General features: G+C 55.5%; 94 protein-coding genes and 5 pseudogenes (2 of these 99 cut by a window edge). 51 read left to right on the top strand and 48 right to left on the bottom strand.

The window, feature by feature from the left end:
- The 4 genes from AEQ67_RS18320 to AEQ67_RS18300 all read left to right on the top strand — a co-directional run.
- Positions 1-32, top strand: partial view of an AbrB/MazE/SpoVT family DNA-binding domain-containing protein gene (locus tag AEQ67_RS18320; protein WP_442965647.1) — the final stretch only. 190 nt of this gene lie to the left of the window's left edge; the window shows 32 of its 222 coding nt (coding positions 191-222); the start codon falls outside the window, past its left edge; the stop codon is at positions 30-32.
- Positions 33-850: 818 nt separating this feature from the next.
- On the top strand, positions 851-1834 hold the full coding sequence (locus AEQ67_RS18310; protein WP_059405244.1) for a DUF1852 domain-containing protein: 984 nt from the start codon (positions 851-853) through the stop codon (positions 1832-1834).
- Between the two features lie 26 nt (positions 1835-1860).
- On the top strand, positions 1861-2889 hold the full coding sequence (locus AEQ67_RS18305) for a methionine synthase (RefSeq protein WP_059405243.1): 1029 nt from the start codon (positions 1861-1863) through the stop codon (positions 2887-2889).
- Positions 2890-3002: 113 nt separating this feature from the next.
- Positions 3003-3512, top strand: a complete 510-nt coding sequence (locus AEQ67_RS18300) for a flavin reductase family protein (protein WP_059405242.1) — start codon at positions 3003-3005, stop codon at positions 3510-3512.
- Between the two features lie 294 nt (positions 3513-3806).
- On the opposite strand, the gene AEQ67_RS18295 is transcribed toward AEQ67_RS18300, so the two are convergent.
- Complete coding sequence (locus AEQ67_RS18295; RefSeq protein ID WP_059405241.1) at positions 3807-5702, bottom strand: sigma-54-dependent Fis family transcriptional regulator; 1896 nt, start codon at positions 5700-5702, stop codon at positions 3807-3809.
- Between the two features lie 242 nt (positions 5703-5944).
- On the opposite strand from AEQ67_RS18295, the gene AEQ67_RS18290 reads away from it, so the two are divergent.
- Positions 5945-7768: an NAD(P)/FAD-dependent oxidoreductase gene (locus AEQ67_RS18290; protein ID WP_082377880.1), complete on the top strand. Its 1824-nt coding sequence runs from the start codon at positions 5945-5947 to the stop codon at positions 7766-7768.
- 90 nt (positions 7769-7858) lie between these two features.
- Here AEQ67_RS18290 and AEQ67_RS18285 read toward each other — a convergent pair whose 3' ends face one another.
- The 7 genes from AEQ67_RS18285 to AEQ67_RS18255 form a co-directional block, all read right to left on the bottom strand.
- A complete protein-coding gene (locus AEQ67_RS18285) occupies positions 7859-9487 on the bottom strand; it encodes a hypothetical protein (protein ID WP_152974867.1) in 1629 nt (542 codons plus the stop codon).
- A 1033-nt stretch (positions 9488-10520) separates the two neighbouring features.
- Positions 10521-11855, bottom strand: coding sequence for a purine-cytosine permease family protein (locus tag AEQ67_RS18280; protein ID WP_059405239.1), 1335 nt, complete (start codon positions 11853-11855; stop codon positions 10521-10523).
- A gap of 111 nt (positions 11856-11966) precedes the next feature.
- Entirely contained in the window at positions 11967-12941 is a 975-nt protein-coding gene (locus tag AEQ67_RS18275; protein ID WP_059405238.1) for a biotin-dependent carboxyltransferase family protein, read from the bottom strand.
- Positions 12938-13810 (bottom strand): 5-oxoprolinase subunit B family protein, encoded by an 873-nt coding sequence (locus AEQ67_RS18270; RefSeq protein WP_059405237.1) that lies wholly within the window; start codon positions 13808-13810, stop codon positions 12938-12940. Before AEQ67_RS18270 ends, AEQ67_RS18275 begins: the two co-directional genes overlap by 4 nt.
- Positions 13807-15180 (bottom strand): acetyl-CoA carboxylase biotin carboxylase subunit, encoded by a 1374-nt coding sequence (locus AEQ67_RS18265; RefSeq protein ID WP_059405236.1) that lies wholly within the window; start codon positions 15178-15180, stop codon positions 13807-13809. The genes AEQ67_RS18270 and AEQ67_RS18265 overlap by 4 nt, the downstream gene beginning before the upstream one ends.
- 10 nt (positions 15181-15190) lie before the next feature.
- Positions 15191-15436, bottom strand: a complete 246-nt coding sequence (locus AEQ67_RS18260; protein ID WP_059405235.1) for an acetyl-CoA carboxylase — start codon at positions 15434-15436, stop codon at positions 15191-15193.
- A gap of 93 nt (positions 15437-15529) precedes the next feature.
- Positions 15530-16288: a 5-oxoprolinase subunit PxpA gene (locus tag AEQ67_RS18255; RefSeq protein ID WP_059405234.1), complete on the bottom strand. Its 759-nt coding sequence runs from the start codon at positions 16286-16288 to the stop codon at positions 15530-15532.
- A gap of 143 nt (positions 16289-16431) precedes the next feature.
- Here AEQ67_RS18255 and AEQ67_RS18250 point away from each other — a divergent pair, with 143 nt between their 5' ends.
- From AEQ67_RS18250 to AEQ67_RS36745, 3 genes and pseudogenes are all read left to right on the top strand, one after another.
- Complete coding sequence (locus tag AEQ67_RS18250; protein ID WP_059405233.1) at positions 16432-17349, top strand: LysR family transcriptional regulator; 918 nt, start codon at positions 16432-16434, stop codon at positions 17347-17349.
- Between the two features lie 87 nt (positions 17350-17436).
- Positions 17437-17798, top strand: a pseudogene (locus AEQ67_RS33930) (GFA family protein).
- A 297-nt stretch (positions 17799-18095) separates the two neighbouring features.
- The gene (locus AEQ67_RS36745) at positions 18096-18404 is read left to right on the top strand and encodes a C1 family peptidase (protein WP_161807474.1); all 309 of its coding nucleotides are present in this window, start codon (positions 18096-18098) and stop codon (positions 18402-18404) included.
- Positions 18405-18791: 387 nt separating this feature from the next.
- On the opposite strand, the gene AEQ67_RS18245 is transcribed toward AEQ67_RS36745, so the two are convergent.
- The 4 genes from AEQ67_RS18245 to AEQ67_RS18230 all read right to left on the bottom strand — a co-directional run bounded on the left by AEQ67_RS18245 (position 18792) and on the right by AEQ67_RS18230 (position 23814).
- Positions 18792-20462: a hypothetical protein gene (locus AEQ67_RS18245; RefSeq protein WP_059405232.1), complete on the bottom strand. Its 1671-nt coding sequence runs from the start codon at positions 20460-20462 to the stop codon at positions 18792-18794.
- A 10-nt stretch (positions 20463-20472) separates the two neighbouring features.
- Positions 20473-21441, bottom strand: a complete 969-nt coding sequence (locus AEQ67_RS18240; protein ID WP_059405231.1) for a hypothetical protein — start codon at positions 21439-21441, stop codon at positions 20473-20475.
- Between the two features lie 180 nt (positions 21442-21621).
- The gene (locus tag AEQ67_RS18235) at positions 21622-22668 is read right to left on the bottom strand and encodes a hypothetical protein (protein ID WP_059405230.1); all 1047 of its coding nucleotides are present in this window, start codon (positions 22666-22668) and stop codon (positions 21622-21624) included.
- A gap of 279 nt (positions 22669-22947) precedes the next feature.
- The gene (locus AEQ67_RS18230) at positions 22948-23814 is read right to left on the bottom strand and encodes a LysR family transcriptional regulator (RefSeq protein WP_059405229.1); all 867 of its coding nucleotides are present in this window, start codon (positions 23812-23814) and stop codon (positions 22948-22950) included.
- 103 nt (positions 23815-23917) lie between these two features.
- Here AEQ67_RS18230 and AEQ67_RS18225 point away from each other — a divergent pair, with 103 nt between their 5' ends.
- Positions 23918-25456 carry an MFS transporter gene (locus tag AEQ67_RS18225; RefSeq protein ID WP_059405228.1) on the top strand — a complete coding sequence of 513 codons (1539 nt, stop codon included), beginning with the start codon at positions 23918-23920 and terminating at the stop codon, positions 25454-25456.
- A gap of 179 nt (positions 25457-25635) precedes the next feature.
- On the opposite strand, the gene AEQ67_RS18220 is transcribed toward AEQ67_RS18225, so the two are convergent.
- Positions 25636-27348: a DUF6119 family protein gene (locus AEQ67_RS18220; RefSeq protein WP_082377877.1), complete on the bottom strand. Its 1713-nt coding sequence runs from the start codon at positions 27346-27348 to the stop codon at positions 25636-25638.
- Between the two features lie 163 nt (positions 27349-27511).
- Between AEQ67_RS18220 and AEQ67_RS18215 the strand changes: the two genes are divergently transcribed.
- From AEQ67_RS18215 to AEQ67_RS18205, 3 genes are all read left to right on the top strand, one after another.
- Entirely contained in the window at positions 27512-28315 is an 804-nt protein-coding gene (locus tag AEQ67_RS18215; RefSeq protein ID WP_059405227.1) for a DUF6694 family lipoprotein, read from the top strand.
- A 108-nt stretch (positions 28316-28423) separates the two neighbouring features.
- The gene (locus tag AEQ67_RS18210) at positions 28424-29803 is read left to right on the top strand and encodes a DUF6035 family protein (protein WP_059405226.1); all 1380 of its coding nucleotides are present in this window, start codon (positions 28424-28426) and stop codon (positions 29801-29803) included.
- A gap of 125 nt (positions 29804-29928) precedes the next feature.
- On the top strand, positions 29929-30600 hold the full coding sequence (locus AEQ67_RS18205; protein WP_059405225.1) for a hypothetical protein: 672 nt from the start codon (positions 29929-29931) through the stop codon (positions 30598-30600).
- 1314 nt (positions 30601-31914) lie between these two features.
- Here the strand turns inward: AEQ67_RS18205 and AEQ67_RS18200 are convergent.
- From AEQ67_RS18200 to AEQ67_RS18185, 4 genes are all read right to left on the bottom strand, one after another.
- Positions 31915-32793 carry a LysR substrate-binding domain-containing protein gene (locus AEQ67_RS18200; protein ID WP_059405224.1) on the bottom strand — a complete coding sequence of 293 codons (879 nt, stop codon included), beginning with the start codon at positions 32791-32793 and terminating at the stop codon, positions 31915-31917.
- Between the two features lie 179 nt (positions 32794-32972).
- Entirely contained in the window at positions 32973-33791 is an 819-nt protein-coding gene (locus tag AEQ67_RS18195; protein ID WP_063854456.1) for an HpcH/HpaI aldolase family protein, read from the bottom strand.
- Between the two features lie 14 nt (positions 33792-33805).
- Complete coding sequence (locus AEQ67_RS18190) at positions 33806-35419, bottom strand: solute symporter family protein (protein ID WP_059405222.1); 1614 nt, start codon at positions 35417-35419, stop codon at positions 33806-33808.
- A complete protein-coding gene (locus AEQ67_RS18185; RefSeq protein WP_059405221.1) occupies positions 35419-35706 on the bottom strand; it encodes a DUF485 domain-containing protein in 288 nt (95 codons plus the stop codon). The genes AEQ67_RS18190 and AEQ67_RS18185 overlap by 1 nt, the downstream gene beginning before the upstream one ends.
- 1286 nt (positions 35707-36992) lie before the next feature.
- Here AEQ67_RS18185 and AEQ67_RS18180 point away from each other — a divergent pair.
- Together AEQ67_RS18180 and AEQ67_RS18175 are read left to right on the top strand one after the other, a co-directional pair.
- On the top strand, positions 36993-38225 hold the full coding sequence (locus AEQ67_RS18180; protein WP_059405220.1) for a hypothetical protein: 1233 nt from the start codon (positions 36993-36995) through the stop codon (positions 38223-38225).
- A gap of 25 nt (positions 38226-38250) precedes the next feature.
- Entirely contained in the window at positions 38251-38604 is a 354-nt protein-coding gene (locus AEQ67_RS18175) for a hypothetical protein (protein ID WP_201782082.1), read from the top strand.
- 65 nt (positions 38605-38669) lie between these two features.
- Here the strand turns inward: AEQ67_RS18175 and AEQ67_RS18170 are convergent, their stop codons facing one another.
- Positions 38670-40049, bottom strand: a complete 1380-nt coding sequence (locus AEQ67_RS18170; protein WP_059405218.1) for a hypothetical protein — start codon at positions 40047-40049, stop codon at positions 38670-38672.
- A gap of 376 nt (positions 40050-40425) precedes the next feature.
- Between AEQ67_RS18170 and AEQ67_RS18165 the strand changes: the two genes are divergently transcribed.
- Positions 40426-41037 carry a hypothetical protein gene (locus AEQ67_RS18165; RefSeq protein ID WP_059405217.1) on the top strand — a complete coding sequence of 204 codons (612 nt, stop codon included), beginning with the start codon at positions 40426-40428 and terminating at the stop codon, positions 41035-41037.
- A gap of 186 nt (positions 41038-41223) precedes the next feature.
- Positions 41224-41857: pseudogene (locus AEQ67_RS36240) on the top strand (His-Xaa-Ser system radical SAM maturase HxsB); the annotation flags it as partial.
- Here AEQ67_RS36240 and AEQ67_RS36740 read toward each other — a convergent pair.
- The 8 genes and pseudogenes from AEQ67_RS36740 to serS all read right to left on the bottom strand — a co-directional run.
- A pseudogene (locus AEQ67_RS36740) lies at positions 41833-42021 on the bottom strand (hypothetical protein); the annotation flags it as partial. The pseudogenes AEQ67_RS36240 and AEQ67_RS36740 overlap by 25 nt on opposite strands.
- A 273-nt stretch (positions 42022-42294) precedes the next feature.
- Positions 42295-43185 (bottom strand): heme o synthase, encoded by an 891-nt coding sequence (gene cyoE / locus AEQ67_RS18160; protein ID WP_059405216.1) that lies wholly within the window; start codon positions 43183-43185, stop codon positions 42295-42297.
- A gap of 11 nt (positions 43186-43196) precedes the next feature.
- Positions 43197-43538, bottom strand: a complete 342-nt coding sequence (gene cyoD, locus AEQ67_RS18155; RefSeq protein WP_059405215.1) for a cytochrome o ubiquinol oxidase subunit IV — start codon at positions 43536-43538, stop codon at positions 43197-43199.
- Positions 43538-44164 (bottom strand): cytochrome o ubiquinol oxidase subunit III, encoded by a 627-nt coding sequence (gene cyoC / locus AEQ67_RS18150; RefSeq protein WP_059405214.1) that lies wholly within the window; start codon positions 44162-44164, stop codon positions 43538-43540. Before cyoC ends, cyoD begins: the two co-directional genes overlap by 1 nt.
- Positions 44165-44167: 3 nt before the next feature.
- Positions 44168-46192 (bottom strand): cytochrome o ubiquinol oxidase subunit I, encoded by a 2025-nt coding sequence (gene cyoB, locus AEQ67_RS18145; RefSeq protein ID WP_059405213.1) that lies wholly within the window; start codon positions 46190-46192, stop codon positions 44168-44170.
- Positions 46193-46195: 3 nt separating this feature from the next.
- A complete protein-coding gene (gene cyoA / locus AEQ67_RS18140; RefSeq protein WP_059405212.1) occupies positions 46196-47140 on the bottom strand; it encodes a ubiquinol oxidase subunit II in 945 nt (314 codons plus the stop codon).
- 1481 nt (positions 47141-48621) lie between these two features.
- A complete protein-coding gene (locus AEQ67_RS18130; protein WP_059405210.1) occupies positions 48622-49230 on the bottom strand; it encodes a hypothetical protein in 609 nt (202 codons plus the stop codon).
- 736 nt (positions 49231-49966) lie between these two features.
- A pseudogene (gene serS / locus AEQ67_RS18125) lies at positions 49967-51243 on the bottom strand (serine--tRNA ligase).
- A gap of 234 nt (positions 51244-51477) precedes the next feature.
- Here serS and AEQ67_RS18120 point away from each other — a divergent pair.
- Complete coding sequence (locus AEQ67_RS18120) at positions 51478-51738, top strand: hypothetical protein (RefSeq protein ID WP_059405209.1); 261 nt, start codon at positions 51478-51480, stop codon at positions 51736-51738.
- Positions 51739-52458: 720 nt separating this feature from the next.
- Here AEQ67_RS18120 and AEQ67_RS36230 read toward each other — a convergent pair.
- Genes AEQ67_RS36230 through AEQ67_RS36215 form a run of 4 tightly spaced genes read right to left on the bottom strand, consistent with a single transcriptional unit; the run spans position 52459 to position 53479 of the window.
- A complete protein-coding gene (locus AEQ67_RS36230; RefSeq protein ID WP_059405208.1) occupies positions 52459-52698 on the bottom strand; it encodes an AAA family ATPase in 240 nt (79 codons plus the stop codon).
- Positions 52695-52862: a hypothetical protein gene (locus tag AEQ67_RS36225; RefSeq protein ID WP_236710360.1), complete on the bottom strand. Its 168-nt coding sequence runs from the start codon at positions 52860-52862 to the stop codon at positions 52695-52697. Before AEQ67_RS36225 ends, AEQ67_RS36230 begins: the two co-directional genes overlap by 4 nt.
- 10 nt (positions 52863-52872) lie before the next feature.
- Positions 52873-53157, bottom strand: coding sequence for a hypothetical protein (locus AEQ67_RS36220; protein WP_059405207.1), 285 nt, complete (start codon positions 53155-53157; stop codon positions 52873-52875).
- A gap of 7 nt (positions 53158-53164) precedes the next feature.
- Positions 53165-53479, bottom strand: coding sequence for an AAA family ATPase (locus AEQ67_RS36215; protein WP_236710358.1), 315 nt, complete (start codon positions 53477-53479; stop codon positions 53165-53167).
- A 77-nt stretch (positions 53480-53556) separates the two neighbouring features.
- On the opposite strand from AEQ67_RS36215, the gene AEQ67_RS18100 reads away from it, so the two are divergent.
- The 4 genes from AEQ67_RS18100 to AEQ67_RS18085 all read left to right on the top strand — a co-directional run bounded on the left by AEQ67_RS18100 (position 53557) and on the right by AEQ67_RS18085 (position 56607).
- Positions 53557-53880 carry a hypothetical protein gene (locus tag AEQ67_RS18100; RefSeq protein ID WP_059405205.1) on the top strand — a complete coding sequence of 108 codons (324 nt, stop codon included), beginning with the start codon at positions 53557-53559 and terminating at the stop codon, positions 53878-53880.
- Positions 53881-54165: 285 nt separating this feature from the next.
- Positions 54166-54465 carry a hypothetical protein gene (locus tag AEQ67_RS18095; RefSeq protein WP_059405204.1) on the top strand — a complete coding sequence of 100 codons (300 nt, stop codon included), beginning with the start codon at positions 54166-54168 and terminating at the stop codon, positions 54463-54465.
- A gap of 80 nt (positions 54466-54545) precedes the next feature.
- On the top strand, positions 54546-55358 hold the full coding sequence (locus AEQ67_RS18090) for a hypothetical protein (protein WP_059405203.1): 813 nt from the start codon (positions 54546-54548) through the stop codon (positions 55356-55358).
- A 190-nt stretch (positions 55359-55548) separates the two neighbouring features.
- On the top strand, positions 55549-56607 hold the full coding sequence (locus AEQ67_RS18085; RefSeq protein ID WP_059405202.1) for a hypothetical protein: 1059 nt from the start codon (positions 55549-55551) through the stop codon (positions 56605-56607).
- 403 nt (positions 56608-57010) lie between these two features.
- Here the strand turns inward: AEQ67_RS18085 and AEQ67_RS18080 are convergent.
- From AEQ67_RS18080 to AEQ67_RS18070, 3 genes and pseudogenes are all read right to left on the bottom strand, one after another.
- A pseudogene (locus tag AEQ67_RS18080) lies at positions 57011-57208 on the bottom strand (PLP-dependent aminotransferase family protein); the annotation flags it as partial.
- A gap of 40 nt (positions 57209-57248) precedes the next feature.
- Positions 57249-58724 carry a hypothetical protein gene (locus AEQ67_RS18075; protein WP_059405200.1) on the bottom strand — a complete coding sequence of 492 codons (1476 nt, stop codon included), beginning with the start codon at positions 58722-58724 and terminating at the stop codon, positions 57249-57251.
- Between the two features lie 559 nt (positions 58725-59283).
- Complete coding sequence (locus tag AEQ67_RS18070; protein WP_059405199.1) at positions 59284-60306, bottom strand: zinc-dependent alcohol dehydrogenase family protein; 1023 nt, start codon at positions 60304-60306, stop codon at positions 59284-59286.
- Positions 60307-60575: 269 nt separating this feature from the next.
- Here AEQ67_RS18070 and AEQ67_RS18065 point away from each other — a divergent pair, with 269 nt between their 5' ends.
- The 4 genes from AEQ67_RS18065 (at position 60576) to AEQ67_RS18050 (ending at position 67673) form a co-directional block, all read left to right on the top strand.
- Positions 60576-61493 carry a LysR family transcriptional regulator gene (locus AEQ67_RS18065; RefSeq protein ID WP_059405198.1) on the top strand — a complete coding sequence of 306 codons (918 nt, stop codon included), beginning with the start codon at positions 60576-60578 and terminating at the stop codon, positions 61491-61493.
- A gap of 313 nt (positions 61494-61806) precedes the next feature.
- Positions 61807-63060, top strand: coding sequence for a multidrug efflux RND transporter periplasmic adaptor subunit MexE (mexE, locus tag AEQ67_RS18060; RefSeq protein ID WP_059405197.1), 1254 nt, complete (start codon positions 61807-61809; stop codon positions 63058-63060).
- Positions 63061-63072: 12 nt separating this feature from the next.
- A complete protein-coding gene (locus AEQ67_RS18055; protein ID WP_059405196.1) occupies positions 63073-66255 on the top strand; it encodes an efflux RND transporter permease subunit in 3183 nt (1060 codons plus the stop codon).
- Positions 66252-67673: an efflux transporter outer membrane subunit gene (locus tag AEQ67_RS18050; protein WP_059405195.1), complete on the top strand. Its 1422-nt coding sequence runs from the start codon at positions 66252-66254 to the stop codon at positions 67671-67673. The genes AEQ67_RS18055 and AEQ67_RS18050 overlap by 4 nt, the downstream gene beginning before the upstream one ends.
- 846 nt (positions 67674-68519) lie before the next feature.
- Here AEQ67_RS18050 and AEQ67_RS18045 read toward each other — a convergent pair.
- Genes AEQ67_RS18045 through AEQ67_RS18035 form a run of 3 tightly spaced genes read right to left on the bottom strand, consistent with a single transcriptional unit; the run spans position 68520 to position 71827 of the window.
- Positions 68520-69485 carry an efflux RND transporter periplasmic adaptor subunit gene (locus AEQ67_RS18045; protein WP_059405194.1) on the bottom strand — a complete coding sequence of 322 codons (966 nt, stop codon included), beginning with the start codon at positions 69483-69485 and terminating at the stop codon, positions 68520-68522.
- A gap of 4 nt (positions 69486-69489) precedes the next feature.
- Positions 69490-69690: a DUF1656 domain-containing protein gene (locus AEQ67_RS18040; RefSeq protein WP_059405193.1), complete on the bottom strand. Its 201-nt coding sequence runs from the start codon at positions 69688-69690 to the stop codon at positions 69490-69492.
- Complete coding sequence (locus tag AEQ67_RS18035) at positions 69680-71827, bottom strand: FUSC family protein (RefSeq protein ID WP_059405192.1); 2148 nt, start codon at positions 71825-71827, stop codon at positions 69680-69682. The genes AEQ67_RS18040 and AEQ67_RS18035 overlap by 11 nt, the downstream gene beginning before the upstream one ends.
- Positions 71828-72171: 344 nt before the next feature.
- Between AEQ67_RS18035 and AEQ67_RS18030 the strand changes: the two genes are divergently transcribed.
- The 7 genes from AEQ67_RS18030 to AEQ67_RS18000 all read left to right on the top strand — a co-directional run bounded on the left by AEQ67_RS18030 (position 72172) and on the right by AEQ67_RS18000 (position 81559).
- Complete coding sequence (locus tag AEQ67_RS18030; RefSeq protein WP_059405191.1) at positions 72172-73227, top strand: HEAT repeat domain-containing protein; 1056 nt, start codon at positions 72172-72174, stop codon at positions 73225-73227.
- 227 nt (positions 73228-73454) lie between these two features.
- The gene (locus AEQ67_RS18025; RefSeq protein ID WP_059405190.1) at positions 73455-74957 is read left to right on the top strand and encodes an ATPase domain-containing protein; all 1503 of its coding nucleotides are present in this window, start codon (positions 73455-73457) and stop codon (positions 74955-74957) included.
- Between the two features lie 14 nt (positions 74958-74971).
- Positions 74972-76624, top strand: coding sequence for a response regulator (locus AEQ67_RS18020; protein WP_059405384.1), 1653 nt, complete (start codon positions 74972-74974; stop codon positions 76622-76624).
- Positions 76625-77042: 418 nt separating this feature from the next.
- Positions 77043-78014 (top strand): hypothetical protein, encoded by a 972-nt coding sequence (locus AEQ67_RS18015; protein WP_059405189.1) that lies wholly within the window; start codon positions 77043-77045, stop codon positions 78012-78014.
- Between the two features lie 75 nt (positions 78015-78089).
- Positions 78090-79169: a hypothetical protein gene (locus tag AEQ67_RS18010; RefSeq protein ID WP_059405188.1), complete on the top strand. Its 1080-nt coding sequence runs from the start codon at positions 78090-78092 to the stop codon at positions 79167-79169.
- The gene (locus AEQ67_RS18005) at positions 79159-80262 is read left to right on the top strand and encodes a mandelate racemase/muconate lactonizing enzyme family protein (RefSeq protein ID WP_059405187.1); all 1104 of its coding nucleotides are present in this window, start codon (positions 79159-79161) and stop codon (positions 80260-80262) included. Before AEQ67_RS18010 ends, AEQ67_RS18005 begins: the two co-directional genes overlap by 11 nt.
- Positions 80263-80320: 58 nt before the next feature.
- On the top strand, positions 80321-81559 hold the full coding sequence (locus AEQ67_RS18000; RefSeq protein ID WP_059405186.1) for an ATP-grasp domain-containing protein: 1239 nt from the start codon (positions 80321-80323) through the stop codon (positions 81557-81559).
- A gap of 129 nt (positions 81560-81688) precedes the next feature.
- Here the strand turns inward: AEQ67_RS18000 and AEQ67_RS17995 are convergent, their stop codons facing one another.
- From AEQ67_RS17995 to AEQ67_RS17975, 5 genes are all read right to left on the bottom strand, one after another.
- The gene (locus AEQ67_RS17995) at positions 81689-82066 is read right to left on the bottom strand and encodes a response regulator (RefSeq protein ID WP_059405185.1); all 378 of its coding nucleotides are present in this window, start codon (positions 82064-82066) and stop codon (positions 81689-81691) included.
- A gap of 77 nt (positions 82067-82143) precedes the next feature.
- On the bottom strand, positions 82144-83325 hold the full coding sequence (locus AEQ67_RS17990) for a hybrid sensor histidine kinase/response regulator (RefSeq protein WP_059405184.1): 1182 nt from the start codon (positions 83323-83325) through the stop codon (positions 82144-82146).
- Positions 83319-83909, bottom strand: a complete 591-nt coding sequence (locus AEQ67_RS17985; RefSeq protein ID WP_059405183.1) for a chemotaxis protein CheB — start codon at positions 83907-83909, stop codon at positions 83319-83321. The genes AEQ67_RS17990 and AEQ67_RS17985 overlap by 7 nt, the downstream gene beginning before the upstream one ends.
- Complete coding sequence (locus AEQ67_RS17980; RefSeq protein ID WP_059405182.1) at positions 83906-84721, bottom strand: CheR family methyltransferase; 816 nt, start codon at positions 84719-84721, stop codon at positions 83906-83908. The genes AEQ67_RS17985 and AEQ67_RS17980 overlap by 4 nt, the downstream gene beginning before the upstream one ends.
- 13 nt (positions 84722-84734) lie before the next feature.
- Entirely contained in the window at positions 84735-88226 is a 3492-nt protein-coding gene (locus AEQ67_RS17975) for a response regulator (RefSeq protein WP_059405181.1), read from the bottom strand.
- A gap of 263 nt (positions 88227-88489) precedes the next feature.
- Here AEQ67_RS17975 and AEQ67_RS17970 point away from each other — a divergent pair, with 263 nt between their 5' ends.
- The 14 genes from AEQ67_RS17970 to AEQ67_RS17905 all read left to right on the top strand — a co-directional run bounded on the left by AEQ67_RS17970 (position 88490) and on the right by AEQ67_RS17905 (position 103267).
- Positions 88490-88855 (top strand): response regulator, encoded by a 366-nt coding sequence (locus AEQ67_RS17970; RefSeq protein ID WP_059405180.1) that lies wholly within the window; start codon positions 88490-88492, stop codon positions 88853-88855.
- A gap of 95 nt (positions 88856-88950) precedes the next feature.
- Entirely contained in the window at positions 88951-90255 is a 1305-nt protein-coding gene (locus AEQ67_RS17965; RefSeq protein WP_059405179.1) for a glycosyltransferase, read from the top strand.
- A gap of 184 nt (positions 90256-90439) precedes the next feature.
- Entirely contained in the window at positions 90440-91312 is an 873-nt protein-coding gene (locus AEQ67_RS17960) for a phospholipase (protein ID WP_059405178.1), read from the top strand.
- Between the two features lie 97 nt (positions 91313-91409).
- Positions 91410-92312 (top strand): phospholipase, encoded by a 903-nt coding sequence (locus AEQ67_RS17955; protein WP_059405177.1) that lies wholly within the window; start codon positions 91410-91412, stop codon positions 92310-92312.
- Positions 92313-92375: 63 nt separating this feature from the next.
- Positions 92376-93281, top strand: coding sequence for an AraC family transcriptional regulator (locus AEQ67_RS17950; RefSeq protein WP_059405176.1), 906 nt, complete (start codon positions 92376-92378; stop codon positions 93279-93281).
- A 339-nt stretch (positions 93282-93620) separates the two neighbouring features.
- Complete coding sequence (locus tag AEQ67_RS17945) at positions 93621-94931, top strand: ABC transporter substrate-binding protein (RefSeq protein WP_059405175.1); 1311 nt, start codon at positions 93621-93623, stop codon at positions 94929-94931.
- A gap of 151 nt (positions 94932-95082) precedes the next feature.
- Positions 95083-96009 carry a carbohydrate ABC transporter permease gene (locus AEQ67_RS17940; protein ID WP_059405174.1) on the top strand — a complete coding sequence of 309 codons (927 nt, stop codon included), beginning with the start codon at positions 95083-95085 and terminating at the stop codon, positions 96007-96009.
- Positions 96010-96019: 10 nt separating this feature from the next.
- The gene (locus AEQ67_RS17935) at positions 96020-96850 is read left to right on the top strand and encodes a carbohydrate ABC transporter permease (RefSeq protein ID WP_007936731.1); all 831 of its coding nucleotides are present in this window, start codon (positions 96020-96022) and stop codon (positions 96848-96850) included.
- Positions 96851-96990: 140 nt separating this feature from the next.
- Positions 96991-98094 (top strand): ABC transporter ATP-binding protein, encoded by a 1104-nt coding sequence (locus AEQ67_RS17930; protein WP_059405173.1) that lies wholly within the window; start codon positions 96991-96993, stop codon positions 98092-98094.
- Between the two features lie 15 nt (positions 98095-98109).
- The gene (locus AEQ67_RS17925; RefSeq protein ID WP_059405172.1) at positions 98110-99582 is read left to right on the top strand and encodes a mannitol dehydrogenase family protein; all 1473 of its coding nucleotides are present in this window, start codon (positions 98110-98112) and stop codon (positions 99580-99582) included.
- Positions 99583-99766: 184 nt separating this feature from the next.
- Positions 99767-101263 carry a xylulokinase gene (gene xylB, locus AEQ67_RS17920; RefSeq protein WP_059405383.1) on the top strand — a complete coding sequence of 499 codons (1497 nt, stop codon included), beginning with the start codon at positions 99767-99769 and terminating at the stop codon, positions 101261-101263.
- 13 nt (positions 101264-101276) lie between these two features.
- A complete protein-coding gene (locus AEQ67_RS17915; protein WP_059405171.1) occupies positions 101277-102221 on the top strand; it encodes a carbohydrate kinase family protein in 945 nt (314 codons plus the stop codon).
- A 289-nt stretch (positions 102222-102510) separates the two neighbouring features.
- Complete coding sequence (locus AEQ67_RS17910; RefSeq protein ID WP_059405170.1) at positions 102511-102780, top strand: DUF2790 domain-containing protein; 270 nt, start codon at positions 102511-102513, stop codon at positions 102778-102780.
- Positions 102781-102871: 91 nt separating this feature from the next.
- Positions 102872-103267, top strand: coding sequence for a hypothetical protein (locus tag AEQ67_RS17905; protein WP_059405169.1), 396 nt, complete (start codon positions 102872-102874; stop codon positions 103265-103267).
- Here AEQ67_RS17905 and AEQ67_RS17900 read toward each other — a convergent pair.
- Entirely contained in the window at positions 103264-103539 is a 276-nt protein-coding gene (locus AEQ67_RS17900; RefSeq protein WP_059405168.1) for a DUF1652 domain-containing protein, read from the bottom strand. The genes AEQ67_RS17905 and AEQ67_RS17900 overlap by 4 nt on opposite strands.
- A gap of 305 nt (positions 103540-103844) precedes the next feature.
- Here AEQ67_RS17900 and eco point away from each other — a divergent pair, with 305 nt between their 5' ends.
- On the top strand, positions 103845-104327 hold the full coding sequence (eco, locus tag AEQ67_RS17895) for a serine protease inhibitor ecotin (protein WP_059405167.1): 483 nt from the start codon (positions 103845-103847) through the stop codon (positions 104325-104327).
- 13 nt (positions 104328-104340) lie between these two features.
- On the opposite strand, the gene ilvA is transcribed toward eco, so the two are convergent.
- On the bottom strand, positions 104341-105354 hold the full coding sequence (gene ilvA, locus AEQ67_RS17890) for a threonine ammonia-lyase, biosynthetic (RefSeq protein ID WP_082377875.1): 1014 nt from the start codon (positions 105352-105354) through the stop codon (positions 104341-104343).
- A 346-nt stretch (positions 105355-105700) separates the two neighbouring features.
- On the opposite strand from ilvA, the gene AEQ67_RS17885 reads away from it, so the two are divergent.
- Complete coding sequence (locus tag AEQ67_RS17885) at positions 105701-106036, top strand: DUF2834 domain-containing protein (protein WP_059405166.1); 336 nt, start codon at positions 105701-105703, stop codon at positions 106034-106036.
- Between the two features lie 125 nt (positions 106037-106161).
- Here AEQ67_RS17885 and AEQ67_RS17880 read toward each other — a convergent pair whose 3' ends face one another.
- Entirely contained in the window at positions 106162-107085 is a 924-nt protein-coding gene (locus AEQ67_RS17880; protein WP_059405165.1) for a magnesium transporter CorA family protein, read from the bottom strand.
- Positions 107086-107092: 7 nt separating this feature from the next.
- The gene (locus tag AEQ67_RS17875; RefSeq protein ID WP_059405164.1) at positions 107093-108667 is read right to left on the bottom strand and encodes a RimK family protein; all 1575 of its coding nucleotides are present in this window, start codon (positions 108665-108667) and stop codon (positions 107093-107095) included.
- Between the two features lie 92 nt (positions 108668-108759).
- On the opposite strand from AEQ67_RS17875, the gene rimI reads away from it, so the two are divergent.
- A complete protein-coding gene (gene rimI, locus AEQ67_RS17870; protein WP_059405163.1) occupies positions 108760-109851 on the top strand; it encodes a ribosomal protein S18-alanine N-acetyltransferase in 1092 nt (363 codons plus the stop codon).
- 169 nt (positions 109852-110020) lie between these two features.
- On the opposite strand, the gene AEQ67_RS17865 is transcribed toward rimI, so the two are convergent.
- A complete protein-coding gene (locus tag AEQ67_RS17865; protein WP_059405162.1) occupies positions 110021-111172 on the bottom strand; it encodes a PQQ-dependent sugar dehydrogenase in 1152 nt (383 codons plus the stop codon).
- Between the two features lie 51 nt (positions 111173-111223).
- Complete coding sequence (locus tag AEQ67_RS17860; protein WP_059405161.1) at positions 111224-111580, bottom strand: hypothetical protein; 357 nt, start codon at positions 111578-111580, stop codon at positions 111224-111226.
- A gap of 203 nt (positions 111581-111783) precedes the next feature.
- Here AEQ67_RS17860 and ku point away from each other — a divergent pair, with 203 nt between their 5' ends.
- Positions 111784-112653 carry a non-homologous end joining protein Ku gene (ku, locus tag AEQ67_RS17855; RefSeq protein WP_059405160.1) on the top strand — a complete coding sequence of 290 codons (870 nt, stop codon included), beginning with the start codon at positions 111784-111786 and terminating at the stop codon, positions 112651-112653.
- 102 nt (positions 112654-112755) lie between these two features.
- Here the strand turns inward: ku and lpxO are convergent, their stop codons facing one another.
- Positions 112756-113655, bottom strand: coding sequence for a lipid A hydroxylase LpxO (gene lpxO / locus AEQ67_RS17850; protein WP_059405159.1), 900 nt, complete (start codon positions 113653-113655; stop codon positions 112756-112758).
- A 496-nt stretch (positions 113656-114151) separates the two neighbouring features.
- Between lpxO and AEQ67_RS17845 the strand changes: the two genes are divergently transcribed.
- Positions 114152-115343 carry the 5' portion of an ABC-F family ATPase gene (locus AEQ67_RS17845; protein ID WP_010460520.1) on the top strand. Its footprint extends 398 nt past the window's final position, so only the first 1192 of its 1590 coding nucleotides appear in the window; the start codon lies at positions 114152-114154; its stop codon lies off the right edge, out of view.

Here is a 115343-nt window from a genome sequence, read left to right as displayed (position 1 = left end):
GGGAAAGCGTACAGTTGTTAACGCCCAGATGAGCTGAGGCGGTCGTAATGCGCTTCCCAGAAGCACTCAAGGAAAGTCAGTTAGGGACAGATTCGTCTAGCGCGCTTTCGAGCCGGGCTAAAGCCCCAAGGAGCGATAGCTTTAGCACCGCAGCCCAACATCCCCCTTTCAAATCTTCCATAAGAAAGCCCTTCTCCAGCCCGCCAATAACATCAACAACGGCCTTCGCTTCCCGCCTCGCCCCATCATAGCCAGAGAATGCTTCGAACCAACGGCACGAATCGCCACGCTCATCCAGCTCCAGTGGCAACATCGTCTTCGAACTGGAAAATGGCTACTTCAAAGACAGCTCTCAATGCCACGCGACGGCCGCTTTCTGCGGTGTTAAACAGCCCTGGCTTTGCTCTACGCACAGACGTGCGCTCGTTCTCCATGGACGACCACCTCTACGCAACCGACGAGTTTTCAGCAGCAAGGATCAAGTCGAGTCAACAGGACTGAGCTGAATTCTAGATGTGGGGCCATAGACCATCCCATAGCGATGACTGACCGCAATTCATTGGGGATTGTTAGTCGCTCTAAAATGAAGCGGCCTTCGCGAAAGCCAGGGCGATTCAGTGAACCACTGCGGGATAGGGACGTCTGCAATTGACCGTCTCCACATCATGAATTTGACTAAAGATTTTAATGAAATCAATTCTGTTTCACTCAATCAATTGCCCAGCCTAAAATGCGTCTTAATATAGAGATTGTTAAAAACTACTGAGTGGAAACCCAGAAAAACTGGGCGCGCCTACGAGGCAAAAAATAAACTCAGGTTTTATCTCAGAATTTAGGATGCCAGATTACAATGATTGATGAATTTGCATTTACCATTAAGAGCATATCTTTCGACGAAAATTATCACCCCTCCGAAAATACGCGCATCACCACTAACTTTGCTAATTTGGCTCGAGGAAAGAGCCGCCAAGAGAATTTGCGCAACACCTTAAAAATGATTGACAATCGTTTCAATGCCTTGGCCCACTGGGACAATCCTAAAAGCGATCGTTATACTGTCGAACTTGAAATCATTTCTGTCGAGATGAATATTAATGTTGAAATCAGTGACAACGCCATCCCCCTGATTGAAATATTGAAAACGAATATTGTTGATCGAAAAACAAACGAGCGCTTTGATGGCATTGTAGGGAATAATTTTTCCTCTTACGTGAGAGATTATGATTTTAGTGTGCTGTTGTTGGAGCACAACAAGAATCAACCCGAATTTAGCACTCCAGATAATTTTGGAGAGCTGCACGGAAAGCTATTTAAGTGCTTCATAAATTCCAAAACCTACAAAGATAACTTTGATAAGCCGCCAGTTATATGCCTCAGTATTTCGAGCAGCAAGACTTATCAACGAACTGAAAACCAGCATCCAGTCCTGGGCATCGAATACCAGCAAGATGAATATTCCTCAACTGATGAATATTTCAAAAAAATGGGGTTAAACGTTCGCTATTTCATGCCTCAAAACAGCGTTGCACCTTTGGCTTTTTATTTTACCGGCGATTTGCTTGGTGACTATACAAATCTTGAGCTAATCAGCACCATCAGTACGATGGACACCTTCCAAAAAATTTATCGCCCTGAGATTTACAATGCGAATTCTGCAGCAGGAAAATCCTTTCAGCCAAGTTTGAAGCACCACGATTACTCATTAACTCGAATTGTTTATGATCGAGAAGAGCGTAACCGGCTAGCTATTGAGCAGGGCCAGTTTGTAAAAGAGCACTTTATCAAACCATACCAAGCTATTCTGGAGCAGTGGTCTGCCAGTTACGCCCTTTGACTCATTAAAAAACCAGGTCATCTATTATGAAAAAATTGTTACCCACCTCAACGGCTGGTAGCTTGCCTAAACCATCCTGGCTTGCAGAACCTGAGACGCTTTGGTCACCGTGGAAATTGCAAGATGAGGCATTGATTGAGGGCAAGCAAGATGCTCTGCGTTTGTCATTGCAAGAGCAACAACAGGCCGGTATTGATATTGTCAGTGATGGTGAACAAACGCGCCAACATTTCGTCACTACGTTTATTGAGCACCTTAGCGGCGTAGATTTTGAGAAGCGTGAAACGGTAAGAATTCGTAATCGCTATGATGCCAGCGTACCGACGGTCGTGGGTGCTGTTACTCGCCAAAAGCCGGTCTTTGTTGAAGATGCCAAGTTTTTGCGTCAGCAAACAAAGCAACCCATAAAGTGGGCGTTGCCAGGCCCCATGACCATGATTGATACGCTTTATGACAACCATTATAAAAGTCGAGAAAAACTGGCTTGGGAATTTGCCGTAATCCTTAATCAGGAAGCCAGAGAATTGGAGGCTGCTGGCGTTGATATTATCCAATTTGATGAGCCCGCCTTTAACGTTTTCTTCGATGAGGTAAATGATTGGGGAGTCGCCACCTTAGAAAGGGCAATTGAAGGTCTTAAATGTGAGACGGCTGTACACATTTGCTACGGTTATGGCATTAAAGCCAATACTGATTGGAAAAAAACTCTGGGGTCAGAGTGGCGGCAATATGAAGAAGCGTTCCCTAAGCTGCAAAAATCCAGTATCGATATAATCTCACTGGAATGTCACAACTCTCATGTTCCGATGGATCTCATCGAGCTTATTCGAGGTAAAAAAGTGATGGTAGGCGCCATTGATGTGGCATCCAATACTATTGAAACACCAGAGGAGGTAGCCAACACTCTACGAAAAGCACTTCAGTTCGTAGATGCCGACAAGCTCTATCCTTGCACCAACTGTGGCATGGCCCCCCTATCTCGTGGAGTAGCAAGAGGCAAGCTGAGTGCTTTAAGTGCAGGCGCAGAAATTGTCCGAAGAGAACTCTCGATCTAGTGCTGTGCTAAAGCAGGAAGAGGTGTACGGGGGGGATTGAAGCGGTTGATTGAAAATAACCTGCCTCAACCTTCCTTGGCATTTTGAGCTACGCCCCAAATTTAGGATCTACTATGTCATTCCCTAGTAATGCTATCGAGCCATTGAGCTTTCGCGAAGCGCTCGGGCACTACGCATCCGGGATCACGGTGATCACATCACACATTGATGGAGAGCCGATTGGCTTCACTTGTCAGTCGTTCTATAGCGTGTCGATGAACCCGCCGCTGGTGTCGTTCAGCGTAATGTCCACTTCGGCCAGCTATCCCAAAATTCGCCAGGCAGGTCGATTTGTAGTCAATATCCTGTCAGGTGAGCAGATCAAAATTTCAAACCAGTTCGCTCGGCGAGGCACGGACAAGTGGCATGGAGTCGAATGGCAGGAGTCGCCGCTGGGTAATCCGATCATTGTCGGTAGCCTGCACTGGCTTGATTGCGAAATTCACGCCGAACACTCCGCCGGCGATCATTTGATCGTGATTGGCGAAGTGAAAGCGTTAAACCTGCAAGAAACTGCTGCTACGCAACCATTGCTGTACTTCAAAGGACAATATTGCAATATCGCCGCGCATAATTCGGTCTGAGAGCCTATCACTGATGCCCTCTCATTCCAGGTTCTTACCCTGCCGATGAATACTCCTAGTATCGGAAGCCGAAGCGGCACTTCATAAATCCATCAAATGATGGGGCAGGATGCATGTCAGATAAACATTTGATACTGCAAAAGCTACAGAGGGGCAGGCCACATATGTGGCATACGGAGCTGGCGTCATGTCGAGCACGAACACATGGCTGATATTAGCGACCTATCCTGCTCCACCTCTATCGCTTGAGTTCAAGCCCATAGAGGCAGGAAAAGCGACGATGTCATTCTGCGTTCAACCGGGTCGTGAAATACCGTGATGACGCAGTTTGCGATAGAGCGTATTCCGGCTGATCCCTAGGCGAGCGGCAACATGGGCGATATGCCAGTGTTCCTCCTCAATCAATGTGAGCAGTGTCTGCCGCTCGGATACGCCCAGCGGATTTTCGGCCAGCGCAACTGTAGCTGGCACTGCCGGCAGTAACTCCGCCAAATCGTCCAGGGTGACACGCCCCTCCAATGCCAACGCTACCAGTGTGCGCAGGCACGTACGCAGCTGCCGGACATTGCCCGGCCAAGGCTGCGCCAGCAAGCGCTCTCTGACGCCCGCCTCCAGCCGAACTCGGGCCCCCGCTGCCTCCTCGCGCAGCAATAGGTCGAGCAAACGGCCCTTGTCTGAACGCTCACGCAACGGCGGGAGCTGCACGGCGAACCCAGCAATGCGATAAAACAAATCTTCGCGAAAACGCCCTTCGGCCACACAGGTGTGCAGATCCTGGTGGCTGGCACTGATAAGGCGAATATCGAGCGGACGTGCCGTCTCGCCGCCTAGCGGCATCACCTGGCGTTCCTCCAACACGCGTAGCAGGCGAGTCTGTAACGCCAGTGGCATATCGGCGATTTCATCGAGAAATAGAATGCCGCCATTGGCCTGCTCCAGCTTACCGATCATTCCGTCCTTGCGCGCACCAGTGAAGCTGCCACCGCGATAGCCGAACAGCTCGCTCTCGATCAGCGTTTCTGGAATGGCCGCGCAATTGATCGCCACAAACGGCTTGCTGACTCTGGAGCTGGCGCGGTGCAGCGCCGCAGCAAAGGCTTCTTTGCCGGTACCGGTTTCGCCCTGTAAAAACACCGGCACGTCACGCTCCAACACACGCAATGCGCGAGCAAAGCCGCGTTGCAGGCGCGGGTCTTCCAGACACACGTGCACGTCGTTAATTTGGGGGATTACAGGAGCGACTAAAGGCACCTGGCGTAGGGGTTCTCGCAACTGTCCGTAGAACTTGCGGCCGTCCACCAGCCGCATTGGCCAGCAGACACTGGGCTGTGAGCTGGCCTGACTCATCACTAGATCGAGAGGTGTTTCCAGCAGCATCGTCAGAGATTGCCCAACCACCTGGTCACGGCTGAGGCCCAGCAGATCCAGGGCAGCATGATTGACTGAACAGATACAGGCGCTCTCGTCAAAACTGAGCAGACCTTCGCCCAACAGCCCAACGAAGCCGGCCTCCGGGTGGAAGCGCAGCAAGTACCGCTGCGGATCATGTCCCAGGAAATAACAGCTCTCGATCAAATTGGCTGTCAGGTTGGTCAACGCCATGGCTTTGAAGTGCTGCTGGAGACTTTGTTCCTCGCGCACAGAAGAGAGGTTAAGAACGGCGAGCAACTCTCCGCCCGCATCAAATATCGGGCTGGCCGAACAGGTTAAGCCGGCGTGTTTGCCATGGAAATGTTGATCACGACGGATGGTGACATGCTGTCGCTCGACCAGGCACGTGCCGACACCATTGGTACCCTCACAATCCTCGCTCCATACCGAACCGAGCCACAGTCCGGAACGCTGGCACTCGACTCGTTCGGAGTCGTTGAACACACTGTCAATCGCCACACCGCGAGCATCGGTGAGTAGCACCACATGGCCGTCACACCCCAGTTGTCGGTGCAAGCTGGTCATCTGCCAATGCGCCACGGAGATGATGTGTTCCAGGGGGGCGCGGTGATCCTGTAAACGTGGGTGCTCAACCACATTCGTTGCGCGGCGACTGGCGGGATCGAGCTGATACTGATCCAAGCAACGGCGCCAAGACCGTGTGATAGCCAGGTCAGTCGTATGGCCGTGGCTGGCAGAGGTGCCCTGCACGGCTTGTAGCACTTGTTGTGCATGGGCGTTGATAAAAGCCGGCTTCATTGTTCTTGTTCTCCGTACGGTTAGGACACGGGGCTGCTCGCAGCTTATATGAAAAGACTGCGAAGAGCGCTCTATGTCCCGAGTGACACTCTGTCATCCACCATTTCCATAATCGTGACACATCTCCAAATCCAACCTTGACCACTACTGCAGCAGCAGCTCTGCAATGGGGCTTTCGCGAAGGTGGCCCGAGCCTTGCTCTGGGGCAAGTTGTACAAAAACAACAAGATCGGAGAAGCCCCATGAATATCGCTGTTGAAACACCTCTGCACACGCCAACTGCTCAGCTCGCGGCTTGGGTCGAAAACCTCAGCGAGCGTCTCGTCCAACCTGATTTAGACGGCGCGTTGGAATTGTTTGCCGAAGAGTGTCACTGGCGTGACCTGCTACTTTTCAGCTGGAACTTAGTGACCTTGGAAGGCAAGCCCGCCATCCGCGACATGCTCGAAACACGCCTCGACCAAACTCGTCCTGAGCGATGGAAGCTGGAAGGTGAGGCGACACTGAATAACGGTGTGCTCGAAGGTTGGATCAGCCTGGAAACCAATGCGGCGCGAGGTAAAGGCTACGTGCGTCTAAAGGAGGGCCTGTGCTGGACGCTGCTGACGACCATGCGCGAACTTAAAGGCTTTGAAGAACCCAGGGGCCGCCGTCGACCAATGGGTGCCAATCATGGTCACGCCCATGCCGACAAACGCAACTGGCTAGAACGTCGTCGTGATGAAGAAGCTTCGCTAGGTATCACCACCCAACCTTACTGCCTGATCGTGGGCGGCGGCCAGGGTGGGCTAGGGCTCGCTGCGCGGCTCAAGCGAATGGGCGTGCCAACTCTAATCGTCGACAAAGCCGAGCGTCCTGGCGATCAGTGGCGCGGTCGCTACAAGTCGCTGTGCCTGCACGACCCTGTCTGGTACGACCACATGCCTTATCTGCCCTTCCCCGATCACTGGCCAGTGTTCACCCCAAAAGACCAGATTGGCGACTGGCTGGAAATGTACACCAAAGTCATGGAGCTCAATTATTGGCCGCGTACAGAATGCGTGAGCGCCAGCTTTGACGAGCAAAGTGGCACGTGGAAGGTTGAAGTTCAGCGCAATGGCGAGCATGTGACGTTACAGCCTACCCAGTTGATCCTCGCCACCGGCATGTCTGGCGTACCCAATATTCCTAGTTATCCGGGTGCCGAGGTTTTTAATGGCCAGCAGCATCATTCCAGCCGCCATCCCGGCGGAGACGCCTGGAGCGGCAAGCGCGCGGTGGTCATCGGTGCGAACAATTCGGCTCACGATATCTGCGCCGACTTGGTGGAGAACGGCGCCGAGGTGACCATGGTGCAACGCTCGAGCACCCACATCGTACGTTCAGACAGTTTAATGGATCTCGTCTTCGGCGGGCTCTACTCTGAAGACGCCCTGGAGACGGGCTTGACCACGGATAAGGCCGACATGCTGTTCGCCTCGATCCCCTACAAGGTCATGCCAAGCTTTCATCAACCCATCTTTGACGCGATCAAGGAACGTGACGAAGACTTCTATGAGCGCTTGGCCAAAGCCGGCTTCATGCTCGATTTTGGTGACGACGAGTCTGGCCTTTTCATGAAATACGTACGCCGTGGTTCTGGTTACTACATCGACGTCGGCGCCTCCGAACTGATCGCTAACGGCACGATCAAGCTCAAGAGTGCGCCTGGCCTGGGTGTCGATCGCATCGAAGCAGATACCGTCGTTCTCAACGATGGCAGCCGACTACCGGCAGATCTGATTGTCTACGCCACGGGCTATGGGTCAATGAATGGTTGGGCGGCGAAGCTGATTTCCCAGGAAGTAGCTGACAAGGTCGGCCGCTGCTGGGGCTTGGGTTCTGGAACCACTAATGATCCTGGCCCGTACGAGGGCGAACTGCGGAACATGTGGAAGCCAACACAGCAGGAAAACCTCTGGTTCCACGGTGGCAACCTGCATCAGTCACGGCATTATTCGCTGTATCTGGCGCTGCAGTTAAAAGCGCGCTTCGAAGGCATCGACACATCCGTCTACGGCCTGGCCGAGAGTCACCACACTGGTTGAGTCAAATGGCGCCCAACCGTGGTTGGGCGCCTCGCCACAGCGCCCCCAGACGCAGTCTATGGATGCGCTATTGGAGGAAATTGACGTGCCTCAAGCAGCCCAGAATCGCTCCAACGACTCGCGCGTAAAGTCTGAGAGGGTTGGCATTTTTCGGTGGTGTACATCAGCCATTCGCAAGATCAACAGCTCATACTCCGTAAGCTCGGAAAAATCCAAGTGCAGATCGAACTCCTTATTTTCCTGGGTTCTAAAGAAGTACGTAAAATCCCTGATCCCTTCGATTACCAGCGAGTCAACACCCGCCTTTCTTGAGGTTGAATCGCAGAAATAGTCACACTGCGACCCGAGGAAGTACAAGGCTCCTTCGGTAACATGGGCGAAGACTTTCTGTGTATCGATTCCTGTCATGTCATACGCAAACCGCCCCAGACTTGCCAGCTTAGACATAGCCACGAAGTCAGGTAGGCAAAATGCCTGTGGCCGGATTTCCATCAACTCATCGCAGAACCGCTTGAGTAGACTGTCCGATTCGTGAATTGCGCTAAATAATGGGTCGTGCGCAATTAGCTCAGGGTCGTTAATGTAGGCCTCAGGCAGATAGTTGATGGCAAGGAGCACTGGGCACTCCCATTCATCCTGAATCAGCTCAGACATGATCCCCTTGAGGGTGACTAAAAGTGCTGGTTTTTCTGCATCGTAAGCAAGCAGTTCTGAAGCCTGAACCTTGGGAGTGTTCTCATTTTCATCAAGGAAAACAGTATTGAGTAGCCCTGTGATGAAGCAGTCCTGTTGCTCTTCAGTAAGGTACTCAAGATGACTCAGGATGGCGCTTGGCTGATCCGCCCCCGCTTTTGCCAGCTCAAGCAACAAGGCTTCATAGAACCAGTCCAACCCGTAGACTTTCCTCGTGTAATCCAGACTCAGAACCCCCGATCGGGTCAGGAAGTCAGCCCAATTGCTGTTCGGAATGTCATTGACACTCGAAAAGCTGTAAGGGGCGCTCACATTGGCAGGTAACGACGGGAGTAAGGTTTGTCGGTTGCTACCCAGTCGAGTGCTCGTCCAAAGCTCTGGATTCTCAGTGTGTAGCAGAGCGGCAATCGTTGTGCGCTTGAATGGGATGGATCGTAAGGATTTTTCCATGACGTAGGCTCGGATTGGGCAGGCGGCCATCGCCTTAACCAAGAGCACCGTCAGATCAAAAGCCGTCAGGTATGACCCGTTCGGGGTTCGCATAAGCCAATCAGGGTCATCCCAGATTTGTAGTGCATCGATATCCTCAAGCTGGACTTCGGCCTGGCTCATAAACTTTGTGACCGACGCTTGTGAGAATCCCATACTCAACGCTACCAAGGCTGGTGCCAATGCCCTCGGAACACCCAAAATATCGCAGTCTAATTTGAGGTCAAAAACCTCCGATGGATCGTCGCACCGATATTCCGTGACATCAAAACTGGCACCCTCGCGATTCAGCTGAGTCATGATGAAGCCCGCACCAAAGTTCAGATGGGGGCGTTTCGAGTGTAAATACATCGGATGCTCCAAGCTTGATGTTGAACTGCCATTATCGGCTTTTTTCAGGGTAGTTGCCCCGACCACCGCCTTGTACAACGTGGGAATACTGGTCGCACCAGGTAAAGGTGAGGGAGTCGGCGTCCGATGGTTAACTCCCGCACGTAACCTCGACCTCCGTTTAGCAGCGTAGATGCTGATGCGCACTCAACGGTGTCCCCTGCTCGCGAATGAAGTATTTCTAGACGCCATCTCACTGCGTAGCTCGCCAACCAGATTCGCGATGGGTCAACTGGGGTTCAAATCTGCTGTAGAGATTGCCGTGACCAAAAATTTCAACACGACCAGATTTGGCCTCAAACACCTTGATCATCAGTGAGCCATCGGTGTTGACGGTGCAGGTACAAGAGAGGGTTGACAGCCACATTCGCTGATGTGGCGAAGCTCCAATGTGGAAATCATGTCGCCGACTTGGTTGGTCAAGGTCTATAGATTTTTGCCATTCGGAATAACCGTCAAGCGACTCCCGAGAAAAACAATGACGAGATTTTTTAGTACCCCTAGGCAAAGGATCTTGCGTACCCCTCCCCTTATACGTCCTATCTCAACAATAAAATCTGTCAGAACGATTTTGAACGCTGTCATAAATTGTCTTAGCTCAACCCCGTCTCGTTCTTGAAATCATCTTGTTTTGCCAGTAGTTGTAGGTCACCAATGTCATGCGCGGAAAGCAACCATGCACGCAAGATTTAGAGTGATTGAAACCACCACACTGGATGATGGCAGCAAGCGGTACAGGGTCGTCGACCTTGTAGAGGGCGGCTCGGCTAGCAAGCACGGTGTCTACAAGGTTAGGACAGAGGCTGATGCTGTTTGCTCAGCATTGAATGCTGAACATCCAAGGCACCTGGCTGTGCGTGAATTCGCAGCTGGCAGGGCCTTGTGAGCCGGGGCAGCCTCACTACCGCCTGTGTGGAGTAGTTCATAGAGCTGGTACTATCCTGGAGGTGCAGTCCTTCGACTCCCGTTAGCTTGAACGGGATTAACACGCGCCTACTACGTTGACCTCCGTCATGGAGGAATTACGATCGAACGTAGACCTACTCCCTAACAGCGCACCTTCAGAGGCAGAAATCTGCCAAAAGCAGTCATTGGAAACCCATCAGCGAATTCGTAATGAGCTTCCTATTGCCCGCGTTACCTTGTTTGAGCAGGGTACGGGATGAGTGACTGCAAAGCTCTACTCTGCCAACCGTAACCGCAACCGCAACCGCAACCGGCTTCGATGGGATAAGCCTGCTTGCAAGGCAAATGCAATTATCACGGTAGATGGCGCGGAAAAGCTGCTCAGGCCGCCGCCGGAGAACATCAATGCAAGCCCCAATGCGGTAGCGCCAAACCAGGCCGTCAAGCCCACCGGGTTAAACGCGACCACGCGTTCGAGCGCTGCAACGTCACTGCGTCCGTAGACAATCTGCGCCAACGCCACGCCCACCCAGGCCACCACGAAAATCCCCTGATAGGCCAACGCCTTGAGGATGTAGGCAAACACGTCAGCGAGCATCATGCCGTAGACGATCACCCCTACCGCCACTGCCCACATCAGGTACGAACCGCGAAGGCCAAATCGACCAAAGAACGCCTGCATGTTCAGTGTCGCCAAGTAATAGTTGGCGGTGTTGATCCGAGTTTGCGTGGCCCAGACAAACAGCAGTCCCCACAGCCCCATTAACTGCAAAATCGCCATCACCACCGAGACTTCGTTCAGCGCGCCTTCGTGGGGAATGCTGCTGACTAGGTAAATCCCCGACGCGCCGTTGAGCAGAAATGTCACCGCGTAGAACGGCATGCCGAAGTTCCAGCGACCGTGGTACTCGGCGTCTTCAGGCTTGCCGAAACGCGCGTAGTCGAAGGTGAACAGCATCAACACCCAGACGCCCATGTAGGCGACAAAACAATCCCACCAGCCGAATGCACTAGGCGTTGCTGGGCCGAAATCCAGCCATTGCGGCTGGTAGCCATAACGGCTGATCGATAGCCCCACCGCCACCAGCAAACCACCCAGGTACACCGGCAGCAACACGCCGTTGAGCTTGTCCAGCCAGTGCTGCACGCTGCCCAGGATCATAGGCACGCTGTAGAGCACCACCGCCAATGCCGCCAGCGGATAGATCAGTTCCGGGTACAGGTGATTGAGCGCGACGGCGATCACCGAACCTTCGAACACCGCATAATAGATCGCGGTCGAGAAGAAAATCAACGTCGCTAGGCAAGCCCCGGTGCTGCCGAACAACAGCCGTGAAAACAACGCTACCGACAAACCGCTGCGAATCGCAAAGCGGCTGAGCACGCTGTTGACCAGTCCGTAACTGATCACCGACAGGAGCATGCCGATCAGCGCATTGCGGGCACCGAACGACAACGCCAATGAAGCACCCACCACGATGTAAAACATCGCACTGCACACCGCCCACCAGGCCATGGTCAGGGACAGTCGACCCATGCGCGCTTCGGTGGGAACAGGCTGATGCGCCGGGTCTTGCCCGGTTTGATTCGATTGCGATAAAGCAGCCATATGCGTCAACTCCAAAACCAGTCAAAGGTTGAAGCGCGAGCAGCCGTCACCGCACCGAAATGCGGCGTTGGCGTACCGTTTGGCATGGCCCGCGCTAGACGGCGAGCAGAATCAGGAAGGGAACAGCTTGCTCAGGCAGCTGAGTTTTTTCTTATAGGAACGTCGCGCTTCCAGCGCCTCTTCGAGGGTTACCGCGACAAAGCGGGCCTTCTGGTTGGGTTGCATCTGGCCGATCAAATCGAGGTCGGCGCTGATCACCGTGCCAATCATGGCGTAGCCGCCGCCGGACACCGCATCACGATGTAGGACGATGGGTTCAAGTCCGGCGGGCACCTGGATCGAGCCGATCGGGTAGCAACTGTCGACAATGTTCGACGGATCAGAACCGGCGCCGAACGGCTGCTCCCGGGGTTGAAAGCTCAGCGCACTGCCGCCCTTAAAGCGATAGCCGATGCGGTCGGCTTCCGAACCGACCGTCCATGGCTCGGCGAAAAAGCTCTTCGCCGCCGATTCGGTCAAGCGGTGGTAGTACAAACCGGGCACCACCCGAAGGGTGATTTCGCCACCCAATGATTGCCGTAATGCCATGGGCAAACTAGCCCCGGCGCGGCTCTTGCCTCTGGCAATGCCCACCGGCAATTCGTCGCCCGCAATCAGCCGTCGCCCCTGAAAACCGCCGAGAGCGCCCAGCGCATAGGTGGAGCGACTGCCGAGCACCACCGGCACATCTATGCCGCCGGCCACTGCAACATAAGTACGGGCCCCAGCCTTGGGAAAGTCAAAGCGCAGCACTTGGCCGGCCTTCACGGTGAACGCGGTGTCATGGTGCATTTCCACGCCATCGATCCGTGCCGTCATGTGTGCGCCGCTGACCGCCACCAATGCATCCTGCTGAAACTCCAACTCAGGCCCAAGCAGCGTACATTCCAGCGCAGCCAAACCTGCCGGGTTGCCGACCAATTGGTTGGCCGCGCTCAAGGCGTATTGATCAAGCGCGCCGGACGGCGGAATACCCAAGTGGTAATACCCTTCGCGGCCCAAGTCTTGTACCGAAGTGGCGAGGCCGGGTTTGAGAACCTTGATCATGCCAACACCTCCTGCAGCGACTTGGGATAGCCAACGGGGTCGGCGAGGAACGCGTCCAGCGAAAATTCCACCGGCCGAATTCGCAGGTCAAAGCGACCAGCTTCCACTTCGGCCACCGCGTGATCGTAGGCTTCACGATCCATCGGTTTGAACTGCACGATGTCGCCGGGACGGAAAAACACCATGTGTTCTTTCAGGTACGCGAGGTGCTGTTGCGGGTCATAGATCGGCGCGGGGGTGACGCCAAACATCTGATAACCGCCAGCGCCGCGCACCGAGTAAATGCAACCAAAGCAACCGCCGTGGCCGAGGGTCAATTTCGGTGTATCGGTGCGCGGGCGCAGGTACTTGGGCACCTGCAACTGACGCTCACGCTCGACCATCTGGAACATGAAGGGCAGCCCGGCAACGAAGCCGACCATCGAGACAAACCACGGCGCGCCGCTGTGGGCCGCGATGAAGGCATCGACGTCAGCAAGACCGTTGATGCGGGCAGCGTATTCCAGATCCGTCGCGCTCGGGTCTTGATGGCGATCGCGAAAGCGCATCAGGGTTTCGTGAGTCCAGGGATCGTTGTAGAGCACCGGAATCTCGATAATCCGCGTCTGCAACGTGCGCTCGGCGACGGCTCCGGCCTCGGCGATTTTCACCGCTTCGAGCAAGGTGTGAGGGGCGATGCGATCCGGGTCGAAACGAATCTGGAATGACGCGTTGGCCAGGCAGATATCGAGCACGCCATCCAGCGCCAGCCGTTCCACAGCGCGGGTGACGGCCAGACCTTTGAAAAACGCGTCCAGAGACATGCTGTCGCTGACTTCGGCAAACAAATGCTCATCGGCGCCAAAGCTGTAACGGATGGGCGTACTCATGCTTCACCTCCGCTGCTGCGCTCGGCCAGCCAGGTTTCCAGGGTGCCGGTGTGAAAATCGGCGCTGTGCAGCCACGGTTGCTCGAGCAATTCAGCGTGCAACGCCAAGGTGTTGGCCATGCCGGTGAGCGTGGTGTTCGCTACCGCCATTTTCGCGCGGGCCAGCGCTTCGGCGCGATCGGCACCATGAACAATCAGTTTGGCCAGCAGCGAGTCATAGTACGGCGGCACACGGTAGCCTTGATACAGATGCGTATCGACGCGAATGCCCTCGCCGTTCGGCCAGATCAGTTCCTCGACCAGGCCTGGACTCGGGAAGAAATCCCGCGCCGGGTCTTCAGCGTTCAAGCGCATTTGCAGGGCGGCGCCGTTGAGTCGGATGTCACTTTGCCGGAAACCCAGCGGCTCGCCGCCAGCGATGCGCAACATGGCCTGAACCAGATCGATACCGGTGATCAGTTCGCTGACCGGGTGCTCGACCTGAATCCGCGTATTCATCTCGATAAAGAAGAACTCGCCAGTGACGTCGTCATACAGGTATTCCAGCGTGCCGGCGCCCTTGTAGCCCAACGATTCGGTGAGGCGCACAGCGCTTTCGCAAAGGGTTTCCCGTTGCTGTTGGTTGAGGACTGGCGACGGCGCTTCTTCGAAGATTTTCTGCCGCCGACGTTGCAGCGAGCACTCGCGCTCAAACAAATGCACGGCGTGCTGACCGTCGCCCAATACCTGCACTTCAATGTGCCGGGCCCGGCTGATAAACCGCTCCAGATACACCGCGCCATTGCCAAACGCCGCTTGGGCTTCGCGCTGGGAGCGGGGAAATTCTTCGCTCAGTTGCTCGGCGTTTTCCGCCAGACGAATGCCGCGCCCACCCCCACCGGCCGACGCTTTGATCAACAATGGGTAACCCACGGACTCAGCAGCCTTGAGTGCTGACTCGACGTCGAACAGTTCACCCGGCGAACCTGGCACCACCGGCACGCCAGCGGCTTGTGCGGTACGCCGTGCTTCGGCTTTATCGCCCATGCGCCGGATGGTCTGCGCGCTTGGGCCGACGAAAATGGCCCCGGCAGCCACCACCGCTTCGGCGAAATCGGCGTTCTCTGACAGAAAGCCGTAACCGGGATGCACGGCGTTGGCGCCCGTGGCTTTCAGAGCGCCAAGTAACGCTTCGACGTTCAAATAACTTTTATCGGCGCGGGCCGGGCCAAGAATGTGGATCTCATCGGCCATGCGCGCGGCTTGGGAATCGACGTCCGCCTCACTGCACGCAGCAACGGTTGGAATGCCCAGTTCTTTGGCGGCGCGGATAATCCGCACGGCAATTTCGCCACGGTTGGCGACCAGCAGCTTATGAATGGTTTGAGTCATGATCGCGCCCTCACTCGCCGTCGAGTGTTGCGACGACTTGACCTGGCTCCACCGGATCACCGTCTTCTACCAAAAAGGCACTGAGGCGACCGGCCGTTCCGGCGGTCAGTTCGGAGAACTGCTTCATGACCTCGATCAGGCCAATCACCGTGTCGGCGCTGACCTGCGCGCCGACCTCGACGAAGTTTGCCGATTCCGGGGTAGCTTTGCGGTAGAAGGTCCCCGGCAACGGGGTGATTACAGTGTGTTCGGCCATGTCTGTTCCTCTTGGAATAGTTGTAGAAAGGCAGGCAAAAAGTGAATCGGTGCCAAACCCTGGCGGTTGTGTCCCAGGTGTTTTCGTTCGGTCTCAGCGCGGTGCTCGGACTTCTATGCCCGCGCCATCAAGTGCATGACGCGTGGCTTCGACCAACGCCAGGGCTCCCGGCGTGTCGCTGTGCAAACAGATGGAATCGAATTCAATCGCCAGGTCTTCGCCCTCGACGGTGCGCACCAAGCCTTGTTGGCAAGCACGCAGCACTCGCTCGGCGATGTGGGCCGGGTCGTAAGCCCGCACGTTGCGGGTGAAGACGATGGAGCCGCTGAGGTCGTATTCGCGGTCTGCATAGAACTCGCGGATCACCGGTTGGCCGAGTTCCGTGGCAACCCGCCAGATCACCGAGTTGGGCATGCAATAGAGCAGCAACTCGGGCTCCAGGCGCTGAAGGTTTTCCACCAGCAAACGCGCGGCTTCCTCATCGCGGGCCAGGTGCATGTACAGCGCGCCGTGGGGTTTGATGTGTTGCAGTGCCACGCCTTGAACCCGGGCGATTTCGCGTAAGGCACCCAATTGGTAAAGCATATCGTCGACCAGTTCCTGGGCCGGGGCATTGATGTGCCGGCGGCCGAACCCGACCAGATCGCGAAACCCTGGATGCGCGCCGATAGCCACGCCCAGGCTTTTCGCCCGTTCGACCGTGCGGCGCATGGTGCCGGGGTCGCCGGCATGAAAACCGGTCGCGATGTTGGCCGAACTGATGAAGCCCATCAGTTCATTGTCGACACCATCGCCGATGGTCCATGGACCGAAGCCTTCGCCCATGTCCGAGTTGAAATCTACTGCCTGCATGACGCTTGCTCCTGACGCTTGTGACTTCATGCAGGCCACGTTAAATTCCAGCCAACCCCTTGGGAAGATCTATTAACAGATAGGCCATCTTCTGAAAAACAGATACCTCCTGAAATCAGAAAACCTCGTCGTCTGGAGAATCCATGTCACTGACCTTGCGCCAAGTCCGCTATTTCGTCGCCACCGCCGAGATCGGGCAGATTTCCCAAGCCGCCATTCATTTGAATATTTCCCAGTCGGCAGTGACCACCGCGATCAAGGAGCTGGAGGGGATACTGGGCACGCTGTTGTTCCAGCGCTCGGCACAGGGCATGAGCCTGACCGATGCCGGGCGGCACTTTCTCAATCGGGCATACGTGATTTTGCGCAGCGTCGATGACGCGTTGAACAGCCCGTTGCCGGATGTACGCGCCAGCGGCCTGTTACGTTTGGCGGCGAGTTACACGGTGATCGGCTACTTCCTGCCGCACCATCTGCAACGGCTTGAGCATTGGCATCCGGACGTGGCCATCGAAGTCCACGAACAAGAACGGACTGCCATCGAAGAAGGCCTGCTGGAAGGTCGCTTCGACATGGCCGTTGTTCTCACCGCGAACCTCACTCACCCGGACATCGTCTCGGAAATTCTATTCAACTCTGAGCGCCGGCTGTGGCTGCCCAGCCACCATCCCCTGTGTGAACGTTCGGCGGTCAGCCTCGCCGACGTGGCGAAGGAACCCTACATTCTGCTGACCGTCGACGAAGCCGAACAAAGTGCGATGCGCTATTGGGAACACGCGCGACAGCAGCCAAACGTGCGGGTGCGCACCAGTTCAGTCGAAGCGGTACGCAGCATGGTCGCCAATGGCAGCGGCGTGGCAATTCTCTCGGACTTGGTGCACCGCCCCTGGTCACTGGAAGGAAAACGCATCGAAACCCTGACAGTCATTGACAAGGTGACGCCGATGAGTGTCGGACTGGCGTGGCATCGCGAGCGCGAATTCAGCCCGGCGATGCAGGCGTTTCGTAACTATTTCCACGATGCATTTTTGGCGCCGCAACAGCTGTCTGCGCGACGCTAAAAACGGCGACAACCATGCCCCCCCTTTTGTGGATTTACGATGGACGAACGCACAGAGATCTACCAGAGAAGCCGCCTTTGAACAGCAATATGTTATGAGCTACTGACTACGCCAAAAGCAGTGAGTCATTGTCACTGTAATCAATGCCGCAAAGGCCACGGTGCAGCATTCGCTTCTTATGGTAGCGTGCCTCGTGGCGCACTACGGATACTCAACGGCGCTGGCCACATCACTGCGTATTCTTCTTCAGAATCGGTGTTACGCGAGTTCTGCGCGCTGTGTGGTTCGACTTTGTTCTGGTCTCGCTCTCAAGGCGAATGTTCCGATTGGGTTTCGATAGCACTGGGCACATTCGACACCCCCTTCACGCCTCAGAAGCAAAATACGTTAATGTCACTTCCAGAGTTCACTGGTACACACCATCCAACTCATCGCCTCAGCTGGATTAACTGCAATGGGCGTTTTTTGCTTATCGTGACGGGCAAAAATCGGCCAAAAGCGGTTGTTTGGAGTAGAAAAATAATCCGCCCCAATTTCCCCGTGACTAGTAAGCGAAACGCTTGAGTCCGTCTTGACCGCATAAAGATGGTGAGCATCCCCTATCCCCTTCCGGGCCGTTCGACCCGAACTTCACAAGATTATAAGGCGCTCACTAGAGCGATCGGCCAGAGCAACAGTCGCCGAAGCGGCCTACACCGCATCGCAAATTAAATACCTCTTCTCTGGACATTCCACTGTTTCCAGTAGTGTTCAGCTTTGCAACGATCGAGGAGGTTAAGCAGGAAATCGTTTTGAGAGGCCCTGTGATTTGCCAAATGACGACGTACTCAGACTTCAGAGAACGTTATGGCCATAATGTCTACAGAATCACATCTAAAAATGTACCAGCCCTCCATGCCATGACTATCGTTGGCTACGACAATGATGGGGGTTACTGGATCATCAAAAACAGCTACGGAGCCGGCTGGGGTGATCTAGGAGGATACTGCCTATACAGCATGGAGGACTCTGGACTCGTAACACCGAACCCTACAGTTTGGGCAATCGATCTCTGAACCCTGCCGCATTGGAATACATTGGAAGCCGACCAGGCACTTTCGGGATTCCTGAGTCGCCGCTGGCGCCTCTGTTTGCTTTCTGGTCACGCCAGTATTGACGGGGTCAACTGTGATCGTCGTCGTAGCCTGGTGTCTGAACAAAAATATTTAGTCTCGGTAGCCATCCCAATTATTGGGAATAAGCAGGCCCCGCCCCTTTGTTTCTGGCTGCAGTTGTACGAGTAATCTCAACGCAACGAATGCCATTTTCTCTAAGGCATGGTCATGAAACATGTTGGCCACAGTCGATACCAATGACTGCCCGCCTAAGTCACGCAAGGTGACTTCGGCGGATTTCACTTTCAAATCTCGGTCTTCGGCTCGGGGCTGAGCAAAGTCCGAAACCTAACACTCAAGCGTAGACTCAAGACTGAGCAGCAAGCTGTCGTTACGGCCCATGACCGCTTCCAATTCCACATCCAAATGCTTGTGCAGAGCTTTCAATTCGTGACTGCGATTAACGCCAAGAGGATCCAGCCGGTCGATCAGGTACACGACGAAGACGCTCGTGATACCAGTCAACGCGCCGATGATGACCGCAGAAACGACAGAGCCAATAAGCCCTAGCCCTGGGATGGTCAATATAAACTTCTCAATGAACTCCTCCAGTGCAACGCCACCAATGACCACTGCGCCGGCACAAATAACCTTTAACGCTTCATGAGCCCCTTCTCTGAAGGTCATTCCTTTCGGCGGCATCGCAAGTGTTTTGAGTGCACGCAGCAGTGACATGAAACCTTCACGGAACATGCGAATGACCCGCTTACTGGTTGTCATGAGGGTATTCAGAAAAACGGTGATCAGATTCGATAGTACGCCGGCGACGAATCCCGCCCCTCCGGCCGCTAGAGCTTCCTTCCATTTGCTACCCACTCGCGACGCCACACGCTCCATACGTGAACGCAGTTCTGGCCACCAGCGATCATGCGCAGCACCATTGCGATAGGAATCCTGAAGCTCGTCAAAAGTGGCTGCGAAAAACTCAACTAGCATGAGGCCGAACGCTTGCTGGAAGGCCATTTTTCCGCCTTCCTTCACGCTGGTATCAATCACATTCTTTTTGAATTTTTCACTCTTGTAATAGGCGTCGTGAAGTTTTGCTTCGTACTCGGTACGAGCGGCCTTGTCTTTGGCCAGGATCAGCTCTGGATGGTCAGCAATGGTTTGCTTCTCCAGACTGAGCTTGAGCTCGTTCCGCTCTTTGATTGTCCGCTCTGACTCGGGTTTGGATTGAAGTTCGGCTATCCGCTCTCGTCGAGCAGGGCTTTCTTTCTGCAGGCGCTTAACCAGAACTTCTACCTTCTGATCGCCTTTTGATTGGTTGAAGCGCTCCTTCGTAGGGTTCAAATTAGAGGTGCTGTTCGCTAGAGGTATGGCTTCAAGGCCTGCGAGATCTCGACCTCGATCCCGGTGAATCTCAGCCGCTGAAATCGTATGATCAAGGTTGCGTTTGTCGAGTTGTTTTGGCCCAAAGGTCTTACCTGTGTAGGTGTCTTTAAGATCCGCCGCTGCCTGATTAGTAGTGTCTACACGGTTCTTATCGGTGTAACGCGAGTCGCGATCAAATGTACTCCGAAGAGCCTTACTAATCGGTGGAACCTTCGCGTAGTTGTCCCGCGCCTCGTCGGTTGCGTAAATCTCTTTGCGGGCATTGTGGATGGTATCTACGTTGCCACCCACCTTGTCATAGGCAGACAGAACCTTACCTAGGCCAAACGGAACCACTACTGCCTGGAGCACCTCGCGGCGACTGTCCCGAATCAACTGATCAAAGCGCTCTGTGTTGAGCGACTTGGTAAAATCCTGCAGTGCTGCATCAACCTGCGCATCACTAACCTTCGTATCCAGATCTACTGAAAGCGCACTGAATACCAAGTCGACTCGCTGGGTGTCGATTGGTTGTTGCAGCATGGCTAAAGCGTCAGCAGGTGTTGGAAGGGCAACGAGTACAGGCTGGTCACGTAGCTGTGCCTGCAACTGGCGTCGCGCCTTGAAACGATCAATTCGATCCGTCATGTCACTCTCCTTAGGCGCTGGCGCGAAGTTGAACCCAATGGGACAAAAACTGCGTCTCCGCATCGGTAATTTCATCATCCAGGTGAATCACAAAACGAATGATTTCCTGAAAGAGGTCTTGAGCATCGGCGCCGATCGCCTGAGCAATTACGAACGCTTCTTTCAGCGAGGGTGGCTGGGCGATCTGAGCATCCAGAGCGCTACGAACTTGAGGAGGAAGCCATTTGGCCCCCATGCCTAGCAATAGCTCGTCGATCTGTTCTTGCTCATCCCGGCTAACCTGGCCATCGCAGGCTGCACACGCTTGTGCCACAGCTTGCATAGCAATGAGCATCCGGAAGTAGCTGTCGTTGTCCGTGATTCGGGAGGTAGCTTTTTCAAGTGCCGACTCAAATCTGTTTTCGCGCTCCAAATACAGCGCCTTCGCCTTGGCCTCACCCCGAGACTCAGCCTCCTTGACCTTTGCATCTTCGCGATTTTTGCGGGATGCCCAGAATTCAGTCATGGATTGTCCAAAGTTATCGACATAATCCTTGGACGCGTCGTAACTGCTGCTCAACGCATCTCGCGCCGAACCATAGGTGTCAGCGATCGCGTCCGCCACGACATCTGCTGCGCTGGAAACGGAACTGTGGGTGGCGTCATAAGCGTCAGAGACAACGGTCAAAGCTTTTTCCGAAGTCTCGGACACAGTGGTGACCGTGGCGTCGTAAGCATCAGAGACAACGTCGACAACTCTGTCGGTCGCATTCGAAACAGCTTCTTTTGTAGCGTCGTATGCATCCGAGGCAACTGTTGCAGCTTTTTCGGAAGTCTCGGACACCGAAGTAACGGTGGCGTCGTAAGCCTCGGAAACTACATCGACAACCCTGTCGGTCGCATTTGATACAGCTTCTTTAGTGGAATCGAAGGCGTCGGACACGCTTTCCTTCACGTGATCGGCAGCCTGGGCAACCGAGTCGAGGAGACGTTTGAACATTTGGGGGGCGAATCCCTGCGGGCCAAATAAAGGCCCGATTTTGGGAAGCTTAGTCGCATGATGTCAATATGATTCTACTGTCGCGATGATACTTCTACGATCGCGAGTTACTCCCGAGGACTGAGATGTGCGTGACTTTCAAAGGCAACGGCGTTTTCGAATGGCTACGTTGCCTATTAATCACAACTCGAGCTTATTTTCGTAGCGCTCGAAATACAGCAGGTTCGTGACGAACCGATCTGGACTATGGGTGCCATTTAGCTCAAGCGGATGAGAACCATCGGTGACGAAGACACTGCTTGGGTCGTGCTCATTGATGTCGGAGTCGGGAATCTTCCGGAACACGGGCTGATAGATCGTTCCATGCTCAGCTCGAAGGTAATAGGTTGCATATCTGTTTGAAGATTTAGCCAGATGGATGGCCCCGGCTGTAAGGCGTGCGGGCCCATTAACCGTGCGAACCGCGCCATTTATGAATTTATAGCTTCCGTTGCGGGTGTGTAGCTCTTGCACGAAATGCTCAATCGCTCCAAGCGACACACTTACGGGTACTCCCTTACTCGTTACGTATACGAGAAAGCTTTCATGGAGGGTTTCAAGAGACAGGGAACTACCCTCCAGGAACTCAACAATTAGGCCCGCCTTCGCCCGTTCGACCTCAGATGCCGCGATCAGTAGTGGCTTGAGAGCGTGATCGGCGCCCTTCGCGCGATCCAGTAAATGGAGTAGATTCTGGGCCGCCTGTGTTGAGGGAAAACTATCTGTGCGCTGTGCTATGAAAGACTCTCTGACCAGTCCTTGCCAACTAGCTACACAATGGGCTTTCGCATCCCATATCAAAAGCTGGCACTCAGACTGGAGTGGTAGCGAGGTAACACGCAGATCCTCAATCACCATGTCCAGAGACGCAAAGGACTCACTACTGTCATCACGGAAACGAACGACGAGGCTGTCATCTGCACCTGGCAGAACTCCATCCAAGGTACCACTGAGATAGTCTGCTGACTGACCCGTCCATACCATGAGTTCCACATCAGCTTTCGTGGGTACTCCATGAGAGTCGCGTGCCAGCAAAACAGATACTTCTTCCTGGCTCAGGTCACAAGGAGCTGGCTCACGCAGAGTGCGCTGGCTCGACCTCCCCTCCAGACTGTCGATGGCTTTGTCGTAGTCTTCCTCGCCAATGGAAAAACCCCTAGATTCGCAAAACTCTTCCCATTCGCTCATGACCAAAGTCCCTTTTATGATGAGGCAGCATGCCCTAATTTACGCAGCTATCAAGCTGCCAATTCCAACGGCTGACCAATCCGGAACTCAATGATCATGCAATTTCAGGTGATCGTTTTTCGGAGGGCGTACCGTGAAGTCACCTTTGCGGAGAATGTACGGGAACCCCGTTCGTGCGATCTGCTTGGGTATCACATCATCGCGTAAATGATGGATGCTGGATGCTCTTTGTGGAGCATTTCTTTCCGCACACTTTTGACGCGATCGGCGACAGAAGGATCAGCCATTTTTCAAGTGTTCGATGTAGCGAACTACGGCCGGGGACTTTTCGAATCGCCGATGAATCAACGCTAGCCACGACGATGCGTCGCAATCCTTAAGTCGTCGATACGCGACGTTCGGCAAACTCACGCTGCCGACAATCGATTCGGGCACGACCGCCACGCCCTGCCCGAGAGAAACCAAGGCCAGCACCGCCACCAAGCCACCCGGTCGCCCTCCAAGTTTTGGCACAAAACCACCTTGGCTAGCCACCTGTAAGGTACCGACTACTTGTTCAGGCAGTATGAAATTTTCGTTCTGCAAATGCATGCAGGCTATATCCGGTAGACGGTTAAGCCATGAGTCGTCCGGAAGCGCCAAAACGAAACTGTCGGTACTCAAGCGAAGCGCTTCGATGCCTTCAGGCAAAGTCATTGGGCAGCGTATGTAACCCAGATCAAAACGCCCCTCGATGATCATCATCGGCAGACTTGCCATCGGGTTTTCTCGCACGTTAAGACTGACATCAGGGTGATCACTAATAAACTCCTGCACCTGCTTTTGCAGCAACCCTGAATAAACCGCCGAGGCAACATAACCGAGCTCTATGTGACCAATATCGCCTCGGCTGGCGCGTCGAGCACTGCGTTGAGCGGACTCGAATTGGCGCACGGTGGACTCGGCCTCGATTAGCAGTGCCGAGCCAACCTCGGTCAGGCTCACATCTCGGGCTTGTCGTAGAAACAGGCGCGCACCTAACTCCGCTTCCATATCTTGAATCTGCCGCGTCAGAGTCGGAGGCGCTATGCCCAACTGCTCCGCTGCCCTGGTGAAGTTGCGATGGCGGGCGACAGCGAGAAAGTACCGGAAATGGCGGATTTCCATGTGGGGATTAGCTCAAAGGTAATGAAGTGATGAGGCGCACCTAACGAAGCGGCTGCGATTCAGGGATAAGCTAAAACTTTCGTCACAGTAGAGAACTGTCACCATGCCAGTCAAACCCAGCGCGAGTCCACGCATGACCTTGCTAACGGCTTCGGCCGTCTGTTCACTGATCGTGCTTGACACCAACATTGTCGCCGTTTCCTTGCCCAGCATTGCGCGAGACCTCGGGGCGAGTTTTACCGACATTGAATGGGTGGTGAGCGCTTACATGCTGGGGTTTGCAGCATTGCTGCTGCCAGCCGGCAGTCTGGCCGACCGCTTTGGTCGTCAGAAGATGTTGATGTGGGGCTTGGGTATTTTTATTCTCGCCTCAGTCGGATGCGGTATTGCACCGACCATTTTGATGTTGGACATCGCGCGTGCAATCAAAGGCGTCGGTGCCGCGTTCCTGCTCACCTCCGCCCTCGCCTCAATCGGTCATACATTTCACGACGAAGCGGAGCGTACGAAAGCCTGGGCATTCTGGGGCAGTTGCTTGGGGTTGGCGATGACCGCCGCTCCAACCCTAGGTGGCATCATCACCCAGTACATCGGCTGGCGCTGGATCTTCTATCTCAATCTGCCAGTCGGTGTATTTTTGATGTATTGGGTCTGGGTCGCCATACCAGAGTCGCGCGATGCAAAATCGGCACGTCTCGATCCTTGGGGTAGCTTGGCTTTTAGCGCCAGTTTGCTGTTCTTGATTTGGGGATTGATCGAAGCCAACCGTATCGGCTGGAGTAACCCAATCACCTATGCACGTTTGGGTGGTGGAGCACTGCTATTGGGATTGTTCGTGGTAATCGAACGCGTGCAACAGCGGCCGATGATAGACCTGCAATTGTTCAGGCACCCTCGCTTTATTGGGGCGTTGCTGGGAATGTTTGCTTACGCCGGATGCGCCCAGGTGATGATGACGTGGCTGCCGTTTTACTTACAGAATGGCTTGGGCTTCAGTGCCATTTTTGCGGGATTGGGTATGTTGCCCTTTGCAATCACCATGCTGATACTCCCGCGAATCGGCGCAAGGTTGGCGGGGCGCTTCACCCCGGCCAATATGATGGCCATGGGGCTGACTCTCGTTGGTGCTGGCAACTTGTTCAGCGCCTGGGCCTTACATAGCGGCACCTATCTCCCCTTCGCGCTAGCAACTGCAGTAACCGGCGCTGGCGCAGGGCTGCTCAATGGTGACTCGCAGAAAAACATCATGGCCTGCGTACCTCGTGAGCGCACGGGCATGGCATCGGGGATGAGTACCACCATGCGTTTCACTGCAATAATGCTGGCCATCGGAGTGTATGGCGCCCTCCTCGGCACCCAAACAAACCAACTGCTTCAGGTCTCCCTCGCAGCATCACCTTTTGACTTGGTCGAGCAATCCGAAAACATCGCATCGAGAGTCGTCGCTGGTGACATGACTGCGGCCCTGAGTCAGGTACCTGAGCAGGCGCGCTCTGTGGTTGAACCGCTTGCCAGGGATGCATTCGTTGGAGGGTTCAGTCGGCTGTTGTGGGTCGCAGGTTTACTTGCTCTTCTGGGGGCATTCGGCGTTGGAACACTGATGCGAAATCCCATTCCCGGATTTAAACCTGAGCTAGCTTAAATGACTTCATTCCGGTCTCAGCATTTTCATCGAGGATGATGCCTGCGGGCGACGTCTGGATGGCGTTTAGTTAACCTAACAACGGCACCCCGCTTCCGGCTAGGTGCCGTTTCATACATTCGCACTGCGACACCCTTGGCATCGACCATCTTGCTATGTACTCGGTCGTTCAAACGCGCTCATTCGTCATCGCAGAGATCGACCGCCTCGGCTCCCCCCATGTCTTCCTCCCCGGCCCGATCACTCGCTGGCTTAGCGATAATCTCCAGAGCTACAGGAATGTCGAGTTGATCAATCCGATCGACTGCAGCCTGCAGGCTCACCTTGCTGAAAAATGGCAAATCGAGGTCGCCATTTCTGTAAGGCTTTCTCATGATCCCGAAGACAACCGTGTACTCCGACCGTCTGACACGAGCATCAACGACCGGCAACAGAGCAAGAACACTACGACGTCGCTCTTTAACGACATCACGCAGCTTTTTTCGGAAGTCCGGGTCACTCACCAGCGCCTCTGCGCTCACAACCCCTTGCGCCCAAAGGTGGCTGATCGGCCCAGATGAATGCCCATCTTTGAGGTGGATGAATTGCTTGGCATCAGAGAAAAAATCACAGGGTTCGATGTTCGCATACCGAACCCCGCGTGGATTGATTTTCACCTGATCTAGGCAAAGCAGATCCGGGCGAGTCTCGATGAGCTTAGCGATGAGCTCCCGTTCATTCTGGCACTCCGTCGGGCCAATGATATTGACCTTCGGAATCTGCGCGAAGCGTTCTTCGACCTGCCGCTTGAAGTCCCGCTGGATGCAGTACCAGCCTCCAGAGAAAAGAACATAGCTATTGCGGCTATCGCCGGCCCCTAAGGTCGTTTCAAACGTAAAGCATTGGTACACCTTCCAATGCTCCTTGAACGTGTCCGAGGAAGCGACCTTCGTCCTAACATAGTGTTTTTCGTGTATCTCATCAATCGTGCCATCGAAGCCGCAACGATTGAGCTCCGACACATAATCTTCGATTGAGAGACTATGAAAATCTGTACCCCCACTGCCGAACCCGTTGTAGTGGAGCAAATTGCCTTCTTCATAGTTAACTACTTCTGGCGGTGCCATATGCAAGGCACTCTCCCTGCCATGACGAAGCGCCCCCAGTGCATTGAACAGTTTAAGATCCAGCTGCTCGAGCGTCGCCTTATCCCGAACAACCTGCATATTGTCGATCCAGGCGAATCGCTGCTTGTAGTCATTCGACTCGTACACCGCAAGAATCTGCTCGCATTTCTCCAGCAAATCATCCGAACCCACCTTGCAGGTGATAGAAAGGCTGTCACGACCGGCTAAAAATCTGGCGAACTGAGTGTCCGTTGGAGTGCCACCTGCCACACGAGCCAGATCACGAAGCATGTCGACCCCAAATTCTTGCAGGTCACTGTCTTTGCTGGCTTGCACGCGCTTCTGGAAAGTAACGGCATCGGGGGTCGCAAGATCAAGCGTGCGCAGCCCATCGCGCGGCACCGAGTTGAGCGTAACCTTCAACCCGAACTGACGCTCAAACGCATCGTCCTGCAACGCCAGATGGATGTGCCCGAAGCAAATCGCCATGGTTCTGGCGCCGACAGGCAAAAACACCACCGCTCCCGCCCCGCTGGCTAGAAGACGATCGGACTGTGCACCGGCCTGCTCTTCGACAAACGAGACCCACGAAGGCGTGCTTGAGTAGATCTGTCCAATGTAGAGCTCCGCGCCCTCAACGCCAGGCCACTCGCCCTGCCTGAGCGTGTTGCGTCGCCCCTCTGGAGCGTATTCCGGTTTTATTGAGGTGCCCGCCGCGCAATCCTCGCGCAGCAACCGTACCGACAACGTTCTGACCTTCTCCGGATTTGGCACTTGAATCTCCATGCGCAGCAAAGCCCGCTTGGCCTTGGCTGACTAAAATGATAGTCATCAGGTAAAGCTCTGTCGAAAGGCTGATTGGTGTTTGGTGTTTGCCGAGTGCGCTGAGCTGATCGCATTTCGACATCACTTTGATATGCTGCACCTAATTTTCTGAGAGGGAACGCAGATGCGCAGATTTTTGTATGTTGCACTGATGGCAGGCATGCTGGCTGGCTGTGGTGAGCCAAAGCTCGATGGCAGTTCGCAACAAGCTTTCAAGGACTCGGCAGCAAAGATTGCCGCTAGCCTGCCTGAGGAAAAGCGCAAGCAATTTGTCTCCGACGTAATGGTGCTCGCCTTGCAGGGCCTCGATATTTCCCAGGTTTTACAGGGTAAGAAAAATGCTGAAGACGTGTCTTCAGACATGCTTACCGCTCTCAATGGGAAGACTGCCCAGCAGATTTCTGATGAAGCGAGTCGAGTTCGCGCAGCGCGTGCAGAGCGCGAGCGCCAGCAAGCGTTGACAGATATTCAGGAGCTAGCCGAAAAACAGAAAAAATCCGAAGCTGCAAAAACTCAATTAGCTCATTTTGAGGTGTCGAAATCTCGCTTCTACCAAAAGGCTCAAGCCTACGGTCTTGGCAATCAGCCAATCATAGAAATCACCGTGAACAACGGGACTGGCAGCGCCGTGGCGAGAGCGTACCTTAAAGGCACCATCGCCTCCCCCGGGCGCTCTGTGCCTTGGCTTGTCGAATCGTTCAACTATTCAATAAGTGGTGGCCTGGAGCCCGGTGAGACTCAATCGTGGAGCCTCGCACCCAACCAGTTTTCAGACTGGGGCAATGTGGAAGCTCCAAAGGATGCAATTTTCACCGTAACCGTCGAGCGACTTGATGGTGCTGATGGTAAGCCGCTATTTGACGCCGGCGCATTTACCGAGCGTGATGCAATCAGGCTTACGACTCTCCAGGAAAAGTACGCTCACTGATACGTCGACGCATGAAAAATACTCGATCGTTTCCCCACGGGTACCAATTTACCTTGAGATGCGATGTCGCTCTGACCTCCAAAGAAGAGCATGAAAGGAGTCTGCGATTTGTATACGCATGAAGTCGCCAAACCCACCGAACAAATGCTCCTTTGCAACATCCTCGACCTAGATAGCGGCGAGACACTTGACCTGGAGATATTCCTGAGCCGCGAGTTGGCGGCAGTTATTCAGGACAGAGGTGAAATGGCTGCTAGATACAATCGCGATGCCGAGCGACCTTGGCTCGTGTGCCAAATTTGCAGTGGCGCAGTCATGCTGGTGCGCACACAACAACGTCGCTTCCACTTTCGTCATCATCCAGACGAAGAAGGCAAACGCGATTGTCCCATTTCAACCCGGGGCTCTTTCAGCGCCGAGCAGATCAACAGCATGAAGTACAACGCGGCAAAGGAAAGCTCCGCGCACCTACGCCTCAAAGGCATTATTCGAGACAGCTTGGTAGCCGACGCTCAATGCTCCGAACCTCAAGTCGAGAAGGTATGGCGAAGTATGCCAACTGCGGAGCGAGCGAAGTGGCGCAAGCCGGATGTCCAGGTTGAACGAGCGGGCCAACGACTCGCGTTTGAGGTACAGCTATCCACCACTTTCCTGACCGAAATAGTCGGGCGGCGAGAATTTTATCGAGCCAATGGAGGAGCCATCATCTGGGTGTTCGAACATTTTGATCCCACTGAGACTCGAACGGCCGAGGAAGATATTTTTTTCCTGAACAACCTCAACGTATTTATCGTCAATGAAGCAACACTTGAGCGCTCACGCGAAGCCAAGCGTATGGCCTTGGATTGCTGGCATGCGATCCCTCACCTACGAGGAAGAACGGTCGTAAATGAGTGGGTGATGGAGGAGATATTTCTCGACCAATTGATTGTTGATACCGACGCTCAACAGGTATTTTTTTTTGACTATCAGGCGTATCGCACCACGCTCGAGGCCACGTTGGATCTGAAGCACCTGCGCCTCGACTTTTACAACTTCTGGTTGACGCTCGGCACGAGTGATTGCCTTGAGGCCGATGTCGCTTGGCATTCACTTCAAAATCGCATGAGCATCGCTGCACCACACATCCCCCTACCCAAATCATTCCGCCATGGAAAATTTCACGGCGCCGTATCGATCGTCCTGAGTGCCAAGTATGGCTGGCCTGTTGGGTACCGCCTTCAGCGCCTGATCAATGTGACGAACACCGCGTTTGAGTCCTACAAGGCCTTTCTGCTCGCATTTGGTTGGACACTAAAAGCCTTCAATCGCGACGATTTGCTAACGGAACAAGACACGAAAGGAACGTGGGGAAAAAGAACGAAGATAATCCGAGACGCCTTTCACGATCATGACGAAGCATACCGTCAAGATCGAAGCTACAACCTCTTCCTCGCGTTTCTTGTGCCGGAAATCAAGGAGAAACTCGCAGAGGGAAGAGAATGGTAAAGCTATGTGATGAAGCAATAACCTGGAGTTTTCAGCCAGCGGATGACTCTGCATTAGCTTTAGACGCTGATAGCAAGCCCTCACCCATCTTCAAACCATTCATACACACCTAGATCGGAGCATTTATGAACGAGCAATACATGGACGTGGTAGATGACGCGAATGACCAATCAGAAGAGGACTCTATGTTGCCTCAAGACGGATTCATTGGACATCGACGGCAGTATCTCTCTGTTCAAATGCATTGCTCATACAGCGGCACTGAGGAATGGGCAACCTACTTTTCAATGGGTATCGCAACCGACGCTCAAAAATCCCCTCTTGTGGAGGAAATCCGCGAAGCCGGTGCTCCGCTGAACAGTAAATATTTCCTGAACACCGAGAATTTAGAACTCTGGATAAATGGTCAATTGGCAGGGCTATGCCGTTACCGTTTAAGCGGCCACGGAGACCAGGATCTCACAATCTCTGACCTGGACGCCCCCAATAAAGATGAGCCATATGACCTCGACCTTTCCCTATTGGCGGTGTTCATTCGGCCTCAGTATCACTCCAAAGGATTGGGTTACCTGTTGAGCGTTCAGCTTGCCGACCTTGTCGCAAGCGGCGTGTTGAGCCGGATCGTGTCAGCCCCGTTTGTATCGCCCCACATCAGCTTTACGGTAACAGCTGACTTCGAATCCTCTGAAGGAGAGCGTTTCTTTGAGGGCCTGACAGAGGAATTGGAGATCAAACTCAACGCGGTTTCAACTGCCGTAGGCACTCCAATAAAAATCTCCGTGGACGCCGGTTACTGACTCAGACCAATTGTCGGTAGGCCAAGCCCCATACCGGCCTGATCCGCACAAGGTACCCGTCGCAGCGCTATAGGCAGATCCGATCACAACACGACAGCCTGGTTGTTCACCACTGACTCGCAGCAAAGGACGAGCGGGCTGATTGCAACGCTTTCGCAAAGGACGACGATGGAACAGTTACGTGAGAGTTCTGAGTCAAAATCCTGAAATGCAGAACAGATACTATCGCCACCTGATCCTGTACAAATTTCCACCTAACGCGGGGCAATGTTAAGAGTACGTTCGGTCTTTATCAAAGCCAGGGAGCGGCCAGTCAGAAGCCTTAGGTATAATCTTCCGCCCGACCCGGATAATCCCGGATCAGTCCTAGGCTGGGGAGTAGTTCAGAAATCACCCTGGAGGTTCGTCAATATTTACGCCTCTGAGGATGCCGCTGAAGCCGAAGCTGTCGCTCGCGGAGCACGCTTTAGCGTCAAGTTTGGCTCTCACCGCCTTGGTACCGACGACTTCGTCTGGGGTGATGCTTTTCAGCAAAAATAGGCAGGTTTTCTTACGACAATTTAAAGCCACATGCCCCAGTGACAAACTTCACCGTCAGGTAGGTTTTCGGGATTAGCTGCGACGATACCCGTCACCGTCAATTCCAACGTTGCCCTTTAGATTCTACCGATCAATCTCAATGTCGCCGCTCATTACTGTCCTCATTACTGCCCTCAGAATCGTCATCCAGAATGGCGACCACGGCCTTCGCGTTATTGAGCGCCCGTCGGGTTGGTGAACAGATCGTCGCGGGCTTGGCTGCACTCACCCCCCCCTCTGCTGAGCGGGCATTGCGGCATTTCTCAGTCCTTAACCTGAAGGCCAAAAAAACTGGGAATTTGCCAATTTGTCGACGTTGTGACCTGACGGTTAACAACTTATCGCGTATAGAAGAGATTTGTCTCAAGTTCTTGCGCTTAGACTTCACACTCTTGAGATGCCAGGGGCATGACAATGCACTCTGATCGTCCTCCTGAACTTGTTGATCCCGGGGGCTTGGTGCCGCGCTTAATCCACGCATAGAGCCTGTGCGCGACACACCCAATCGCGCAGCCGCCTGCGGACAGGAAGCTGCTTTTCGGTCGCTTGGCTGACCGCCTGGATTTTGAGTTATCCGAGGCAACTCTGGTTGCTCATGGCACCTCCTTATGGGCCTCATTGCAAGGCTAGGAGGCGTCGAAGAAACTAGGGGCGCTTCTTTCGCTAAATCGCCATCGCCATCGCCATCGCCATCGCCATCGCCATCGCCATCGCAGCGTTAAACAACGCGACTAACTATTTCATCACTTCTTGTAGCCAAACAATAAAATCAAAAACCTCCTGACGCTTGACACTGGCTGACGACGCCGTCAAATAAAAACCATAGGTGGATGGTGCGCTCAGATCAAAAAGCCGAACTAACGTCCCGGCAGCAAGGTATTGCTCTACCATTTTCTGTCGTGCAAGCGCTATACCCTGTCCATTTATGGAAGCTTCTAGTAACAGCCCCATATCAACATAATCAACATCAGCCTTGGGTTCTGGCCAATCAAGCCCAGCCGCACTTAGCCATGGTCGCCAGGGTTCCAGAGCACTACGCAATAGAACCGCATGGGCTAAATCCAGCGGATTCTCAAGTTTCCCATGACGCGCAAGGTAAGCAGGACTACACACAGGGAAGACTGATTCGTGGGACAACAAGAAGGTCTCCAAACCTTCGTAAATACCATCTCCAAAGCGAATTTCAACATCGGCATCATCGGCCTTTAGGCCAACGATAGGAACCGAAAGCTGCAACGCTACGTTCAATTTTGGATGGGTTCGGAGAAACTCGGGAAGTCGCGACACTAGTATCTGTCGAGCGAAGCTTGGGGGAGATGCTATCCGAAGTGTATTAGTGCTAGAACTTCGCGAAGCCGAAATCGGGTAGTGATTCAGCGATGCCAGAGACGATTTGACGACCTCCAGGTATTCGCTTCCCCGGGCGCTCATCGTGTACTCCCCACTTGGCCCAGTGAAAAGCTTGAATCCGATTCCGTCCTGCAATTGCCGAAGCCTATGACCCACAGCACTGGTCGACACATGTAACTCTTCGGAGGCTTTGGTCAAGCTTCTCAAACGAGCGACCGCTTCGAAAGCGGTGAGGCAATGGATGGAAGGAACGAGGTAGCGCATGGCATCAGACTCGAACAGGCATGTATCAGTGTATTACGGACTTTGTTATCCACGCTAATGCCTAGCGAACCGTTCATCACGCCGAAGCGCAGATGACTTTACGATTGACGGCCGACAATAGAGCGCCTCCACGCTCCATGTAGGCCTACAGCGAATGGACAGTTTATCTTTCTAGACGGCTAAAGCGAGACATCCCGGGCAGCAGCAGCCCGCTCACGGAACGCTCGTGCAACCAACCCACGGTCACTACCGACACTGAAAATGCGCACGCCTTGCGCAAACCAGTGTGCTCGTTCAGCTGCCATGCCAGATGCCGATTCCGAAAACAGAGAGGCGACCACGTCTACACCCTTCTGTTGCGCCTTTTCGACAACTCGCCCTAGCGCAGCGGTGACCTCAGGATGCTGAACCTGGCCCGGGAAGCCCATTTCGTGAGCCAAATCAAATGGGCCAAGCGCTATCGCGTCGATCCCCTCCACCTCAAGAATCTCGTCGATATTGTTAACGCCAGCAATAGTTTCTATTAGCGCCCATACCGTGACATTAGCGTTTGACCAATTCGCAAAGCCACTCCAATCGGATGTTTGATAGTTGGTGGCGCGCGTTCCCGGGCACGCGCCACGTGTGCCAGCGTTGCCACCCCACTTGTACCGCGCGGCACTCACCACTGCCTGAGCCTGCTGTCGAGTCGACACATTAGGTACAATCACTCCCATCGCGCCCGCATCCAGTGCCCGCATGATCAAACTCGGATCGTGGCTCGGGACGCGGAAAAGTGGAGTCATGCCAAATACGTCTGCGGCACGAAACATCTGTACCGCTGTTTCAAGTTCAAACGACCCATGCTCGGCATCTATCCAGACGAAATCGTAGCCTGCCGCACCGCACATCTCCACCACCTCCGGTGATGAGACTTGAACCGTTACACCCGCAACTAAAAGAGCTCGGCCGTCAGTGTTTTTAACTCGATTGACTCGCGGCGGTTTATAATCTGACATTTGATATCCTCCGATTAGTGGACTTGTACTGACGTAGCCGCGTAATTTGTTTCAGCTGTTTTGACTGTCTCACCTGAATCAGCCTCTGGCTTTAAAGCTAAAGCTTGTTGCATCTCAGTAAATTTCTTATGAGCTTCGGCTTCTGGACGAAAAAGCGAAACTGCGATACCCACGGCAAATGACAACGGTATGGAAAACAAGCCTGGGTTTTTCAATGGGAAGCACCACCACAATTGTGCGAATTCCTCCGGAGAGCGATGTAAAATGTCGATCTGAACGGTAGGAGAAAGAATAATTAGCAATACCGAAACACCCGCCCCAATCAAGATGGAGCACACCGCCCCCATCGTTGTTAGCTTCCGCCAAAATAGCGCCAACATCAGCACTGGAAAGTTAGCAGAGGCCGCGATTGAGTAACTTAAACCCACCATGAACGCAACGTTTTGATGTTGAAATGCAAGCGCTAATACAACTGCCGTAGCTGAAATCGCTGTAGCTGCAATTCGTGCGACCCGCGCCTCGTTAGTGTTACGACCGCGACGGATAACACCGCCCCAGATATCGTGTGCGAAGGTCGTAGCGGCAGAAAGCAGTAGACCCGCGACAACCGCTAAGGTCGTGGCAAATGCGATGGCGCAGATAAATCCGAAGAACGCGTTCCCACCCAGGAGACGACTCATCAACGGAACCGCCATATTACCCGCGCCTCCAGCGTCACCGATCGCCGACCGACCAACAAGAGCCAGGCATCCAAAGCCGAGCAACAGAACTAGAATGTGAAATACCCCAACAAGACCGGTGCAATACAAGGCTGATCGTCTTGCCTGGGCAGTCGAGCGTACGGTGAGAAATTTTGTGAGGATCTGCGGCATGCCAAGAGCGCCCACCGTCATCGCGAAACAGAGCGAAATCGTGTCCCAGCGTGCTAACCCAAAGGTGGTATGCGGAGCAAGTGTTTCTACACCGTAAGCGTCAGAAACAGCTCGAAACATTGCGAATAAATTGAAGTCAAACTTTGCTAAAAGCATGACAGTCAGAACGATAGCACCACCTAGTAATAGGATAGCCTTAATAATCTGTACCCATGTGGTTGCTAACATGCCCCCAAAGAGTACATAGCTCAGCATCAGCGTGCCAACGCACGTTACAGCCGGCAGGTATGGAATTCCGAAAATCAAATCAACTAACCCGCCCGCCGCAACTAACTGCGTGATCAGGTAAATCAAAACGATCGGTATACTCGCCAAACCAACGGCAATTCTTACAGGCTGCTTCGCCAAACGCCAAGCTATGACGTCAGTAAGCGTAAAAGTTCCAAGCCGTTTGATAGGCTCTGCCAACAAAAATAGAATTAATGGCCAGCTTGCCACTACACAAACACTATACAAAATGGCATCAAAACCTTTGAGCGCTAATGCACCGGTCATTCCCAATAACGCAGCCGCACTTAAAAATTCACCCGCCATCGCGAAAGCATTTTGTCCTGCGCCAATCTTCCCTCCAGCATTAAAGTACTGGGTTGCCGACTTTGGGCCTCTGGACGCAAACACAGTGATGCCAATAGTGACAAGTAAAAATCCGACAAAACAGAACAACGCAGGCCCATTTCCACTGGAAATAATATTCATTAGAGCGAGCCCTCTTTAAGATCGCGTTCCAGACGCTCTACACAGATGTAGTAAACCAGACTCATTATTAGGGCCAGCACAATTAACGAAGGCTCGACAATGACACCCCAGGTGACACCAGGAGAAATCAAGGTTGCTAGTAAGCTTTGTCCAAAGTTGAAGATGCCGATGAAAGTAATAAAAATCACGATATTCACGGCGGCGAACCACAAAGAGAGATGTTTTTTTCTTATATTAGCAATTACATATTCGCGGCTCTGATCAGCCACCACTATTCTCTTTTTCATATCTGGAAACTCTTTTGGGAATTATTATATTTCTGATATTTCGGAGATAACCGAGCGTAATTTCTAACGCTTCGGCCAGTATTGCCGCTGTGACAAACGGATACAATTGAGAAAACTACCCTGCCTACCGCCTATTTTTTTCAATGAGCGAAGGAGATGGGCCAGCGCTTTGGTGCCGTCCCATCCGCTTTTGCTGCTCCGAAAAGCCACGAAATAGACACCTTTCCACCCAACGCAGATATGGGTGGTCAACGTGACTTCACGGCGGCTAAGCGGCTAAGCGGTTCGTCCGCCCTAGTAGAACGACTGAAATAGTCGGGGGGCGCGAGTTCTATCGGACAAACGGAGGGGTCATTGTCTGGGCGTTCGAGCGTTTTCATCCAACTGAGACTCGAACGGACAAGAAAGATATTTTCTACCTGAACAATCTCAACGTATTTATCGTAAATGAAGCAACACTCGAACGTCCTCGTGAAGCCGCGCGTATCGCCAGTAGTTGATCGGTTGCTTGTTAAGAATTCGAATCCAAATATTGATTTTTAGTACAGATTTTATGACTATCTGCACCTGTACGAATCTCCACTAACGTCCGTCAAAGTTAAGGAGTAGCGTTCTGCCTACATCTACTCCCGGGAGCGGCCATGCCAATCAGAAGTCTTAGGAATAGCCTACCGGTCGACCCGGATAACCCTGGATCAGTCCTCGGCTGGGAAGTAGTTGAAAAATCACCTTGGAGGTTCGTCAATATCTACGCCACCAAGTGGGCCGCCGAGACAGAGGTTCTCGCTCGCGGATCTCGCTTAGCGTCAAATATAGCTCTCACCACCTTGGTACCGACGACTTCGTATGGGGTGGTAGGCCGCAGCAGTTATAGGCTGATTTTCTTCCGAGAATTTACAGCGACATGGCCTAGTGACAAACCTCGCCGTCAGCTCAGGTTTTCCAGCGTAGCTACGACGATACCCGCCACCACCAGTCCGAACTTGCCATTATCTGACGAAGCTTTTTCAAATTGAGTTTGAGTCATCTCTCAAACGCTCAAGGTTCCTGTTGAGCTTTCGACAGATGCCGGATCTTGGTGGCAGCCTACGATTCATGGACGCTCCTGGGGACAAACAATGGAACGCTATTCACCCAATTTCATGGTTGATTTGACCGGCTCACCTGGCTTAGGATGCGCCCAGGTAACGGCTCTAACCTCAACAGGAATCGATCGATTCCGAGCCAGATGAAATCAGCTGCGATTGCGGCCCATCTGACCTATCGATCATTTTTTGAGGTTTACCATGCAAAAGACCAATGTCACCCCACGTCTGTACACAAACGATTTGATCACCCGCGCCGAAAAACGACTGCGTGCCCTCCTGCACGCGGGCTATCAGCAGTTCTGTTTCCTCACTGAATTCGAGCATAAGCTCAGCGAAGCCGAGCATGAACAGCGCAAGGCCAAAGGCATCGCTGGCAAAAGTGCGCTGGCCGCAACCAAAACCATCATGGCTGCCACGCTTGGCTGCGAGCGTTTCAGCGAACTTCACAAGCAACCCCTTACGGTTGACGAACACCTGGGAGGCACCGAGCTCGATCAGCGCCTGGCACATCAAGCCTCCCTGTTGTGCGCATTCATCAGTAAAAACTCTTCGGGTCTCGGCATGGTTACACCCCCTTCCCTTCACGAGCTCTGCACTGACTTCATCGACATGTGGCAACCCACCGCCTGTACGCCAGATGAGCTCACGCAAACCATTCATCGCGCCCTACAAGCTAAAGCCGCAGGAGAGTTGCCTGACTGGTTCGCGCGCCATGCTCGCCCATTGGAATCAGCCTGCTGGAATGAAGATCTGCTGCTCCCCAAGACAGTAGTGTATGAAGCACTCGCGATGCTGAAAGTAGCCGACAGAGAATCGATGACCCCGGCTATCTGGAACACAATGGCGTGGCACCAAATGCGCGAAAACCTCGGCATCGCAGCTAGCCGCCTGGCCAAAACCGAAGAGTTCTCGAAGACGATCCGGGCGGTCAAGATCCTGGAGCTGCTATGGGAAAGCGGGATCATCTATGCCGGCCTTCAAGTGGCCCAGATGTACCACCACGTACTGACACCAAATAGGCTCAGCCTGGTGCGCGCCGATAAGGTCATCGACAAAGTCTTTGTCCAGTTTCTGACGTCCCCTAACTTTCCTCCGGTCTTCATCACATCGGAATCGGAAGCTGCACTCTTCGAAACCTACATCTCGGTGAAGATCGACGTGCTGCGCCGGACAGAGGATTCAGGGAAAATCCTGCGGCTGACTCAGCAGATCATTGACTTGGTGGTGTATGCCAAAGGTCGTGGCTTTAAAGAGTTTGCCGATTGCGCATTATCCATCTTGGCGCCTTGGCTCCCGGAACTTCAAAACCAGGGCAATGAAGAGTTCTTCGCACTCCGCGACAAAATCTCCCGTTACCCCAAAGCTGAAGCCTACTGCCAATACATGGCCAATCTTGCCCTATCGAACTACAGACCAGCAGCACAGCACTGACGCTGTAATTAGGGTCAGTCCAGCGATGAAGCACACACCAATTTGCGCGGAATTTGTTGCCGGCGGGTTCTCCTTCGAACCCGCACGCAAGCTCCGGCTCACGCTCAAAAATCATGAGGTTCAAACAATGACTACTGCAATTTGCAACGTATGCCACGGCCGTGGCGGCCCTATCGAAATTGAATGCCCAGACTGCGGGGGCACGGGTTACGACCTGGCAGATGAAAAGCCGTACGCCCAATGCCACACTTGCTACGGCGATCAGACCGTTGAAGTTGAAGATTGCACGGCCTGCGGAGGTACCGGGGAAGTGGATGTCGACGCCGATGACAACTCCAATGACGAATCCGATGATCTCGATGATGTAGACGATCAGTGACCTGACAACGGAACCATAGCCTCACACAGGACGGTGCTTTCTGGCACCGTCCGCTCTGCCCGGAATTACTGGTTACCTTTCGCAGCCTTGTCCTGTTCCCAATGGGTGACGTCCTCAACCTCTTGTGTTTCATCTGCAGACAGCATCAAGGAGTGACGGTAGAGGTTCATCAGGTGCGGCACGCGAGCGAAGCTCTGTACCGTCTCCGCCCATTCGTAGCGATTCTCAAACGGGTAATAGTTCACCCCGTGAATCAGGACACCCTCCACCATCGTCTCGGAAGCATCGAACAATGAAAGGCTGTCGATGTTCTTGTTCCGTCGTAATTCCTCAACGTCGATCCCCTCAACCGTCTCGTACCAGACATGTACGACCCCACGTTTATCTGGAGGTATCTGGGAGATCCCATTTTTGGCAAGCCCCTTGAAATGACGTGAGCGCCGCTCAAGCGAAATCGCGTGCTCACATCGCCATTGAGCGGCCACGCAATTGGCAACTTCCTCCACAAAAATATTGAGAAAGACGTCCGAGGTGCCCGGCCGGACGATATTTCCAGCGATCGTCGCGATGCTGCGTTTCTCATTGCTATCCATGTCACCAAATAACAGCAGCTCATGCTGGGGGCTGTTCGCCCTGACAGCGTTGCTACGGTAATGACGCTCGAGGTGCGCCCGATCGATATCGCGAATCTCAGCGCTGATGGAGCCTTCCCGAACCTTGTCAGACCCACTCTCGATAGCGAGATTCACCACCCTGACCACCTCATCCACTGTCGCATCAGAAACCTGGTCATGAAAGGTCAGATCGACGATGCACCAAGGCGCAACCTCAAGCATGTGCCGGCTCAACTGACTCCATAGGCCGCTCCAGGCCTCCTCCTCACTCTGTGAGTACTGTGTCTGCTTGTCCGCTCGTTTGCACTCAACGTACATCTGCATGTCACCGTCCTTGACGAGTAGATCCGGTGACTTTTTAGTTTTCCCGTCCGGCCAAGCAATGCTGTTCTCCGGGATGAAGGAAACTTCGTACCCGTTTTTTAGATAAAACGATGCCGTCAACAGCTCGAAAATCTGCGTCTCAGGTTTCGTATTGTTAGCCAGCATCTTGTTCAGAACCCTGTTCACATTTGGGATTTCCCGAAGCTGTTTTGCAAAGGCACCGATGGTGTTGGCGTAGGGATAGATTCGATCACTGCTGTAGGCACAGTCGCTGTATGGGGAGTCATAAGCCAACTCAGCCACCAAGATATACCAGTCAATGTCGTCCTCCGGCGGTACGAAAAGCTGGGCCTCGATCGGCCTCTTCAGATCAATATTCGACTCCCTCGCCCGGATACGCTCCACCAAAGCGCCCCTTCTCCTGACCCAGGCGTTTACCCCCAGCTTATCCACCAACAATGTGTAGAAAGCTTTGGTATTTGCACGCTCAATCTGACGAACATCCACTGTGGTTTTACCTTATCGATTATCCCTGAACGCTTGATTCTACATTTCGGATTTGGACTTATCCGATCTACGTAGATCTTATTTTATGAAAACTCCGTGCACCGGATCTGCACGTCGAAACTCTGAGATGGTTCAACGAAGTTGTGAACGCATCTGGCGTCCTTGGCCATCCTTGGCTTTAACAGGATTTCCCATGCACATCGACAACTGTCCCCTTACAATTGGGAAAAGCCTCATCCTGCCAGAAAGACTGATAGTCGTTGTGCACGTCTGTAGCCTTCATTGGCGTAATCGTGCTGCATCGCACCTAATTCATCTCCCTCCTCAGCGATTGGCACCTCTCACCTCTCACCTCGACTCAGGGAATGAATTTCAAATGAATTGGCTCAAGCAATACGAGAAAACATGGATTGTCGTGGTGGTGTTCCTGACACCGATGATCTTCTGGGCCACTAACATTGCGACAATAGCTGGGCCAGTTCTACCATACATTTTCCCCATAAGATCTCAGGATGGCGTTAACCTTGCCTTGTTGGGAAATTGGTACGAGGAATTCTCCTACCCTGATCGCGGGTGCATCCTCAAGTTCAAAGGGACTATCCAGTACTTCGCGAATAAGGCATACCGAGTTTCAGGTACGATGGAGGCAGTCAGCACGACACCAGGTACGCCGTTTAAAGCTGTTTATCACTACGACGGAAACGGCGAATGGCAAGCAACTGACGAGGAGCTTGTAATTAAGCTGCTTCACTTTAAAGCCCCGCTTGCAAGCACCACACTAGGCACACAAACAGTCCCCGCGCGGGCATTCAATATGCCTGCCGCTATGACTGAAGCGGATCCCGGCCCCCAGTTCGAACTGGCACAATCCCAGCGTTATGACATTCGCAGCACGTCCAAGGACAAGGTTGTACTCGAGACGAACGGAATTTTTGGAGACACGCTCACCATCAATATGGTTCGGACTGACAAAATGTATCTGCGCTGACCTGAACTGAACTTTGCAGGCCCGTTTAAATTTTCCGTGTTGGCAGGTTGAAACCTACACGTGGGTTGTCTCTAGCGCCCCTGCGGGGATCTACCATGAGTATCTGGAGGGAGAAATTCTTGAGGGTGTGGCTAGCAATACCGCCAACTTCTCAGAAGCGTATTTTGGGCCAAAGTTGTAGGCGATTTTTACGCACCTTCAAAGGTGCTGACTGTCGAGTTTCAAGGTGCTGAGCTTTTACTGGCTTTTAACTGAATCAAACAAATCGTCGAAGCGGTAGAGGCGAAAATAAAGTTGAGAAGCGTAGCATTCAGTACGTCATTACTACGACGTTGCACCACCTATCAGACGTCATCCTAGATTTCGCTGAGCGGTACAATATCCTGTTTTCAACATCTCTGGATGGCCCTGCGTTTCTTCATAACGCCAACCGCCCCACTCCCACTAAAGACGCTTATGAGCGCACCGTTGATGGGATTAATTGAGTGGGGCAAAACTGGGTCATGACCCGGTGTCAGCTCTCACGGCTTTGACGTCAAGGACGTCTGGAACAGGCTGAAGCGATCATCGATGAATATGTAGCGCGAGGGTCAGCAGCATCGATTTGCGCCCGCTCAGCCTCTACGGATTTGCCAAAACATCAGCCCGCCATCTTGATTATTCGATGGGTGAATTCGTAGGCTTCTATAAAAAAGCACTGGCTTACGGGATTTCAATCAACGTCCGAGGAGCATTCATTCGCAAAGGACATTGCGGCCTGCTCCTCACGCACACCCTGACCCTATTCTCTTCAGGCTATGTCGATCTTCGATCCCCCGCTCGGCCATCGCCACATCTGCGACGCGCCGGACGCCACTCGTTGTATGACATCAGTCATGCCGCTTAGGATGAGCACGCCGCCGATAAAGCGCACGCCTATCCAGGATCGCTCGCTTGCAGTGCTTCGATGAACGAGTAAGTCAGCGTTTCACCGTCATTGATCGCGTGCTACCAAGACTCGTTTTTCCACAGAACGCGTAGTACGCCCATGCCGAATACCCAAGGATAAGTAGAATGATGATCAACGCACCGACTAGCTTGAAACCCTAGGCTCTGTGCCAGCGCCATGGCGCTCCATATTGAAATGTACGGTGGCACGATGTTTGGCCATATTCATGTTCAAGGGTACAAGTAGCACCCAGAGACGATTTCCAATTCAACGGCCAAAAAATCGACGCGCCTAAGATCAACGAAGCTTTTGTGTTCAAATTCAGCACATCAAACGACTGCGCAAGTGACCAGAAACTCTTTGGCTGCCTGGAAATCCAGGGACATCATCACGCTTAACGCGGTAATGGTGAAGATCGAGAACACGAACAACTTGCGTGCCCAGACCGTGTCATCCACTGCCTTGTAACCGCTCCAGGCCATGTACAACCAGTACATGCCCATGGCTGCGGCGACGGCGAGGTAGCTCATGCCGGTGTAGCCACTGAAGGTCAGCATCAAGGTCGCCACGAGGAAGGCCAGGATGTAGAGCAGGATATGCTTCTTGGCCACTTGGATTCCGCGTTTTACTGGCAACACCGGTATCGATGCAGCCAGATAATCGTTGAAGCGGAAGATCGCAATGGCGTAGGAGTGCGGCATCTGCCACAGGCTGAACATCACCAGCAACGTCAATGCGGCCATGTCGAAGCTATTAGTCACCGCGACGTAGCCAATCACCGGCGGCATGGCGCCCGACAGACTGCCCACCAGCGTGCCGTGAACCGACTTGCGCTTGAAGTACAGACTGTAGAAGCCGACGTAGATGACGAAACCGATCACCGCGAACAGCGCAGCCAGCGGGTTAGCCACCGTGTACAACAACACAACGCCGGCAACACCCAGGACGGTCGCATAGACCAGGGCCAGTTTCAGGGAGATCAAGCCCTGAACCAGAACCCGGTTCTTGGTGCGTTCCATCTTCAGGTCGATGTCGCGGTCGATGCAGTTGTTGAACACGCAACCGGAGGCGACGACTAGGGACGTGCCGATCATGGCGGCCAGTAATATGGCCAGATCGACATGCCCTTTCGAGGCCAGGAAAAATCCGCCCGCCACAGAAAGCACGTTACCGAAAATGATCCCCGGTTTGGTGATTTGGATAAAGTGCTTAAAGGACATCCGGACTTTCCTCAGTGCGCCATCATGGCGGTGTGGATGCTGAACATGATCCACAGCGACAGGCCAACCAGCAGGACGATTACCAATGCGGAGAAAACAAACGCGATCACGTTGTCACGCTGGGTAGTCGAACGGTCCAGGTGGAGGAAGTACACCAGGTGCACCAGCACCTGGATCACGGCGAAGGCCAGTACGATCCACAGCGTCATGGCTTTCGGCAGCGATGGGTACATCACCAGGCCGAAAGGAATGATCGTCAGGATCACCGACAGGATGAAGCCGATGACGTAGGACTTGACGCTGCCGTGGCTATCGTCGTGGCCGTGGCCGTCATGGGAGTGTGCATTAGCCATTACAGAGTCCCCATCAGGTAAACAACGGTGAATACGCAGATCCACACCACGTCCAGGAAGTGCCAGAACAGGCTCAGGCAGCTCAAACGGGTTTTGTTGGTCGACGTCAGGCCGTGCTTGTTGACCTGATACATCATGATCGCCATCCAGATCAGGCCACTGGTCACGTGCAGACCGTGAGTGCTGACCAGGGTGAAGAACCCGGACAGGAAGCCGCTGCGGCTAGGGCCGTAGCCCTCGGAGATCAGCTTGTGGAACTCGTTGATCTCCATGCCGATGAAGCCCAGGCCGAGCAGGAAAGTGATGGCCAACCAGCCCAACACCGCTTTCTTTTTGCCCTTGAACAACGCCAGCATGGCGAAGCCATAGGTGATCGAGCTGAGCAATAGGCAGGCGGTTTCGCCCAGCACATAGGGCAGCTCAAAGATGTCGTGGCCCGACGGGCCACCCGCTACGTTGTTAACCAGTACCGCGTACACCGCGAAGATCGACGCAAACAGAATGCAGTCGGTCATCAGGTAGAGCCAGAAACCGAATACGGTCATCTCGCCCGAGTCGTGGAGATGGTCATCGTGCCCATGTCCATCGACATGGGTGTGTCCAGCATTGGTCACTAAGTTCGACATGGTTTAAGCCTGTTCCGACGAGGTTTCAACACGGGTGGCACCAGCCGGGATTTTCCCTGCGGCTACCAGACGTTTGCGCTGCTCGGCTTCGGTGCGTTCGATCACATCGACCGGCACCATGTAGCCTTGGTCATCACGGGCAGCGTGGATCACAAAGTAAATCACGGTGCCAGCGAGACCGAAGATGGCCATCCACCAGATCTGCCAGATCATCGCGAAACCGAACACGGTCAACAGAGCACCCATGACCAGGCCGGTGGCGGTGTTGTTTGGCATGTGGATCGGCTCGTACTTGACCGGAGTCTGGTACGCAGTACCGTCTTCCTTGGCTTCAGTGAACGGGTCGATGCAGCCAGCCTTAGGCAGCACGGCAAAGTTGTAGACCGGAGGTGGTGACGAGGTCGACCATTCCAGGGTGCGAGCATTCCATGGGTCGCCGGATTCGCACATGTTGTGCTTGCGATCACGCACGCTGACATAGAGCTGAATCAACTGGCAGGCGATACCGCAGGCGATCAGGATCGCGCCGAACAATGCAACGTGCAGATATGGCGTCCACTCAGGGTTGGTGGTGGCGTTCAAACGACGGGTCATGCCCATGAAGCCCAAGGCGTATAGCGGCATGAACGCGCCGAAAAAGCCGGTGATCCAGAACCAGAATGCAGCTTTGCCCCAACCTTCATGCAGCTTGAAGCCGAACGCTTTCGGGAAGTAGAAGGTGAAACCAGCGATGTAGCCGAACACGGCGCCGCCGATGATCACGTTATGGAAGTGAGCGATCACGAACAAGCTGTTGTGCAGAACGAAGTCAGCACCCGGAATGGCCAACAGTACGCCGGTCATGCCGCCGATGGCGAAGGTCACCATGAAGCCCAGGGTCCACAGAACCTGGCTGGTGAAACGCAGACGGCCCTGGTAGATGGTGAACAGCCAGTTGAATAGCTTCACCCCCGTCGGGATCGAAATCAGCATCGTCGCCAGACCGAAGAAGGCGTTGACGTTGGCACCCGACCCCATCGTGAAGAAGTGGTGCAGCCAAACCATGAAGCCTAATACCGTGATCCCGAAGCTGGCGTAAATCATCGAGCGATGGCCGAACAGGTGTTTACCAGTAAATGTGGAGATCACTTCCGAGAAAACGCCAAAGGCCGGTAGCACCAATATGTACACCTCTGGGTGACCCCACGCCCAGAACAGGTTGACGTACATCATCGGATTGCCACCAAGCTCATTGGTGAAAATGTGGAAATCCAGGTAACGATCAAGCGACAGCAGTGCCAGTGTAGCGGTCAGGATCGGGAAAGAAGCGACGATCAAAACGTTGGCCCAGGTGCAGGTCCAAGTGAAGATCGGCATGTCCATCAGTTTCATGCCCGGGGTACGCATTTTCAGCACGGTGACCAGGAAGTTGATCCCCGTCAGCGTCGTCCCCAGACCCGATAGCTGTAGCGCCCAGATGTAGTAGTCCACACCCACGCCCGGGCTGTAGCCCAGTTCCGACAGCGGCGGATACGCAACCCAACCGGTACGGGCAAATTCGCCGACGCCCAGAGACACGTTCACCAGCACAACACCGGATACCAGCAGCCAGAAGCTCAAGGAGTTCACGAGCGGGAACGCAACGTCACGCGCACCAATCTGCAGCGGCAAGACAAGGTTCATCAGGCCGGTAAAGAAAGGCATCGCCATGAAGATGATCATGATCACACCGTGAGCGGTGAAAATCTGGTCATAGTGTTCAGGCGGCAGGTAGCCAGGAGACCCCTCGGTGGCCATGGCCAGCTGGGTACGCATCATAATGGCGTCCGCAAAACCACGCAGTAGCATGACCATGGCGACAATGACGTACATGACGCCGATTTTCTTGTGGTCGACCGAAGTCAGCCACTCGCTCCACAGGTAGGTCCACTTCTTGAAGTAGGTGATTGCAGCGAACACCGCCAGACCACCGAGCGCGATCATGGCGATGGTAATCATCACGATCGGCTCATGGAACGGAACCGCTTCCCAACTTAATTTACCAAACATCGTTTACTCCTCTGCCTCGGCAGCTGAATGCGCGTTCATGTCCATCCCTTGCGTGGCGACCACTTCCTTCTCTTTCTTCTCGTGGTTCACTTTCGGACCCGGTTTCATGCCTTCGTACTTGTCGACGATGATCTGGAACAGGTTTGGCGTGACCGAGGAGTAGAGCTCGACTGGGTTGTTCTGGCTTGGCTTGGAAAGGGCTGCGTATTCAGCTTGTTCAAGCTGTTTAGGTGCCTTCTTGACATCACTGATCCAGGCATCGAAGTCCGCCTGAGAAGTAGAGATTGCTTTGAACTTCATGCCGGTGAAACCAGCGCCGCTGTAGTTGGCGGAGATCCCGTCCATTTCAGCGTTGCGGTTGGCCATCAGGTGCAGCTTCGTCTGCATACCGGCCATGGCGTAAATCTGGCCGCCCAGACCCGGAATGAAGAACGAATTCATCACGGTGTCGGAAGTGACTCTGAAGTTGATTGGAGTGTTAGCCGGGAACACGATCTTGTTGACCGTAGCGATACCTTGTTCCGGGTAGATGAACAGCCATTTCCAGTCCATCGCGACCACTTCAATGGTGATCGGCTTGACGTTGGATTCGAGCGGACGGTACGGATCCAGCGCGTGGGTCGACACGTAGGTGATGTAACCCAGGACGGTGATGATCAGTACAGGAATGGTCCATACTGCGATTTCAATCTTGACGGAGTGCGACCACTTTGGCGTATAGATGGCGTTCGTGTTCGACGCGCGATATTTCCACGCGAACAGGAAAGTCAGGACGATGACCGGCACGACGACCAACAGCATCAGCAGCGTTGCAGTGATGATCAGGTTTCGTTCATCCAGGCCCACCTGGCCCGTAGGATCAAACAAGGTCATATTACAGCCTCCCAGCAACAACGTGCCGAGCAGCGGCAATAAGCCTAGTAATCTGGGGTACCTGTTTTTACTCATCTCACGACCTCTAGAGCAGCTTGTGCAATGCAGTTGAGTTTCGATCGCCAACACTTAAGCCCGCCAAGTACTGGCAAATTTTTAGATCAAACCGAAACATTCAAATCTAATTGAATTATAATTCATCGCATTGGAGACTAGCCTTCCAACTCGATGAATTGTTACCAAATAAAAACACATTCAATCAACATAAACGAGCAAATTATTTATTTCATATGCGGTATTTTGTCGCACCGAATCAGTTACGAAAAATAAATGCATACCACAAAAAACAAACCACCAAATAGAGCCCTCAACACGACGCTGTTGATAATTACTCTTCATGCGGCGTTCAAATTATCATAATGAGATGTTTTTTATTAACGTAACTTAACCGCAAGTAGATTCGCGCCCTATCCCCCTCATTTTCAACCCGTTTTTTAAGGACAGTCACCGCTCCGGCTATACCGTGCACCGGCCGCGCCTCGGCACCGATTGAGATGCAAGTCTTTATGACATTGTTTTTTGCCCCCTGCCGCACCTCAAGGACTCATTTTGCCTCCGGTTTTTGATAGAAGGCGGCGCGCTGAGAGTGACGTATTCATCACACGTTCTGCCAGCTAGAACCCGCTAATCACGTCAAACAAAATTGGTGTGAGTGGGTGGGGCTTTAGGAAGTAGCCACAAAGCAGTAAGGTTGTTACGCTCTGCATAGGTTGCCGTTCTAGATATAGCCATAAAGCCGCGAGTAGCTTGGATATCAGATGTCGCGCCTTCGCCTCTCTTATCGGAGAAATCGAATATAGCTGTATGCATACGAACTCAATAAGCCCGACAACCTAATATTGAGACGTCTTTGTTTGTCGTTAGACCCGTTGTATAACTGCATTAACTTGACCCTTAGTTGTGTACAAGGAATCACCTGTTCGATATAAGACAAGCAACGCTCGCGGCCAGGGATTGTCTGTAGTAGTCACGTACTTCTGGTCGACTTCAGTTGTCACTGATTTTAAGAGCGGCGATTCGATCACTATTGTGGATTGCAGGGCGCACCACCTGCGGTAGCGGTAACCAGGCGACAACAGTTAGCTTGCGACCCAGTCTGTCGAGACTAGCTAAGTAAGCGCTGCGACTACTGGCCCCCTAGTTTTCTAAAAGGCGCCCAGTGAGCCAGGCCGTTCGCTTGAGGTTGTTGACGTCCTGGAGCGCATAGCCTTATCCGAGCCTCTGCGTTTTTTATTTCGGGTATACACCTCGGGAGTCCACGAAAAAGTGAGCCTAGGACAAGCGAGAACACGCTTTGCAGCTTTCCATTCAGGCCACGCACAGCCGCGTACAGGACTAACGGCCCTCCAAGAGCGATGGAGAGCTCTTGTCTAACCCTGTTTCGGGCATTAGCGACCTCTTCATAAACATCGTTCGCTGGCAGATCAAAATCAAGCAACGTTGCCTTGGTATTCGGTGCGACAGTCAGAATTTTGTTTGGCGTCCGTGTGTGCACTTCACTTGAACCATTGACCACCGTACCAGTAAGGGCTGCGAACCAGAATTTGCTGTTTACCAGCGACGGTGGTGACAAGCTTAAGGTAATCCTTGGGGACTCCTGGGTACAGCAACCTCTCCTCATCCAAGGCCCAGGCTGGAAGATTCGATACGAGCTCTCCCTCAAGAAATATCCCCGTCATCGCTAGGTCATTGAAAGGTGTTTTTCGGGTGAATTTCGGCCTCTTTGGCTTGAAGGTGATTGGGAGGCAGATCGACGCTGCGACAGCAACCGCTACCGCGACGTCAGGTCTCCGCTCAGCACAGAAAAGCTCAAAGCTCTCTGTGGCTGTATTGGTCGCGATGATCTTGAGTGGTGGGCACCCGGCCCGTACCATGTCCTCAAAATTGATATTGCATTCTTTCTTGATACCTACTTTCCGCAAGCACTCGCTCAGTTTTTTTGCTAAAGCTAAATCGATTATTTTGTGAATATTTCGTACAGAAGTAATTCCCAACAACGCCCAAACAAAAAAGGTGACCAGTAACCCCCAGAACCTAGATCTATCGTTATTGATGTAGTACTTCGCCCGGATGACCTCCAGGGTTAGGTCTTTAGTCGATTTCACGCATTGGTATGTGCAGTGACATATGCAGTGTCTCGGGCATATTCAAGGAAAGCAGTTGCTGTGCCCCCCCTTGGTAGAAACGAACGCTAAGGCTTGATTCACCACATGCTCACTCAGCAGACTAAAAATGGGTACTGTCAAAGAAGGAGTGAATTTATGAAACAAATAAGGCCTCATCCTCAGCTTCCGTTTATCAAAATAGGAAAATATGTGGATTATGCGGATTCTGCTGAGCATCAAAACTGCACAGAAGAAGATGGCTGGAGCTTGACGGACTAATGGATACCTATGCGCGCCTATATATTTACGGCTGAGGACGCTTTGTGGCCACTACATCACAGTGGAACGCTTTACCAGTGTGGGTACAAGGAGGTCAATGTCGGCACTATCTTGAACCGCTAACCTGGTGACGATACCGTTTCTCCTATAGTTGCTGATGCAATCAAAATGAAGTTCAAGGTCTAGCCTGACCAGGTTCGCCCGACGCCAGGGCAAGCGACTCCGCCTGCCCTGAGCACACACTGGATCAGGTGTGTAGGCAGATTTCTCCTCCCTTCATGCAGCGTTCTTCTGTTTTGGAGGCGTTCTTGCCACTCAGGTATGCGAAGAAATCCTGCCTTGCTGCTTCAGCAGTCAGCTGCCTGTTCAACTTACGTGGCCAGCTTCAAGCCACATTCACTGGCGCCCAGCTTCCACCTCGTTACCTCTGCATCTCCCAAAGGGAGGTCCTTGGCCTTCATCGAATAATGTCGATGCCCATGTAGGGCTTGAGTACCTGCGGACCAAGGATCGAACCGTCGGCTTGCTGATAGTTCTCCAGCACCGCCACCAGAGTGCGCCCCACTGCCAAGCCAGAACCATTAAGGGTGTGTACCAGCTCCGGCGTGCCGGTTTTCGGATTGCGCCAACACGTTTGCATGCGGCGGGACTGGAAGTCACCGCAGTTGGAACAAGAGCTGATCTCCCGGTACTAATTCTGGCTTGGAATCCATACTTCCAGATCGTAAGTCTTGGTCGCGCTGAAGCCCATATCACCGGTGCAAAGCACCAAGGTGCGGTATGGCAGTTTTAACAGTCGCAGGACTTTTTCGGCGTTGGCTGTCAGGATCTCCAGCGCTTCCATCGATGTGGATGGTTCGACGATTTGAATCATCTCGACCTTGTCGAACTGGTGCTGGCGGATCATGCTTCTAGCGCCAAGACCCGATGCGCCGGCTTCGCTACAAAAGCACGGCGTGTGAGCAACCCATTTGATCGGCAGCAGTTTTGAATCAATGATTTCACCGGCCACGATATTGGTCAGAGAGACTTCTGCAGTCGGAATCAGGTACAGATCGGCTTCGCGTCCACGACTGATCTTGAACAAGTCTCCTTCAAACTTCGGCAACTGTCCGGTGCCGAGCAGAGCCGGATCCTGAACCAAATATGGCGTGTAGGCTTCTTCGTAGCCGTGCTCGGTGACGTGTAGGTTGATCATGAACTGCGCCAAGGCACGGTGCAGACGGGCGACCGGCCCGCGCAACATTGAAAATCGGGCACCGGAAAGCTTTTACGCAGTGTCAATGTTCAGACCTCTATTGACCTCACCAAGCATGACATGGTCTTTGATCTCGAAATCAAACATGGGTGAGTGCCCCAGCGACGCACCTCTAAGTTACCATCTACGTCTTTCCCGACCGGTATAGATTTGTGCGGCAGATTCGGAATGCTCAACAGAATGGAATCCAGTTCGGTTTGGATCGCGTCTAGCTCGGACTTGCCGGTAGTCAATTCGCCACCCATGCGCGCCACATCAGCTATCAATGGTGCGATGTCTTCGCCCCGCTGCTTAGCCTGACCGATGGATTTGGAGCGCACATTGCGTTCAGCCTGCAATGCTTCGGTACGCGTCTGAACGGTCTTGCGCTGTTCTTCCAGCGCGCTGATGCGCGCAACATCCAATACAAAACCACGGGAGGCCAAGCGATCTGCCACTTCCGGAGTGTTGCCGCGTAACAATTTTGGATCGAACATTTCAATATCTCATTGTGTTAAAGCACGCAGCTGAGAATTGGATCGAAAGACGCCTCGAACATTTGTTTTGATTACTGCGAATGACAAGGCAAGCACATGTTGAAACACTTTTTATAAATTCCATTTTGCATATTCCGATTTCCTAGTTATATTCCGACAAATCTAAAAAAATGGGGTTGCAAGCATCCATACTCCATCTCTATAATCAAAACATAATAAAAATAGGAGTTGATCATGAACTACAAATGCCTTGATTACATCATGCAGTACAATGATAAACTGAGTGATCATTGCGACTGGATGATTCAAGTATGCACCGAGGATCAAGAAGAGATGGAGCATTGTTTTAGGGTTTATCATGTTGAGACCGACCCTGCAAAACATGGTGAACCAAAATTCATAGGGTACTTTCCAGCCGCAATGCCAGTCGAACTGCTTATTAGTGTAGCCTCAACGTGGCGCGAGTACTATTGCCTTGGGGAAACGGTCGATTGAGGACAACGACCGGTGTGGCAGAATATATCGAGTTTCAATAAGCACTCACAGCTTATCCCCCTACACTCTCGAAAGGAGGTTGAAATATTATAGTTAAATTTCAATCTCTATTCTGACCTTTGAATCAAAACCACGCATTTTGATAAATCCGAACAATTGAAACTATTGCGACAAAGACTGTCATCTGCCATAGCTTAAATATGTGCTGTTTTCAAGAGCAACACTAGCACGTTGGTGAAGGCTCAATCATCCGTTATCAATTGAAGCGAATAACCGACATCAAGTATTCGTTTTGAGGCTTATGTTGATAGCCAAAACTATGTTCCACACTATACTTTCTCTACTGCGTCTTTCGTCATCAGCCAGAAATCACTTACTCAGATTGATTTCTAAGTTGCCGACTTTACTTCTCACAAATAGGAAAGCTCAGCATCGCCCTCATTACCATTTTTTAGCACATACCTCCAAGCACATTCCAGGCGATTTTTCATCCATACACAGGGTGCCTGCTAGATCATGAAATAAAGAAAAAGGCATCTGATGACAAGCCAAATCGTGAAGTCCAATGCTTGGCAAAGGCAAAGGCAAATGCATATCCTGAAGAGAGAAAACTCGTTGCCTTTCTCAGGTGCTTGGGCATTTCGTGATAGAAAAACAGGTTGTGGGTGAGAATTAACACCTGCTTGAAGCGATCCTTTGGATTGAGTACGCGCCGATAAATCATCGAAGCAATGTCATAGATGTAGTTATGGGACAGCTCGATATCGGGTCGTCGATGACGATGATGCGATTGCTTTTGAGCTTGCTTCCCGTGCCGTCAAGTTCGCCATTACAAACTTCTAGAAAGTAAAAGAACGAGATCAGGGTTTTGTCCTCCTCCTCACTGAGCGTCTTGAAAACACCTGCCTGCTGATCTGGTCGCTGGAGTCGGTACCGAGGCAGTTCGCCCTCCTCCCTCACAACTGTAATTCTTTAAGGCCAAGCATGTTGAGGGACGCGTTAATGCTGTCGATAGACTGATCAATGTTGGTGATTTTCGATTTACTGTCGGTGGTGATGTCCTTCTGTTCCTGTGCCTTTACGCGGATGGCTTCGATGGCATTGCGCTTTTCTTCCCGCTGCAATGCGTGGTCGTTATGAACCTTCTTGGCTGACGCTATCAGTGCATCGCAGCTCGAACGAAAGCAGCTCCAGAAGCGTGTTTTGATGCCAAATGGGTTTCTTGTCCCTTACTTTGAAGTTGATTTCCTCAATTATGCCTTGTTCCACCCTAACCAGCGCATTGAGGTCGGCCAGGATATCGGCCGTTGATGTGAGCATAATCGGGACAGATGGGCTTGCCACTTTGGCTGACAGGCTCTGAATGTTTAGAAGCAATTTCGCCTCCAGGCTCGCAATGAGCGCTTGGAATGCAGGCAACTGGTATTCAGTCCGACTGATACTGGGACTGCAGGCGGGCTGCACCAGCTTCGTATCGGCCTTTCAATGAAGCGAGTTGCCCAATTCGTTGCTCATACATTTTATCGAATACCTTCCTGACTTCATCATAAAACCGGGCAGGTAGTGGCTGCTGGCAAAATGGGCATTGTCCCTCTTCCTTGGGGACAAAACTGAAGGCTTGTTTAACCCAGTCAGAGTTGCCTAACTCGCTAATCAGGGCCGATAAATACGAATCACCCGATCCGGTGATAGTCTCTTGGAGTGAAGCGTGACTTTCGATCTCGCCCTCAGCAAAGCTCAATGCGGATTCCCGGAAGCACAGCATCGTTTGCCTGCAGTAGTTGCTCTGCCTCCGCCGTCAGCCCCTCGGAGGTGATCATGAATCACGAAGAAAAACAGAATCTGGCACTACTCGCTTTGGCAGCAAAATCGACGCTCGGGAAAGACTACGATCTAAAAAATCCTGAAGACCTCGATGCTCTCCGCGCACTTGCGCAGGAAATTTCCAACACTCCAGACTCGCAGTTATCCGAAAGAATTTTGGACTGTATGGAGGAGCTATCCCCTAATGTAAATGAGACAATTCATATCACTCCAGGTGTAGGGGTCGAAAGAGTCGCGCGGTTCATCCCAGAGCATAAGCGGGTGCTAAAAAAGGGTCGTAGCTATGTGACACCGCAAGGCTTGGAACCTAAGATATAATCCCTCCACCTTCAGAGCTTCAGCTATCAGAAGCCTCCAATAAACTACTTGATCTCCGAGCCCGACTTGCGGCAATTTAGGTAGTTGATCTAGCCCAGACGTAGGAAAAACGAACATTCCTTTCACACGGGAATGTTCTAAAAGCGTGAGCAATAGACTGACCGCCTACCCTTCGTAAAAAACCTGCCTTGCTGACGGTAAATTCCAGATCTTCTGCAAACAGTTTGAAAAATGTTTACATGCCATTTGCTCCCTTAGCAAAATACTAAAAAAGGAGCATGCGACATGGCTGAAAATACAATCCTAAACGAAGATCAGATTAATGCCGTTCTACGGGAATACTGTGACTGGGAGGTAGAAGCTGCCGTTTCTCCCTTCAATCAGTCGAAGTTTTACCGTGTCTACCGCCAGCAACAACATGTGAAAAAATCGCGCAGACGTATATTCATCGGAGTCATTCCCGAAGAGACCTCTGCCGGCTGCCTCGTTAGCTGTGCGTCGATCGCGGGGCATTACTACCAGTTGGGATTGTATCATGGAGCGGCTCGGCTTGATTCGCGGGACAATCCGGCGTTCAGAGGCTAAGCCCTCATCTGGTCATCCGGGAACTGCTTGAGTTTTTCATGGCCAATTGCCACTATCTCATCTTTTGATGAGGTAGAGACATGCATCAAGCTCTGGATTCTAATACTGGAAAGCCAATCACAGTCGATGGCTATCGCGTAGCATATGGCTCTCTGTTGAATAGCGCCAACCAACCAAACGTACGCCCTCCGGCAAAATGCCCAGTTTGCGGGGAAGAGCTCCACATCAAGGGAGAGTCTGGGACAAGCAGAATCACAAAGATCTTCAGCCACAATCCTGTGTTCGGTGTCGAAGAATATCCCTGCCCCATCAAGGAGGGAGGCCGTGCAAAATATGAAGTACTTACTCCCACCTCCTATGACCCTGCGAGCGCTGCTGCACTCAGGGCTTCCTTTTTCTCTCACTGGCAGCTGCACTGGCACCAATTTCGCGACTACATTGGTTACGCGAAAGTCGAGGATTTTATTGAACTGCTAAACCTCGCAGACGATCGGAAAATCTGGGGTTATCATCATCTGAAAGAATATGAAATCCCGCTAGTCCTTCTGATACTAAAAGATTTTGCTCCGATCAAAAAGAAAACTACAAAAAATGAATACTGGCGCAAACACTGGGTGCGCTTCTGGTTCCCTTCTAGCGTTAAAAACCTAGATGACTACTGGAACCTACAACCTAGCAGCCGGTTTGTTATCAAAGCTTATTATACAACATCCCCATCGGCGAAGCTGCCAAACCCTAAACACTTCTTAAAATTCGAGAATATCATTTTAAATAAATCATATTTGACATCGGATTCAGAAAGAAAAATGGATACCGTTGTAGAGAAGATGATGACCAAAGCGTTTCCTATCGAAATTGCACAAGCAGCGGCTGAGACGACATTGGAGTCATAAAATTGAGTAGCCACTTTATGGTAAAAACCAAAGGATAGATGAGCCATGTGGCGCAAGTAGAATCATTGCCGGCAATCAATTATTTGCTGCCGGCGTATCGACGTCATTTGGGATCTATTTGGCTTCGGAGCTTGTTTCTGCAGGCCAAGTGACAGTATTCTCTTGCTTAAATCTTCCGCTAGGCCTGACCATGAATTCCGAAAAACAGTTCACCGTGATAATCCCAGACGAGATGCAGCCCAAGCTTGATAACGGTGATTATATAATTAGAGGTTCACAGGTTCGTGACAAACTTGGCAGAATCGTCTGCGAACTTGAATCTCTTGAGACACCCGACCGCCTCTATTTTTCTCCGCAGATATTTGTTAGCTTCGAACAATATTGCTTTATTTCTATCAGCGCTGTGTCTGACAGACTAAAACTTGACCTTGAATCGAACAAATCACAGCTATCCTTGCTAGAAAATAAAATTGATACTATTCTTGAGCGACAGACGGGAAATCTTATAGCTTTAATATCAGACTTCAATGAGCACTTTGCCAGTCTGGGAGAAAAAAGCAAATTAACGGATGAAAAATCTGCCTTTTCGTCCGGGGTCAAAGCCGCAACCGCTATTGCTGCAAAGTTTGGAAGTTACCTAAATGAGTACCTGGACAGCACTGACGTGCGGTTTGGGCCATCAACGTCCGAAATTACATTCGGCGAATACAGAAAGGTACAACGCGCCCCTTGGGAAGCCATCAACAACAGCAGATTCGGGCGATTCCTTAAATTCGACGTGAACTATCTTGCCTATTCACTCCTCAGCATTCTGAACAACGTGAACTTACTTTCGATTACTTATGACGGTCGAGTTCACCCGAGATACGAGGAGAGTCTTCAGGAGCTTGAGCGACAATTAAAAGACGTCCTGACCAAGCTGGTTAATGGCTTTGGCGACGGACAAGATATTTTCTCCATGATGTTCGCAACCGCTACAAAGGAAAATCGCAACGAGATCGATGTTCAGCGTATTCTGAGATTCGACTCATCGTATTCAATAAACGATTTGATAATTCGCTCGTACCCCAGCGGTACGAATATCAAACGTGATGTGGATCGTTTCAAATCTATTGGAGACATTCTCGATCTCTTGGAAGAGATCGAAAATCTCAGAAATCGCGCCAGTTCATTGACCTCCATTCAGCTAGCAAGCTCCCCTGACGTTATTGCGTTGAAAAGCACGCTCTTTGGATCGAATGACGCCTGAAACTCAAGCAAAAAATCGATCTCAGTGACACTTGAAACAGAAGGTTGCGCCCCATCACCCCATTGCTCCACCCATACGGATGGAGCCCCTCTTCTGCCGTAGCTCTTGCTCACCAGTGGGCTCGGTAAGCACTTGGAGATTGGCGGTACCGAACTGGCTGTATTCAGCCGGGCGAAACCAGAGCGATGTTTTGGTTGACCCTCACCGTCGCGTTGAAGCGCGGTATGGCTGGTCGTGGAACCGCCATTCGCCGGGCCTGCAGGGGTGCCGAACGGTGGTTTTGAAAAGTGTAAACAGGAGGGGGAAAATGGAGGGTGTTTTTACACTTTTTACGAATTCAGAGGTTTTTCAGGAGAGATTGGGCCTCTAGGGGTCAGAGGGCGTGGGGGTTTGGGGGCAAAAAAATATTTTTTACATAGCCGTTGACAATCGAGAGTACTTTAGCGTACTGAATCGTCGAGATCGACACGCTCAGACGGTCCGCCAACTGGCGCAATGAAGGCAGGCGGACCCGACTGTCATTGGCCGGCTCGTTGATCAGTTGGGTCAGGTAGCGATACACCGCCTGATACGCGAAGTCGGTTTCTCGGGGCCCTTTCATCGATAAGTGCCGAATACGGGACCGGTCAAACCCGGAACGCTCAATGCCCCGCTGACCATTCATTGGTCACGGCCGTGCCGTCGGCAGAGTCGGCCGTTTCGGTTTGCAAACCCGGTTGAGGCACCCGGCCCCAATCTGCAGGCACCAGGGCCATGCGGTAAAGCTTGCCGATCAGGCTGATCGACAATCCGCTGACATCAACCATCCATTGCAGGACCTGCTCCGGCGCGGGATTGCCTTGCATCGCCCGGTGCAAGTCAGGCATCGCCACCAGCATGCCGGGGTGGCACTGGCGCAGAAAACGTTCGAGCCCCGCGCCATGCTCGACAAAGGGTGAAAAGATCAGGCACAGCAGCTGCGCCTCGCTCAAACCCAGGTTTTTCTGCGCCTCGGTTGATGCCAGTGCGCGCTGGTCAGTCAACATCGCCGGGTTGCCAAACGCCTCCATCGCCTGTTCGCACAAACGCTCCGGAAGTCGTTTGCGACGCATCATCACCAAGGCTCGTTGCAGGTATTCGACGATACCCGACTCGTAGCTGCGGCCATGCACGAAGCACGCTTGCAGCCCCCGAATGTGAGCGGAGATAGTGGGGCTGACGTATTCGTTATCGCTAAGCTGGACCGCCAGCTCGTCAGGTTGAAAGCCGAGAAACTCAGTGAGCAGTGGCCAGCGTTCTTCCAGGCTGCTGACCAGCATATCGTGAACATCGATGAAGGTGGCGCGGCGGCAGGCTTCAAATTGTTCGGCGGGACGCCATGCCGCTTGGGCAGGCTCGGGGTAAATCGCGCGGTAGCAATCGCTGCCCAGCTCATCGAGCAACGCGAATAGCTGCTCGTAGCCCGTTTCGTTGTGATTCGAGGTGCGAAGCCCGACCTTGGCAGCCGCACGCGTCAATCCGTCGAGAAACTGCTTTTGCTGACGAGGCGTGTCGCCACTGATCAACGCATCGACACCGCGATCCCAGCGGGCGATCTGCCCATAGAACTCGCCACTGGCCAGATACCCGTCATCCCACAGGTGCAGTGGCCCGCTCCAGGTACGCCGATGGCCGACCATCAGCAGGTTGAGCCGATTCGACTCGCGCCCGGCTTCGGAGATCGGCGCGAGGTGGCTGAATGGCAAGACTTCGCGGTCATCGACCATCAAGACTTCGACCCGAGGATCGTCATACAGGAACAATGCGCTGTAGCTGCGATGGATATTTTCCAGGGCAGTCGCGCTGGTGCTGTTCAAACGCAACGACGCCACGCGTAACTGGAACGTCGCCGGTGCCCGGCCGGCGATACTCAGTTGTGCGGCGCGCAACAGCGCCAGGGTGTAACAGCTGTCACGGGACCCGGACTGGATCGCCAGCACCTTGAATTCACCAATGCGCTCCATGCCCCCGGCGGCGACCACCAGGCGCTGAATCATGAGTTGTAACGCCGTGCGTTCGGCTCGCGAGAAAAAACTCAGCAAGCGCTGCAGCACTTGCAGATAGACATAGTTCATCGCTTGATCATGGATATGGGTCATTTTTATTTACCTGATACTCATAAGTTCGTTATCGCAAACAACGCCATGCGTGCAAAAGGATTGCCGGCCACGATTGAGTGCTGGTCTTTATTGGAAAATGCTAGCACTTAAACTCTTGGTAATTATTTGAAATGATTGGAATCGCGCCCTGCCCTGACCACAGGCAAACAGCCGCAAAGCCCCGTACCACCTGCGCATCGCGGCTGCGCGGAATATCCTAGGAAATGTCCGACAGCGTCCCACAGACATGTAGTACAGAAAATAAAGAAAGAAGTTGCCCGCAGTTTTTTAGCAACTGCACGACATAGAAGTCTTGATTGAATTCGTGTCAACGGAGCGCATTGAACAGTATCGGTCTGATACCCAGCCATGACTCATTCCTTGAGATGAAAGTAATCATCCAATTATCAGGGCTTATAAACTGATTAGAAGATACAGATTGAGAGCAAAAACCAGTTCAGTTGCTGAACGGCCCCATTGGCAGGCCAATGGAATGTCTCGTTTTGGAGGGATGCGGCAAGCAAAAGAGTCCGTGCGGGCACGGACTCTTGCTGGGGGGTTAAACCGGCTCGACCTGGAGGGCGACCCGTTCGCGGCATGGGCATTCGTCCATGTAGCGGTGTGCTTCGACGAACTCGGCAAACGGAAAGACCCGAGTCTTGAGCGGCAGCAGAACGCGGTCGGCGGTCAACTGGTTGATGTCGCGCAAGGCACGCTGCAGTGCGACCTGGTCCTGGATGATGCCCAGTTCCGGCTTGCCGGTGAAGTTGCCGATGCAGTGCACAAAGAACTGAATGTTCTTCTGGAACGCTGCGCAGGCCGGGAATGGCGTCTGATTACCACCTTGCAGGCCATACAGTACCAGGCTGCCACGCGGTGCGAGCACATCACCGAGCAACGACATCTGTGGTCCGCCCAAACCATCGAACACCACATCCACACCGCGGTTATCGGTGATTTTGTTGATCCGCATGAGCAGATCTTCTTCTTCGGTGACGATCACTTTCTCGGCACCCAGTGACAACAGGTATTCACGCTCTTCCGCCGTTTTGGTGGCGGCAATCACTCGCACGCCCAAGGCCTTGCCCAGTTGCACGAAAGACGGGCCGGCACAGTGACTGGCGTCGGTCACCAGGGCAAATTGCCCGGGTTTGACCCGTGCCAGGTCGACATAGGCGAAATAAGCGATCAACAGCGGCGTGTAATGCACGCTGGCTTCGATCGGGCTGAGCACGTCCGGGTAACGGGTCAGTGCCGAGCGCGGCAGTACGATCTGCTCGCCGTAGACCGGATAGTCGTTCGGGCTTTCGGCCGGGAAACTGGCGACCTTGTCACCCACTGCCAGGTCATCGACCCCGTCACCGACGGCGGTCACGACGCCGGACATTTCATGGCCGAGGCCTGAAGGCAGACGTGCATGGGAAGACGCCAGGTTCTGGCGCCAGAGAATGTCATACCAGCTGATGCCAATCGCCTCGACACGCACCTGCACTTCGCCCGGTGCAGGCAGAGCGGCCGTATGCTCTTCGCATTTGAGCACCTCGGCTGGACCAAACTTGTGAAAACGAATCGTGCGGGACATCGCAAACCTCGTCAAAGAAACCTCTAATGCCCTGAACTCTATCTGGGCTTTCTACCCAAGACTATCAGTGGCTATTAATAGTCGACATGCCTGTCATTGATTCCGCAGCGCCGGCAACATCGTCAAATGACATAGGAAACCGTAGCAGCCTTTGTAGGAAATCTGAATTACTCGGTGCAGAGTACCAGTCTTTCCCCGTAAGATTCATGCCGGCCATTGTTCTTATGTGGCCGCTCACGTCAAGTTTGCTGACTCTGCCAGGACTCCAGATGAATCGTAATGACCTGCGTCGTGTCGACCTGAACCTGTTAATCGTATTCGAAACATTGATGCACGAACGCAGTGTGACCCGCGCTGCGGAGAAATTGTTCCTCGGCCAGCCGGCCATCAGTGCGGCGCTTTCGCGCCTGCGCGGGCTGTTCGATGACCCGCTGTTTGTGCGTACCGGCCGCAGCATGGAGCCGTCCGCCCGGGCGGTGGAAATCTTCGCCCTGCTCTCTCCAGCACTGGACTCGATTTCCACCGCGGTCAGCCGTGCGGCGGAATTCGATCCGGCCACCAGTACCGCAGTGTTCCGTATCGGCCTTTCGGACGACGTCGAATTCGCCTTGCTGCCGATGCTGCTCAAGCGTCTGCGCGCGGAATCTCCGGGGATCGTCCTGGTGGTGCGTCGGGCCAACTACATCCTGATGCCGAGCCTGCTGGCCTCGGGCGAGATTTCCATCGGCGTCAGCTACACCGCCGACTTACCGGCGAATGCCAAGCGCAAGGTGCTGCGTCGTAGCTCGCCGAAGCTGCTTCGCGCTGACTCCGTGCCGGGACCGCTGAGCCTGGATGACTTCTGCGCACGGCCGCATGCGCTGGTGTCGTTCGCCGGCGACCTGAGCGGCTTTATAGATGAAGAGCTGGAAAAACTCGGGCGCAAACGTCACGTGGTGCTCGCGGTGCCGCAGTTCAACGGGCTGAGCACACTCATCAGCGGGACCGATATTGTCGCGACCGTGCCTGATTACACGGCAGAAGCGTTGACAGCGGCTGGGGGGGTGCGCGCTGAAGATCCGCCGTTGCCGGTGCGCAGCTTTGAATTGCACATGGCATGGCGTGGGTCGCAGGACAACGATCCCGGGGAGCGTTGGTTGCGGTCGCGGATTCAGATGTTTTTTGGGGATCCGGATAGCCTGGCCTGAGTCTGGTTTTTGTATTGGGGGCTGATGGCCTCTTCGCGGGCAAGCCTCGCTCCTACAGGGGAACGCGGTCACTGTAGGAGCGAGGCTTGCCCGCGAAAATCACAACTCGGTTTCATGCCTTACTCTTGCACCCACGGCAACACAGAATTGTCATCAGGCGAGTTGATAGCCTACTAACGTGAGGTGCATGCTAGAGAGCTCGCTTTGAGCTTATATCATTCCGAATGATAGTTACCTTTGCCTCATTCGATTCGTGCGATACAGCCCCGCCGAGCATCATCCGTCCATTCTTAATACATTGGCGGATGCATCCATGGAACAGTCACTCAAACATTTGCGCTTCCCGTTGGCCATGCTGGCCGTGCTGGTGATGAGCGCCTGCGGCAAGGCTCCGGAAACTGCCGCCACTATGCCCGCGGCAAAGGTCAGCGTGGCCAAGGTGCTGGAACAACCGGTCAATGAGTGGGACGAATTCACCGGGCGCCTCGAAGCGCCAGAAACCGTAGAAATTCGTCCACGGGTGTCCGGCCAGATCGATGAAGTCGCTTTTACTGAAGGCGCACTGGTCAAGAAAGGCGACCTGCTGTTCCAGATCGATCCGCGTCCGTTCCAGGCTGAGGTTCGCCGCCTTGAAGCCCTGGTTGCCCAGTCCCGTGCTAACGCCACCCGTAGCGAAAATGAAGCCCAACGTGGTGAACGCCTGCGTACCAGCAACGCGATCTCCGCAGAACTGGCCGACTCGCGCACCAGCGCTTCCCAGGAAGCCCGCGCTGCCGTTGGTGCCCTCCAGGCTCAACTGGACCTGGCCAAACTGAACCTCAGTTTCACCCGTGTGACCGCCCCGATCAGTGGCCGCGTCAGCCGCGCGGAAATCACCGCCGGCAACCTGGTGACCGCCGATACCACGCCGCTGACCAGCGTGGTGTCCACCGACAAGGTCTACGCCTACTTCGACGCCGACGAACGTGTGTTCCTCAAGTACACCCAGCTCGCTCGCCAGGGCAAACGCGGTGCAACTACCCCGGTTTACCTCGGCCTGTCCAACGAAGACGGCAACCCGCACCAGGGCGTGATGAACTTCGTCGACAACCAGGTCAACCCGAAAACCGGCACCATCCGCGGTCGTGCGGTGTTCGATAACACTGACGGTCAATACACCCCCGGCTTGTATGCCCGTCTGAAGCTGGTCGGCAGCGGCACCTACTCCGCCGTGCTGATCAACGATGAAGCCGTCGGAACCGACCTGGGTAAAAAGTTCGTGCTGGTGATGGATGCCGACAACAAGACGGCCTATCGCTCGGTCGAGCTGGGTCCGAAGATCGAAGGTTTGCGCATCGTGCGCAACGGCCTGAACAAGGACGACACCGTCATCGTCAAGGGTCTGCAACGGGTTCGCCCTGGCTCACCGGTCACCCCTGAAGTGATCCCGATGGCCAGCGAGCAAACCCTCGCCGCTCTGGCACAACAACGACAAGCGCTGGAAGCCAGCAACCTGCCCCAAGTCGCACCTGCCAAGGTTGCGCCGGGTTCGGTTGTGAAAGTGGCTGCTGCGACCCCACGCGGTTAAGGGATCTCTACGATGAATTTTTCCCAATTCTTCATTTCACGGCCGATCTTCGCAGCGGTACTGTCGCTGCTGATCCTGATCGCCGGCGCCATCTCGCTGTTCCAGTTGCCGATCAGCGAATACCCGGAAGTGGTGCCGCCGACCGTTGTGGTCCGTGCCAACTTCCCGGGTGCCAACCCTAAAGTCATCGGTGAAACCGTGGCCGCTCCTCTGGAGCAAGCCATCACCGGCGTCGAGAACATGTTGTACATGTCCTCGCAGTCCACCGCCGACGGCAAGATCACCCTGACCATCACCTTCGCGCTGGGCACCGACCTGGACAACGCTCAGGTGCAGGTACAGAACCGCGTAACCCGGACCGAGCCGAAACTTCCCGAGGAAGTGACGCGCATCGGTATCACCGTGGACAAGGCCTCTCCGGACCTGACCATGGTGGTGCACTTGACCTCGCCGGACAAACGCTACGACATGCTCTACCTGTCCAACTACGCCTTGCTCAACATCAAGGATGAGCTGGCGCGTCTGGGCGGTGTCGGCGACGTGCAGCTGTTCGGCATGGGCGATTACTCCCTGCGGGTATGGCTCGATCCAAACAAGACCGCTTCGCGCAACCTGACCGCCACCGACGTCGTCACGGCTATTCGTGAACAGAACCGTCAGGTGGCTGCTGGTGCATTGGGCGCGCCACCTGCGCCAAATGCCACCGCCTTCCAGCTGTCGGTCAACACCCAAGGTCGCCTGGTTTCTGAGGAAGAGTTCGAGAACATCATCATTCGCTCCGGCGACAACGGTGAAATCACTCGCCTGAAAGACATTGCTCGCGTCGAACTGGGCTCCAGCCAATACGCCCTGCGTTCCTTGCTGAACAACCAACCGGCAGTGGCGATCCCGATCTTTCAGCGTCCGGGTTCGAACGCGATCGAGATCTCCAACGAAGTGCGGTCGAAAATGGCCGAGCTGAAAAAGAACTTCCCGGAAGGCATGGACTTCAGCATCGTCTATGACCCGACGATCTTCGTGCGCGGCTCCATCGAAGCGGTGGTTCACACCCTCTTCGAAGCACTGATTCTGGTTGTTCTGGTGGTAATCCTGTTCCTGCAAACCTGGCGCGCTTCGATCATTCCGTTGGTGGCGGTGCCGGTTTCGCTGATTGGTACGTTTGCGGTAATGCACTTGTTCGGCTTCTCGCTGAACGCCCTGTCGCTGTTCGGATTGGTATTGGCCATCGGGATCGTGGTCGATGATGCGATCGTAGTGGTGGAGAACGTCGAGCGGAACATCGGACTGGGACTGACGCCGGTGGAAGCCACCAAACGGGCCATGCGTGAAGTGACCGGCCCGATCATCGCCACGGCGCTGGTGCTGTGTGCGGTGTTCATCCCGGCGGCCTTCATCTCCGGGTTGACCGGGCAGTTCTACAAACAGTTCGCCCTGACCATTGCGATCTCGACCGTGATCTCCGCGTTCAACTCGCTGACCCTGTCGCCAGCACTGGCGGCCGTATTGCTCAAGAGCCACGACGCGCCGAAAGACCGTTTCTCCAAGGTCCTCGACAAGATTTTCGGTGGCTGGTTGTTCCGTCCGTTCAACCGCTTCTTCGACAAGGCCAGCCATGGTTATGTCGGCACCGTCGGCCGGGTAATCCGCAGCAGCGGTATCGCCCTGCTGCTGTACGCAGGCTTGATGGTCCTGACCTTCTTCGGCTTCTCCAACACCCCGACCGGTTTCGTACCCGGCCAGGACAAGCAATACCTGGTGGCCTTCGCGCAACTGCCGGATGCCTCGAGCCTGGACCGTACCGAAGACGTGATCAAGCGCATGTCCGACCTGGCCCTGAAACAGCCTGGCGTGGAAAGTGCGGTGGCCTTCCCCGGCCTGTCGATCAACGGCTTCACCAACAGTCCTAACGCCGGCATCGTGTTCGTGACCCTGAAACCGTTCGATGAGCGTAAAGACCCGAGCATGTCCGCCGGTGCGATTGCCGGTGCGTTGAACGGCCAGTTCGCCGGGATTCAAGAAGCCTACATGGCGATCTTCCCGCCGCCGCCGGTACAAGGCCTGGGCACCATCGGTGGTTTCCGCCTGCAGATCGAAGACCGGGGCAACCTGGGCTATGACGAGCTGTACAAAGAAACCATGAACATCATCAACAAAAGCCACAACGTACCGGAACTGGCCGCGCTGTTCACCAGCTACACCGTGAACGTGCCGCAGGTCGATGCCGCCATCGACCGGGAAAAAGCCAAGACCCACGGCGTGGCCGTCAGCGACATCTTCGACACCCTGCAGATTTACCTGGGTTCGCTGTATGCCAACGACTTCAACCGCTTCGGTCGCACCTATCAGGTCAACGTTCAGGCTGAACAACAGTTCCGTCTCGAGCCGGACCAGATCGGTCAGCTGAAAGTGCGCAACAACAAAGGCGAGATGATCCCGCTGGCGACCTTCATCAAGGTCAGCGACACCTCGGGCCCGGACCGCGTGATGCACTACAACGGCTTCATCACCGCTGAAATCAACGGTGCGGCAGCCCCCGGCTACAGCTCCGGCCAGGCCGAAAAAGCCATCGAGAAATTGCTCAAGGAAGAACTTCCGAACGGCATGACCTACGAATGGACCGACCTGACCTACCAGCAGATTCTATCCGGCAACACCGCGCTGTTCGTGTTCCCGCTCTGCGTATTGCTGGCGTTCCTGGTACTCGCTGCACAGTACGAAAGCTGGAGCCTGCCACTGGCGGTGATCCTGATCGTACCGATGACGCTGCTGTCGGCCATCACCGGTGTGATTGCTTCGGGCGGCGACAACAACATCTTCACCCAGATCGGCTTGATCGTTCTGGTGGGACTTGCCTGTAAGAACGCGATTCTGATCGTCGAGTTTGCCAAGGACAAACAGCAGGACGAAGGTCTCGGCCCGCTCGCTGCGGTACTGGAAGCTTGCCGTCTGCGTCTGCGGCCGATCCTGATGACTTCCTTCGCGTTCATCATGGGTGTTGTGCCTCTGGTGTTCTCCAGCGGTGCCGGTGCCGAAATGCGTCACGCCATGGGTGTGGCGGTGTTCTCCGGGATGCTCGGGGTGACCTTCTTCGGTCTGTTGCTGACGCCAGTGTTCTACGTATTGATTCGTAACTTTGTGGAGCGCGGTGAAAAGCGCAAAGCGGCCAAGGCCCTGAAACTGGAGTCGCAACAATGAGCCTGAAAGCTTTCCTGCCGAGCCTTCTGGTACTGGCCCTGAGCGCCTGTGCCGTCGGCCCGGACTACAAGACCCCAGCCACTGAGCCGGCCAACATCACCACGGCCACCGATGGCGCTGCCGGGCAGAAGAACTTCGACCGCTCGCGTTTCGAAGGCATCTGGTGGCAGCAGTTTGAAGACCCGACGCTGAACCAGCTGGTGACCGAGTCCCTGAAAGGCAACCGCGATTTGCGCGTCGCCTTCGCTCGCTGGAAAGCGGCCCGGGCGATTCGCGATGACGTCAGCAATGACGCCATGCCGACCATCACCAGCCGGGTCAGCAGTGATCTGGGCAAAGGGCAGATTCCTGGCCAGACCACCAAACGGGTCAACAGCGAACGCTATGACCTGGGCCTGGACATGGCGTGGGAGATCGACCTGTTTGGCCGTATCCAGCGCAACCTGGAATCCGCTGATGCCGAACAGCAAGCGATCGAAGCCGATCTGTACCAACTGCAAGTCACCATGATTGCCGAACTGGTGGACGCCTACGGTCAACTGCGAGGTGCGCAACTGCGGGAAAAGATCGCCCTGGCTAACCTGAACAACCAGCAGGAATCGCGCAAGATCACCGAAAGCCTGCGTGATGCCGGCGTCGGCGATCAGCTTGACGTGGAACGCGCCGATGCACGCCTGGCGTCCGTCGAAGCCAGTGTGCCGCAATTGCAGGCTGAGCAGGTTCGGCAGAAAAACCGTATCGCCACCCTGCTGGGTGAACGTCCGGACAAGCTGACCGTCGACCTGAGCCCGAAAGATTTGCCGGCGATTGCCAAGGCTTTGCCGATCGGTGACCCGGGTGAACTGCTGCAGCGTCGTCCGGACATTCTCAGCGCCGAACGCAAACTGGCTTCGGCCACCGCGCGTATCGGCGTGGCCAAGGCGGATCTGTTTCCACGGGTCAGCCTTAGCGGCTTCCTCGGCTTCACCGCCGGGCGCGGATCGCAGATCGGTTCCTCGGCGGCCAATGCCTGGGCGCTGGGCCCAAGCATTACCTGGGCCGCGTTCGACCTGGGCAGCGTGCGAGCGCGTTTGCGTGGCGCCGATGCGGATGCCGAAGGCGCCCTGGCGACCTACGAACAGCAAGTGTTGCTGGCCCTGGAAGAATCGGAAAACGCTTTCAGTGACTACGGCAAACGCCAGCAACGCTTGATCTCGTTGATTCGTCAGAGCGAATCGAGCCGCGCCGCTGCCAACCTGGCGGAAATTCGCTACCGCGAAGGCACGGCAGACTTCCTCGTCCTGCTCGATGCTCAACGCGAACGTCTGGCTGCTGAAGACACCCAGGCCCAGGCTGAAGTCGATCTGTATCGCGGCATTGTCGCGATTTACAAAGCCCTTGGCGGTGGCTGGCAACCAGAAACCGTCGCCAGCAAGTAACGTTTTAACGAGCCCCTTTGGTTGGCCGCAACCAACCAATTTCTTTGCCCTGCGCCTCATTCGGTCGCGGGGCTTTTTTTTGCCCGAGAATCGCCCATCCCCCTGTAGGAGCTGGCTCGCCAGCGAAGGGTTCCTAGAGTCTTGCATCGACCTTGAGGATGTCTTCGCTGGCAAGCCAGCGCCTACAGGGGATCGTGGGTGCCGCGCTATGTAACGTTTTAACGAGCCCCTTTGGTTGGCCGCAACCAACCAATTTCTTTGCCCTGCGCCTCATTCGGTCGCGGGGCTTTTTTTTGCCCGAGAATCGCCCATCCCCCTGTAGGAGCTGGCTCGCCAGCGAAGGGTTTCTTGAGTCTTGCATCGACCTTGTGGATGTCTTCGCTGGCAAGCCAGCTCCTACAGGGGATCGTGAGTGGCCGCGCTATGTAACGTTTTAACGAGCTCCTTTGGTTGGCCGCAACCAACCAATTTTTTTGCCCTGCGCCTCATTCGGTCGCGGGGCTTTTTTTTGCCCGAGAATCGCCCCTCCTCCTGTAGGAGCTGGCTCGCCAGCGAAGGGTTTCTTGAGTCTTGCATCGACCTTGTGGATGTCTTCGCTGGCAAGCCAGCTCCTACAGGGGATCGTGGGTGCCGCGCTATGTAACGTTTTAACGAGCCCCTTTGGTTGGCCGCAACCAACCAATTTTTTTGCCCTGCGCCTCATTCGGTCGCGGGACTTTTTTTAGCCTGCTCAAAGGGCAATACAAATCCCTGTGGGAGCGGGCTTGCCCGCGATGACGGTTGCACATTCAACATTGATGGCGGCTGACCCACCGCTATCGCGGGCAAGCCCGCTCCCACAGGGGGTTAACGGTGATCCTCCGCCCTACGTGTTTCGTCGACTGTCACGGTGGCGGTGGTTCCGGCGCGCAGGCTGTTTTTGCCGGCGTAATCGGCATCGATCTGTATCCGCACCGGCACCCGCTGTGCGAGTTTGACCCAGGTGTAGCTGGGGTTGATGTTGGCCAGTAATCGACCGCCCGGCAGGTTCCCCCGGTCGGCAATGGCGAAGGCAATGCTTTGGACGGCCCCGCCGAAGGTCTCGCCGCTCATCAATTCGATCCTGACGTGGTCGCCCTCTTTTATACGTGGCAGCTTGGTTTCTTCGAAGTAACCGCTGACATAAAACGAGTCGCTGTCCACCAGGGCCAACAGCGCGCCACCCGCAGTGGCATAGTCACCCTGGCGGGTCAGCAGATTGGTGACGTAACCACTGACGGGCGCTACGACCCGGGTACGCTGCAAGTCGAGTTCAGCCTGGGTCAATGCCGCAATGGCCAGTTGCACATTGGCCTGAGCCAAACCGAGGTTGGCCTGGTTACGCAGCAACTCGGCCTGGGCCACGGCCACATCGGTGCTGGATTTTTCCCACTCCTCGCCAGAAATCGCGGCGCGTTCCTTGAGGGTACGACGTCGGCGTTCCTCGCTCTGACGCTGCCTGAGCAGCGCTCCGCTGGCGACAATCGTCGCTTCGGACTGCCCAAGGGAGGCTTTCGCGACTTCCACTGAACGCCGGGCATGTTCCACCGCCAGGGTGTAGCGCGCCGGGTCGATCTCCAGCAGCAACTGGCCTTTGTCCACGTGTTGGTTGTCCTGCACGCCCAGGCTGACAATCCGCCCCGCAACATCGGCGGACAACGTCACCACATCGGCGCGCACCCGCGCATCGCGCGTCCAGGGCGCGCGGGTGTAATGCTCCCAGGCGAACCAGCCCAGCACAAAGGCCAGCAATACCACCGCCACGGTCGCGAGTCGGGAAAGGATCTTCTTCAACGCATCAAGCTCCCATCACCAGAATCAGCGTCGCGCAAACGCAGGCGTACAACGCGCCTTCGAACAAAGCTTCATGCCAGACAAACCGCAGCACACCCAAGCGGCGCAGGATCCAGTCCAGCAACAGGTAAATCGGCAACGCCAGCAGCAGCGCCTGGGCAATTGGCGGCAAGTAGACGCCACCCACTTCCAGATCAATGGGCAAGGGCCGGTACTCCTTCCGCGTCTGCGGATTGAAAGTGCATGCGATATCGCAGCAAAAACGACACCACGATCAGCAACGCCACGCGCATCCTGAATACCGACCACAGGTGTTCATGAACGTCTAAATGCAGGTCGTCCATTTCATCGCCCAGGACACGCAAGGTTTCGAGCAATTGCTCAAGATCAATCCCGGGCCGCCCGGCGATCAATCGCCCTGTTTCACGGACCGCACCCAGCAAACGGTTTTTTTGTTCCGTGCTCAGCAACGTATTGCTTTGCCCCTGTTGCCTGAGCTGGTTCAACGCCACACCCAGTGCCATGCAGCCCAGGCTGACTTCGTACAATTCGCTCGATTGCTTGTCGTGGGTGGCCGGCAATAGTCCCAACATCATGGTCAAGCGATCGACCATGCGACTTTCAAAGGCAAATTGCTGCTCATCGGTGGCCGGTGTCTTCAATAAAGCGTAGACCTGCTCGCAGTTCTCATTGAACAGCCGGCGTATCCGCAAAACCGGCCTGAACGGGAAGATCAGGGTGTAGACACTTAAGGCCAGGGACGCTGCGCAGATGTACGCACCGGCAAACTCGAACCACTGAATGGCGGTGTTCTGGCCGACGCCGACGTTTTGCGGACCCAGCAACAGCATTGTCGTGAGTCCAAGACCAATGCCGGTGCCAGTGGTGGGTGGACTGGACAGCCCCACTGCGACGGCATACAGCAAGGGGGCCAACAGTAAAGCGAGTAGCTCGAAGTTGCTGATCATCGGTATCAGCAGGAACAGATACAGCGCCGACACCACCAACGCCAGGCCCAACCCTCGGGCAAAACTTTGGCTGGCCAGCAACGGTCGCGGAAAAGTTGCCATCAGCGAACAGAGAATCCCGACCACGATCATCCCGCCACGCGCCCCGTCCCAACCGGTCTCGATCCAGATCAGACCGGCCACCAGCAACGCGGTAAATGCCCGGACCGCATTCATCGAGGCCAGGGTGAAGTCCAGGTGCAAGGGGTTGTCCTGGCCGCGAAACATGCTGCTCGCCGGACGCCCATCCTGGATCGCGTCGCTCAGTTCCAGTATCTGCGCCAGTTGTTCAAGCATCCGCGCCTGTTCCCAGCGCAGTGCCCAGGCCAGAGAACGCAGCGTTGCAGGCATCGTCTCGGTCAGTTGTTCGGCCTTGTAGGCCTGGTCATCGAAGCGCTGCTGCAACGCCCCGAAATGGTGACGAGCCTCGGTTGATAATGAACGTCCCTGCCGGGCCAAATCGTCGAGAAAGACCAACTCTTCGGCGCGCAACAGCTGGATCTCTTCCGGCAATGCGCCCTGCCAGCGCTCGGCCAGCAACTCCCGTTGGTGGCGCAGCGCCGTCAGCCGCGAGGTCAACAGCACCAGCTGATTACCGAGCAACTGCACCAGCCCGTTAGCGCTACGCAAACGTGGGGCATCGTAATACAAATGGCGACGGACACCTTCCAGAGCGCTGATCGCGCCGAGTAGCTGCATTTGCCGCCGTTGGAACTCGGCCTCGCTTTCTTCGGTGCGGATAACGGCGGCAGCGTGGGTCGCTAGCAGCTTGATCACTTGATCGATCTTGGCAAAGTAATCCCGGGCCACGGCTTCCGGTCGGGCCGTAAGAAGGCTGACCACGCACACACAGGCCACCGCCAGCAGCGTTTCGGTTACGCGGGTGACAGCCAGCAGGAAGGTGCCGTCCTGATCCGGCACCGCCAGCAACGCCACGACCACCGCCGTATAGCCACTCAAGACAAATGCCTGGGAACTGGTGTAGCGCAGCAAGGTGCCACCGGCGGTACACAGCGCCAACCACAAGGCCAGGGTGATGATGAAAGGCATCGGCGCCTGGGGAAAGATCGCCATGATCACCACCGCCACCGCCGCGCCCAGTGTGGTGCCGATCCCTTGGCCAAAACTCCTCGCCAGGACCATGCCGCCCAGTGGCTGGCTGATGATCACCACGGCCATGATCGACCATTTGGGCTGGTCGAGGTCAAACAGAAAAGCCAGATACAGCGTCAATATCCCGGCCGTGATGGTTCGCAAGGCAAACAACAACACCCCTGGGCCCGGGCTGAGTATTGCCTTGAAATATTGAAGAAGCGGTTGCATGGGAGCGCTCATCGAGACATCTCCAGCAAGCGTAGTCATTGCTTCGATACCTCGACAGGTTTCAATGTCCCGGCCCCGTAGGAGCCGGCTTGCCGGCGAAGGCGTCAGCAATTTCGATGCAAGACTCAAGGCCGCCTTCGCTGGCAAGCCAGCTCCTACAGAGTCAGCTCGCCCCCCCCTGTAGGAGCCGGCTTGCCGGCGAAGGCGTCGGCATTTTCGATGCAAGACTCAAGGCCGCCTTCGCTGGCAAGCCAGCTCCTACAGTGATGTATTGGACGAAGTCAGGGTTTGACTCACGGCCGTGCCTGACCGAAGCTGACGGCTTTGCAAAAGCTTGCCAGCTCCCGGATTCCTGCATGTCCCAGTCCCGCCGCTACCTGATCATCAGCCTCTGCGTCCTGTTTGCCATCGGCCTGGCCTGGTTGTTCCTGCGCAGCTCAACTCCGGTGGTGCCGGAGGCGATCAAGCGCGGCTTCACCGAAGCCCTGAACCAGGCTCGCGCAGGTCAACCGGGCGCGGCGCGGGTCCTGTATCAGCAGTTGGCCCGCCCGGATATCTCACCCAAACGGCGCATCTGGCTGCACGCCGAACTGCCCAACTACCCCAGCTCCGTGGCCCTGAAACTGGCCGATGCGGACTTGCAACATGAGTCGCCGGACGTGCGCATCGCAGCCATCAAAAGCATCAGCGGGCTAGTGCCTAGCGGGCAACGCAGCTTGTTGCTCGGGCCATTGCTCGATGACAGCGACCAGAAGGTCCGGTTTGCCGCAATCAATGCGCTGCTGGGGCTTTCGCCGGATGATCTTGGCCTGTACTTCGGGCCGTTGCAGCAGGCGATCGACACTTGGGAACAGGTGCTCAAGAGCGCCCCTGAAAGCGCCGACAACTACTATCAGCGCGCTCGGCTACACCTGCACAATGCCGAGTTGAAAGAGGCCCAAGAGGCCCTTGAACAGACGTTGCGTCTCGACCCCGGCAACCTTCCGGCGCTGGTAATGCAGATTGAAGTGCTGGATAAACAGGGCCAAAGCGATGCTGCCCGGCAATTGTTGGCCAAACAGTTGAAGGCTCAGCCAGATTCCGCCTACCTGCAACATGCCCTGGGGCTCTGGTTGCTGCATCACGGCCAAAGCGAATTCGCCCTGCTGGGCCTGTCCAAAGCCGTAGAACTGGAGCCCGACAACAAAGATTACCGCTACGACCTTGCCACCACATTGCACGGTGAGGAAGAGCTGGAAGCGGCGCAGAAACAGTTGCAGGAAATCGTCCAGCGCCACCCGGCCGATCGCAAGGCCCGAGTGCTGTTGATCAATTACTGGAAAGAAAGCGGACAGCTACAAAACGTGCAAATCCTCCTGGCACAACTCGAGCAACTCAACCCGGACGATCCAGCGCTCCAACAAGGCCTATAAACAACCACTCCTGTAGCAGCTGCCGAAGGCTGCGTTCGAGTGCGCAGCGCTCGTCATCGGTTGACCGGCGGGCGCTGCGCACCAGAACGCAGCCTTCGGCAGCTGCTACAGATTACGTAGAAGAAAGGTTGAACCGTCGTCTCGGCCAAGGGTCAAGTGATCAGGTAGTCCATTTCAGGCACTTCAGGCCTGCTGCCTCGCTTCCCCTAGTCATGAGAGGGCATTTTTTGTCTACATCTAACGAGTTGTTCAGTGCAAAAGCCGCCACCGGCATCGAAGGTCTGGATGACATCCTGGCCGGTGGATTGTCCCGCGGCCATGTGTTTTTGCTGGAGGGTGAACCCGGAACCGGCAAAACCACCGTCGCCTTGCATTTTCTGTTGGCCGGCGCCCGAGCCGGCGAGCGCTCGTTGTATATCACTCTGTCAGAAACCGAGCGGGAGCTGCGCCAGGGCGCGCTGTCCCACGGCTGGGAGCTGGATGAAAACATCCATATCTTCGAGCTGACACCGCCGGAAAGCCTGCTCAATGCCCAACATCAGCAAAGCCTGCTGTATTCCTCCGATCTGGAGTTGGGGGAAGCGACCAAGCAGATTTTCGAAGTGGTCGAGCGAGTCAAGCCGACCCGCGTGGTGCTCGACAGCCTTTCCGAAATCCGTCTCCTGGCCCAAAGCTCGCTGCGCTACCGGCGCCAGATCCTTGCGATCAAACACTACTTTGTGCGCTATGACGCCACCGTGGTGTTGCTCGACGACCTGACCACCGAATCCCTCGACAAGACCGTGCACAGTGTCGCCCACGGGGTGATTCGCCTGGAGGAACTGACCCCCAACTATGGCGCCGAGCGTCGGCGGATCCGCGTGGTCAAGTACCGCGGCCAGAAGTACCGTGGCGGCTTTCACGACTTCACCATCATGGGCGACGGCGTACATGTGTTCCCACGCCTGGTGGCTGCCGAACACCGAGGCATATATACCCGGCAGCAATTGACCAGCGGTATCAAGGAAATGGATGCCCTGCTCGGCGGCGGCATCGAGACCGGCTCCAGCACGTTGATTCTCGGCCCGGCCGGTACTGGCAAATCGTTGATTTCGATGATCTTCGCCGCAGCCGCCGTGGCCCGGGGCGAAAAAGCCGCGCTGTTCATTTTCGATGAAGAACTGGGGCTGCTGTTCGAACGCATGAAAAACATGGGCATTGATCTGAAAGCCCTGCAAGACACTGGCAACCTGCTGATCGAACAAGTGGATGCGGCGGAATTGTCCCCCGGCGAGTTTTCGCACCGGGTACGTCGTTGCGTCGACGAGCGCGACATCAAGACCGTGGTGATCGACAGCATCAACGGTTATCAGGCCGCAATGCCCGAAGAGAACGCCCTGGTGCTGCACATGCACGAGTTGCTGCTGTACCTCAATCGTCGAGGCGCCGCGACGTTCATGACCGTCGCCCAACATGGGCTGGTCGGCGACATGCAAGCCCCGGTGGACATCACTTATCTGGCCGACACGGTCATCCTGCTGCGTTACTTCGAAGCGCTGGGCAAGGTTCGCCGGGCGATTTCGATCATCAAGAAACGTACTGGCAGCCATGAATCGACCATTCGCGAATACCGCATCGGTTCGCGGGGCATGACCATTGGTGAACCACTGGAAGCATTCCAGGGCGTGTTGCGCGGCGTCCCGACGTATCTGGGCGCGAGCAATCCACTGCTCGGGGATGAAACCCAGTGATTGCCCAGGAAGCGATGTCCGAGCGCGCGATCATTCTCGCGCCGCTGGGTCGCGACAGTCAGATTGCGCTGATGATGCTTAACGAAGCGGGTTTCGACGGGGTGATCACCCAGGATCTGATCGGGCTTTGCTTCGAGTTGCAACAAGGCGCCGGTTTACTGCTGATCTCCTCCGAAGCCCTGTTAAGCGGTGAGCTTGAGCCGCTGCTCGAACTGATCGAGCAACAACCGGCCTGGTCGGACCTGCCCATTGTGCTGATGACCTACCATGGCGGCCCGGAACAGAACCCGGCCTCGCGATTCGGTCCGCAACTGGGCAATGTCACCTTTCTCGAACGGCCTTTTCATCCGGTCACGTTGATCAGCCTGGTGACCACCGCACTGCGCGGCCGACGACGACAGTACGAAGCCAGGGACCGGTTGATCGACCTGAGTCAGAGCGAACTGCGCCTGCAAAACACCCTCGAAACCCTCGAACAGCAGGTCGAAGAACGCACCGCTCAGTTGCGACATAACGAAGAAGCGTTGCGTCAGTCGCAGAAAATGGAAGCGGTCGGTCAGCTCACTGGCGGTATTGCCCACGACTTCAACAACATGCTGACCGGCATCATCGGCAGTCTGGAACTGCTGCGCCGGCGCCTGGCCCGTGGGCGCGTCGAAGACCTGGACAGCCTGATCGATCTCGGCGTGACGTCGGCCAATCGTGCGGCGGGCTTGACCCACCGCTTGCTGGCGTTCTCCCGTCGCCAATCGCTGGATTCGAAACCCGTGGAAATGAACACTCTCGTGGTCTCCATGGGCGAACTGCTGCAGCGCAGCATCAACGAAAGCATTCAACTGGACATGCAGCTCAGTGAGCCATTGTGGGTGGCCGAGGCCGACCCCAACCAACTGGAGAGCGCCCTGCTCAATCTGGTGATCAATGCACGCGATGCCATGGCCGCCGGTGGCAAGTTAGTGGTGAAAACCTGCAACCAACATCTGGATGCTGGCTTCACCGCCGCCCACAGCAACCTTGATCCGGGTGATTACGTGGTGCTGAGCGTCACCGACACCGGGTGTGGCATGCCACAAAGTACGATCAACCGAGCATTTGATCCGTTCTTCACCACCAAACCGATCGGCCAGGGCACCGGTCTTGGGCTGTCGATGATCTATGGCTTCAGCAAGCAATCACGCGGGCATGTGGCCATCGACAGTGAAGTCGGCAAAGGCACCACCGTGAGCCTCTACCTGCCCCGTTTCGGCGGCGACGTGCCTCAGGACAAACCGGTCGACGTGCCGCACGCGCCGTTCGCACAAAATGGCGAAACGGTATTGATCGTCGAAGACGACCCGGCGGTGCGGGTGTTGGTCAGTACGGTGTTGAGCGACCTGGGTTACGCGTTCGTCGAGGCTGGCGATGCCGACAGCGCGGTGCCGATTCTCGATTCCGCGCAACGCATCGATCTATTGATCAGCGATGTCGGGTTGCCTGGTATGAACGGCCGGCAACTGGCGGAAATCGGTCGGCAGTACCGGCCTGACCTCAAGGTGCTGTTTATCACGGGCTACGCCGAACACGCAGCGGTGCGTGGTGGCTTCCTTGATCCGGGCATGCAAATGATCACCAAGCCATTCACCTTCGATCTGTTGACGGCGAAGGTGCGGGAGATGATCCGCGTATAAGACGCCACTCTCCAGAATTGAAACGCAGCTTCAGGACCCCATCAGCGCGCCCACGGACCAGGTTCACTTTTCGCGCCCATAGGGGTCGCTGACGGCTGCGCTAGAGCGGTAGCACAGTAACTGGCAGCGGATCGCGAGGCTGAACCTGTCCCTTACTGGAACGGCCAGTCCCCTTGTTTGATCGCCACGAATCCGGTTCGCACCGTAATATTTATACATTAATTTTGTATTGCCTTACTTTCGCCTTCGGGTCCAACCTTAGAAACGATATTAATGGCGGCAAGCTCAAAGAACATCAACACACAAGTTAAACCACTTGGTTTCTGTTTAAAATTTAAATACACCACAGCGCAATAAAAACCTGTATGCGCTACGCGAGGTATGGATACCTCTCAACTCGTTTTAAAAGGGACTTTAAATGGAATTGACTCCGAAGTTCATACACAACCAGCTTAGTCATGAGCGAGTTCACACACGGGACGTAGGATATATCTGTGACCCGGTCGAAGTCTGGTGGGCAAAACACCGGCCCGACCTGTCAAATCACGCCTTGAAGTTACAGCTCATTTCCCTGTTCAGCGATACATTGCGTGAAGACGACAAGCGTTACTTTGATAGTGTCGGAAAAAATGGCGTTTCAGCGGTATGCTTGACAGGCGTGTTCCGAACGGACGATTACTGCCTCGCATTTATCGTTCACGAAGCACTGTGCGAGTTATTCCATCTTCGGGACATCAAGTACCCTTATGAAAATCATAAAGCGATATTTCTGAAAACAAATGCCGAACAGTATCGAAACTGGGGAAATGGTTATGGCGAAATCACGCCTCACTCCGATGACTTGTACGAAGTTGAATCAACCGATCTTCTCGCATTAACAGTATGTCGCGACAAAACTTGCACGCCGACACAGTATTTTCTCGCAAAAAATATTATTGACTGTCTCAGTGACACAGAGCTAAGGCAACTTGCGCAAATGAGCGCACGCTTTCGATCGGGAAAAAACGTTGAACTCTCGAAAAGCCATGAGCGAAAACTGATCCAGTACGATCCAACCTATGGAATACAGGTTAACCTCGACTTCCGTATTGATACTGATATCGGCGCGCGTATGGTGCCAACCAACCCTGTCGACAGGCAATTGATTCAAATCATAAGGCAGCAAATACCGTCGTGGACCCCAACCTGTTCAGCTGCTTCCACGGGGACCTTTCTTATTTTAGCGAACCATAAGGTGCTGCATGCCCGTCCCGTTTTGAATCTGGACATTCATACCGCAACCACTCATGCACGGAGGACAAAGCTCAACGAAACACCCCGCCTGTTGTTTCGTAGCAAAGGACCGAGACACAATTTGTCTTTAGCCCCCGGATATGACGCGTATCTCTAAAGCAATCAACAGTACGGTCTTCACTTCAAATCAGAAGCACATCGTTGTAGCCAACCGTCAATACAAGGATATCCAATGAAAGGAGCCTTCATCGTTCGACTGATTATTGCGACTTCGCTCTACACGATTCTGGGTCGCGCTACCGTCTGGTTTGATCCCGTTTCGAATGCAATACTTGTTTTCGGCAGTCGTTTTTTTCTGGTTCTTTCGCCGTTCTTTTTTGCGCACTTCAAGGCTAACGCAATCCTGGCAGCCACATTATTAGCCGCGTTGGGTGCTGTATTGCTCCTGCTCCCAGGCCAGATATTCCTCATTGCGGGAGCGATATGTCTGGCGACCGGTGTTAGCGTGGCGGGTTATCTGATTAGAGCTTACGCCTCCGAAAATATTGGTGCAGCGGCGCGCAACAAGGTTGCCATAAACTCCGGCGTCATCCTTGCCGGCATCGCTCTTTCAATTCCAGACCAAAGTAACACTGTTATAGCACTGACAAGTTTCATACTTCTGCTACTGGCAGCGTATGTGGCTCGAAATATCGTTTCCTCTCGACCCCGGGTCGAATTACCCGCCGGAAGCACTGCGTCCCGATCCATTCAATTGGCGTGGGTGCTCCTGGGTCTAACAATGGGCATCAAACTGTACAGCCCGTTTACCCTGCTTCCCCAATATATTGTGTCAACAACTGGATCACTCGCCCCGTGGTATGGAATGGTTGTCTTGGCCAGTAGCGTCTTCATCGTCATTCTTCAAAAGCCGGTTATCCGCGTTATGGGCAAGTTCGCCGGTGACAGAATTTCGATGATCACCACGTGGCTGGCGATGTTCTGCGGCCTCTGCGTAATAGCGCTGCCCGGGCCTTTCCATGCAGCGACATTCACCGGCGCACTTGTGTGGGTAATGATGCTTTCGCTAGTTGAATGTTTTGCCAGTTACCTGGACGTGTTTGGAGCGAAAGACAATTGTCTTTTTATCAAAGAGCTTGCAGTCGGGGCTGGCGGAGGACTCAGCGCCCTGGTCTCACGATACGCCCCTCCGGAAATATCTGGCCCGATACTGGCACTGACCGGGATGGCTTTCATGGTGATCGCCGTGATGATCATCCTGAACTCAAGTTCGGCTTATCGACCGAAACTCAGGAAATACGATGCGAATTAAAAGAGTTTCCATCAGTTTGCTGCGCATTCCCCTTCGAAAACCGTTTGTGTCATGCCTTCGGCGTGTTGAATACATCGAGGACGTGGTCATCGAGATAGAGACGGATTGCGGCTTGCGTGGCTACGGAGCAGGTACACCCTCTTTGCGAATGAACGGCGAAAGCGTCGATTCAATAACATCGGTCGTAAAAAACGTATTGGCACCCACCTTGATGGGCAAGGAAGTTTCGAAGTTCGAAGCGATCCTGACGTCGATGGATCATTCCATTGCCGGGAACGCGGCCGCAAAAGCTTCAATCGACATAGCGCTACACGACCTTATGGCTCAAGCCGCCGGGCTACCGCTTTATCGTTTCCTGGGCGGTGACAGCCAGCAGATCACCACGGGCATCTCGATTTCCCACAACACGCTTGATGAGATGGTGAGCGACGCTGCTACCGCTGTCAGCAACGGTTTCACTACCTTGAAGCTTAAACTCGGCTCCGAGCAGGGTATTGAGGACGACCTCCGACGGGTCCGCGAGATCCGCCGCTCGGTTGGGGAAGCTATTGAAATCGGCGTCGACGCCAATCAGGCATGGAGTGAAAACGATGCGCTGAAATTTGCGGAACAGGTCGACGCTATCGGAATGAATCTGTCTTTTATAGAACAGCCTGTGCTGTTTACCGAAAGGTCCAGCCTTGGTCGAGTCACCGTCGCCTCGCGTATTCCTGTGCTGGCGGATGAGAGTTGCTCATCGCTACTTGACGCAGCCGATCTGGTAAATCACGGGATTGTAGACGGGCTCGCCATAAAGCTGATGAAGCTGGGGGGCATCCGCTCCGCAAGATCGGCTTACGACCTCGCTCGCCTGCACACCAGGATTTGTGCGGCGACATGTCTCATGGAGTCTCCCATCGCGATAGCGGCAATGGCGAGTTTTTGCTCAGGCAGGCAGTTCAGGTTCATCGATCTCGACGCTATGGCGTTGATCACTCACAACCCCGTTATCGGGGGCGCGACGATGTCGATGAACACGCTTCTCTTGAGTGACAAGCCAGGTCTGGGAATACAACGAATCGAGGGCTTGGAGCCGGTGCTCAGTATTAGCTGACGTGCGGCTATCGGAGCCGAATACGTTCATTGCGCCCCAATCAAAGGATAAGACCGACATGGAAAAATGCTTGATCGTCGTTGGATACAACAACGTCCGTATTTACGACATCCCCAAAATTCAACGAGCTTGCCATCAATTCTTCAACGCGAAGTTACTACTTGTGACAGAAAAGGTCGAAGAAGCCGATCGTCACGCCGCCGATGCAGTAGTCGCCTGCGCCCTTGGGAATGACACCGTAGAAGCGTCCACTCGATGGGTGTGCGCAGAGCTTGATCGGCTTGAGCTCAAACCCATCGGCATCCTGCCATTTTCAGACCGTGGCGTACTGCTGGGCGCGTCACTGGCAAAGCATTTCGGGCTTGCTGGAATAGCGCCGCACGATGCACTTGCAGGCCTCGACAAGTACGCCTTTCGCAACCGGGACGCGCAAAGCACAGCTCACGTTCCAGGATACAAACCTGTTCGTTGCGTTCATGTACGATCAAAAGCGCAGTTCCAGAGCACTGTAGCTGAGTTCGGCGGGCGAGCTTTCGTCAAGCCGGTGAACGAAGGAAACAGTCGTGGTTGCCATGTCGTACCCTCCATCGAACACTGCGACATCATCTGGTCAGACTTGAGGCAATATCACGACGGTGGAATTATCGTCGAAGAATTGATCGAGAATGCTCAAGAGTACAGTTGGGATTACGTGGCGGGATGCTCGTGGATAACGGAGAAACATACGACAACGGGGCTGTACCGCGCAGAAATACAACAAATTGTGCCTGCACCATTGTCAGAGGATGTCCGTCGTCAAATTGACGCAGCAGGGAATCACATGCGGCGACTGCTTCCAGACGGCGGTGCCTACCACAACGAAATATTCTCGCGCTCCGGACTCACTGCCGCAGTAGAAACAAACCTGCGGCCAGCCGGCCTGCACATTTGGGACCTGGCGGCGTTGTCGTTCAACAATCTGAATCCTTGGGAGATCTGGGTGCGCTGGGCTGTCACTGGCGTTGTCGCCGAGAGGTCGCCGGACCCACTGTGCTACTCCGGTATTCGGCTGATCAAAGCACCGGCGTCAGGGGTTTTGACTGCGCTACCAGATATTGGGCAGATCGCGGCCGAACTCGGAATCGACGTGCGAGATTATCGATATACGAAACAACGTGGAGCGCGCGTCACGGATACCCCTCAGGACAACTCAGACTTTCTGGGTGAAGTCATCAGCTGTTCCACTGAGTACGCAGATCTCTGCACGCAGCTGCTTGAATTGACGTCGACGATTGAATCCAGGGTGAGCATCGCTTGATGGGCGGACTCTCCCACTGGTGAGTCACATCCGCCGCGTCTGCGATCTTCTGATTTTCAAGCCTTTCAAAAGATCGCAGTTCACGGCGGCTCCCACACGCAGGTGTGGGGCCGAAATTCCCCGACGGTCTTACGAGAGCATTTCCTGCATCAGCTCTTGCAGCACATCCAGGTCAAACGGTTTGCCCAGGATCGGCGCTTTGCGCGTGATCGGGCTGTCGGTCTCGCGGATTTCCTGCGGGTAACCGCTGATGAAAATCACTTTGAGCTCCGGTCGCAGCTTCACGGCGGGTTCGGCGATCTGGACGCCAGAGATTCCGCCCGGCAGGCGGAAATCGGTGATCATCATGTCCAGATGCGGTTTGCTCGCGAGGATTTCAAAGGCCTGCTCGCCGTTTTCGGCCTGCAGCACCCGGTAGCCCTCACCCGACAGATAGGCCGACAGCACCATCAAAATCGAGGGGTCATCTTCGACGATCAATACGACGTCTTGTGCATCTTCACTCATGGGAAGCCTTTGTTCGGTCAATTGCTGCTGATACGACCGTGAGGTCGATCAGAGGTTGCGTTTAACTGGCTGTTTTCCTACAGCGGCAGACAAACGCGAAATAAGGCGCCCTCGCCAATCCGGCTTTCGACGGTAATAGAGCCGCCATGGGCGGACACAATCTGTTCGGAAATAAACAATCCCAGGCCCAGTCCAGCGACGGCGTGTTTTGCCGTGACGCGCTCGAACTGCTGGAAAATACGCTTCTGGTTTTCTTCACTGATGCCGATCCCGAGATCGCGCACTTCCACCAGCGCCTGATGGTTGTCACTGTACACCTTCACGGTGATCGGGCTCTTGGCGCCGTAACGCAAAGCGTTGGTCAGCAGGTTGGAGATCACCTGTTCTATGCGAAATTCGTCCCAACTGCCGACCACCGGCTGCTCAGCGTCCAGGGTTACCGAGGACTCGGCGGCATCGATCTGCGCGGCGAAATTCTGCAATAACCCGCTGACCAGCGCCGACAGGTCGAAGCGTTTTGGTCGGATCGACAGTTTGCCGGTGCGAATGCGCGACACATCGAGCATGTCTTCGATCAAGCGGATCAGGCTTTTGATCTGCCGCTCGTCGCGGTCGACCATGGCGTGCATCTTGTCCAGCGTGAACGCCGAGGCGTTATCCCGGGCCAGGTGCATTTTGCGCAACTGGGTTTCCAGAATCAGGCCATTGAGCGGCGTGCGCACTTCGTGGGCGACGATAGACATGAAGTCATCGCGCATGCGCACCGCCTGCTCCAGTTCAAGCTGGGTACTCTGCAATTGCCTGAGCAGCGCTTCCTGCTCGCGGCGGCTCTGCTCCAGCGCTTCAACCTGCTGCTTCATCGCCTTGCTCTGGCGATAGAGCTCGACGAACACATTGACCTTGCTCTTGACCGCATGGATATCCAGCGGCTTGTGCAGGAAGTCCACCGCGCCGCTTTCGTAGCCCTTGAACGCGTAGTTCAGCTCACGTCCGGCAGCACTGACGAAGACGATTGGAATGTTTTTGGTTTTTTCCGTGCCGCGCATCAACTCGGCCAGCTCAAAGCCGTTCATGCCCGGCATCTGCACATCAAGAATGGCCATGGCGAATTCGTGCTGCAACAACAGCGACAAGGCTTCGTCAGCCGAAAGTGCCTTATAGACCGCACGGTCTTCGCGCTTGATCAGCGCTTCAAGTGCCAACAGGTTCTCCGGCAGATCGTCGACGATCAGCAGTTTGGCTTGGATGTCACTTAGCATGCTCTTCGTTCCAGCTCGACAATCAGACGGCCAATGCCGCGTATAGGGAGAATATGGTCTGGCTCGTGTATATCCAGTGCCGCCAGGGGCATCGTCGCGACCTGGGCTTCGTCCGGGTCCTGCACGATGGTCAGGCCGCCACGACGCTTGACCTGGGCCAGGCCGCGGGCGCCATCCTGGTTGGCACCGGTCAACAACACGGCGGCCAGGGCCGGGCCATAGGCGTCGGCGGCGGACTCGAAGAGAAAATCGATGGCGGGTCTCGAATAGTGCACGCGGGGTTCCAGGCTCAAGGAAAAACTGCGGTCCTGCTCTACCGACAAGTGATAACCGGGCGCGGCGAAATACAGCGTTCCGGCTTCGACCCGTGTCTTGTCATGGGCTTCCAGGACCGGCATGGACACGCGCCGTGCGAAGACTTCAGCCAGATGGCTGCGACGCGCGTCTGGCAGGTGCAACACCACCATGATCGGCAACCCGAAACCTTCGCGCAGTGGGCTGAGAATGGTCAGCAACGCCTCTACGCCACCGGCCGAGGCGCCAATCACAATCGCTTCTATAGTAGGCAGACCCGCATTGTTCATGATTTACGGTAAATCCGTTCTTGTTTGACCAACGGCTCGAACTGGTTGCCGAAGGCCGAAAAATCCAGGGTTTCCTTGCTGCCCAGCACTAAAAATCCACGGTGGCAAAGGGACTCATGAAACAAGCCAAATGCACGATCCTGAAGCTTTTTATTGAAATAAATCAAAACGTTGCGACATGAAATTAATTGAGTTTCTGAAAAGACACTGTCGGTTGCCAGGCTGTGATCGGCGAAGGTCACGTTCTCACACAGCGTCTTGTCGAAAATCGCGTACCCATACGCCGCCGTATAGTAGTCGGCGAACGAACGCTGGCCACCTGCCTGCTGGTAGTTATGAGTGTAGGCGCGGACGTTCTCCATTGAGAAAATCCCTTGCTTGGCTTTTTCCAGCGAACGCGGATTGATGTCGGTGGCGTAGATGATGGTGCGATCGAGCAAGCCTTCCTCGCGCAGCAAAATCGCCATCGAATAGACTTCTTCACCGGTGCTGCAACCGGCAATCCAGATCTTGATCGACGGATAGGTCTTGAGCAGCGGCACCACTTCCTTGCGGATCGCCAGGAAGTGCGAAGGGTCGCGAAACATCTCGCTGACCGGGATCGTCAGCAATTGCAGCAACTGCATGAACGCCGTCGGATCGTGCAGCACTTTCTCCTGCAACGCCGAAATGGTGGCGCACTCGAACTGGCTCAACGCATGCTGGACCCGGCGCTTGATAGAAGCGCCGGAGTAGTCGCGAAAGTCATAGCTGTATTTGAGGTAGATGGCCTCGATCAACAACCGCAATTCGATTTCGGTGTTCTTTTCCACTAAATACGTTCCACTAGATGCGTTCCATCTTCGGTAACCACACGCGAATCAGCGAGAACAGGCGATCCAGGTCGATGGGCTTGGCCAGGTAATCGTTGGAGCCGGCCTGCAGGCAGCGTTCCTGATCGTCCTTCATGGCCTTGGCCGTCACCGCAATGATCGGCAGCTTGCGCCAGCGCGGGTCCTTGCGGATCTCGATGGTGGCTTCGTAGCCATCCATCTCCGGCATCATCACGTCCATCAGCACCAGGTCGATGTCCTCGACTTCATTCAACTTTTCAATCGCCTCACGACCGTTCCGGCCAATGACCACGACTGCGCCTTTTTGCTCCAGCGCACTGGTGAGGGCGAAGATGTTGCGTACATCGTCGTCCACCAGCAGCACCTTGCGACCCTCGAAGACCTTATCGCGGCTGCGCGCGGTCTTGAGCATCTTCTGCCGTTCATGGGACAACTTGGATTCGACTTTGTGCAGAAAGAGTGTGACCTCATCCAGCAAGCGCTCCGGCGAGCGTGCGCCCTTGATGATGATCGAGCGCGAATACTTGCGCAGTTCAGCCTCTTCGTCCCGGGTCAGGTTGCGCCCGGTGTAGACGATCACTGGCGGGAACGAGCAGATATCCTCGGTGGACATGCGCTTGAGCAGGTCGTTACCGAGCATGTCCGGCAGTTTCAGGTCGATGATCATGCAATCGAAAATCGTCGTGCGCAGCAGGTCCAGCGCATCCTGCGCCAGCCCGACCGCGGTGATCTCGATGTCCTCGTCACCGATCAACCGGGCAATGCTGTCGCGCTGCAAGTCGTCGTCTTCCACCAGCAGGATGCGTTTGACCTTCTGAGTCAGCTTGGCTTCGAGACGGGCAAACACGTCCTTGAGCTCTTCGCGGGTGGTCGGCTTGACCGCATAGCCGATGGCGCCCATGTGCATGGCCGCCTCGACACGGTCCTCGACCGAAATCACGTGAACCGGAATGTGCCGGGTTTCGGCGTGTTCTTTCAGCCGCTGCAACACGGTCAAGCCGGAATGATCCGGCAGGCGCATGTCCAGCAGAATGGCATCCGGGATGAACTCCTTGGCCAGGTCGTAACCTTCGTCGGCACCGTGCGCGACCAGGCACTGATAACCCAGCTCATGCGCGAGGTCGTAGAGGATGTTTGCAAAGTTCGGCTCATCTTCCACCACCAGGATGCAGCGGGTGGCGAACGGAGAATGGCTACGATCGTCGTCGAAACGCGGGATATCGACTTCGGCAATCAGCGGCACCAGCGGGGCCGGAGCGGCCTTCGGTGTCACGGCAACCGGCGAGGCTCTCATCGGTTCGACGGGCTCCTCGCCCGGTCCAACGTACTGCTGCGGCAGCCCCAGGGGGAACACACCGCCCTGCCCCGGTTCGCTGGTGACGCTGATGGACCCGCCGAGCAACGCGGCCAGGTCACGGGAAATCGACAAACCCAGGCCAGTGCCGCCGTAACGGCGATTAGTGGTGCCATCGGCCTGACGGAACGCCTCGAAAATACTTTCCTGCTGCTCCTGCGCGATACCGATCCCGGAGTCGCGCACGACAAAAGCGATGCCTTCGTTCGGCTGCGAGGCCACGGTCAGGCTGACCGTGCCCCTTTCGGTGAATTTCACCGCGTTGGACAGCAGGTTCTTGATCACTTGCTCCAGGCGCTGGCGGTCGGTGAAGATCATCAACGGCGCACCGGCCTGCACCTCCACGTGGAAATCCAGCTGCTTGTCCGCCGCCAAGGGCTCGAACATTCCCCGCAAGCCATCCACCAAGCGTGCGACGCTGGTGTTCTCGGGGCGCATGTCCAGCTTGCCGGCCTCGACCTTGGAAATGTCGAGAATATCGTTGATCAGGTTGAGCAAATCGTTACCGGCCGAGTAGATCGACTCGGCGAACTTTACCTGCTCGGCGGTGAGGTTTTCCTGGGGGTTTTCCGCCAGCAACTTGGCCAGGATCAACGAACTGTTCAACGGCGTACGCAGTTCGTGGGACATGTTGGCGAGGAATTCGGACTTGTACTTGCTCGAACGCTGCAACTCTTCGGCGCGTTCTTCGAGCATCAGCTGAGCCTGGTTCAGTTCGGTGTTTTTCAGGTCCACGGTGTCGCGTTGCTCGGCCAGAATCTGCGCCTGCTCGGCGAGCTGTTCGTTGGTCTGCTCCAGTTCGACCTGCTGGGTTTCCAGATGCGCCTGGGATTCCTTGAGAATCCGCGACTGTTCTTCCAGTTCTTCGTTGGCGGTCTTGAGTTCTTCTTGCTGAACTTGCAGCTCTTCGTTGAGCTGTTGGGTTTCGGCCAGCACTTCCTGCAAGCGCTGGCGATAGCGCGCGGCTTCGATGGAGGTGCCAATGTTGCCGGCAATCAGTTCAAGCAATTCGATGTCGCGGTCATCCAGCGTGCGCAAAAAGCCCAGCTCGATCACGCCGTTGACCCGGTCGTCGTCGCTGGTCGGCACCACCAGCACGCTGTGCGGCAAACCTTCGCCGAGGCCGGAGCTGACCTTGAAGTAGTCGCTCGGCACATCGTCGAGGCGGATCAAGCGCGCTTGTTGCGCCACCTGGCCGACAATGCCTTCGCCACTGTAAATCTGTTGCTCAAGCGCTTCCTGTTCACGGGAGAACCCGTAAGACGCGATGCGCTTGAGGCCGCCATGTTCTTCGCGCACATAAATAGCCGCCACGGCGGTGCCGAGGTATTGCGCGCAGAACTGCAGGATGTTGCGGCCCAGCAGATTAAGGGACAGTTGCCCCAGCACTTGCTCGGCCAGTTCGGTCTGGCCATTGCGCAGCCAGGCCTGCTGTTCCAGGCGATGGGCGCTGGCCTGTTGCGCGGCGAGGTTTGAACTGTAACTTTGCGAAAGCGTGAGCAGATCCCGACGCCCGATGTAGGCCAGTAGCGCGCTGATAGCCACAATAAACAACAGATAAAGGCTGATGCTCCAGATCGTGGTGTGGCGCACATCATCATTGCGCGTGGCGCGCAACTGCTGCTCCATATCGATCACTTCTTCGAATTGCTTGCGGATCTCATCGGTCAAGCGTTTGCCACGCCCGGCCTTGACCGCGCTGCGGTAATCACCGCTGGCGCGCTGCAATTCGATCATTGATTGGGCGTAGTTGCCCCATTCGTCCTGCAAGGCCTGAAGCCGATGCAGTCGGTCGGTTTGCACCGGGTTGTCTGCGGTCAGTTCAAGCAAGGTGTTAACCGCGACCGCGACCCTCGGTTTCGCCGTTTCGTAGGGTTCGAGGAATTTTTCGTCACCCGTGAGCAGGAAACCACGCATCCCGGTTTCCAGATCGACGGTCAGCTTCACCGCTTCGTTGGCGTTATTGATCACCCGGTCGGTGTGCTCGACCCACTGGATCACCGACAGCAGATAAGTGATCAGCGAGACAAAGAACACCGCGCTGAGCACGCCGACGCCCAACGGCAGGCTGACGTTGCGGCTCAGGAGTTTGCGGAATCGTTGCTCATCAACCGAAGACGCAGAGGTCATGGGGAAGCCTTGTCGAACTGTTGAAAACCAAGGAGTTTGCCCCAAAAGTGGCACATTGATCCAATTATCTGACACATTTTCGCGCAAAATCCTACATTCCGCAGCGACAGCCCAAGGGAGCGGTTATCCTTGCCGGCTCTTGTGCGGCTATTCTTTTTTCAACCGCGTTGGGAACTTGTCGGGATCCGCCACTTACTCATGCAAGAGCCCGGCGATTTCGATCGACCGGCCACCGTGAATTTCAATCTTTGGGAACCCCTACTATGTCCTCCGACGCGTCCATCATCCTAGTAGTCGAAGACGATGCCATCGTGCGCATGTTGATTGTCGATGTGCTGGAGGAACTGGAATTCCAGGTGCTTGAGGCCGACGGCAGCGAAAAGGCGCTGGAGTTTCTCAACGACGAAGACCAGTACATCGACCTGATGATGACCGATGTCGGCTTGCCGGTGATGGATGGCCGGGAACTGGCAGTCCAGGCCAGGATGCTGCGCCCCGAGTTGCCGATCCTGTTTGCCAGTGGCTATGCCGAAAGTATTGACGTGCCAGCAGGGATGCAGGTGATTGGCAAGCCGTTTTCGATTGATCAGTTGCGCGACAAGGTCAAAAGCATGCTTGCGTCATCCTGATATCAGCTCAAGCGTACGCAAGGATCTTTACCGGCTGTGGTTTAATTACGCCCCGTTTTCCCCGCCCCCCTGCCCGTTTCAAGGAAATTGTGTTCATGAGTCAGTCCCGCGCAACCAAAGTCCTGGTCATTGGTTACGTCTGGCCCGAGCCCCGCTCTTCGGCGGCCGGCGGGCATATGATGCAGATCCTCGAAACCTTCTTGCAGCAAGGCTGGGACATCACCTTCAGCAGTCCGGCCGGATATGGCGAGCAGCGGGCCGACCTGGCGGCGCTGGGTATTGGTGAAGTGCCAATCGAGTTGAACAACAGCAGTTTCGATACGTTCATCCGCGAATTGGCCCCGGATGTGGTGCTGTTCGATCGATTCATGATGGAAGAACAATTCGGCTGGCGCGTTGAAAAACACTGCCCCGACGCCTTGCGCGTACTGGAGACCTCCGACCTGCAAAGCCTGCGCGATGCCCGGCATCAGCGGCTCAAGGAGCGCTTGAAAGCCAGTGATGACGCCAATGACTTCCGCGAACTGTTTGCGCCGGCACTGCGCGAAGAGTTTGAGTTCATGGCCGATACCGATCTGGCTAAACGGGAGATTGCGGCGATTTATCGCTGTGACGTGAACCTGATGATCTCCGAAGTGGAAATTGAATTGTTGGTCGAGCAATTCAACGTGCCCCGCAACCTGCTGCACTGGTGTCCACTGATGGTTGACCTGCCGAGCGAGCCCCCGGTCGCGTTTGAAGACCGCGCGCACTTTCTCAGCATTGGTAACTTCCGCCATGCACCGAACTGGGATGCAGTGCTCTGGATGAAGACGGCGATCTGGCCGCTGATCCGCGAACAGCTGCCCACCGCGCAGTTGCACATCTATGGTGCGTACACCCCGCCCAAGGCCACCGCGCTGCACAATCCGGTCCAGGGGTTTCATGTGATGAACTGGGCAGAAGACGCGTTGCAAGTGATGTCGGCGGCACGCGTGTGCCTGGCGCCGCTGCGTTTCGGTGCGGGTATCAAGGGCAAAATCGTCGATGCCATGCTGTGTGGCACGCCGAACGTCACCACGCCGATTGGCGCCGAAGCCATGCACGGCGACGAGCAATGGCCAGGAGCGGTGACCCCCACCGCTCGCGAGTTCGCCCATTCTGCGGTGCGTCTCTATAGCGACAAGGCTCACTGGCTGAACGCCCAGGCGCTGGGACAGACTCTGTTGGCCAACCGTTATCAGCAATCGATACACGGGCCAGCACTGATTAAAAAACTGATCGACTGCCAACAACATCTTGTGCAACTTCGACGGGATAACTTTACCGGCAGCATGTTGCGTCACCACCAACATAAAAGCACTCAGTACATGGCGCAATGGATTGAAGCAAAGAATCGCAACCCGGCAGAAGCACTGTAACTACCACACACTTAGATCCAGATACACCATACCGAATAGCAACTTTCACGCCGACTTGATACTTACTGTATCAACTCGGCGCTTGGTATTTTAGTTCCCAACAATTAAAACTACCCCTCACTTTTTCTAATTTAACCCAGCGCACACAAACAGCCGTGCCATTAACAAATGCAAGGATGCATTCATGAGCAATACAGCATTAGAACACTATGAGCCCAGTCAATGGATGGCCTCCACGTTGGACATCGATTCATTAGCCCTTGGCGATTTGATTTTGCCCGGTGCCCATAATAGCGGCGTCGACCGGAAAGCAACTTACGCAGCACCCGGCTTAGCGCATTGGATAGCGTGCCAGAACAATTCCTTTTACGAGCAGTTGCGCAACGGCGCCCGCGCCCTGGATGTCCGGGTCGAGTACGACGTGGACTCCAGAGGCGTCGGCACGTTCTGGTTTCAGCACAACGGCGTACGGTCATCCCGATCGATGGAAAACCTGATCATGCAGTTGATGCGTTTTCTCCAGGAGAACCCCGACGAGTTTGTCCTGCTCGATTTCCACAAACTGGAACCCGCCAACACCGCCTTCGACTATCAAGAGTTCAATCGCTTTTTACTGGCGCATCTTGGGCCGAGAATCATTCCTTCGAGCAACCGGCACTTGAATCTCGGCCAGTTGAAACACGCCAATCCAGTCCAGCGAGTATGGGTCGCGGCAGAGCGCCACTGGGCGTTGGACAGGGACTGGTTTGTGCCGAAAGTCGAGCATCAGTGGAGCGGCATCGGCGATACCAGTGTCGATGAACTCGAAGCGCACATCACCCGAGTGATGAAAAGCCCGCCGTCCGGATCGATGCCCTGGTCGCTCTCCGCCACCAGCTATAGCATCGCGTTGGGACCCGTGGACATCAAGGAACACCTCGATCGCTGGTTCGATGTCGAGGCCGGCCACTGGGTTCATGGCTGCAGCGTCATCAATGCGGATTTTTTTGAAGAGTCCCGCCTGGTGTACAACTGCCGGGCCGCTAACATACGCAAGGCCCATCAACGCAATAAATAAGTAACGCCCTTGTTTTTATCCGTCAGGTAATTTCAGGCTTCATGCACCCTGAAGCCACTTTTTCCATGGAAGGGTTTGCTCAGAAAAAGGAATGACAATGACTGGTAAAAAAACAGTAATGCGAGATAAACATAACTGGATGAGCAGAGTCCTGGACATCGACAAACTCAAACTCAGCGATATTGTCTGGCCTTGCGCCCATAACGCGGGCATGGATAAAAAGGCGCCCAAACAAGAAACGCTGTTGGGGAACTGGATAAGTTGTCAGAACGATACATTCGCCTGGCAACTGGAAAATGGCGCACGGGTCTTCGATATACGCCTCGGCTATACCGAAGGCCCTCAGCCGGTGTTTTACTTCCACCACAATGGCTATCAGTCGGGTCGCGTCCTGGATGACTTGATCGATGCGCTGCTGCCCTTCCTCGATCGAAACCCGGATGAATTCATCGTGCTGGACTTTCATCAATTGGGCGACGGCGACAAACCCTTCAATCACAAAAAGCTCAGTGATTGGCTGGTGCGCCGCATCGGGCAACGAATCATCCTGCCCCGCGACGAGTTGAGTACCGTGGCGGTGCTCAAGCGATCCAGCGCACAGCGCCGGATTGTCATGGCCGCCTCCTTCAATCCGCAACTGGACCGTGAATACTTCTGGCCGGCCATCTCACACCGGTGGCATGGCCAGACATTCACCTCGACCACGGAGCTGCAACGCCATATCGCGTCAACGCTTGAGCGAGTGCCGCGCGAAACGTATTTATGGTCACTGTCGGCCACCTGCTATTCCTTGCTCGGCGGGCCTCAAGATATCAAGCACCGTATCAACGAGTGGTTCAACACCACGGGAAACTGGGTGACGCGCTGCAGCATCATCAGCACCGATTTTTTCGAGGAATCCGAGATCGTCCGTTACTGCTGGAGCGCCAGCAGCATGAAAGCGGTGTACGGTCATGCCCTGCATGAGCGGCCAGGTTCACCTCGGTTTTTGCATCGGTAAGCTGGCATTGCCCGCCGTGATAGGGGCATGATCACTGTGCGATAACAACAAAAGCGCCCCGACATGTCCCGAACCGCCAGAGTTACCGACCCCTCGTACGAATTGATGGACGACCACAATGGGTTGTCCATCATCTATCGCCAGCATGGATTCCCCTGCCCGTTGGTGCGCTGGCATTTTCACAAGGAATACGAACTGCACCTGATCGTCGCCAGCTCCGGCAAGGTGTTCATTGGCGACTACATCGGCAACTTCTACCCCGAAACGCTGTTCCTCACCGGCCCCAACCTGCCACACAACTGGATCAGCCAGGTGGCCGAAGACGAAGTGGTGCCCAAGCGCGACATGCTGGTCAACTTCACCGACGAATTGTTCGACAGCGGCCATCTGGTGTTCGCCGAACTCAAGACGCTTGCCCCTTTGCTGGAACGTGCGCAGTACGGCATCGAATTCCGCTGCAAGCGCACCATCCGCCAGGCGATGACGCTGATGCAGCGCATCGCCGATACCCGGGGCGTGACCCGGCTCGGGCACTTTTTCATTCTGCTGGAATTGCTCGCGGCGTCTGACGATTATCAGTTGCTGTCCGGTGCGACGACACCGCAACTGGCTGACGAGCACAATATCGACCGGACCAACCGGGCCGTGGATTACATCTTTGCGCATTACGCCCGCGACTTGTCGCTGGAAGAAGTGGCCGAGCATTTGGGCATGAAGCCGACCTACTTCAGCCGGGTGTTCAAGCAAGCCACCGGACGCTGCTTCATCGAGTTCGTCAATCGCCTGCGCATCAGCAAATCCTGTGAGCTGCTGGCCGATGGTGACAAGCCGGTGACCGATGTGTGCTTCGAGTCGGGGTTCAACAATATTTCCAACTTCAATCGACGGTTTCAGCAGCTCAAGGGCATGACACCGTCGCATTACCGGCGGTTGGCGGTGCAGCGGTTGACCGAACAAAACCTAGGTTAATACCCATTCCCTGTGGGAGCGGGCTTGCCCGCGAAAGCGGACTGTCAGCCAATATAAATGTTGGATCTGACGGCCTATTCGCGGGCAAGCCCGCTCCCACAGGGTTTGTATTCATGCTGGAAACCTGTACGGAATCAAACACGCCCCATCGCTGAAAAGCCCTTCCCTGCGTCTACCGCTCGAAACCCCAGTGCAAAATAGTATCGATTGAAGTGCGATGGATGATTTGTCACGTCGTCAATTGAAGGCTGTAATCAGTGCACATTCTTCCTGTCATCGGAAGACACAAAAACAATAACTGTCCTTCTGTCCCCGCTGGGTGCAGAAAAGGAGTGCACGATGCAACCCACTGTAAAAGCTCTGCTTGCCCTCACCTGCATGACCCTCAGCAGCGTCAGCCTTGGCGCCCAGACCCTGACCATCGCCACCGTCAACAACAGCGACATGATCCGCATGCAAAAGCTCTCGAAAACCTTCGAAGCCGAGCACCCGGACATCAAGCTCAATTGGGTGGTACTGGAAGAAAACGTCCTGCGCCAACGCCTGACCACCGACATCGCCACTCAGGGCGGACAGTTTGATGTGCTGACGATCGGCATGTACGAAGCTGCACTCTGGGGCGCCAAGGGTTGGCTGGAGCCGATGAAGGATTTGCCCGCCAGCTACGCGCTCGACGACGTATTCCCGTCGGTGCGTGAAGGCCTGTCGGTGAAGGGTTCGCTCTACGCCCTGCCGTTCTACGCCGAGAGCTCGATCACCTATTACCGCACCGACCTGTTCAAGGACGCCGGGCTGACCATGCCCGAGCGTCCGACCTGGACCCAGATCGGCGAATTCGCCAGCAAACTCACCAACAAGGATAAAGAGCAGTACGGCATCTGCCTGCGCGGCAAGGCCGGCTGGGGCGAGAACATGGCGCTGATCACTACCGTCGCCAACGCCTACGGTGCGCGCTGGTTCGATGAGAAATGGCAGCCGGAATTCACCGGTCCGGAATGGAAAAACGCCCTGAATTTCTACGTCGACACCATGAAAAAATCCGGCCCGCCGGGGGCGTCGAGCAACGGTTTCAACGAGAACCTGGCGCTGTTCAACAGCGGCAAATGCGCAATCTGGGTCGATGCCAGCGTTGCCGGTTCCTTTGTCACCGACAAGACCCAAAGCAAGGTCAGCGAGCACGTCGGCTTCACTTACGCGCCGCATGAAACTACCGACAAAGGCTCGGCCTGGTTGTATTCCTGGGCGCTGGCGATTCCGACCAGTTCCAAGGCCAAGGACGCCGCGAAAACCTTCAGCGCCTGGGCCACGTCCAAGGAATACGGCGCGCTGGTCGCGGAAAAAGACGGCATCGCCAACGTCCCGCCAGGCACTCGGGCCTCGACCTACAGCGAGGCTTATATGAGCGCCGCGCCGTTCGCCAAGGTGACGCTGGAATCGTTGAAAGCCGCCGACCCGAGCAAACCGAGCGTCAAGCCAGTGCCTTACATCGGCATCCAGCTGGTGACCATTCCTGAGTTCCAGGGCATCGGCACCCAGGTTGGCAAGTCGTTCTCGGCAGCGCTGATTGGTCAAACCACGGTCGACCAGGCCCTGGCCGCCGCCCAGCAAACCACCGAACGTGAGATGAAGCGCGCCGGTTACCCCAAGTAACCCCGCAACCTGCTCCCGCCTTCTGTGGGAGCGGGCTTGCCCGCGATGACGGTCTCCCATTCAACATTTGGGTGACTGACACACCGCTATCGCGGGCAAGCCCGCTCCCACATTAGATCTTCATAGGTCTGCATGAATCGGTTCTATCGCCATGAATATTTCAACTGCCAAAGCTCACATGGACATTCCCCAACCGGTGCGTAAAAGCCGGTTGAGTAACCCCGGCTGGTTTCTGGTCAGCCCTTCGGTGGCGTTGTTGCTGCTGTGGATGATCGTGCCGCTGGGCATGACCCTCTACTTCTCGATGATCCGCTACAACCTGCTCAACCCCGGCGAGAACGAGTTCGTCGGGCTGGAGAATTTCACTTACTTCCTGACCGACTCGGGTTTCATGCCCGGCGCCACCAACACCTTGTTGCTGGTGGGCAGCGTGCTGCTGATCAGCGTGGTGCTCGGGGTGCTGATCAGTGCCTTGCTGGAGGCCAGTGAATTTCTCGGTCGCGGCATCGTCCGGGTGATGCTGATCTCGCCGTTTTTCATCATGCCCACGGTCGGCGCGCTGATCTGGAAAAACCTGATTTTCCATCCGGTGTCGGGGATTCTCGCCTACGTCTGGAAGCTGTTCGGCGCGCAGCCGGTGGACTGGCTGGCGCACTACCCGCTGTTGTCGATCATCATCATTGTGTCGTGGCAATGGCTGCCGTTCGCGATCCTGATCCTGATGACCGCGATGCAGTCCCTCGACCAGGAACAGAAAGAAGCCGCGCGCCTCGACGGCGCCGGCCCGGTGGCGATTTTCTGGCACCTGACGCTGCCGCACCTGGCGCGGCCGATTGCGGTGGTGGTGATGATCGAAACCATCTTCCTGCTCTCGGTGTTCGCCGAAATCTTCACCACCACCAACGGCGGCCCCGGCTACGCCTCGACCAACCTCGCGTACCTGATCTACAACCAGGCGCTGGTGCAGTTCGACGTCGGCATGGCGTCCGCCGGCGGCTTGATCGCGGTGGTGATCGCCAACATCGCGGCCATCGTGCTGGTGCGCATGATCGGCAAAAACCTGACAGACAAAGCCTGAGGCCTGCGCCATGACTCTCCAACAATCCCGTCGTCTGCAAAGCCTGCTGCTGGGCACGCTGGCCTGGGCCATCGCGATCCTGATCTTCTTCCCGATCTTCTGGATGGTGCTGACCAGTTTCAAAACCGAAATCGACGCGTTCGCCACGCCGCCGCAGTTCATCTTCACGCCGACGCTGGAGAACTACCTGCACATCAACGAGCGCAGCGATTACTTCAGCTTCGCCTGGAACTCGGTGGTGATTTCGTTCAGCGCCACCGCGCTGTGCCTGCTGATCGCAGTGCCGGCGGCCTACTCGATGGCGTTCTACGAAACCCAGCGCACTAAAGGCACGTTGCTGTGGATGCTCTCGACCAAGATGCTGCCGCCGGTGGGCGTGCTGATGCCGATCTACCTGCTGGCCAAGAGCTTTGGCCTGCTCGATACGCGCATCGCGCTGATCGTGATCTACACCCTGATCAACCTGCCGATCGTGGTCTGGATGATTTACACCTACTTCAAGGACATCCCCAAGGACATCCTCGAAGCCGCCCGCCTGGACGGCGCCACGCTGTGGCAGGAAATGGTCCGCGTGCTGCTGCCGATCGCCAAGGGTGGCCTGGCGTCCACGGTGCTGCTGTCGCTGATCCTGTGCTGGAACGAAGCGTTCTGGTCACTGAACCTGACCTCGTCGAAAGCGGCGCCACTGACTGCGTTGATTGCCTCGTATTCCAGTCCTGAAGGACTGTTCTGGGCCAAGTTGTCGGCGGTCTCGACCCTGGCCTGCGCGCCGATCCTGATCTTCGGCTGGATCAGCCAGAAACAACTGGTCCGCGGCCTGTCGTTCGGCGCCGTGAAATAAACCCCCGGATCGCCGACCCAACGCGATCCCCCTGTAGGAGCTGGCTTGCCAGCGAAGGCGGCCGAAAGATCGATGCAACCTTCAAGGACCCCTTCGCTGGCAAGCCAGCTCCTACACATAACCCTATGCGGAGGCCCATCATGGCCAACCTGAAAATCAAGAATCTGCAAAAAGGCTTCGAAGGCTTTTCCATCATCAAAGGCATCGACCTGGAAGTGAACGACAAGGAATTCGTGGTCTTCGTCGGCCCCTCGGGCTGCGGTAAATCCACGCTGCTGCGCCTGATCGCCGGCCTGGAAGAAGTCAGTGGCGGCACCATCGAACTCGATGGCCGCGACATCACCGAAGTCAGCCCGGCCAAGCGCGACCTGGCGATGGTGTTCCAGACCTACGCCCTGTACCCGCACATGACCGTGAAAAAGAACATGTCGTTCGCCCTCGACCTGGCCGGCGTACCAAAGGCCGAAGTCGAGAAGAAAGTCGGCGAAGCGGCGCGCATCCTCGAGCTCGGGCCGATGCTTGAACGCAAGCCGAAACAGCTCTCCGGCGGTCAGCGTCAGCGCGTGGCCATCGGCCGGGCGATCGTGCGTAACCCGAAAATCTTCCTGTTCGACGAACCGCTGTCCAACCTCGACGCCGCCCTGCGGGTGCAGATGCGCCTGGAACTGCTGCGCCTGCACAAAGAACTCAAAGCCACGATGATCTACGTGACCCACGACCAGGTCGAAGCCATGACCATGGCCGACAAAGTCGTCGTGCTCAATGGCGGCAAAATCGAGCAAGTCGGTTCGCCGCTGGACCTGTATCACCAGCCGGCCAACCTGTTTGTTGCCGGGTTCCTCGGTACGCCGAAAATGGGCTTCCTCAAAGGCAAGGTCACCCGCGTCGAAAGCCAGAATGTCGAAGTATTGCTGGACGCTGGCACCCGCATCACCCTGCCGCTGAGCGGTGCCAATCTGAACGTCGGTGGCGCGGTGACCCTGGGGATTCGCCCGGAGCATCTTAACCTCGCGCAAACCGGCGACTGCACTTTGCAAGTCACCGCCGATGTCAGCGAACGCCTGGGCAGCGACACCTTCTGCCACGTCGTGACCGCTTCCGGTGAAGCGCTGACCATGCGGGTTCGCGGCGATCTGGCCAGCCGTTACGGCGAAGCACTGAGCCTGCACCTGGACGCCGAGCACTGCCATTTATTCGATGCCGACGGCGTGGCGCTGACCCGCCCGTTGCGCGCAGCAGCTTGATTTAGAGAGCCTGTGATGAAACTGAATAAACACAACCTCAACCGCCTCGCCCCCGAGGTGGTCCTGCCCGCCTACGCCCTGAGCGATACCCGCCAAGGCATCGCGCACATCGGCGTCGGCGGTTTCCATCGGGCGCACCAGGCGTATTACACCGACGCCTTGATGAACACCGGCGAAGGCCTGGACTGGGCGATTTGCGGCGTCGGCCTGCGCGCCGAAGACCGTCGGGCCCGGGACGACCTGAAGGAACAGGATTACCTGTTCACCTTGTTTGAACTGGGTGACACCGACGACAGCGAAGTCCGGGTCATCGGCGCCCTCCGCGACATGCTGCTGGCCGAAGACGGCGCGGCAGCACTGATCGATAAACTCGCCAGTCCCGAAATCCGCATCGTCTCGCTGACCATCACCGAGGGCGGCTACTGCATCGACGACAGCAACGGCGAGTTCATGGCGCACTTGCCGCAAATCCAGCACGACTTGGACTATCCGGATTCACCGAAAACCGTGTTCGGTTTTCTCTGCGCCGCGTTGGCCAAGCGCCGCGCCGCCGGCACGCCGGCGTTTACCTTGATGTCCTGCGATAACCTGCCGCACAACGGCGCGGTCACCCGCAAAGCGCTGCTGGCTTTCGCCGCGCTACGCGACGCAGACTTGCGGGACTGGATCGCCAGCAACGTCAGTTTCCCCAACGCGATGGTCGACCGCATCACGCCGATGACCAGCACCGAACACAAGCTGCAACTGCACGACAAACACGCCGTGGACGACGCCTGGCCGGTGGTCTGCGAACCGTTTGTGCAGTGGGTATTGGAAGACAAGTTCGTCAACGGTCGTCCGGCCTGGGAAAAGGTCGGCGTGCAGTTCACCGACGACGTCACGCCTTACGAAGAGATGAAGATCAAATTGCTCAACGGCAGTCACCTGGCCCTGACTTACCTGGGGTTTTTGAAGGGCTATCGCTTCGTTCACGAGACCATGAACGACCCGCTGTTCGTGCGGTACATGCGCGCCTACATGGACCTGGACGTGACCCCGCAATTGCCCGAGGTGCCGGGGATTGACCTGACCGAGTACAAGAACACCTTGGTCGCGCGATTTTCCAATCAGGCGATTGCCGATCAACTGGAGCGGGTGTGTTCGGATGGCTCGTCGAAGTTTCCCAAGTTCACTGTGCCGACGATTAACCGCCTGATCACCGATGGTCGAGAGACCAAACGTGCGGCGCTGGTGGTGGCGGCGTGGGCGTTGTATTTGAAGGGCGTGGATGAGAATGGCGTGACCTACGCCATTCCGGATCCGCGGGCGGCGTTCTGTCAGGCACTGGTGGCCGATGATGCGTTGATCACCCAGCGGTTACTGCAGGTTGAGGAGATTTTTGGTGCGGCGATACCGCATTCGCCAGAGTTTGTGGCGGCGTTTGAGTGGTGCTGCAATAGTTTGCGCGATGTTGGGGTGTCGCGGACCTTGGAGCGGGTGCTGGCCTGAATTTAGCGGTGAAGTTGCTGCCGTCATCGCGGGCAAGCCCGCTCCCACAGGGTTCTTCTGCGAACACATATTTCGTGAACAACATTGATAACTGTGGGAGCGGGCTTGCCCGCGATGGCGGCCTGACAAACGACATGGATGTTGAATGTGCACTGAAATCGACCTGACGATCCAAGGATCTTCCATGGCAAACCAACAACTATTCCTCGGCATCGACTGCGGCACCCAAGGCACCAAAGCCATCGTCCTCGACGCCATCAGCGGTCAGGTGCTCGGCCAAGGCGCCGCTGCCCATACGCTGATCAGCGGTGCCAACGGCCGCCGCGAGCAAGACACCAACCAATGGCTGGAAGCCTTTGCCCTCGCCACCCGCCGCGCTCTGCTAGCAGCCAACGTCGACGGCCAGGACATCCTCGGCATCGGAGTCTCCGGCCAGCAACATGGCCTGGTGCTGCTCGACGACCAAGGACAAGTGCTGCGCCCGGCCAAGCTCTGGTGCGATACCGAATCCACTCCGGAGAACGAGCGTTTGCTGGCCCATCTGGGCGGTGAAAAAGGCTCGCTGGAGCGCCTCGGCGTGGTCATCGCGCCGGGCTACACCGTGTCCAAACTGCTCTGGACCCAAGAGCAGCACCCGCAAGCGTTCGCCCGAATCGCGCGCATTTTGCTGCCCCACGACTACCTCAATTACTGGCTCACCGGCCGCAGTTGCAGCGAGTACGGCGATGCCTCGGGCACCGGCTATTTCAACGTGCGCCCCCGCCAGTGGGACTTGCAACGGCTGCGCGACATCGACCCCAGCGGGCGCCTGCAAGCCGCGCTGCCGGAACTGATCGACGCCCACCAGGCGGTCGGCACGATCTTGCCGAGCATCGCCGAGCACTTGGGCATCAACCCGCAAGCACTGGTGTCCAGCGGTGGTGGCGACAACATGATGGGCGCCATCGGCACCGGCAACATAAAACCCGGCGCGATCACCATGAGCCTCGGTTCCTCGGGGACGGTCTACGCCTATGCCGATCAGCCGAACGTCAGCCCGGATGCCTCGGTCGCGACGTTCTGTTCTTCCAGCGGCGGCTGGCTGCCGCTGATTTGCACGATGAACCTGACCAATGCCACCGGGGTGATTCGCGAGTTGTTCGAGCTGGACATCGAACGTTTCAACGCTCTGGTCGAGCAAGCGCCGATCGGTGCCGAAGGCCTGTGCATGCTGCCGTTTCTCAATGGCGAGCGCGTTCCCGCCCTGCCCCATGCCACCGGCAGCCTGCTGGGCCTGACGATGACCAACCTGACTCAGGCCAATCTGTGTCGCGCCGTGGTGGAAGGCACGACCTTCGGTTTGCGTTATGGACTGGACCTGTTGCGTCGCAATGGCTTACAAAGCCGCAGCATTTGCCTGATTGGCGGCGGCTCGAAAAGTCCGGTATGGCGGCAGATGGTCGCCGACATCATGAACACGCCAGTGATTTGCACCGAACACAGCGAGGCCGCTGCCCTCGGGGCGGCGATTCAGGCGGCGTGGTGCAAGTCCTGGACAAACGGGCATGAGGACAGCCTGGCGGAGCTTTGCGAGCGTTGCGTGAAGCTCGACCTGGCGAGTGAAACCTTGCCGATTGCCGACAATGTGGCGGCCTGTCAGCAGGCCTATGAACGCTATCAACAGCATGTCGCAACCCTTTAAAGAGCGAACAACTATGTATCTGGTCTGTGGCGAAGCGCTGTTCGATTTCTTCAGTGAAGAAGACGCCAGCGGCCTGGCTTCAAAAGTGAACTTCAAGGCAATTGCCGGCGGTTCACCCTTCAACGTCGCAGTGGGTTTACGCCGGTTGGGCGTGGACTCGGCATTGTTTGCCGGACTGTCGACCGACTACTTGGGCCGACGGTTGCAGCAAGTGTTGCAGGACGAAGGCGTGCGCCCGGACTACCTGGTGGATTTCGCCGCACCCACCACCCTGGCCATGGTCGCGGTCGGAGCCAACGGCTCGCCCCACTACAGCTTCCGTGGCGAAGGCTGCGCCGATCGGCAGTTGAAAGCGGAGCATTTGCCAGCACTGGGGCCTGAGGTACGCGGCCTGCACATCGGCTCGTTTTCGCTGGTGGTGCAGCCGATTGCCGACACGTTGCTGGCATTGGTGCGCCGGGAAAGCGGCAAGCGCCTGATCAGTCTTGATCCGAACGTGCGGCTCAATCCTGAGCCGAATATCGAGCTGTGGCGTTCGCGGATTGCAACATTGGTCGAGTTGGCCGACCTGATCAAAGTCAGTGATGAGGATTTGAGCTTGCTCTATCCCGAGCAGGACCCTGCGCGGGTCATCGAAGGCTGGCTGCAACACCGTTGTCAGTTGGTATTCCTGACCCGGGGTGGCGAGGGTGCAACGGTATTCAGCCGGGCCCATGGTTCGTGGTCGGTGCCGGCCTGTTCAGTGAAGATTGCCGACACTGTCGGGGCTGGCGATACGTTCCAGGCGGCGCTGATTACCTGGCTGACGGAGCAGCAGCTGGATTCGGTTGAAGGATTGCAGCAGCTGGGCCGCGAGCAGATCGATGCGATGCTCGGGTTTGCGGTGCAGGCGGCGGCAATGACGTGCAGCAAGACCGGGCCGGATTTGCCGTATCGGCGGCAGTTGGAAATGCGCTGAAGCTGACGGCCCCATCGCGGGCAAGCCCGCTCCCACATTGGATGTGTGAACGCCACAGACCAAATGTGGGAGCGGGCTTGCCCGCGAAGGCGGCCTACCTGCCACCGCAAACCTTCCGCTTGAAATGACAGCAAGGCGACAGGTGGCATTCAGGCAGGTTAACCAACGCTTAATCGCGCGGTCCAACACTTTACTGGACCGCACGCCCTCAGACCCTTCTGACGCCCAGTGCGGCAGGTTCGACGTCCGTTACGTCGAGCTGACTTTCCGTCCGCACCGGAGAACGTTCATGAACATGCGCATAATGCTGGTCACCGCCGCCCTCACCTGCACCGGGCTAACCGGTCTGGCCCAAGCCAACGACACCTCATCCTCTCAAGCAGTCCCGTCCTACCATTACGGTATGCCACTGAACGTGGCCAAAGTCGTTTCGTTGACTGAACCCAACACACTGGACTGCAAAGTGGTGAAGGCTGACATGAAGTACATCGATACCAGCGGCAAACCCTCGGAAATCACCTACAGGAAGTTATCCGACGCTTGCAGCATGCAGAACTGACCGAGGGGTCGGAAACGAAACCTTGCGGTATTCCCGGGAGGCATCTGACGCTATGCTCTAGCGCCTTCTCCTACTGCCGCAAGGATTCGCCATGCAGTTATCGTTTCGCACGTTGTCGACGTTAACCGCCGCGTTGTGTTTTCTATTGGCCCTGGTCTGGGGATTGACGCCCGACTGGTTGCTGTCGAATTGGAGTATTGAGTATTCCGTCGCCACGGGTTTGGTTGCGCGGCGTAGCGCGGTGCTGTTTGCAGCACTGGGCGTGATGTTTTATCTGATTCGAAACGAGGCGCCCTCCACCACCCGCAATGCGTTGAGCAATGGCTTTATTGTCGGCTGCTGGGGGCTGGCCGCATTGGGCTTCGGCGAATGGCTCGATGGCCATGCCGGTCCGGGTATTTTGCTGGCAGTGATGGTGGAATTGACGCTTGGTCTGGCGTTTTTCCAGACCAAGCGCGTGTCGGTGGAGCTGGAAGCGGCGAGTTAGAGGGCTTTTCTGTCCGGATGCAAAGGCTGGGCATCGGCCATGGTGCGCAGTTGCATGTCAGAGCGTAGTTCGGCGATCAGGTCGTTGATTTCACGGCAACCATTTAACTGTTTGGCATTTATTCCGGTCACCATGAGATCGAGGTGATCGGTTTCGCGATCTGAATACACCTTGACGGTCATCGACAGGTCCGGCGACAGCGTGCATTGGCAGCGTTTCGGCAAAAAACTGCTTTCAATGATATTGCGAAGTTCCAAGGCAGAAAGAAACATGGCGACCCTCTCCTTAATATGAGACTGCCAATAAAGTATCAACGCCGACTCCATCAAATCCCCGGTCAGCTTAAGACCAGCTACAGCATAAAACATGCCCGGAATTTCGCCGTGCAGCTCATCGGCAAATCAACGGTTTAGCGTAACTACATGTAAATGCCTTCATGCAATCTGCAAGAAGCCCCCCCGCCGCCCCTGCAATTTGCATTCTGGCCACGACGAATTTGCAATAGCCGCGCACGGCAGCAAGAATGCGCCGAGGTAATTCAGTATCCGCCGACCCCACTCACACGCAAGGAGGCATCATGGGTTCATTGACCTGCAACACTACCGTCGGGCTAATAGTTGCCGCACTGTCGAGCGTCGCTCATGGGGCGAAACTCGAAGACATCGCGCCGTTCCCGAAACCTGAAAGCGGTTTTACCCGCCAGGTAATCCATCTCGCCCCACAGACTCAGGAAGACAGCTTCCAGGTCGAAATCCTCGCCGGCAAAACCCTGACCGTAGACTGCAACCGCCAACGCCTGGGCGGCATTCTTGAGGAGAAAAACCTTGAGGGCTGGGGCTACCCGTTCTACCGACTGGAAAAAGTCATCGGCCCGATGAGCACCCTGATGGCCTGCCCGGACGGCAAGAGCAAAAAGGACTTCGTGCCGGTGGTCGGTGACGGCTTCATGCTGCGTTACAACAGCAAGCTGCCGATCGTGCTCTACGTGCCCAAAGACGTCAACGTCCGCTACCGCATCTGGTCGGCATCAAGCAAGGTCGAGAAGGCCGTCCAGGAGTAACGGACGCATCCCCTCACGCCGGGGCGTTGCACATTGCGGCGCGCTCGGCCACATGCCGCAAACTGTCGAAATTGATATTGGCACCCGAGTCGATGGCCACGAAGGTCTGACCACGGGCGCCGGTTTTCGCCGCGTACTTCTTGATTCCGGCCACCGCCAGCGCGCCGGAAGGCTCGGTGATCGAACGGGTATCGTCGTAGATATTCTTGATGGCGGCACACAGTTCGTCGTTGCTGACCGTCAGCACCTCATCGACGCAAAACCGGCAAACCTCGAAACCATGAGCGCCAATCTGGGCGACGGCTACACCATCGGCGAAGGTTCCTACGGCTGGCAGGACAACTCGCTCACCCGCCTGTAAAGCAGCGGACAAACACGCGGAGTGTTCCGACTCGACGCCGATGATGCGGACTTCAGGTCGAAGGTATTTTACATACGCGGCGATGCCGGCGATCAGCCCACCACCGCCCACCGGGACGAAGATCGCATCCAGCGGCCCTTGATGCTGGCGCAGGATTTCCATCGCCACCGTGCCCTGCCCCGCGATCACGTCCGGGTCGTCGAAAGGCGAGACAAAGGTGCGCCTGGTTTGCTGTGCCAGGTTCAAGGCGTGTTCCAGGGCAAACGGAAAGCTCTCCCCATGCAGCACCGCGTCGGCCCCGCGACTGCGCACACCGAGCACCTTCAATTCCGGTGTCGTACACGGCATGACGATAGTGGCGGCAATCCCCAATTCGCGCGCGGCCAACGCCACGCCCTGGGCATGGTTGCCCGCCGATGCGGGGATTACGCCGCGAGCCTTTTGCTCATCGCTCAGTTGCATCAGTTTGTTAAAGGCGCCGCGAATCTTGAAGGAAAAGGTCGGTTGCAAATCCTCACGTTTGAGCAGGATCCGATTGCCCAAGGCCTCGGACAGTGCCGGAGCGTCTTGCAGCGGCGTGCGTACCGCCAATTCATACACCTTGGCTGCGAGGATCTTTTTGACGTAATGCTCAAGCAAGGTCTGCTGGGCGTGGGTGCTGTTCATGGTCATCTCCTTTACGCGGCCGATGCAGGAGCTGCCGAAGGCTGCGATCTTTGCTTTTAAAAGATCAAGATCAAAAGATCGCAGCCTTCGGCAGCTCCTACAGAGGTAGTGCGTTGGTCTAAACCCCGGAGACAGAAAATAAAAACCCGCCTCTAGGGCGGGTTGGGTGCTGCAGTCGTGAGCTAGCCCGCCAGATAAGGAATGGCGGTAATAATGCTTGGCTGGCAGCGCAATACGGTGGAAGTCATGTGTGAAAACTAGCCGGGCGCTGGTGGCAAGTCAATGGCCAATTTTGTTCGACCTCTGTAGGCTGGCGATTCCGCTCATCGTCCCAAGGAAGGACACCATGAAGTCTGTCGCCCTGCCCCTCGTTGTCCTCATCGCCTTCGCCGGCTACACCGTTTCGGTGATGCTTCAGGCTGAACAGTCGTTGATCGACTTCGGCATCAGCCTGATGTCTCGGCCTGATACAGCGCAGGTGGTGATTGATCTTTACTTGCTGGCAATCCTGGCGGGTATCTGGATGTATCGCGATGCGCGCAAGCGTGGGCAGTCGGGGTGGTCGGTTGTTCCTTACCTGTTGATTACTGCGATTTTTGTGTCGGTCGGGCCGTTGTTGTATCTGGTGGTTCGGGGATTTCAGGATCGAAAGAAATCTGTAGGTGCAAGCCAGCGAATCTGATCCGGACAATATGCTGATTTTGAGATCGCTATCGCGGGCAAGCCCGCTCCCACAAGTTCAGTCATCGCCACAGATCCAGTGTGGGAGCGGGCTTGCCCGCGATGACGGTCTCACGGTCAACACACTTACTTCGCCAACCGCCTGAGCCCCAGCACCATCACCCCCGCCCCCAACATCATCGCCGTGAGAAACAACGGATACGAAACCCACCACGGCGTGCCCGCCGTCATCATGCTGAATTCGGACATCCCGCCAACGCTCGCAATCAGGTTCAGCGGCAGAAACACCACGTTGATCAACGTCAGCTTGCGCAACAGGTTGTTCATGCTGTTGTTCATCAGGTTGCCCCGGGCGTCGATCAGCCCGGAGAACACCGTGGAGTAGATTTCCGCCTGTTTGTAGCACTGGTTGTTTTCAATGATCAGGTCGTCAATCAGGCCGATGGCTGCGGCACTGAAGTGTTCCTTTTCCGCATGGTTGCGCAGCCGGGTCAGGACCGCGCCGTTGCTGTGGATCGCGTTGATGTAATAGATCAGGCTTTCGCTGAGGTTGAACATCTGGATCAAGTGCTGGTTTTGCATCGAGGCGTTGAATTTCTGCTGCAACTCCCGCGCAACCATCTTGATCACCTTGAGATGGCCCAGATAGTGATGGATGTTGTTGAATAGCAGATGCAGCAACACATCCAGCGGTGTGTTCAGCTGCTGCCGGATGCCAAGGCCGCTGAGCGGCGAGTCATCGGTGGCGATCACCAGCAGCCGGTGCTGACAGAACAGCAAACCGCAGGACGATACTTCGAAGGCCAGGCTGCCGGCGCCGGAGTAGTTTTCCGGGCGTTTCCAGATCAGGAACAGGTTGTCGGGATGGAACTCGATGCGCGACACCTCGTCAGGGTCCAGGGCCGAGGCCAGTGCGTGTTCATCGAGTTTGAAATGGCTGTGCAACAAATCCCGTTCGGCCGCATCCGGGTTGCTGAACAGCATCACCTGCGCGTCCAGCCGTTCTACGGCGTGCAGCGCGCCGTTGCTGAGTTGGAAACTCTTGATCATAGGCCGCTCACCAGGCCTGGCCGCGACGTTTGAGCTCCAACCGACGCACGAACTCCTCCAGCACCAGTGAATACAGATCGTCCTGCAAGTAGGCGTCTTCGATGCCGGCGTCCATGTTCGGGTTGTCGTTGACCTCGATCACCACCACTTTGTCGCCGGACTGCTTGAGGTCGACGCCGTAGAGGCCATCGCCGATCAGGTTCGCGGTCTTCACCGCCAGTTCCACCACCGCCCGCGGTGCTTCGTGGACCGCCAACGTGCGGCATTCACCGTTGATGTCCTGGCCCTTGGCCTTGTGGTTGTAGATCTGCCAGTGGCCCTTGGACATGAAGTATTGGCAGGCAAAGATCGGTTTGCGGTTCAGTACGCCGATGCGCCAGTCGTACTCGGTGTAGAAAAACTCCTGGGCCAGCAACAGCACCGAGTGTTCGAACAGTTCGGCGGTGGCTTCAAGCAAGGCTTGCTGGCTTTCAACCTTGATCACACCACGGGAGAAACAGCCGTCGGGGATCTTCAACACCAGCGGAAAGCCCAGGCGCTCGCCGACCCGTTCGAAATCTTCCGGTCGCTCCTTGTACAGAATTTCGGTGGCGGGCATGCCCAGTTGATGGCTCTTGAGCAGATCGGTCAGGTAGACCTTGTTGGTGCAGCGCAGGATCGAGGTCGGGTCGTCCATCACCACTAAGCCTTCGCTCTCGGCTTTCTTGGCGAAGCGGTAAGTGTGGTTGTCGACGCTGGTGGTCTCGCGAATCAGCAGCCCGTCGTATTCGGCGATGCGCGCGTAGTCCTTGCGCTCGATCAGCTCGACGTCGATGCCCAATGTCTTGCCGACCCGGACAAAGTTGTCGAGGGCCTTGGCGTTGGATGGCGGCAACGCTTCCTGCGGGTCGTGCAAAATCGCCAGGTCATATCGCGCCAGTCGGCGCGAACGTGGAACGCGCCATATCTTGCGACTGAAACTGTCGAGCGAGTTGGCAAACTGATCTTCCTGATCCTCACGCAACTTATGCAGCGCACCGGACTTTATACCTTCGATGTGCCAGCCGTTAGTTCGGCGAAACTCAACTAACAATATTGGACACGGGAACACTTCGAATAACTGACGCGCCAGATCCTGCAACGGTTCGATGTTAGTCCTGCCAAAGTACAGCGTCAGGGTAAAGCCTTCGGTGTCGCTGTAAAGATGATTGCTGAGGGCTTTTTCCAAAGGCTTATCGAGGTCGTCCAAGGCCAGACCGTACAGGGATTTTTTGGTCAGTTCGCTGATGGTTCGCACCGACGGAATCACCTTGTGCCCACGCGCCTCCGCCAGCAATGAGCAGTAATAACCGTGCCCCAGGTACTTGTAGCTGCGGCACAGGTTGATCACCTGGATGCGTTTGCCCTGCTCATTGTCCCGAGTCTGCTCAAGGTATTCCTGGGCGCTGACAATGTCCTCGCTGGGGAAATACGACGCCCAGTCTTCCTTGCGTTCGACGATGATAATCAATTGACTTGAAGTTTTTGATGCATCATTTAAATAAGTTGCTGCCGGCAAAGTTTGCTCGGATACTTCGCGCCAATGACCTTGTACCGCTGACATAGTGATTGATCCGTTGGAGAACAAGACCTTTCCTATTAAGCACGAAGATTTTTGAAAGTCTCGTTTCGTTACGCAACTTTTACGGTGGTCATATGAATCTGGTTTTTCGCCTGGCGGTGGTTGAAGACTTGCCGGCATTGCTGGAACTCGAACAACAATGTTTCACCACGGATCGGCTTAACAGCCGCAGTTTTCAATGGATGATCAGCCGCGCCCACGGGCAACTGTTGGTAGCCCAGCGCGGCGAACACCTGGTGGGTTACGCCGTGGTGCTGTTTCACCGGGGCACTTCGCTGGCGCGACTTTACTCGATTGCCATTGCCGAACAGGCGCGCGGCAGCGGGCTGGGCAAGCAATTGCTGCAACGCATCGAGGCCTGCGCCCTTGCGCACGATTGCGCCTACCTGCGGCTGGAGGTGCGAATCGACAACCCGGCGGCGATCGCCTTGTATGAGCGCAACGGTTACCGGCGTTTTGCGCTGATTCACGACTATTACCAGGACCATGCCGATGCGCTGCGCCTGGAAAAACGCATCCTCCAGCACCGCGACTCACGCAACATCAAGGTGCCTTATTACCCGCAAACCACCGATTTCACCTGTGGCCCGGCCTGCCTGCTGATGGCCATGGGGGCGCTGCAACAGGATCGACTGCTGGAGCGCCGCGAAGAACTGCAGCTCTGGCGCGAGGCGACCACCGTGTTCATGACCTCCGGCCATGGTGGCTGCAGTCCTCAAGGTCTTGCGCTGGCCGCGTCACGACGCGGGTTTCGGGTGCGTCTGCAACTGAGCATGGCCGGGCCATTGTTCCTCGATGGTGTGCGCGATGAGCATAAAAAAGACGTAATGCGTTTGGTGCATGAGGAGTTCACCGAGCAACTGCAAGCCACCGACGTCGAACGGGTGATCGGTGGGCCGCTGGACCTGCCCCGGTTACTGGACGCTGGCGGCCAGCCGTTGGTGCTGATCAGCTGTTATCGACTGACCCGCTCGAAATCACCGCATTGGGTGATCGTCACCGATTGCGATGACGAGTTCGTCTACCTGCACGACCCGGATGTCGACCACAGCCAACATCGTCAACCTATGGACTGCCAGCATTTGCCGGTCAGCCATGCCGAGTTTGAGAAAATGAGCAGCTTTGGCCGGGGCAAACTGCGGGCGGCGGTGATTTTGTATGCTTGAACCTCACCTGAATAACCCCTGTAGCAGCTGTCGAGCTTGCGAGGCTGCGTTCGGCTGCGAAGCAGTCGTGAAATCAGGCAATGCGGTCCTTCAGGACTACCTCGCGCTCAGGTTTTACGACTGCTTCGCAGCCGAACGCAGCCTCGCAAGCTCGACAGCTGCTACAGGGTTACTTCAGGCCGACTTTGTACAACACGCCATCATCCTCGTCGGTCAGCACATACAAATAGCCGTCCGGCCCCTGCCGCACATCGCGAATGCGCTTGTTCAGTTCACCCATCAACCGCTCTTCGTGAACCACCCGGTCGCCGTCGAATTGCAGGCGGATCAACTCCTGGCTCACCAGCGCGCCAATAAACGCGTTGTGCTGCCAGGCCCTGAAGCGATCCGCGTCGTAGAAGGCCAAGCCACTGAGACCGGGCGATTTTTCCCAGACGTGGTGCGGTGCAACGGTGCCTTCGGCGGTTTTGCCCTTGGCCTCCGGAATCGGCTCACCGGAATAGTTGATGCCGTGGGTTGCCAGCGGCCAGCCGTAGTTCTTGCCGCGTTCGATGATGTTGACCTCGTCGCCACCCCGGGGACCGTGCTCGTTTTCCCAGAGCGTGCCCGTCCATGGGTTGAGGGCCGCGCCTTGCGGGTTGCGATGGCCGTAGGACCAGATTTCCGGACGTACACCGGCCTGGCCGACAAAGGGGTTGTCGTCCGGCACCTTGCCGTCCGGGTAGATCCGCACAATCTTGCCTTGCAGCTTGTCGAGATCTTGCGCCGTTGGCCGGTCGTTGTTCTCGCCCAGGGTGATAAACAGGTAGCCATCGCGATCGAACACCAGCCGCGAGCCGAAATGGTTACCGACCGAGAGCTTGGGCTCCTGGCGAAAGATCACTTTGAAATTCTTCAGGGTCGTCAGGTCTTCCGACAGCTGCCCGCGGCCAACTGCCGTGCCGGCCTTGTCGCCTTCACCGCCACCTTCGGCGTACGACAGGTAAACCGTGCGGTCCAGCTTGAAGTCCGGCGACAACGCCACGTCCAGCAAACCACCCTGGCCCTTGGCCCAGACTTTGGGCACGCCATCAATCGGGTCTGAAAGCTTGCCGTCGGCGCTGACGACGCGCAGGTTGCCGGGTCGCTCGGTCACCAGCATGCCCTTGCGATCCGGCAGGAACGCCAGCGCCCAAGGGTGCTCCAGCCCCTTGGCAATCGTCGTGACTTCGAGGGTGCCCTGTTCGCTTTTCAGATCCTGGGTCGAGGCTGCGAAAACAGGCGCCGCAGCGCTGATCAGTGCGCTCGCGCAGAAAGTGGCCAGGAGGGTTTTACGCAACATGCACGATTCCTTTTGTCGTTCGAATGACTGGCAAGAACGCGGTCCTGCCGTTCAACGGTTGCTGGTGTCTGCGTCTCGATGCGGTGGATTGGGAATGAATTTAGGTGGGCTGGCGGGAGGTGATCGGTCCTGCGGATAACGGTTGCCGATGCCACCATTGTCAAGGGTCGGTGGTCGTGGCACGGGCACTGTATTGGGCCCACGAATGGCCGGCGCACTGGGTTGCGTGCCTTGCATGCTATTGGGGTTGGCCCGGCGAATCGGGCTGTTGTAAGGATTGCTGGAGTTGCCCGTGGGGCTCTGGGCCAATAACAACGAAGGCGTTGCCGATGCGCCGTCGGCCAGGGCCAGATGGCTCAGCAAGCCACTTAACGCCAGCGCGGTGCAGCCGAGCACAAATCTGTTCATGGGGAGCCTCTCGACTTCAACGTGGATAGGATCTTCGATAGCACGCTACGCCCGGGGTTCGGATTTGTTAACTAAAACCTGCTTCACAAGGTGTAACACGAGTTGACCACACCGCCGATCCGCCCGCAGGACCGGGCCGCAGCGCGCTGAAACTTTTACGCGGCGTCACCGGTCACCTGAACATCACTCGCGAGAAGACGACCATGGCACGGGCAATCTGGAAAGGCGCAATCAGTTTCGGGCTGGTGCATATCCCTGTGGCGCTGGTCTCGGCGACGTCTTCGCAAGGGGTGGATTTCGACTGGCTCGACAGCCGCAGCATGGACCCGGTGGGCTACAAGCGCGTCAACAAGGTCACCGGCAAGGAAGTCACCAAGGAGCACATCGTCAAAGGTGTGCAGTATGAAAAGGGCCGCTATGTGGTGCTCAGTGAGGAGGAGATCAAATCGGCGCATCCGTTATCGACGCAAACCATCGACATTTTTTCCTTTGTTGACAGCGAGCAGATCCCCCTGCAAAACATCGACACGCCCTACTACCTGGCGCCGGACAAGCGCGGCGGCAAGGTCTATGCGCTGTTGCGCGAAACCCTCAGCAAAACCAACAAGGTCGCCCTCGCCCATGTCGTGCTGCATACCCGCCAGCACCTGGCCGCGCTGATGCCGCTGGAATCGGCGATGGTCCTGGTGATGCTGCGCTGGCCGGCGGAAGTGCGCAGCCTCGACACGCTTGAGCTGGGCAGTGAGGTGACCAAACCGGAATTGGCCAAGGGCGAACTCGACATGGCCAAGCGTCTGGTTGAAGACATGAGCGCCGACTGGAAACCTGACGACTATCGCGACAGTTTTGAAGACAAGATCATGGCGCTGGTCGAGAAAAAGGCCAATGAAGGCAAGATCGAGGATGTGGAGACAGCGACTGGCGAAGAAGAGCGCAAGACTGCGGATGTTATCGATTTGACCGAGCTGCTTAAACGCAGTTTGGGGGGCAAGGCCGGTGGTAAAACGGCTGTGAAACCGAAATCGGCCGACAAGGCGCCGGCCAAAAAAACCACCAAGCGGTCGAGTGGTTGATCAGGGTTTTGTGCTGAATGTTGCGGCCTCTTCGCTGGCAAGCCAGCTCCTACAAGGGATTGCGTAAACCTTGTAGGAGCTGGCTTGCCAGCGAAGGCACCTTCAGATCAGTACGAAAAACGCCAGCAGACCACCAAAAATCGCCCATTTCTCCAGGTAATAGAGCTTGCGATTACGCTTCTTCAGCGCCTTGCCACGCAAGCGAATCTTGTAGATCTTGGCAAACAGGCGGTTGATGCCTCCAGTCTTGTCGCCCACATCGTTCGGCGCACCTGCCGCCGACATCACGTTACGGCTGAACCAGCCATTGAACGCCGCAGCCCAGCGATACTTCATCGGCCGTTCGATGTCGCAAAACAGAATGATGCGGTTCTGTTCAGTGGTGTTTTCAGCGTAATGAATGAAGGTCTCGTCGAACATCACCGCTTCACCGTCGCGCCAGTGATAACTCTCGCCATCGACGTTGATGTAGCAACCGGCATCGTTCGGTGTTTCCAGACCGAGGTGATAACGGTAGGAACCGGCATACGGATCGCGGTGGCGGACCAGTTTGGAACCCGGTGGCAGCTCGGCGAACATCGCTGCCTTGATCGAACCGATGCTCTGTACCAGTTCGGTGGTGCGCGGGCAGAGTTTCATCGCCGATGGGTGGCTATCGCCATACCACTTCAAATAGAAACGTTTCCAGCCGGTTTTGAAAAAGGAGTTGAAACCGACGTCGTCGTATTGGTTCGACCGCTTGATTTCCCCGGCCCTGAGCAGGTTCTGGCCTTCGGCGCGAATTTCTTCCCAATGGGTCTGCAACGGACTCAAGTCAGGGAAATCGGCGGGATCAAGGTAAGGCTTGTTGGGGATTTTCGAGAACATATAAAGGAAGCAATTGATCGGCGCCAGAAACGTCGAATGGTCGCTCAGTTGGCGGCCCAGCTTGTGGCGCACCCGACCGCGCAGGTGGACGTACGCGATGGATACAACATAAATAGCAGCGATGATGAGTTTCACAGATGTCGTCACACGTCAGAAGTGAACAAACTGCGTCCCCTGCCAGCCAAACGGTCCAAGGGCATTGTGCAGCGTCTGAATACGAAACAGCGGTCCCGGTGGAGCATCCCTGCGGCCATGCCGACGGTCGGCACCCGGTTGATAGATGGCATTTTAGCCACAGTTTGTAACCAATAGTTAACCTTCAGGTGTGAAAATCTGTCCACTGATGCCGCCAAAGCGCCCGTGCGGCCTCAATGCCCTATCGTTTAAAGAGCCAGACCAGTACAATCGCCGCCAAACATTACGCGCCCCCCTTGGTTGATGACGGGAATGAACCCCGTCTCAGCGCACTTCGACTCGGGCCAAGCGCTCCATATGCTGCTGTCCACTTATTGCCAGATGGACCTTCCGCTTCTGACCGGGATGCATTTCCCGTGGTTTGAATACCGGAAACGGGTACTGAATCGGTACTGCCGCAACCCTAGCTACTCTGAATGCTTCGCAGGAAAAACCTTTGATCTCTACAGCTAACATCACGATGCAGTTCGGCGCCAAGCCGCTATTCGAAAACGTTTCGGTCAAATTCGGCGCGGGCAACCGCTATGGCCTGATCGGCGCCAACGGTTGCGGCAAGTCGACCTTCATGAAAATCCTCGGTGGCGACCTCGAGCCATCCGGCGGCCAGGTCATGCTTGAGCCGAACGTGCGTCTGGGTAAATTGCGCCAGGACCAGTTCGCCTACGAAGAATTCACCGTGATCGATACCGTGATCATGGGCCACGAAGAGTTGTGGAAGGTCAAGGCCGAGCGCGATCGCATCTACTCGCTGCCGGAAATGACCGAAGAAGACGGCATGGCCGTGGCTGAACTGGAAACCGAGTTCGCCGAAATGGACGGCTACACCGCCGAATCCCGTGCCGGTGAATTGCTGCTGGGCCTGGGTATCGGCATCGAGCAGCACTTCGGCCCGATGAGCGAGGTTTCCCCAGGCTGGAAACTGCGTGTATTGCTGGCTCAGGCGCTGTTCTCCGATCCTGAAGTGCTGTTGCTCGACGAACCGACGAACCACCTGGACATCAACACCATCCGCTGGCTGGAAAACATCCTGACCCAGCGCTCCAGCCTGATGATCATCATCTCTCACGACCGTCACTTCCTGAACAGCGTGTGCACCCACATGGCTGACCTGGATTACGGCGAGTTGCGTCTGTTCCCGGGCAACTACGACGAGTACATGACCGTGGCGACCCAGTCCCGCGAGCAACTGCTGTCGGACAACGCCAAGAAGAAAGCGCAGATTTCGGAACTGCAATCGTTCGTCAGCCGCTTCTCGGCCAACGCCTCGAAAGCCAAGCAGGCTACTTCCCGCGCCAAGGCGATCGACAAGATCCAGCTGGCCGAGGTCAAGCCATCGAGCCGCGTCAGCCCGTTCATCCGCTTCGAACAGACCAAGAAGTTGCACCGTCAGGCGGTCATCGTCGAGCGCATGGCCAAAGGCTTCGACGGCAAGCCGCTGTTCAAGGACTTCAGCTTCCAGGTTGAAGCTGGCGAACGCGTGGCGATCATCGGCCCGAACGGTATCGGTAAAACCACGCTGCTGCGCACTCTGGTCAACGAACTGACCCCGGATGCCGGCACCGTGAAGTGGACCGACGCCGCGGAACTGGGCTACTACGCCCAGGACCACGCGCACGACTTCGAAGACG

The sequence above is a fragment of the Pseudomonas sp. RIT-PI-q genome, from assembly GCF_001297125.1.
Taxonomy (GTDB): Bacteria; Pseudomonadota; Gammaproteobacteria; order Pseudomonadales; family Pseudomonadaceae; genus Aquipseudomonas.
This window is presented reverse-complemented; position numbering and strand designations above follow the sequence as displayed.

What these genes read in the sequence shown, in the direction of transcription:
- AEQ67_RS18310 (WP_059405244.1), top strand. Translation starts at nt 851, where the DNA reads ATGATTGATGAATTTGCATTTACCATTAAGAGCATATCTTTCGACGAA.
- AEQ67_RS18305 (WP_059405243.1), top strand. Translation starts at nt 1,861, where the DNA reads ATGAAAAAATTGTTACCCACCTCAACGGCTGGTAGCTTGCCTAAACCA.
- AEQ67_RS18300 (WP_059405242.1), top strand. Translation starts at nt 3,003, where the DNA reads ATGTCATTCCCTAGTAATGCTATCGAGCCATTGAGCTTTCGCGAAGCG.
- AEQ67_RS18295 (WP_059405241.1), bottom strand. Translation starts at nt 5,702, where the DNA reads ATGAAGCCGGCTTTTATCAACGCCCATGCACAACAAGTGCTACAAGCC.
- AEQ67_RS18290 (WP_082377880.1), top strand. Translation starts at nt 5,945, where the DNA reads ATGAATATCGCTGTTGAAACACCTCTGCACACGCCAACTGCTCAGCTC.
- AEQ67_RS18280 (WP_059405239.1), bottom strand. Translation starts at nt 11,855, where the DNA reads ATGGCTGCTTTATCGCAATCGAATCAAACCGGGCAAGACCCGGCGCAT.
- AEQ67_RS18275 (WP_059405238.1), bottom strand. Translation starts at nt 12,941, where the DNA reads ATGATCAAGGTTCTCAAACCCGGCCTCGCCACTTCGGTACAAGACTTG.
- AEQ67_RS18270 (WP_059405237.1), bottom strand. Translation starts at nt 13,810, where the DNA reads ATGAGTACGCCCATCCGTTACAGCTTTGGCGCCGATGAGCATTTGTTT.
- AEQ67_RS18265 (WP_059405236.1), bottom strand. Translation starts at nt 15,180, where the DNA reads ATGACTCAAACCATTCATAAGCTGCTGGTCGCCAACCGTGGCGAAATT.
- AEQ67_RS18260 (WP_059405235.1), bottom strand. Translation starts at nt 15,436, where the DNA reads ATGGCCGAACACACTGTAATCACCCCGTTGCCGGGGACCTTCTACCGC.
- AEQ67_RS18255 (WP_059405234.1), bottom strand. Translation starts at nt 16,288, where the DNA reads ATGCAGGCAGTAGATTTCAACTCGGACATGGGCGAAGGCTTCGGTCCA.
- AEQ67_RS18250 (WP_059405233.1), top strand. Translation starts at nt 16,432, where the DNA reads ATGTCACTGACCTTGCGCCAAGTCCGCTATTTCGTCGCCACCGCCGAG.
- AEQ67_RS18245 (WP_059405232.1), bottom strand. Translation starts at nt 20,462, where the DNA reads ATGACGGATCGAATTGATCGTTTCAAGGCGCGACGCCAGTTGCAGGCA.
- AEQ67_RS18240 (WP_059405231.1), bottom strand. Translation starts at nt 21,441, where the DNA reads ATGTTCAAACGTCTCCTCGACTCGGTTGCCCAGGCTGCCGATCACGTG.
- AEQ67_RS18235 (WP_059405230.1), bottom strand. Translation starts at nt 22,668, where the DNA reads ATGAGCGAATGGGAAGAGTTTTGCGAATCTAGGGGTTTTTCCATTGGC.
- AEQ67_RS18230 (WP_059405229.1), bottom strand. Translation starts at nt 23,814, where the DNA reads ATGGAAATCCGCCATTTCCGGTACTTTCTCGCTGTCGCCCGCCATCGC.
- AEQ67_RS18225 (WP_059405228.1), top strand. Translation starts at nt 23,918, where the DNA reads ATGCCAGTCAAACCCAGCGCGAGTCCACGCATGACCTTGCTAACGGCT.
- AEQ67_RS18220 (WP_082377877.1), bottom strand. Translation starts at nt 27,348, where the DNA reads ATGGAGATTCAAGTGCCAAATCCGGAGAAGGTCAGAACGTTGTCGGTA.
- AEQ67_RS18215 (WP_059405227.1), top strand. Translation starts at nt 27,512, where the DNA reads ATGCGCAGATTTTTGTATGTTGCACTGATGGCAGGCATGCTGGCTGGC.
- AEQ67_RS18205 (WP_059405225.1), top strand. Translation starts at nt 29,929, where the DNA reads ATGAACGAGCAATACATGGACGTGGTAGATGACGCGAATGACCAATCA.
- AEQ67_RS18200 (WP_059405224.1), bottom strand. Translation starts at nt 32,793, where the DNA reads ATGCGCTACCTCGTTCCTTCCATCCATTGCCTCACCGCTTTCGAAGCG.
- AEQ67_RS18195 (WP_063854456.1), bottom strand. Translation starts at nt 33,791, where the DNA reads ATGTCAGATTATAAACCGCCGCGAGTCAATCGAGTTAAAAACACTGAC.
- AEQ67_RS18190 (WP_059405222.1), bottom strand. Translation starts at nt 35,419, where the DNA reads ATGAATATTATTTCCAGTGGAAATGGGCCTGCGTTGTTCTGTTTTGTC.
- AEQ67_RS18185 (WP_059405221.1), bottom strand. Translation starts at nt 35,706, where the DNA reads ATGAAAAAGAGAATAGTGGTGGCTGATCAGAGCCGCGAATATGTAATT.
- AEQ67_RS18180 (WP_059405220.1), top strand. Translation starts at nt 36,993, where the DNA reads ATGCAAAAGACCAATGTCACCCCACGTCTGTACACAAACGATTTGATC.
- AEQ67_RS18175 (WP_201782082.1), top strand. Translation starts at nt 38,251, where the DNA reads ATGAAGCACACACCAATTTGCGCGGAATTTGTTGCCGGCGGGTTCTCC.
- AEQ67_RS18165 (WP_059405217.1), top strand. Translation starts at nt 40,426, where the DNA reads ATGAATTGGCTCAAGCAATACGAGAAAACATGGATTGTCGTGGTGGTG.
- cyoE (WP_059405216.1), bottom strand. Translation starts at nt 43,185, where the DNA reads ATGTCCTTTAAGCACTTTATCCAAATCACCAAACCGGGGATCATTTTC.
- cyoD (WP_059405215.1), bottom strand. Translation starts at nt 43,538, where the DNA reads ATGGCTAATGCACACTCCCATGACGGCCACGGCCACGACGATAGCCAC.
- cyoC (WP_059405214.1), bottom strand. Translation starts at nt 44,164, where the DNA reads ATGTCGAACTTAGTGACCAATGCTGGACACACCCATGTCGATGGACAT.
- cyoB (WP_059405213.1), bottom strand. Translation starts at nt 46,192, where the DNA reads ATGTTTGGTAAATTAAGTTGGGAAGCGGTTCCGTTCCATGAGCCGATC.
- cyoA (WP_059405212.1), bottom strand. Translation starts at nt 47,140, where the DNA reads ATGAGTAAAAACAGGTACCCCAGATTACTAGGCTTATTGCCGCTGCTC.
- AEQ67_RS18120 (WP_059405209.1), top strand. Translation starts at nt 51,478, where the DNA reads ATGAACTACAAATGCCTTGATTACATCATGCAGTACAATGATAAACTG.
- AEQ67_RS18100 (WP_059405205.1), top strand. Translation starts at nt 53,557, where the DNA reads ATGAATCACGAAGAAAAACAGAATCTGGCACTACTCGCTTTGGCAGCA.
- AEQ67_RS18095 (WP_059405204.1), top strand. Translation starts at nt 54,166, where the DNA reads ATGGCTGAAAATACAATCCTAAACGAAGATCAGATTAATGCCGTTCTA.
- AEQ67_RS18090 (WP_059405203.1), top strand. Translation starts at nt 54,546, where the DNA reads ATGCATCAAGCTCTGGATTCTAATACTGGAAAGCCAATCACAGTCGAT.
- AEQ67_RS18085 (WP_059405202.1), top strand. Translation starts at nt 55,549, where the DNA reads ATGAATTCCGAAAAACAGTTCACCGTGATAATCCCAGACGAGATGCAG.
- AEQ67_RS18075 (WP_059405200.1), bottom strand. Translation starts at nt 58,724, where the DNA reads ATGACCCATATCCATGATCAAGCGATGAACTATGTCTATCTGCAAGTG.
- AEQ67_RS18070 (WP_059405199.1), bottom strand. Translation starts at nt 60,306, where the DNA reads ATGTCCCGCACGATTCGTTTTCACAAGTTTGGTCCAGCCGAGGTGCTC.
- AEQ67_RS18065 (WP_059405198.1), top strand. Translation starts at nt 60,576, where the DNA reads ATGAATCGTAATGACCTGCGTCGTGTCGACCTGAACCTGTTAATCGTA.
- mexE (WP_059405197.1), top strand. Translation starts at nt 61,807, where the DNA reads ATGGAACAGTCACTCAAACATTTGCGCTTCCCGTTGGCCATGCTGGCC.
- AEQ67_RS18055 (WP_059405196.1), top strand. Translation starts at nt 63,073, where the DNA reads ATGAATTTTTCCCAATTCTTCATTTCACGGCCGATCTTCGCAGCGGTA.
- AEQ67_RS18050 (WP_059405195.1), top strand. Translation starts at nt 66,252, where the DNA reads ATGAGCCTGAAAGCTTTCCTGCCGAGCCTTCTGGTACTGGCCCTGAGC.
- AEQ67_RS18035 (WP_059405192.1), bottom strand. Translation starts at nt 71,827, where the DNA reads ATGAGCGCTCCCATGCAACCGCTTCTTCAATATTTCAAGGCAATACTC.
- AEQ67_RS18030 (WP_059405191.1), top strand. Translation starts at nt 72,172, where the DNA reads ATGTCCCAGTCCCGCCGCTACCTGATCATCAGCCTCTGCGTCCTGTTT.
- AEQ67_RS18020 (WP_059405384.1), top strand. Translation starts at nt 74,972, where the DNA reads ATGTCCGAGCGCGCGATCATTCTCGCGCCGCTGGGTCGCGACAGTCAG.
- AEQ67_RS18015 (WP_059405189.1), top strand. Translation starts at nt 77,043, where the DNA reads ATGGAATTGACTCCGAAGTTCATACACAACCAGCTTAGTCATGAGCGA.
- AEQ67_RS18010 (WP_059405188.1), top strand. Translation starts at nt 78,090, where the DNA reads ATGAAAGGAGCCTTCATCGTTCGACTGATTATTGCGACTTCGCTCTAC.
- AEQ67_RS18005 (WP_059405187.1), top strand. Translation starts at nt 79,159, where the DNA reads ATGCGAATTAAAAGAGTTTCCATCAGTTTGCTGCGCATTCCCCTTCGA.
- AEQ67_RS18000 (WP_059405186.1), top strand. Translation starts at nt 80,321, where the DNA reads ATGGAAAAATGCTTGATCGTCGTTGGATACAACAACGTCCGTATTTAC.
- AEQ67_RS17995 (WP_059405185.1), bottom strand. Translation starts at nt 82,066, where the DNA reads ATGAGTGAAGATGCACAAGACGTCGTATTGATCGTCGAAGATGACCCC.
- AEQ67_RS17990 (WP_059405184.1), bottom strand. Translation starts at nt 83,325, where the DNA reads ATGCTAAGTGACATCCAAGCCAAACTGCTGATCGTCGACGATCTGCCG.
- AEQ67_RS17985 (WP_059405183.1), bottom strand. Translation starts at nt 83,909, where the DNA reads ATGAACAATGCGGGTCTGCCTACTATAGAAGCGATTGTGATTGGCGCC.
- AEQ67_RS17975 (WP_059405181.1), bottom strand. Translation starts at nt 88,226, where the DNA reads ATGACCTCTGCGTCTTCGGTTGATGAGCAACGATTCCGCAAACTCCTG.
- AEQ67_RS17970 (WP_059405180.1), top strand. Translation starts at nt 88,490, where the DNA reads ATGTCCTCCGACGCGTCCATCATCCTAGTAGTCGAAGACGATGCCATC.
- AEQ67_RS17965 (WP_059405179.1), top strand. Translation starts at nt 88,951, where the DNA reads ATGAGTCAGTCCCGCGCAACCAAAGTCCTGGTCATTGGTTACGTCTGG.
- AEQ67_RS17960 (WP_059405178.1), top strand. Translation starts at nt 90,440, where the DNA reads ATGAGCAATACAGCATTAGAACACTATGAGCCCAGTCAATGGATGGCC.
- AEQ67_RS17955 (WP_059405177.1), top strand. Translation starts at nt 91,410, where the DNA reads ATGACTGGTAAAAAAACAGTAATGCGAGATAAACATAACTGGATGAGC.
- AEQ67_RS17950 (WP_059405176.1), top strand. Translation starts at nt 92,376, where the DNA reads ATGTCCCGAACCGCCAGAGTTACCGACCCCTCGTACGAATTGATGGAC.
- AEQ67_RS17945 (WP_059405175.1), top strand. Translation starts at nt 93,621, where the DNA reads ATGCAACCCACTGTAAAAGCTCTGCTTGCCCTCACCTGCATGACCCTC.
- AEQ67_RS17940 (WP_059405174.1), top strand. Translation starts at nt 95,083, where the DNA reads ATGAATATTTCAACTGCCAAAGCTCACATGGACATTCCCCAACCGGTG.
- AEQ67_RS17935 (WP_007936731.1), top strand. Translation starts at nt 96,020, where the DNA reads ATGACTCTCCAACAATCCCGTCGTCTGCAAAGCCTGCTGCTGGGCACG.
- AEQ67_RS17930 (WP_059405173.1), top strand. Translation starts at nt 96,991, where the DNA reads ATGGCCAACCTGAAAATCAAGAATCTGCAAAAAGGCTTCGAAGGCTTT.
- AEQ67_RS17925 (WP_059405172.1), top strand. Translation starts at nt 98,110, where the DNA reads ATGAAACTGAATAAACACAACCTCAACCGCCTCGCCCCCGAGGTGGTC.
- xylB (WP_059405383.1), top strand. Translation starts at nt 99,767, where the DNA reads ATGGCAAACCAACAACTATTCCTCGGCATCGACTGCGGCACCCAAGGC.
- AEQ67_RS17915 (WP_059405171.1), top strand. Translation starts at nt 101,277, where the DNA reads ATGTATCTGGTCTGTGGCGAAGCGCTGTTCGATTTCTTCAGTGAAGAA.
- AEQ67_RS17910 (WP_059405170.1), top strand. Translation starts at nt 102,511, where the DNA reads ATGAACATGCGCATAATGCTGGTCACCGCCGCCCTCACCTGCACCGGG.
- AEQ67_RS17905 (WP_059405169.1), top strand. Translation starts at nt 102,872, where the DNA reads ATGCAGTTATCGTTTCGCACGTTGTCGACGTTAACCGCCGCGTTGTGT.
- AEQ67_RS17900 (WP_059405168.1), bottom strand. Translation starts at nt 103,539, where the DNA reads ATGTTTCTTTCTGCCTTGGAACTTCGCAATATCATTGAAAGCAGTTTT.
- eco (WP_059405167.1), top strand. Translation starts at nt 103,845, where the DNA reads ATGGGTTCATTGACCTGCAACACTACCGTCGGGCTAATAGTTGCCGCA.
- ilvA (WP_082377875.1), bottom strand. Translation starts at nt 105,354, where the DNA reads ATGAACAGCACCCACGCCCAGCAGACCTTGCTTGAGCATTACGTCAAA.
- AEQ67_RS17885 (WP_059405166.1), top strand. Translation starts at nt 105,701, where the DNA reads ATGAAGTCTGTCGCCCTGCCCCTCGTTGTCCTCATCGCCTTCGCCGGC.
- AEQ67_RS17880 (WP_059405165.1), bottom strand. Translation starts at nt 107,085, where the DNA reads ATGATCAAGAGTTTCCAACTCAGCAACGGCGCGCTGCACGCCGTAGAA.
- AEQ67_RS17875 (WP_059405164.1), bottom strand. Translation starts at nt 108,667, where the DNA reads ATGTCAGCGGTACAAGGTCATTGGCGCGAAGTATCCGAGCAAACTTTG.
- rimI (WP_059405163.1), top strand. Translation starts at nt 108,760, where the DNA reads ATGAATCTGGTTTTTCGCCTGGCGGTGGTTGAAGACTTGCCGGCATTG.
- AEQ67_RS17865 (WP_059405162.1), bottom strand. Translation starts at nt 111,172, where the DNA reads ATGTTGCGTAAAACCCTCCTGGCCACTTTCTGCGCGAGCGCACTGATC.
- AEQ67_RS17860 (WP_059405161.1), bottom strand. Translation starts at nt 111,580, where the DNA reads ATGAACAGATTTGTGCTCGGCTGCACCGCGCTGGCGTTAAGTGGCTTG.
- ku (WP_059405160.1), top strand. Translation starts at nt 111,784, where the DNA reads ATGGCACGGGCAATCTGGAAAGGCGCAATCAGTTTCGGGCTGGTGCAT.